104 protein-coding genes and 1 pseudogene (1 of these 105 cut by a window edge) are annotated in these 104,795 nt (G+C 51.7%); 43 read left to right on the forward strand and 62 right to left on the reverse strand.

Annotated features, from left to right (window positions below; all coding sequences use genetic code 11):
• The 8 genes from KNP81_RS04385 to guaC form a co-directional block, all read left to right on the forward strand.
• Positions 1-3,214: the 3' portion of a chitobiase/beta-hexosaminidase C-terminal domain-containing protein gene (locus KNP81_RS04385; protein WP_214718679.1), read on the forward strand. Its footprint begins 293 nt before the window's first position; the window shows 3,214 of its 3,507 coding nt (coding positions 294-3,507); the start codon falls outside the window, past its left edge; the stop codon is at positions 3,212-3,214.
• 110 nt (positions 3,215-3,324) lie between these two features.
• Positions 3,325-4,530, forward strand: coding sequence for an NAD(P)/FAD-dependent oxidoreductase (locus KNP81_RS04390; RefSeq protein WP_214718681.1), 1,206 nt, complete (start codon positions 3,325-3,327; stop codon positions 4,528-4,530).
• A 49-nt stretch (positions 4,531-4,579) separates the two neighbouring features.
• Positions 4,580-5,242 carry a hypothetical protein gene (locus KNP81_RS04395; RefSeq protein ID WP_214718683.1) on the forward strand — a complete coding sequence of 221 codons (663 nt, stop codon included), beginning with the start codon at positions 4,580-4,582 and terminating at the stop codon, positions 5,240-5,242.
• 236 nt (positions 5,243-5,478) lie between these two features.
• Complete coding sequence (locus KNP81_RS15365) at positions 5,479-5,610, forward strand: hypothetical protein (protein ID WP_285800939.1); 132 nt, start codon at positions 5,479-5,481, stop codon at positions 5,608-5,610.
• A 109-nt stretch (positions 5,611-5,719) separates the two neighbouring features.
• Complete coding sequence (locus KNP81_RS04400) at positions 5,720-7,729, forward strand: catalase (RefSeq protein ID WP_214718685.1); 2,010 nt, start codon at positions 5,720-5,722, stop codon at positions 7,727-7,729.
• Positions 7,730-7,874: 145 nt separating this feature from the next.
• The gene (locus KNP81_RS04405; protein WP_214718687.1) at positions 7,875-9,059 is read left to right on the forward strand and encodes an MFS transporter; all 1,185 of its coding nucleotides are present in this window, start codon (positions 7,875-7,877) and stop codon (positions 9,057-9,059) included.
• A 110-nt stretch (positions 9,060-9,169) separates the two neighbouring features.
• Entirely contained in the window at positions 9,170-11,227 is a 2,058-nt protein-coding gene (locus KNP81_RS04410; RefSeq protein WP_214718689.1) for a PAS domain S-box protein, read from the forward strand.
• A 199-nt stretch (positions 11,228-11,426) separates the two neighbouring features.
• Complete coding sequence (guaC, locus tag KNP81_RS04415; protein ID WP_021067936.1) at positions 11,427-12,410, forward strand: GMP reductase; 984 nt, start codon at positions 11,427-11,429, stop codon at positions 12,408-12,410.
• Positions 12,411-12,440: 30 nt separating this feature from the next.
• On the opposite strand, the gene KNP81_RS04420 is transcribed toward guaC, so the two are convergent.
• From KNP81_RS04420 to KNP81_RS04435, 4 genes are read right to left on the reverse strand one after another with little or no spacing between them, the layout of a single operon-like run.
• The gene (locus tag KNP81_RS04420; RefSeq protein WP_214718696.1) at positions 12,441-12,878 is read right to left on the reverse strand and encodes a GNAT family N-acetyltransferase; all 438 of its coding nucleotides are present in this window, start codon (positions 12,876-12,878) and stop codon (positions 12,441-12,443) included.
• On the reverse strand, positions 12,878-13,738 hold the full coding sequence (locus tag KNP81_RS04425) for an MBL fold metallo-hydrolase (protein WP_214718698.1): 861 nt from the start codon (positions 13,736-13,738) through the stop codon (positions 12,878-12,880). The genes KNP81_RS04420 and KNP81_RS04425 overlap by 1 nt, the downstream gene beginning before the upstream one ends.
• Positions 13,725-14,483, reverse strand: a complete 759-nt coding sequence (locus tag KNP81_RS04430) for a P-loop NTPase family protein (protein WP_214718703.1) — start codon at positions 14,481-14,483, stop codon at positions 13,725-13,727. The genes KNP81_RS04425 and KNP81_RS04430 overlap by 14 nt, the downstream gene beginning before the upstream one ends.
• A gap of 14 nt (positions 14,484-14,497) precedes the next feature.
• A complete protein-coding gene (locus KNP81_RS04435) occupies positions 14,498-17,680 on the reverse strand; it encodes an EAL domain-containing protein (RefSeq protein ID WP_214718704.1) in 3,183 nt (1,060 codons plus the stop codon).
• 153 nt (positions 17,681-17,833) lie between these two features.
• On the opposite strand from KNP81_RS04435, the gene KNP81_RS04440 reads away from it, so the two are divergent.
• A complete protein-coding gene (locus tag KNP81_RS04440; protein ID WP_214718705.1) occupies positions 17,834-18,145 on the forward strand; it encodes a hypothetical protein in 312 nt (103 codons plus the stop codon).
• A 41-nt stretch (positions 18,146-18,186) separates the two neighbouring features.
• Here the strand turns inward: KNP81_RS04440 and KNP81_RS04445 are convergent, their stop codons facing one another.
• The gene (locus KNP81_RS04445; protein ID WP_214718706.1) at positions 18,187-19,179 is read right to left on the reverse strand and encodes an LLM class flavin-dependent oxidoreductase; all 993 of its coding nucleotides are present in this window, start codon (positions 19,177-19,179) and stop codon (positions 18,187-18,189) included.
• A 274-nt stretch (positions 19,180-19,453) separates the two neighbouring features.
• Between KNP81_RS04445 and KNP81_RS04450 the strand changes: the two genes are divergently transcribed.
• Together KNP81_RS04450 and KNP81_RS04455 are read left to right on the forward strand one after the other, a co-directional pair.
• On the forward strand, positions 19,454-20,830 hold the full coding sequence (locus KNP81_RS04450; protein ID WP_214718708.1) for a YjiH family protein: 1,377 nt from the start codon (positions 19,454-19,456) through the stop codon (positions 20,828-20,830).
• Positions 20,831-20,902: 72 nt separating this feature from the next.
• On the forward strand, positions 20,903-21,559 hold the full coding sequence (locus KNP81_RS04455) for a C39 family peptidase (RefSeq protein ID WP_214718710.1): 657 nt from the start codon (positions 20,903-20,905) through the stop codon (positions 21,557-21,559).
• On the opposite strand, the gene KNP81_RS04460 is transcribed toward KNP81_RS04455, so the two are convergent.
• Entirely contained in the window at positions 21,547-22,356 is an 810-nt protein-coding gene (locus KNP81_RS04460) for a hypothetical protein (RefSeq protein WP_214718712.1), read from the reverse strand. The genes KNP81_RS04455 and KNP81_RS04460 overlap by 13 nt on opposite strands.
• Positions 22,357-22,452: 96 nt before the next feature.
• Between KNP81_RS04460 and rluF the strand changes: the two genes are divergently transcribed.
• Positions 22,453-23,163 (forward strand): 23S rRNA pseudouridine(2604) synthase RluF, encoded by a 711-nt coding sequence (rluF, locus tag KNP81_RS04465; RefSeq protein WP_214710769.1) that lies wholly within the window; start codon positions 22,453-22,455, stop codon positions 23,161-23,163.
• Positions 23,164-23,193: 30 nt separating this feature from the next.
• Here the strand turns inward: rluF and KNP81_RS04470 are convergent, their stop codons facing one another.
• Together KNP81_RS04470 and KNP81_RS04475 are read right to left on the reverse strand one after the other, a co-directional pair.
• A complete protein-coding gene (locus KNP81_RS04470) occupies positions 23,194-23,517 on the reverse strand; it encodes a hypothetical protein (protein WP_251128955.1) in 324 nt (107 codons plus the stop codon).
• A 146-nt stretch (positions 23,518-23,663) separates the two neighbouring features.
• Positions 23,664-24,074, reverse strand: coding sequence for a hypothetical protein (locus KNP81_RS04475; RefSeq protein ID WP_214718714.1), 411 nt, complete (start codon positions 24,072-24,074; stop codon positions 23,664-23,666).
• Positions 24,075-24,196: 122 nt separating this feature from the next.
• On the opposite strand from KNP81_RS04475, the gene KNP81_RS04480 reads away from it, so the two are divergent.
• Positions 24,197-24,523 carry a hypothetical protein gene (locus KNP81_RS04480; protein WP_214718716.1) on the forward strand — a complete coding sequence of 109 codons (327 nt, stop codon included), beginning with the start codon at positions 24,197-24,199 and terminating at the stop codon, positions 24,521-24,523.
• Positions 24,524-24,749: 226 nt separating this feature from the next.
• Here the strand turns inward: KNP81_RS04480 and KNP81_RS04485 are convergent, their stop codons facing one another.
• On the reverse strand, positions 24,750-25,499 hold the full coding sequence (locus tag KNP81_RS04485; protein WP_214718718.1) for an SDR family NAD(P)-dependent oxidoreductase: 750 nt from the start codon (positions 25,497-25,499) through the stop codon (positions 24,750-24,752).
• A 122-nt stretch (positions 25,500-25,621) separates the two neighbouring features.
• Here KNP81_RS04485 and KNP81_RS04490 point away from each other — a divergent pair, with 122 nt between their 5' ends.
• On the forward strand, positions 25,622-26,248 hold the full coding sequence (locus KNP81_RS04490; RefSeq protein ID WP_214718721.1) for a TetR/AcrR family transcriptional regulator: 627 nt from the start codon (positions 25,622-25,624) through the stop codon (positions 26,246-26,248).
• A gap of 26 nt (positions 26,249-26,274) precedes the next feature.
• Here the strand turns inward: KNP81_RS04490 and gloA2 are convergent, their stop codons facing one another.
• Positions 26,275-26,655 carry an SMU1112c/YaeR family gloxylase I-like metalloprotein gene (gene gloA2, locus KNP81_RS04495; RefSeq protein ID WP_058765255.1) on the reverse strand — a complete coding sequence of 127 codons (381 nt, stop codon included), beginning with the start codon at positions 26,653-26,655 and terminating at the stop codon, positions 26,275-26,277.
• A 279-nt stretch (positions 26,656-26,934) separates the two neighbouring features.
• Here gloA2 and htpG point away from each other — a divergent pair, with 279 nt between their 5' ends.
• Positions 26,935-28,803: a molecular chaperone HtpG gene (gene htpG, locus KNP81_RS04500; RefSeq protein ID WP_214718723.1), complete on the forward strand. Its 1,869-nt coding sequence runs from the start codon at positions 26,935-26,937 to the stop codon at positions 28,801-28,803.
• Positions 28,804-28,897: 94 nt separating this feature from the next.
• On the opposite strand, the gene dcm is transcribed toward htpG, so the two are convergent.
• On the reverse strand, positions 28,898-30,232 hold the full coding sequence (gene dcm, locus KNP81_RS04505) for a DNA (cytosine-5-)-methyltransferase (RefSeq protein ID WP_214718725.1): 1,335 nt from the start codon (positions 30,230-30,232) through the stop codon (positions 28,898-28,900).
• A 142-nt stretch (positions 30,233-30,374) separates the two neighbouring features.
• Between dcm and KNP81_RS04510 the strand changes: the two genes are divergently transcribed.
• Positions 30,375-31,745: a Sau3AI family type II restriction endonuclease gene (locus KNP81_RS04510; RefSeq protein WP_214718727.1), complete on the forward strand. Its 1,371-nt coding sequence runs from the start codon at positions 30,375-30,377 to the stop codon at positions 31,743-31,745.
• A 54-nt stretch (positions 31,746-31,799) separates the two neighbouring features.
• Complete coding sequence (locus KNP81_RS04515) at positions 31,800-32,246, forward strand: very short patch repair endonuclease (RefSeq protein WP_058765246.1); 447 nt, start codon at positions 31,800-31,802, stop codon at positions 32,244-32,246.
• Positions 32,247-32,259: 13 nt separating this feature from the next.
• On the opposite strand, the gene KNP81_RS04520 is transcribed toward KNP81_RS04515, so the two are convergent.
• Entirely contained in the window at positions 32,260-32,946 is a 687-nt protein-coding gene (locus tag KNP81_RS04520; protein ID WP_214718729.1) for a BglII/BstYI family type II restriction endonuclease, read from the reverse strand.
• Between the two features lie 322 nt (positions 32,947-33,268).
• On the opposite strand from KNP81_RS04520, the gene ahpC reads away from it, so the two are divergent.
• Positions 33,269-33,832 (forward strand): alkyl hydroperoxide reductase subunit C, encoded by a 564-nt coding sequence (ahpC, locus tag KNP81_RS04525; RefSeq protein ID WP_021067918.1) that lies wholly within the window; start codon positions 33,269-33,271, stop codon positions 33,830-33,832.
• Positions 33,833-33,844: 12 nt separating this feature from the next.
• A complete protein-coding gene (ahpF, locus tag KNP81_RS04530; protein ID WP_214718737.1) occupies positions 33,845-35,368 on the forward strand; it encodes an alkyl hydroperoxide reductase subunit F in 1,524 nt (507 codons plus the stop codon).
• Between the two features lie 14 nt (positions 35,369-35,382).
• Here ahpF and KNP81_RS04535 read toward each other — a convergent pair whose 3' ends face one another.
• Positions 35,383-35,796: a hypothetical protein gene (locus KNP81_RS04535; RefSeq protein WP_214718739.1), complete on the reverse strand. Its 414-nt coding sequence runs from the start codon at positions 35,794-35,796 to the stop codon at positions 35,383-35,385.
• A 142-nt stretch (positions 35,797-35,938) separates the two neighbouring features.
• Between KNP81_RS04535 and KNP81_RS04540 the strand changes: the two genes are divergently transcribed.
• On the forward strand, positions 35,939-36,775 hold the full coding sequence (locus KNP81_RS04540) for an aldo/keto reductase (RefSeq protein WP_214718741.1): 837 nt from the start codon (positions 35,939-35,941) through the stop codon (positions 36,773-36,775).
• 37 nt (positions 36,776-36,812) lie between these two features.
• Here the strand turns inward: KNP81_RS04540 and KNP81_RS04545 are convergent, their stop codons facing one another.
• The 4 genes from KNP81_RS04545 to KNP81_RS04560 form a co-directional block, all read right to left on the reverse strand.
• Complete coding sequence (locus KNP81_RS04545; RefSeq protein WP_029333964.1) at positions 36,813-37,631, reverse strand: MetQ/NlpA family ABC transporter substrate-binding protein; 819 nt, start codon at positions 37,629-37,631, stop codon at positions 36,813-36,815.
• A gap of 25 nt (positions 37,632-37,656) precedes the next feature.
• Positions 37,657-38,319 (reverse strand): methionine ABC transporter permease, encoded by a 663-nt coding sequence (locus KNP81_RS04550; RefSeq protein WP_131434434.1) that lies wholly within the window; start codon positions 38,317-38,319, stop codon positions 37,657-37,659.
• Complete coding sequence (locus KNP81_RS04555) at positions 38,312-39,058, reverse strand: methionine ABC transporter ATP-binding protein (RefSeq protein WP_214718746.1); 747 nt, start codon at positions 39,056-39,058, stop codon at positions 38,312-38,314. The genes KNP81_RS04550 and KNP81_RS04555 overlap by 8 nt, the downstream gene beginning before the upstream one ends.
• 116 nt (positions 39,059-39,174) lie before the next feature.
• Positions 39,175-39,921 carry a hypothetical protein gene (locus KNP81_RS04560; RefSeq protein WP_214718747.1) on the reverse strand — a complete coding sequence of 249 codons (747 nt, stop codon included), beginning with the start codon at positions 39,919-39,921 and terminating at the stop codon, positions 39,175-39,177.
• Between the two features lie 136 nt (positions 39,922-40,057).
• Between KNP81_RS04560 and KNP81_RS04565 the strand changes: the two genes are divergently transcribed.
• Entirely contained in the window at positions 40,058-40,486 is a 429-nt protein-coding gene (locus tag KNP81_RS04565) for a MarR family winged helix-turn-helix transcriptional regulator (protein WP_214718749.1), read from the forward strand.
• A 106-nt stretch (positions 40,487-40,592) separates the two neighbouring features.
• Complete coding sequence (locus KNP81_RS04570; protein WP_029596405.1) at positions 40,593-41,117, forward strand: CarD family transcriptional regulator; 525 nt, start codon at positions 40,593-40,595, stop codon at positions 41,115-41,117.
• Between the two features lie 89 nt (positions 41,118-41,206).
• Here the strand turns inward: KNP81_RS04570 and mqo are convergent, their stop codons facing one another.
• A complete protein-coding gene (gene mqo, locus KNP81_RS04575; protein ID WP_214718751.1) occupies positions 41,207-42,706 on the reverse strand; it encodes a malate dehydrogenase (quinone) in 1,500 nt (499 codons plus the stop codon).
• A gap of 162 nt (positions 42,707-42,868) precedes the next feature.
• Here mqo and KNP81_RS04580 point away from each other — a divergent pair, with 162 nt between their 5' ends.
• Both KNP81_RS04580 and KNP81_RS04585 read left to right on the forward strand, forming a co-directional pair.
• Entirely contained in the window at positions 42,869-43,339 is a 471-nt protein-coding gene (locus tag KNP81_RS04580; RefSeq protein ID WP_251130270.1) for a DUF2691 family protein, read from the forward strand.
• 33 nt (positions 43,340-43,372) lie between these two features.
• Positions 43,373-43,924, forward strand: coding sequence for a histidine phosphatase family protein (locus tag KNP81_RS04585; protein WP_214718753.1), 552 nt, complete (start codon positions 43,373-43,375; stop codon positions 43,922-43,924).
• A 46-nt stretch (positions 43,925-43,970) separates the two neighbouring features.
• Here the strand turns inward: KNP81_RS04585 and KNP81_RS04590 are convergent, their stop codons facing one another.
• The 4 genes from KNP81_RS04590 to KNP81_RS04605 all read right to left on the reverse strand — a co-directional run bounded on the left by KNP81_RS04590 (position 43,971) and on the right by KNP81_RS04605 (position 46,866).
• Entirely contained in the window at positions 43,971-44,834 is an 864-nt protein-coding gene (locus KNP81_RS04590) for a DegV family protein (protein ID WP_214718755.1), read from the reverse strand.
• Positions 44,835-44,923: 89 nt separating this feature from the next.
• Complete coding sequence (locus KNP81_RS04595; protein WP_214718756.1) at positions 44,924-45,436, reverse strand: methylated-DNA--[protein]-cysteine S-methyltransferase; 513 nt, start codon at positions 45,434-45,436, stop codon at positions 44,924-44,926.
• Entirely contained in the window at positions 45,423-46,322 is a 900-nt protein-coding gene (locus KNP81_RS04600; RefSeq protein WP_214718759.1) for a DNA-3-methyladenine glycosylase family protein, read from the reverse strand. The genes KNP81_RS04595 and KNP81_RS04600 overlap by 14 nt, the downstream gene beginning before the upstream one ends.
• Positions 46,279-46,866, reverse strand: coding sequence for a bifunctional transcriptional activator/DNA repair enzyme AdaA (locus KNP81_RS04605; RefSeq protein ID WP_214718761.1), 588 nt, complete (start codon positions 46,864-46,866; stop codon positions 46,279-46,281). The genes KNP81_RS04600 and KNP81_RS04605 overlap by 44 nt, the downstream gene beginning before the upstream one ends.
• Before the next feature lie 208 nt (positions 46,867-47,074).
• On the opposite strand from KNP81_RS04605, the gene mprF reads away from it, so the two are divergent.
• Complete coding sequence (mprF, locus tag KNP81_RS04610; protein WP_214718763.1) at positions 47,075-49,573, forward strand: bifunctional lysylphosphatidylglycerol flippase/synthetase MprF; 2,499 nt, start codon at positions 47,075-47,077, stop codon at positions 49,571-49,573.
• A gap of 149 nt (positions 49,574-49,722) precedes the next feature.
• Here the strand turns inward: mprF and KNP81_RS15220 are convergent, their stop codons facing one another.
• The 4 genes from KNP81_RS15220 to KNP81_RS04625 are packed head-to-tail and all read right to left on the reverse strand — an operon-like array spanning position 49,723 to position 51,318.
• A complete protein-coding gene (locus tag KNP81_RS15220; RefSeq protein ID WP_251130271.1) occupies positions 49,723-50,004 on the reverse strand; it encodes a DUF1349 domain-containing protein in 282 nt (93 codons plus the stop codon).
• Positions 49,955-50,296, reverse strand: a complete 342-nt coding sequence (locus KNP81_RS15225; protein WP_251130272.1) for a DUF1349 domain-containing protein — start codon at positions 50,294-50,296, stop codon at positions 49,955-49,957. The genes KNP81_RS15220 and KNP81_RS15225 overlap by 50 nt, the downstream gene beginning before the upstream one ends.
• Positions 50,280-50,810 carry an NUDIX hydrolase gene (locus KNP81_RS04620; protein ID WP_128123836.1) on the reverse strand — a complete coding sequence of 177 codons (531 nt, stop codon included), beginning with the start codon at positions 50,808-50,810 and terminating at the stop codon, positions 50,280-50,282. The genes KNP81_RS15225 and KNP81_RS04620 overlap by 17 nt, the downstream gene beginning before the upstream one ends.
• Positions 50,811-50,823: 13 nt before the next feature.
• Positions 50,824-51,318: an LURP-one-related/scramblase family protein gene (locus tag KNP81_RS04625; RefSeq protein WP_128123835.1), complete on the reverse strand. Its 495-nt coding sequence runs from the start codon at positions 51,316-51,318 to the stop codon at positions 50,824-50,826.
• Positions 51,319-51,567: 249 nt separating this feature from the next.
• Here KNP81_RS04625 and KNP81_RS04630 point away from each other — a divergent pair, with 249 nt between their 5' ends.
• On the forward strand, positions 51,568-51,873 hold the full coding sequence (locus tag KNP81_RS04630) for a hypothetical protein (protein WP_251130273.1): 306 nt from the start codon (positions 51,568-51,570) through the stop codon (positions 51,871-51,873).
• Positions 51,874-51,951: 78 nt separating this feature from the next.
• Here the strand turns inward: KNP81_RS04630 and KNP81_RS04635 are convergent, their stop codons facing one another.
• From KNP81_RS04635 to KNP81_RS04650, 4 genes and pseudogenes are all read right to left on the reverse strand, one after another.
• On the reverse strand, positions 51,952-52,602 hold the full coding sequence (locus KNP81_RS04635) for a FusB/FusC family EF-G-binding protein (protein WP_214718765.1): 651 nt from the start codon (positions 52,600-52,602) through the stop codon (positions 51,952-51,954).
• Positions 52,603-52,733: 131 nt separating this feature from the next.
• On the reverse strand, positions 52,734-53,000 hold the full coding sequence (locus KNP81_RS04640; protein ID WP_034780358.1) for a CD3324 family protein: 267 nt from the start codon (positions 52,998-53,000) through the stop codon (positions 52,734-52,736).
• Positions 53,001-53,275: 275 nt separating this feature from the next.
• Positions 53,276-56,050, reverse strand: a complete 2,775-nt coding sequence (locus KNP81_RS04645) for a glycoside hydrolase family 3 C-terminal domain-containing protein (RefSeq protein WP_214718768.1) — start codon at positions 56,048-56,050, stop codon at positions 53,276-53,278.
• A pseudogene (locus KNP81_RS04650) lies at positions 56,047-57,038 on the reverse strand (alpha/beta hydrolase). Before KNP81_RS04650 ends, KNP81_RS04645 begins: the two are co-directional and overlap by 4 nt.
• Before the next feature lie 133 nt (positions 57,039-57,171).
• Here KNP81_RS04650 and solA point away from each other — a divergent pair.
• Together solA and KNP81_RS04660 are read left to right on the forward strand one after the other, a co-directional pair.
• Positions 57,172-58,311, forward strand: coding sequence for an N-methyl-L-tryptophan oxidase (gene solA / locus KNP81_RS04655; RefSeq protein ID WP_214718770.1), 1,140 nt, complete (start codon positions 57,172-57,174; stop codon positions 58,309-58,311).
• A gap of 99 nt (positions 58,312-58,410) precedes the next feature.
• Positions 58,411-59,856 carry a DEAD/DEAH box helicase gene (locus KNP81_RS04660; protein ID WP_214718772.1) on the forward strand — a complete coding sequence of 482 codons (1,446 nt, stop codon included), beginning with the start codon at positions 58,411-58,413 and terminating at the stop codon, positions 59,854-59,856.
• Between the two features lie 295 nt (positions 59,857-60,151).
• Here KNP81_RS04660 and KNP81_RS04665 read toward each other — a convergent pair whose 3' ends face one another.
• The gene (locus KNP81_RS04665) at positions 60,152-61,345 is read right to left on the reverse strand and encodes a DUF4317 domain-containing protein (protein ID WP_214718773.1); all 1,194 of its coding nucleotides are present in this window, start codon (positions 61,343-61,345) and stop codon (positions 60,152-60,154) included.
• A gap of 256 nt (positions 61,346-61,601) precedes the next feature.
• On the opposite strand from KNP81_RS04665, the gene KNP81_RS04670 reads away from it, so the two are divergent.
• Entirely contained in the window at positions 61,602-62,234 is a 633-nt protein-coding gene (locus KNP81_RS04670; protein WP_214718775.1) for an HNH endonuclease family protein, read from the forward strand.
• A gap of 19 nt (positions 62,235-62,253) precedes the next feature.
• Complete coding sequence (locus tag KNP81_RS04675; protein WP_214718776.1) at positions 62,254-62,496, forward strand: hypothetical protein; 243 nt, start codon at positions 62,254-62,256, stop codon at positions 62,494-62,496.
• A 272-nt stretch (positions 62,497-62,768) separates the two neighbouring features.
• Here KNP81_RS04675 and KNP81_RS04680 read toward each other — a convergent pair whose 3' ends face one another.
• On the reverse strand, positions 62,769-63,254 hold the full coding sequence (locus tag KNP81_RS04680) for a peptide-methionine (S)-S-oxide reductase (RefSeq protein WP_214718777.1): 486 nt from the start codon (positions 63,252-63,254) through the stop codon (positions 62,769-62,771).
• A 105-nt stretch (positions 63,255-63,359) separates the two neighbouring features.
• Between KNP81_RS04680 and KNP81_RS04685 the strand changes: the two genes are divergently transcribed.
• The 3 genes from KNP81_RS04685 to KNP81_RS04695 are packed head-to-tail and all read left to right on the forward strand — an operon-like array spanning position 63,360 to position 64,571.
• Entirely contained in the window at positions 63,360-63,878 is a 519-nt protein-coding gene (locus KNP81_RS04685) for a hypothetical protein (protein ID WP_251130274.1), read from the forward strand.
• A gap of 1 nt (position 63,879) precedes the next feature.
• Positions 63,880-64,143: a hypothetical protein gene (locus KNP81_RS04690; RefSeq protein WP_029596428.1), complete on the forward strand. Its 264-nt coding sequence runs from the start codon at positions 63,880-63,882 to the stop codon at positions 64,141-64,143.
• Positions 64,144-64,199: 56 nt separating this feature from the next.
• Entirely contained in the window at positions 64,200-64,571 is a 372-nt protein-coding gene (locus KNP81_RS04695) for a VOC family protein (protein WP_029596429.1), read from the forward strand.
• 49 nt (positions 64,572-64,620) lie between these two features.
• On the opposite strand, the gene KNP81_RS04700 is transcribed toward KNP81_RS04695, so the two are convergent.
• The 3 genes from KNP81_RS04700 to KNP81_RS04710 are packed head-to-tail and all read right to left on the reverse strand — an operon-like array spanning position 64,621 to position 66,872.
• On the reverse strand, positions 64,621-65,337 hold the full coding sequence (locus KNP81_RS04700) for a hypothetical protein (protein ID WP_214718780.1): 717 nt from the start codon (positions 65,335-65,337) through the stop codon (positions 64,621-64,623).
• Positions 65,338-65,364: 27 nt separating this feature from the next.
• Positions 65,365-66,090 carry an alpha/beta fold hydrolase gene (locus tag KNP81_RS04705; protein ID WP_214718782.1) on the reverse strand — a complete coding sequence of 242 codons (726 nt, stop codon included), beginning with the start codon at positions 66,088-66,090 and terminating at the stop codon, positions 65,365-65,367.
• Complete coding sequence (locus KNP81_RS04710; protein ID WP_214718784.1) at positions 66,087-66,872, reverse strand: nucleotidyltransferase domain-containing protein; 786 nt, start codon at positions 66,870-66,872, stop codon at positions 66,087-66,089. Before KNP81_RS04710 ends, KNP81_RS04705 begins: the two co-directional genes overlap by 4 nt.
• Positions 66,873-66,947: 75 nt before the next feature.
• Between KNP81_RS04710 and KNP81_RS04715 the strand changes: the two genes are divergently transcribed.
• Entirely contained in the window at positions 66,948-67,271 is a 324-nt protein-coding gene (locus KNP81_RS04715) for a hypothetical protein (protein WP_214718786.1), read from the forward strand.
• 36 nt (positions 67,272-67,307) lie between these two features.
• Here the strand turns inward: KNP81_RS04715 and rlmH are convergent, their stop codons facing one another.
• The 18 genes from rlmH to KNP81_RS04805 all read right to left on the reverse strand — a co-directional run bounded on the left by rlmH (position 67,308) and on the right by KNP81_RS04805 (position 84,166).
• The gene (rlmH, locus tag KNP81_RS04720; RefSeq protein ID WP_029596433.1) at positions 67,308-67,787 is read right to left on the reverse strand and encodes a 23S rRNA (pseudouridine(1915)-N(3))-methyltransferase RlmH; all 480 of its coding nucleotides are present in this window, start codon (positions 67,785-67,787) and stop codon (positions 67,308-67,310) included.
• An 83-nt stretch (positions 67,788-67,870) separates the two neighbouring features.
• Complete coding sequence (locus KNP81_RS04725; RefSeq protein ID WP_021067873.1) at positions 67,871-68,032, reverse strand: CxxH/CxxC protein; 162 nt, start codon at positions 68,030-68,032, stop codon at positions 67,871-67,873.
• 37 nt (positions 68,033-68,069) lie between these two features.
• Positions 68,070-69,338 carry a S1C family serine protease gene (locus KNP81_RS04730; RefSeq protein ID WP_214718787.1) on the reverse strand — a complete coding sequence of 423 codons (1,269 nt, stop codon included), beginning with the start codon at positions 69,336-69,338 and terminating at the stop codon, positions 68,070-68,072.
• Positions 69,339-69,389: 51 nt separating this feature from the next.
• Entirely contained in the window at positions 69,390-70,181 is a 792-nt protein-coding gene (locus KNP81_RS04735; RefSeq protein WP_214718789.1) for an MBL fold metallo-hydrolase, read from the reverse strand.
• 13 nt (positions 70,182-70,194) lie between these two features.
• Positions 70,195-71,019, reverse strand: coding sequence for a two-component system regulatory protein YycI (locus KNP81_RS04740; protein ID WP_214718790.1), 825 nt, complete (start codon positions 71,017-71,019; stop codon positions 70,195-70,197).
• Positions 71,006-72,391: a two-component system activity regulator YycH gene (gene yycH, locus KNP81_RS04745; RefSeq protein WP_214718792.1), complete on the reverse strand. Its 1,386-nt coding sequence runs from the start codon at positions 72,389-72,391 to the stop codon at positions 71,006-71,008. Before yycH ends, KNP81_RS04740 begins: the two co-directional genes overlap by 14 nt.
• A complete protein-coding gene (walK, locus tag KNP81_RS04750; RefSeq protein ID WP_214718794.1) occupies positions 72,391-74,232 on the reverse strand; it encodes a cell wall metabolism sensor histidine kinase WalK in 1,842 nt (613 codons plus the stop codon). Before walK ends, yycH begins: the two co-directional genes overlap by 1 nt.
• Before the next feature lie 3 nt (positions 74,233-74,235).
• Positions 74,236-74,946, reverse strand: a complete 711-nt coding sequence (gene yycF, locus KNP81_RS04755) for a response regulator YycF (RefSeq protein WP_021067867.1) — start codon at positions 74,944-74,946, stop codon at positions 74,236-74,238.
• A gap of 120 nt (positions 74,947-75,066) precedes the next feature.
• On the reverse strand, positions 75,067-76,356 hold the full coding sequence (locus tag KNP81_RS04760; protein WP_021067866.1) for an adenylosuccinate synthase: 1,290 nt from the start codon (positions 76,354-76,356) through the stop codon (positions 75,067-75,069).
• Between the two features lie 237 nt (positions 76,357-76,593).
• Positions 76,594-77,946 (reverse strand): replicative DNA helicase, encoded by a 1,353-nt coding sequence (dnaB, locus tag KNP81_RS04765; RefSeq protein WP_021067865.1) that lies wholly within the window; start codon positions 77,944-77,946, stop codon positions 76,594-76,596.
• Between the two features lie 17 nt (positions 77,947-77,963).
• The gene (rplI, locus tag KNP81_RS04770; RefSeq protein WP_214718796.1) at positions 77,964-78,407 is read right to left on the reverse strand and encodes a 50S ribosomal protein L9; all 444 of its coding nucleotides are present in this window, start codon (positions 78,405-78,407) and stop codon (positions 77,964-77,966) included.
• The gene (locus tag KNP81_RS04775) at positions 78,404-80,395 is read right to left on the reverse strand and encodes a DHH family phosphoesterase (protein ID WP_214718798.1); all 1,992 of its coding nucleotides are present in this window, start codon (positions 80,393-80,395) and stop codon (positions 78,404-78,406) included. The genes rplI and KNP81_RS04775 overlap by 4 nt, the downstream gene beginning before the upstream one ends.
• Before the next feature lie 150 nt (positions 80,396-80,545).
• A complete protein-coding gene (gene rpsR / locus KNP81_RS04780; RefSeq protein ID WP_015880232.1) occupies positions 80,546-80,776 on the reverse strand; it encodes a 30S ribosomal protein S18 in 231 nt (76 codons plus the stop codon).
• Between the two features lie 40 nt (positions 80,777-80,816).
• Positions 80,817-81,326, reverse strand: a complete 510-nt coding sequence (gene ssb, locus KNP81_RS04785) for a single-stranded DNA-binding protein (protein WP_024371077.1) — start codon at positions 81,324-81,326, stop codon at positions 80,817-80,819.
• Between the two features lie 37 nt (positions 81,327-81,363).
• On the reverse strand, positions 81,364-81,651 hold the full coding sequence (gene rpsF / locus KNP81_RS04790; protein ID WP_021067861.1) for a 30S ribosomal protein S6: 288 nt from the start codon (positions 81,649-81,651) through the stop codon (positions 81,364-81,366).
• A gap of 130 nt (positions 81,652-81,781) precedes the next feature.
• Positions 81,782-82,882, reverse strand: a complete 1,101-nt coding sequence (ychF, locus tag KNP81_RS04795) for a redox-regulated ATPase YchF (protein WP_214718806.1) — start codon at positions 82,880-82,882, stop codon at positions 81,782-81,784.
• Between the two features lie 152 nt (positions 82,883-83,034).
• Positions 83,035-83,238 carry a DUF951 domain-containing protein gene (locus tag KNP81_RS04800; RefSeq protein WP_016509068.1) on the reverse strand — a complete coding sequence of 68 codons (204 nt, stop codon included), beginning with the start codon at positions 83,236-83,238 and terminating at the stop codon, positions 83,035-83,037.
• Complete coding sequence (locus KNP81_RS04805) at positions 83,228-84,166, reverse strand: mechanosensitive ion channel family protein (RefSeq protein ID WP_021067859.1); 939 nt, start codon at positions 84,164-84,166, stop codon at positions 83,228-83,230. The genes KNP81_RS04800 and KNP81_RS04805 overlap by 11 nt, the downstream gene beginning before the upstream one ends.
• A 169-nt stretch (positions 84,167-84,335) precedes the next feature.
• Here KNP81_RS04805 and yyaC point away from each other — a divergent pair, with 169 nt between their 5' ends.
• Positions 84,336-84,962 (forward strand): spore protease YyaC, encoded by a 627-nt coding sequence (yyaC, locus tag KNP81_RS04810; protein WP_021067858.1) that lies wholly within the window; start codon positions 84,336-84,338, stop codon positions 84,960-84,962.
• On the opposite strand, the gene KNP81_RS04815 is transcribed toward yyaC, so the two are convergent.
• The 5 genes from KNP81_RS04815 to mnmE all read right to left on the reverse strand — a co-directional run bounded on the left by KNP81_RS04815 (position 84,935) and on the right by mnmE (position 90,727).
• Positions 84,935-85,717 (reverse strand): ParB/RepB/Spo0J family partition protein, encoded by a 783-nt coding sequence (locus tag KNP81_RS04815; protein ID WP_029596439.1) that lies wholly within the window; start codon positions 85,715-85,717, stop codon positions 84,935-84,937. The two genes, yyaC and KNP81_RS04815, sit on opposite strands and share 28 nt — an antisense overlap.
• 49 nt (positions 85,718-85,766) lie before the next feature.
• Positions 85,767-86,645 carry a nucleoid occlusion protein gene (noc, locus tag KNP81_RS04820; RefSeq protein WP_214718808.1) on the reverse strand — a complete coding sequence of 293 codons (879 nt, stop codon included), beginning with the start codon at positions 86,643-86,645 and terminating at the stop codon, positions 85,767-85,769.
• A 79-nt stretch (positions 86,646-86,724) separates the two neighbouring features.
• Positions 86,725-87,441: a 16S rRNA (guanine(527)-N(7))-methyltransferase RsmG gene (gene rsmG / locus KNP81_RS04825; protein ID WP_214718810.1), complete on the reverse strand. Its 717-nt coding sequence runs from the start codon at positions 87,439-87,441 to the stop codon at positions 86,725-86,727.
• 4 nt (positions 87,442-87,445) lie between these two features.
• Complete coding sequence (gene mnmG, locus KNP81_RS04830) at positions 87,446-89,332, reverse strand: tRNA uridine-5-carboxymethylaminomethyl(34) synthesis enzyme MnmG (protein WP_214718811.1); 1,887 nt, start codon at positions 89,330-89,332, stop codon at positions 87,446-87,448.
• 15 nt (positions 89,333-89,347) lie between these two features.
• Positions 89,348-90,727, reverse strand: coding sequence for a tRNA uridine-5-carboxymethylaminomethyl(34) synthesis GTPase MnmE (mnmE, locus tag KNP81_RS04835; protein WP_021067853.1), 1,380 nt, complete (start codon positions 90,725-90,727; stop codon positions 89,348-89,350).
• A gap of 170 nt (positions 90,728-90,897) precedes the next feature.
• On the opposite strand from mnmE, the gene KNP81_RS04840 reads away from it, so the two are divergent.
• A complete protein-coding gene (locus KNP81_RS04840; protein ID WP_214718813.1) occupies positions 90,898-91,650 on the forward strand; it encodes a nucleotidyltransferase domain-containing protein in 753 nt (250 codons plus the stop codon).
• Between the two features lie 16 nt (positions 91,651-91,666).
• On the opposite strand, the gene KNP81_RS04845 is transcribed toward KNP81_RS04840, so the two are convergent.
• The 4 genes from KNP81_RS04845 to rpmH all read right to left on the reverse strand — a co-directional run bounded on the left by KNP81_RS04845 (position 91,667) and on the right by rpmH (position 93,949).
• Positions 91,667-92,209 carry an HdeD family acid-resistance protein gene (locus tag KNP81_RS04845; protein ID WP_214718815.1) on the reverse strand — a complete coding sequence of 181 codons (543 nt, stop codon included), beginning with the start codon at positions 92,207-92,209 and terminating at the stop codon, positions 91,667-91,669.
• Between the two features lie 121 nt (positions 92,210-92,330).
• Positions 92,331-93,191, reverse strand: coding sequence for a membrane protein insertase YidC (yidC, locus tag KNP81_RS04850; RefSeq protein ID WP_214718816.1), 861 nt, complete (start codon positions 93,189-93,191; stop codon positions 92,331-92,333).
• Positions 93,192-93,293: 102 nt separating this feature from the next.
• Entirely contained in the window at positions 93,294-93,647 is a 354-nt protein-coding gene (rnpA, locus tag KNP81_RS04855; protein WP_214718819.1) for a ribonuclease P protein component, read from the reverse strand.
• 167 nt (positions 93,648-93,814) lie between these two features.
• A complete protein-coding gene (rpmH, locus tag KNP81_RS04860; RefSeq protein WP_015880216.1) occupies positions 93,815-93,949 on the reverse strand; it encodes a 50S ribosomal protein L34 in 135 nt (44 codons plus the stop codon).
• 771 nt (positions 93,950-94,720) lie between these two features.
• Between rpmH and dnaA the strand changes: the two genes are divergently transcribed.
• The 7 genes from dnaA to KNP81_RS04895 all read left to right on the forward strand — a co-directional run bounded on the left by dnaA (position 94,721) and on the right by KNP81_RS04895 (position 104,529).
• A complete protein-coding gene (gene dnaA / locus KNP81_RS04865) occupies positions 94,721-96,094 on the forward strand; it encodes a chromosomal replication initiator protein DnaA (RefSeq protein WP_214718821.1) in 1,374 nt (457 codons plus the stop codon).
• 196 nt (positions 96,095-96,290) lie between these two features.
• Positions 96,291-97,430, forward strand: a complete 1,140-nt coding sequence (gene dnaN, locus KNP81_RS04870) for a DNA polymerase III subunit beta (protein WP_021067846.1) — start codon at positions 96,291-96,293, stop codon at positions 97,428-97,430.
• 135 nt (positions 97,431-97,565) lie between these two features.
• Positions 97,566-97,781 (forward strand): S4 domain-containing protein YaaA, encoded by a 216-nt coding sequence (gene yaaA / locus KNP81_RS04875; RefSeq protein ID WP_128123800.1) that lies wholly within the window; start codon positions 97,566-97,568, stop codon positions 97,779-97,781.
• A 1-nt stretch (position 97,782) separates the two neighbouring features.
• On the forward strand, positions 97,783-98,901 hold the full coding sequence (gene recF, locus KNP81_RS04880; RefSeq protein WP_021067844.1) for a DNA replication/repair protein RecF: 1,119 nt from the start codon (positions 97,783-97,785) through the stop codon (positions 98,899-98,901).
• 54 nt (positions 98,902-98,955) lie between these two features.
• Entirely contained in the window at positions 98,956-100,884 is a 1,929-nt protein-coding gene (gyrB, locus tag KNP81_RS04885; protein WP_021067843.1) for a DNA topoisomerase (ATP-hydrolyzing) subunit B, read from the forward strand.
• Positions 100,885-100,906: 22 nt separating this feature from the next.
• Entirely contained in the window at positions 100,907-103,477 is a 2,571-nt protein-coding gene (gene gyrA, locus KNP81_RS04890) for a DNA gyrase subunit A (RefSeq protein ID WP_214718823.1), read from the forward strand.
• Between the two features lie 62 nt (positions 103,478-103,539).
• Positions 103,540-104,529, forward strand: a complete 990-nt coding sequence (locus KNP81_RS04895; protein ID WP_214718825.1) for an HD-GYP domain-containing protein — start codon at positions 103,540-103,542, stop codon at positions 104,527-104,529.
• The last annotated feature ends 266 nt before the right edge of the window (positions 104,530-104,795 follow it).

Here is a 104,795-nt window from a genome sequence, read left to right on the forward strand (position 1 = left end):
TGGCACGTATGTCATCGTCAACGCCAGCGCGAGTGATGCCTTGAAAGCGAAATCGAACACGACAAGCGGTGTGACGAACTTTAACGGCGACGACACGCTCGTCTTGAAAAAAGGGGACACGGTGCTCGACGTCTTCGGTCAAGTCGGATTCGATCCGGGTACGAAATGGGGAACGACGGTCGCCACGGCTGACCAGTCGTTGGTTCGGAAAGATACGATCACGACAGGGGATGCGAACGGCGCGGATGCGTTCGACCCGGCCACTGAATGGAACACACAACCAATCGATACGTTCACGAACCTCGGATTGCACACGTTCCAAGGCGTCGAATACGGCGATGGCGGTACGGTAGAACCACCGGCGCCTGTCACTCCGATTTCAATCAGTGACGCTCGTACGAAAGCAGAAGGTGAAACGGTCACGATTAAAGGAATCGTCACGGCGAAATTGGCCAATACGATTTCGATTCAAGATGCGACAGGCGGCCTCTCGGTCCGTCCGACGTCACTTGACGTCAACGTCGGTGATGAAGTCGTCGTCACAGGTGCCATCGGTTCGTATCGTGAATTGCTTCAATTAAACAGCGCCGTCGTCGTCTCGAAACAAGCGGCGAGCGTACCAGCTGCGCAAGTCCTAACTGGCGAACAAATCAATGAGGACGTCGAGTCTGAACTCGTCACCGTCAATAACGTCACCCTCTCAGGTAGCGGGCAAAACTTGACGGCCACGGATGGAACGAAAGAGTTCGTCGTGCGTGATGAGCGCGGCATTCTCGATTTACAGACGGACGTCAACTACTCGTCAATCACGGGTATCGTGCAACAGTTCGATAACACGTATCAAATCATTCCGCGCGACGTATCTGACGCAGTAATCGACGCATCGGTACTCCGTCCGGCAACAGCGAAGCCAGGTGCAGGCACGTTCGTCGGTCCACAAGACGTGACACTTTCGACGACGACAGCGGGCGCTGACATCTATTACACACTCGACGGGTCGGATCCGAAAGTGAACGGTACCCTTTATACGTCACCAGTCCGCATCGAGGAGACGAAAACGCTCAAAGTTGCCGTCAAATCGGGTGATGCGTTCAGCGCCGTGACGACGTTCGACTATAAAATCACGGACAAAATCCGCATTCATGACATCCAAGGCGCAAGCCACACGTCACCGATGAACGGACAGACTGTTGAAGGCGTCGAGGGCGTCGTCACGTACTCGTTCGTATCGATGGGTACCACGTATTACTATATCCAAACGCCTGACACGGAAGCCGACCAAGATGCACGAACGTCAGAAGGAATCATCTTGTATGGTGGCCGTTCAATCGCGGGCATCCAAGTCGGTGACCTCGTCAACGTGAAAGGTCTCGTCAGCGAGTACGCCATCGAAGGCTACAGCGACCGTCAACAGACGGATATGAAGATGACGCAAATCGATACACGCAACGGAAGTGTCAACGTCGTCAAGAGCGGTGTCACACTCCCGACGCCAGTGAAAATCGACGCGTCGAACTTGCCGACCGAGTTCATCGACAGCGATGCCCTCGCCGTCTTCAACCCGGACAAAGACGCCATCGACTTCTGGGAGAGCCTTGAAGGGATGCGCGTCGAGACGGGCAACCTCAAATCGGTATCACCGCAACAGAACGGCGACCTCGTGACCGTGCTCGAAGCAACACCGACCGAGACGTTCAACGGTGGTATTCTGTTGAAAAAAGATGATGCCAACCCGGAACGGATTCAATTCCGTCTCGAACCAAATGCCGACGCTCGTGATTTCGATGTCGCGACCGGTGACCGCTTCAACGGCCCGATCGTCGGTGTCGTTGGATACTCGTACGGCAACTATAAGATTCAAGCTGGTCTTGATGAGATGACGGCTGCCTTCGTCAAAGGTGATGCCAAGCGCGAGACGACGTTCATCGAAGCTGAAGAGGACAAATTGACGATTGCCTCTTACAACCTCGAGAACTTCTCGAACAACGTCAAAGAGACGTCGGACGAGAAAGCCCTCAAACTCGCGAAAGCGTTCGTCGAGGAATTGAACAGCCCGGACATCATCGGCGTGACCGAAGTCCAAGATAACAACGGGGAAGGTACAGGCGATTCTGCGGCCGATCAAAGCTACCAACGTTTGATCGACAATATCGTCTCGATTGGCGGCAAATCGTACAAGTACGTCAACATCGACCCTGAGTACAATAAAGACGGCGGCGCACCAAATGCCAACATCCGTGTCGGCTTCTTGTATGACCCGGAACGTGTCTCGCTCACAGAAGGCATCCCTGCCGGTGACGCAACGACAGCTGTCGGTTATGAAAACGGCAAGTTGACGCACAACCCGGGCCGCATCGACCCGCTCAACCCAGCGTTCAACAGCTCACGTAAACCGCTCGCGGCCCAGTTCGACTTCCAAGGCGAGAACGTCGTCGTCATCGCCAACCACTGGAACTCGAAAGGTGGCGACACTGGTTTCTTCGGCTCGAAACAGCCGGTCGTGCTCGGTAGTGAAGTCCAACGAAAACAAATCGCTCAAATCGTCCATGACTTCGTCGCTGACGTGAAAACGGACAACCCGGACGCGAACGTCGTCGCCCTCGGTGACTTCAACGACTTCGAATTCTCGGATGCGATGCAAATCTTCAAAGGCGACTTGATGACGAACATGGTCGAGAAAGTCCCAGCTGTCGACCGTTACTCGTACGTCTATCAAGGGAACTCGCAAGTGCTCGACCATATCCTCGTGTCAAACCGTTTAGCGGCGACGACCGAAATCGATATGATTCACGTCAACGCTGACTTCACGGAAATGTCGGGCCGCGCCAGTGACCACGATCCGGTCCTCGCACAAATCGACCTCACTCCGGAGCCAGAAGTGGAATTGACGCGTTACACAGTCGAGAACAACAAGGCTGCACGCCTCGTCCTCCAAGATGACTTCATCGGCGTGACGATCGGTAAAGGCACGAACTTCAAGAACGGCATCTTCGTACGCGGCGCCTACACGGAATTGACAGGTGACCCGCTCAAAAACATCGTCGTTCAAGTGAAACCGAAAGAAGCCGGTGCCATCATCGACTTCGACGGCGCAACTGTCAAAGAAGTAATTGTCGATGGAACGAACTTGGCTGAAATCCGTGGCGCAGAGAATGTGAAACGGATCAGCTACACGAAAGGCGCATCCGCGAACACAGTCGTCATCAAAAAGTAACGATTGAATCGAATACGCAAGCCGCAGACAGATTGTCTGCGGCCTTTTGCGTTTTCATTCGTGAAATTCGGGGATTAAGTAGAAGATGCTGATTATCGGAGGATGACGTTATGGAGATGCACAACGGGAACTTATATTGGCCGACCACAGAATCGGAACAGATCGTCTTACAAAAACCGATCAAGAAAGAGCGCTACGACGTACTCGTCATCGGCGCGGGCATGTCGGGAACGCTGACAGCCTATACGCTTTACAAAGACGGTGTCGATTTCGCCGTCATCGACCAAGGGAAAGTAGGAGCCGGGAGTACGGCCGCGAACACAGGACTCATTCAATACTCGAACGACATTATGTTGCACGAACTGGCCGACCAAATCGGTGAAGCGGATGCCGTCCGCTTCTATAAACTGTGTGCCGAGGCGGTCGATGCGCTCGATGAGGTCGCCGAGACGGTTGACGCCAAAGACGTCTATATCCGGCGCGACAGTCTTTGCTTCGCCAGCAGCGAGGCAGATGTCTCCAAATTGAAACGGGAGTATGAGATGCTGACGAAACACGGACTCGCGGCCGAATGGCTCGACCGGGAGGCGTTACAAGACCGCTATCCGTTCGATAAACCGGCCGGCTTGATTACGAACGGCGATGCCGAGGTCAATCCGCTCACGCTCAGCCGTCAGGTCGTCCGCTACTTGTCGACCCAAAACGTCCCGATTTTCGAAGAGACGGACGTCACAGAAGTCGTCGCCGATGGAGACGACTGGCTCGTCTTGACCCCCGCGGGAACGTTCAAAGCGGGCCACGTCATCTTTGCGACCGGTTATCGCCCGGCCCCGCTCCTCGACACGCATCGGATCGAACTCAACCGTTCTTATGCGATTGCGACGAATCCCGTTCCTGACTTCGACGAGTGGGAAGGTCAGGCGCTCATTTGGGAAACGAAACGGCCGTACCTCTATTTACGGACGACCGTCGACGGCCGCATCATCGCCGGCGGACTCGATGAAGAAAAAGCAGAAACCCCGCATAGCGAGGCACTCATTCAAAAACGGGCCGAACGATTGCGCCAAGAAGTCGAGGCGCTGTTCCCGATGTATGATTTGACAGTTGAATACGCCTGGGTGGCCCTGTTCGGTGAGTCAATCGACCAACTACCCTTTATCGGGGAACATCCGGACCGTCCGAACCTTTATTATTTACTTGGATATGGGGGCAACGGCACGGTCTACAGCATGTTAGGTTCTAAAATCTTGAGCGAGTTGGTCCGCGGCATCGACAATCCAGATGCTCGAATCGTACGATTAAATCGGACACGTTAATCCCCTGACATCAGGGGATTTTTTATACATACACATTGGAGTGAGTGAAATGACAACAAAACAAAAACCAAAATGGGTGTATCGGCTGAGGCGCGCTCTTCTCTTCATCCCCGCCATCGCCATGACCGTCTACGTCTGGCCGCACGAGCCAGCCGAAGAAACGACCGACGAAACCGTCACGCAAGCAGAGGCAACAGACGACGAGCAGCGCTACACGATTGAAACGAGACAAGCTGTGACAGAAGACAAGGCCGTCCGCTATACGTATGACATCGTGGTCCACGGACAACCTGACGTCGAGACGCTCCAGTCCATCAGTCAGGATGTCATGGACGAGGTGACGGCGCGCGATACGTTCCAAGCCGCCCTCCTCCGCTTTTATGATCACGAAGCCTATATCGGTACTGAATCGCCACTCGGCGAAGCCGTATTCGCCCCTGAAGGCGATTGGAGCCTGGCGGACACGGTCCAACCCGGCGCCTATGAAGAGATGTCGTTCGGCTGGCAGTTAAAAGAGAAGGAATGGGACACACAACTGTCAGATGAAGAAGCACGCGTTTGGCAAGCCTGGAATCGCGTCTACGAGGCCGAGCAATCGGACGACCCTGACTTGAAAGCGAAAGTGACCCGTACCGTCTCAACGAAATATGATCTCAATCCCGAAACGGTCCAACGTATCGTCTTGAAACAGAGTGTCTGGGCCGCATTATAACCTGATTCATCCAAAAATATAGTACGAATTTTCCTTTCTTTGGCTAAATATATGATGGTATATATGCGACCGTTGATCAGTCAGATAAAAGAGGACACTATGAAATGAAAGACAACGAGAACCGATTGATCCATCTGTCGCAACTTAAAGTCGCACCGCTCCCGAAATTCGCCGTCGGTGCGAGTTACGTGGCGTACCGGGACTACGACTGGTGACTCCGCAATCAAGTCGAGTATTTGACGCTGATCCATATCGGCGAAAAGACGACCAAAATCACGTCCGCCACAGTCCAGACGACGTCGCGCCACTACGTCGTGCGCTACAAACTGTCGGACGGCACGACGAAAACGCTATCGATGTTACGCTAACCTCCATTTTAAAAATGGGGGTTTTTTCTCGGTCGGTTAGGGAAAACTCGTACAGTAGGCCAAAATGTGGCTTACGGCGTGTGCGCATACTTAAAGGGGAGGCAATAACATGGGGAACAAGAAAGAAGAACAGTTAAAACAACATACGATTGATAACGAGCAGCAAGCCGGGCTCACGACGAACCAAGGGCTGAAGATGGCCGAGGACGAATTCTCGCTCAAAGCCGGACGTCGTGGACCGACACTGATCGAGGATTTCCATTTCCGCGAGAAGATGACGCACTTCGACCACGAACGGATTCCTGAACGCATCGTGCACGCACGCGGCGTCGGGGCGCACGGGGAGTTTCAAGTGTATGAGTCGCTCGCCGAGTATACGAAAGCCGACTTCTTGAACGACCCGTCGAAAGTGACGCCGGTGTTCGTCCGTTTCTCGACGGTGCAAGGTTCGCGTGGGTCTGGGGACACCGTGCGCGACGTCCGGGGGTTCGCGACCAAGTTCTACACCGATGAAGGCAACTATGACCTTGTCGGGAACAACATGCCGGTCTTTTTTATTCAAGACGCCATCAAATTCCCGGACCTCGTCCACGCCGTGAAACCGGAGCCGCACACGGAAGTGCCTCAAGGCGGCAGCGCCCACGACACGTTCTGGGACTTCGTCGGACAAAACCATGAGACGGCCCATATGATCATGTGGGCGATGAGCGACCGGGGCATCCCGCGCAGCCTTCGCATGATGGAAGGGTTCGGTGTGCACACGTTCCGTCTCGTCAACAAGGAAGGCAAGGCACACTTCGTCAAGTTCCATTGGAAACCAAAACTCGGTGTTCATTCACAAGTCTGGGACGAGGCGCAGAAAGCGCTCGGTAAGAACGCTGACTTCCACCGCGTCGACTTGTACGAGGCGATTGATAAAGGCGACTATCCTGAATGGGAGCTCGGGCTTCAAGTCATCGCCGAAGAAGACGAGTTCAAGTTCGACTTCGATATTCTCGATCCGACGAAACTCTGGCCGGAAGAAGAGGTGCCCGTCAAACTCGTCGGGAAGATGATGCTCAACCGCAACGTCGACAACTTCTTCGCCGAGACCGAGCAAGTCGCGTTCCACCCTGGCCACCTCGTGCCGGGAATCGACTTCTCGAACGACCCGCTCCTGCAAGGACGCCTGTTCTCGTACACCGATACGCAACTGTCACGTCTCGGGGGACCGAACTTCCATCAAATCCCGATCAACAAGCCGGTCTGTCCGTTCCATAACAACCAGCGCGACGGCATGCATCAGATGTCTGTCCATAAGGGCCAGACGAGCTACCATAAAAACGCGCTCAACAACAACCAGCCGGAGCCCGTCCCAGCCGACCAAGGCGGGTTCGAGCACTATCAAGAGAAAGTCGACGGCCATAAGATTCGAGGCCGGAGCGACAGCTTCCTCGACTTCTACTCGCAAGCGAAGATGTTTTATAACAGCATGACCGACGTCGAAAAGCAGCACATCCAAGACGCCTGCAGCTTCGAGCTCGGCAAATGTGAGTCGGACATGGTCAAAGAGAACGCCGTCGACCTGTTGAATCGAATCGACCGTCACCTCGCCTCGGTCGTCGCCGACAACCTCGGGGTCGACCTCCCGGCCGAGAACAACGAAGTCGTCTCGGACAAGGCCTCACCGGCGCTCAGCATGGCCAACACGATCGCGAAGCCGGACACGAAGAGCGTCGCCGTCCTCCTTGCCGGAGACGTCGATGCCGCGCAAGTGAAGGCGTGGGTGCAATTCCTCGCCGATCACAAAGTCAATTACAGCCTCGTCGGGAAAAAATCATATACGCTCGGCGATCTTAAAGTGAAAGAGACGTACGACACGGTCGACTCGAGTCTGTTCGATGCGGCTTTCCTCGTCAGCACCGCGACCTCGGTCGAAGACGACGTGCTCGAGTTCATTGAGAACACGTATAAGCACTACAAGCCGCTTGCGTTACATTTGCATCACGATGAAGTGCTCGACCGTTGCCGTGTGAAGACAGATCAGCCTGGCGTCTACACGTTCAAACAACATAGTCTCGATGGCTTCGATACGTTTATCGACGGTATCGCGAAAGGCCGGTTCTGGGACCGTCAATAATTGCTCGACGTAACCGATTCGCTTCAGCGAATCGGTTTTTTGCTGGAAATGCGTTGACTCTGACAAACTTTCTCTCGTTTGTTATACTCCTTTAGTTATGTTTATTAACTATTTAGAATCAAACGGATAAGGAGGCGGGCTGCAGATGCAACTGACCGCACAAAAACTATGGACGAAAGATTTCCTCATCATCTCTCTCGTCAACTTCTTCTTAACACTCATCTTTTTCTTATTGATGGTGACGATTGGCGTCCACGCCGTCTCAGCATATGGGGCTTCGACGAGCGAGGCCGGCCTTGTTACCGGCATTTTCATTATCGGGACCCTCTTCGGGAGACTCTTTATCGGGCGCTTGATTGACTCAATCGGACGTCGCAAGACGCTCCTGATCGGCCTGACGTTCTTCACGGCTACGATTTTGCTCTATTTCCTCGACTTTGGCATCGGCTTCTTACTGTTTACGCGCTTTGTCCACGGTCTCGGAATGGGACTATCGAGCACGGCGACCGGAACGATTGTCGCCCAAGTCATTCCCGGCTCTCGAAAAGGCGAAGGAATCGGCTACTATAGCATGAGTTCAACGCTCGCTACTGCCATCGGACCGTTCGTCGGCTTGATGATGAGCCAATACACGAGCTTCTCGGTCATCTTTCTTGCCTGTTTCGTCATCGGTCTCATCAGCTTAGGGAGCGCCTTGTTTGTAACGGTGCCTGAACCTGACAACCCGCAAGTCGTCCGGGGTCTTTCGCTCGGTGCATTCGTCGAACCGAAAGCGTTACCGATTGCGCTTATCATCGGCGTCGCCGCCCTCAGCTATTCGAGTGTGCTGTCCTATATTAATTTTTACGCGAGCGAGCTCGACCTCGTTGAAGCGGCGAGTATCTTCTTCCTCGTCTACTCCATCGCCGTCCTCATCTCGCGCCCGATCACAGGTCGTCTGATGGACGAACGCGGCGCCAATATCGTCATGTATCCGGCCATCGTCCTCTTCGCCGTCGGAATGCTCGTCTTGAGCCAGGCGAACAATGCCGTCATGCTGTTACTCGCCGGAGCATTGATTGGACTTGGTTTCGGGAATATCCAGTCCGGTACCCAGGCAATCGCCGTCAAAGCGGCGGACCCTCATCGGATGGGTATGGCCACGTCGACGTTCTTTATCGCCCTCGACGCAGGTCTCGGATTCGGCCCTTACTTGATCGGGTTACTCATTCCGTTGACCGGCTTTTCGACGCTTTATCTGTTACTTGCCGGTGTCGTCTTCTTCACCGTGTTCCTCTATTACTTGATGAACGGTCGCCGCGAGCGGGCCGAAATGAAGCAAGCTGCCTGACAGGACGTCTCATCGTCCTGTCTTTTTTGGAATGTTCACACATTTTGCTACGACTTACGGTAATATGAGAATGACGCGCCGAAAAGTTTTTGATTGAAATGAGGGACATGATGCACGCCGACCAGACCATCCAACACTATTCCTCCGTCCTGCTCCGTACGTTCGACAAAATCTCTGATTTTGTCTTCTTTATGGAAGTGGACGGTTCAACTTATCGTTACGTATTTGTAAACGAACCGGGAAGACAGGCGATTGGCTGGACAGAGGCCGATATCGGGAAACGTGTCGAAGACATGGTTCCACCTGAGACGGCCGCTCTCGTCACACGCCATTATGACGAGGCGGTACGAGAACGAAAGAGTCTCGTCTTCGAGGACTATCGCCTGGCCGAACCATCTTATACGACAGCAGTCATCTCACACGAGATCCACTTACCCGTTTATTACTACGAGTCCGAGGTGACGCCGGTCTTCGATGAGGCGGGTGCCTGCACGCACGTCATCTCGGTCGTCCGGGAAGTGACGGAACGGAAACGTCGTGAACTCGAGTTGTCTATCTTGAAAGATCAGCACGAATCGCTCCAACGCTATTCACCGCACGGCATCTTCGTCCTCGACGATGCGTTTCGCGTCCAATCGGTCAATCCTGCCGTCACACAGATTACCGGTTACGAGGAAGCCGATTTGTTGGGGGAATCTTTTTTGTCATGGTTGCCCGAGTCAGAACGGCCCCTTGTCGATGAGGGTCTCCGCTCTGCCTTGTCTGGCACGCCGCACAAATACGGCATGACCGCTCCGCAAAAGACGGGCAACTGGCTCGATTTGGCCATCTTGAATATTCCGATTGAAGTCGGGGGACATATCACGGGACTGTTCGCCATCATTATCGACCACACCCCGGAGAAGAATGCCGAACGGGCGACTCAGGAGAGCGAGCGCCGTTATCGCCAATTGATTGAGACGATTCCTGAAGGGATCGTCGTCCATAAAGACGGCGTGATTCTATACGCCAACGCCTTGGCGCTAGAAACGATTGGCGAGACGTATATCGAGAGCGAATCGATTTTCACGTTCGTCGCCACGGAATATCATGAGACGACCAAGGCACGCCTTCAGGCGTTGCGCCAAGGCGATCCGGTCCAAGATACAGAAATCGTGCTCGTCACGCCGGCCGGTCGAAAACTGCATATGGACATCGGCAGCCTGTTAATTGATTACGAAGGAACGACCGCCGTCATGACCTTATTGCGTGACGTGACCGAGAAACGTGAGATGGAGCGTGCCCTGCACCAGAGCGAAACGCAATATCGACTGATCACGGAGAATATGAGCGACCTTGTCTGTATCCTCGAGCGTGACGGCCAAGTCCGCTACGCTTCGCCGTCTCATCAAACCGTGCTCGGATATGCCCCGTCGTTCTACGAGGGCAAGAACACGCTCGACTTCATCCATCCGAATGACGTCGAACCGGCGAGACAACAACTCCGGACGATGACAGCGACGAGCGAGCCGCTCACTCTCGAATTCCGTCATCTGCATCAAGATGGTCGTTGGATTTGGCTCGAAACGAAGATTCAAGCGATTTATGATGATACGGGTCAACTGCTTCACTATTTGACCGTCCCGCGTGAAATCATGAAGCGAAAAGTGCTTGAAAAACAGCTCAAGCATTTGGCTTACCATGATACGTTGACCGACTTACCGAATCGGCGCTATTTCCTCGCCTATTTGGAAGAGACGTTGGCCCGGTTCGAGGAAGAAGACGAGTCACTCGCCATCCTGTCGCTCGATATCGATTGTTTCAAACAAATCAACGACACGCTCGGCCACGACATTGGCGACGAGTTGTTACGCCAATTCTCCACTCGTTTGACCGACGTATTGCGAAATCAAGATGTGGTCGCCCGCTTTGGCGGTGACGAATTCTCGGTGCTCATCCGCTACACGGAAGCTGACGCGCCAAAACGCGTGGCCGAAAAACTCGTGACCGCCCTTCAGCGCCCATGGCAGATTGAAGGCCATTCGTTCGTCACGACCTCTAGCGTCGGCGTGGCTCCGTACCGACCGGGAATGTCGACAAAACTGTTGCTCAAACGAGCCGACTTGGCCTTATATCAAGCGAAAGCTAACGGCCGCAATCAATACGCTTTGTTTGAAGACCGCTCCTAAGCGGTCTTTTTTCACGTGAAACATAGAAAAAAGCACCTAAACACGAACATTAAAGATAATTAACCAGCAATCATCAAGAATTTTTACCTTTTATCGCCATATCCCTTTGACATATGTTCTAATTTACGTTACATTACCGAATGGGCGAAGTATTTATCATTCAACGAACCAAATTGTTCGTAAATAGGGGTGTGACAACATGGATAAAGTATTTGATTATGAAGATATTCAATTAATTCCCGCAAAATGTGTCGTCGACAGCAGATCTGAATGTGATGCGAGCGTGACGCTCGGCGGCTTCACGTTCCGTCTGCCGGTCGTTCCAGCCAATATGCAGACCATCATCGATGAGAACGTCGCTCGGTCTCTTGCCGAGAACGGCTATTTCTATATCATGCATCGCTTCAACCCAGAGACGCGACTCCAGTTCATCGAGGACATGCATGGGCGTGGCTTGTATGCATCGATTAGCGTCGGTGTGAAAGAGGACGAATATCGTTTCGTCGAGATGCTTGCGGAAGCCGGACATACGCCGGAATTCATTACGATTGATATTGCGCATGGTCATTCAAATGCGGTCATCCGGATGATTCAACATATCAAACACCATCTTCCAAGCTCGTTCGTGATCGCCGGTAACGTCGGGACACCAGAAGCAGTCCGAGAACTCGAACATGCCGGGGCAGATGCGACGAAAGTCGGCATTGGGCCAGGGAAAGTATGTATCACGAAAATCAAGACGGGCTTCGGCACCGGCGGGTGGCAACTCGCCGCGCTCCGTTGGTGTGCCAAGGCGGCGACAAAACCGATTATCGCGGATGGGGGCATCCGGACACATGGCGACATCGCCAAATCGATTCGCTTCGGGGCATCGATGGTCATGATCGGTTCGCTGTTCGCTGGACACGACGAGTCTCCGGGTGAGACGTTCGAACAGGACGGGAAGTTGCTCAAAGAATACTTCGGGTCGGCTTCTGAATTCCAAAAAGGGGAACGGAAAAACGTCGAAGGCAAGAAAGTGTTCGTTGAGCATAAAGGGGCGCTCCAAGACACGTTGACCGAGATGGAGCAAGACCTCCAATCGGCCATTTCTTATTCGGGTGGGGACAATCTCGATGCATTGCGCACCGTCGATTACGTCATGGTGAAAAACTCAATCTTTAACGGGGATAAAGTATATTGAAAAAAGGCGACTCACACGAGTCGCCTTTTTTCAATCAGCTGTCAGTTGCTTCGTCATCATATAGTAGTCCGATCCCGGCGGATAATCATAGAGCACGCCGGCGACTTCATAGCCGAAGCGCTCATAAAATGTCTTCGCTTGAAACGAGAACGTCGTCAATTTGACGCGCGTCGCCCCGAGTTCACGGGCCAACCGTTCCCCTTCCTTGAGCAGACGGCTCCCTAGGCCAGTCCCCGCATGTTCTGACGCGACCCAGAGTCGGTCCAAGTCGAACCAGCCCCAATAGACGCTCCCGAACAACCCCGCGATTACGTCCCCGTCCTGTTCCACTTTCAACTGAACGACCGGGACGTCGGCGTTGCGGATCTCGCGATGGTGTACCGAATGAGCGTCATTGAATATCCGCAATCGACTCGTCAAAAATTGTTGAAACGCTTCGTCCTCATCATGAATTCGTTTGATGTTCATCACGCTTCCTCGCTCGAACCGTTCACGAAGAACGAGATCAACTCTTGTACTTCTTCGTCGACGGTCCGACCTGTCAGACGTTCGTATTGAGCGGTTATCGCTTCTTTATTTCCTGGGAAATTCGTGGTGATTCGGGCTAAATGGCGTAAAACGTCTCGGTCTTTCTCATATTCTGCACGGGTCACGACTTGACCGTGTGACCAGACGTACGCTTCGGCCTCGAACTGATCGAGCAGGTCTAAGAGACGCAATGTCCGTGCCGGGGTCATTCGCCAAGTCGGCGCGTACAAGTTCGCATAGAGGGCATCCCCTAAAAACAACACCTTTTCCTCTGGTACATAAGCCACGACTGCATCGGCAGCGTGATCTCCACCAACGTGCTTCAGAATGACGTGTACCCCGCCGAGGTCGAGGGTGAGCGTATCATCGAACGTCAGCGTCGGTAAGACGACGCGCATCGATCTCTCTTCTCCATATTCGAGTTTGATCGCTTCCGCGCAAAACGCGATCTCGCTTCCGTCTTCGACCCGTTCGGCTAAGGAAGCATCGTCCCACGCATAGGGCAGCAATCGTTCCATCCCGCCTTTTGTCGCCGTGCTCGCGACGGAGACAATGTCGGTCAGCGCCGACAATCCAAAGATATGATCCCAATGCCAATGCGTCAACGTGACGATTGACGGTCGTTTGATGCCCCGTTCGGTCAAGGCATCTAGAAATAAAATCGTGTGCGCCTCAGAGTTCCCCGCATCAATCATGAGCGTATGTGTGTCGCCGACGACGGCCCCTAAGATGGGACGGTCGGTCTTCGCGACCGGTTCCATATACCAAAACCGGTCCGAATGCTGCTTAAGTGTCTGCATGATCTGCCTCCTCTCTACTCCGTAATGCGTCGAGCGCTTCGAACGCCCCCCGTTCGTCATTGACGAGGCGAATCGTCCGGACCGGCAAACGCTCTAACAAGCTCAATTCACGCCGTTGCCGGTCTTTCAACAGTTGAATCGTCCCTTCAATCCCGTCCAATCCGTTTGCCTGAGCGTAAGCGCGAGTCGTGTAATACTCGACGAAACCACGTTGCCACTCTGTAGGCCGTTCCGCATAGACATCGCGAAACACGGTCGGAACGTCGACTGTCTCTAAATAGACGACAGTCGGGTCGAGCGGGGCCAGTAAGTCTGCCACCGTCTCGATATAGGCTTCAATCTGCTCGTTCGGGACGTCTTGGGCCACCATGCCGATTGTGAACGGGTTTTGCAGGAAGGCACATTCGAATACGTACGTTCCGTCCTCTCCTTTGACCCGTTCCACGAAACGACGCCAACGGCCGATCATCAGTTCAACATGTATATCGAACGGCAGCTCATAGACGTCGACTCCAGAACGACGTTCGTTCGGACGATATCGTATGAATCGACCGTTTCCGTCTTGATCGATGACCTCGCCTTCCGTCATACCGTCTGCTTCGACCCAATAGACGTCATGAACATCGACCGGATGTGACGCATCGATTTCCGAATAAAACGTATAGCCTGGTGTCGTAGCGAGTGTTTCCGCGAACGTCGTCTTCCCGCTCCCTGGTAATCCTTCGATCAGCCATAATTTGCTCATATGATACCTCCGTATCAATTTTCTTGATGGGAGTCGTACACGTAATACCCATCCCCACCGCAATTTTTAGCGACGTACATCGCCGCATCCGAGTGATGAATCATCGCATCGAGCGAAGCGTGGTCTTCCGAACAAGCGACGCCTATGCTGGCCGACAACCGCAAGGACAAGCCATCTCCGACGTTCATTTCCTGGGAAATGAGACGATTCAACTCCTCAAATCGGTCTGCTCCAACTATTTCTCGCTCCGTATCGATGACGATTAAAAACTCGTCGCCTGCGAAGCGATACGCCTTCCCGTCATACATTTGACTGAACGAGCGAATCCGTCGTGCCGTCTCGATGAGCACTTCGTCCCCGATCAGATGACCGTAGGAATCGTTTACTTGTTTAAAATCATCCAAATCGATGAACAACAGCACGACCGACTGCTTCCGATTCATCTTTTGTCTCATGTCGGTCATGAACGAGTGCCGGTTCGCCAATTTCGTCAAACTGTCTTGGGTGATGAGTTCGATGACTTCCTGATGCTTACGTTCGCGCCGAATCTCGTTCTCCATCCACCTGGTCACGAGCAATATCGTATCCGTCATCTCGTTGATCGTCGCTGCGTCGACGACGTCGTTCAAGCTACCCTGTTCGGCCAAGAACACGACCCAACCGAACGTCTTGCCATCATTGGACAACGGCAGACTGATCATCGAGCTAAACTCGATTCCATCGATCACAAGTTCGGCACGACCTAATTTTTGGTGCCCGATTGTCGTCAAAGCATGAAGTTGTTGCAGGGCATCACTCGTCCAGTCGAGCCTGCCTTCCCAGTCCTCGGATAAGACGCGATGTTTCGACTCCGTCGAGAAGACGACGGCATGGGAATAGCCGATCCAGCCGCGGAGCACCGTCTGAATCCGTTTTAGTTTATTGCCGAACGGTTCATGAAGTGCCGTCACCTCATAAAGTGACTCGAGCGTCTGTTGACGTTGGGCCTGGGCCCGTGCCTGTTCCGTCAATTCGATTTCAGCCATGACCCACCTCGCAAAATCTTCAAGCGACTGCAACGCTGCCTCGTCAAACGTGCGAGCTCGTTCGTCCGTCACACAAAGCGTGCCGATGACATGTCCGCTTCGCGTCGTGAGCGGAACACCGGCATAAAAACCGAGGTTTTCAAGCAACGGATTGTTTGTCCCGGCCTCAGACGTCTGCACATCCTCGATGACAACCGACGATTGGCCAGTCACGACCCGATCACACAGCGTCCATTCCCGGTCCACGTGTGGGCTCTCAAGCAAGGGACCCGCGCAGGACTTGAACCATTGTTGGTCTGTCGTCAAAATCGAGATGAGCGCGACCGGCATGTTCAGCGTGCGCGCGACAAGCCTCGTAATCCGATCATAGCGCTCCTCTCGCGGAGTGTTTAAAATCTCAAGGCGCAGAAACGTCTTCAAACGCTCGGCTTCTTGTTCATCAAGTACCGTCGATGGAGAAGTCGTGGCCAACTCGAGTTGCCGCAGCGCCGCATGTTGATAGACGAGCGCATCGAGCGCCTGTTGGAGATCATTTAGTGGGAGTGGACGACTGAAGAAATACCCCTGAATCTCATCACAACCGAGCTGTTCCATCACCCGGTACTGCGCTTCCGTCTCGACCCCCTCGGCCGTGACCTCTAAATTCAATTTTTTAGCGAGTGAGACAATCAATTTGACGATTTCATACTCTTTCAGGCCGTTGTCTTTATCCAATTGACTGATGAATGAGCGGTCGATTTTAATGCCGTCAATCTCAAACATCTTCAAGTAATTGAGGGAAGAGTAGCTGACGCCGAAGTCGTCAATCAACACGCGAAAGCCTTTCGTTTTCAAATAGTCGACCGTCTGAATACCAAGGAGCGGTTCTTGCATAAGCGTATGTTCCGTGATCTCAAACTCGAGCTGTTCTGGTCTCAACCCGTATGTCGCGAGCACCTGTAATAACTGTTTGATATAGTCTTGCCGAAACAACACCGGGGATACGTTGACCGCGACACGTCGCCCTGCAAACAGGTCCGGTTGCTCGATCATGTCACGACAGACGCGGTCGAAAACGAACCCGGTAATGTCTTCAATCAAGAGCGACGTTTCGGCAATCTTAATAAACGTTTCCGGTGAGACGTTACCGAGCGCCGCACTATGCCACCGCACGAGCGCCTCAAAATGAACCACCCCGTCCTGACAGCCAACTTTCGGTTGATAGACGACGCTCAGTTCATCTGCTTTCAGTCCCTTGATGAGTTCCATCTCAATCGTCATCTCATCGATATAATGTTGGACGTAATCGTCCTTTTCGTACACTTTGATGATTTGCTTGCCCGCTTGTCTCGCTTCGAGGAGCGCCGTTGACGCATTCATGATGACCCCGTCGGCGTCCTCGCTCCCCGCGCTGATTCCGAGACAACCGGATAAAGCGAACTCGGTCTCGGCCACTTGGTACGTGTACGCTGCGATGGCCGCTAGCAATCGTTCCCCATGTATCGTCGCCGTCTCGATTGAGGTGTAGGGCAACACGGCAATAAAATCTTCACCGTCTACGCGTCCGATAATCGATCCTTTCGGCAACAGGTCCGATAAGTGCCGCGTCACCTCTTTAATCAGGCGATGAGATTGTTCCACGCCTTGCAAGGACAAGATGATTTTAAACCGGTTGATGTGCAACCGCATGACGCTCGTCACTTCCGCTCCTTCTCGTTGCGTGAACAGCTTCTCGAGCTCGAGCTTCACTTTCATCAAGTTCGGCATCCCGGTCAAATAATCGATGTTCTCGATGCTGCTCAATAGCTTCATCTCTGCCTCTTCCGATAAATCGGTCGTCAGCCCTAACACATAACGCACGTTACCCGCCTCATCTTCGAGCGGCATGAGGACCGATGATGCGAAGCGGGCCGTATTGGCCTCGATGTTCATCTGCGACATGAAATAGACCGGTGCATGCGTCGCGACGACTTCGTCATAATGCACGATTAACTCGTTGGCGACATCGACCGCATACATATCATGTAAATACAAGCCACTCACATCGTCCGGGAGCGAGGACGCCAGTTTCCCCTGTTCACTGACGCGTGCGTAACGATATCCCTCAGGTGTCACTTCCATCAAAAACACCATCCGGTATAATTGAACGAATACGTCAAACAAATAGTGCGGGTCAATCTTCATCTGCTGCATACTGTACCTCCAGGCAATCTCCGTTTCTTCTAGTTTAGTGGTTTTAGCCGGTCTTGTTCACGAAACCGTTTAAAAAAAGGGGAAGACGTTTTTAACGAGCGGGCAATAATCGGGTATAGATAAATAAACGTCACAAAAGTGAGGTGAACCATCATGCTCAGTCGAAACGTCTATCCACAGACACAGCCAGGAAAATGGTCGGTTCTCTTGTTGCTTGCGGTGTTCGTGCTCTTATTCGTGTCTGCTCTCATCGTCCAATCCGCTCAACCGTTCAACTTCGACACGTTATTCGACAATACGTGGGCGGCCGTTGTCTCGATGTTGGCCATCGCCGCCGCACTCGGTGCGTTCGTAGTCGGGATGTATACCATCTTACGCAATCACGAACGTTCGGTCGCCGTCTTCTTTACCGTCTCGCTCGGCGGGCTTGTCGCTTTGTTCGTGCTCATGCAACTGTTCCTCTAACTGACAAACGCACCTTTCCGTTAGGAATAGGTGCGTTTTTGTCATAGAAGTTCTTTGGCGAGCAACCGATAGACGTTCAAGCGGTTCTCTTGTGTATGCTGGATGCTGCAGATCATCGCCTCATCAAATCCATAATGGGCCGATTCTTCCTGCAGTTGCGTCGCAATCTGCTTCGGTGTCCCGACGAGATGGATTTTCCGGTTGTTGGCGATTTGAATCTTGTCGATCTCGGTGAGCGGATAGTCGTGTGCCGCCTCCGGGCTCATCAATTGGCGGAGCTGCCCTTTCATCAAGAACAGGCGTGATAAATCCGACGGACGTGCCAAATACTCGGCCTCTTCTTCCGTCTCAGCCGTCGTGACGAGATATGTGACGCTGATGTCCGGCTTCTCCATGAAAGCGGACGGGGTGAAATGCTGACGATACGCGTCGAGCGCCGCGACACTCAGCTCCCCATTGAAGAATTGAGCGAAGGAATAGCCGAGCCCCATCCGGCCTGCTTGGATGGCGCTGTTCCCGCTCGATCCGAGGAGCCATGCCTCAGGAAGTGACACACCCGTCGGCGCTGCCGGCGTATTCTTATACCATCGTTCTTCCGGCGCCTCATCGTTGATGAGTTGGAGTGTCGTCCCGAGCTTTTCATACAGGCCGTCCATCATCGGTTTTTGACCCTGCGACATCGCGTAGATGGCGTTCGCGTCCCCACCCGGTGCCCGGCCGACCCCGAAGTCGATACGTCCCGGTGCGAGCGCGCTGAGCGTCTTGAACACTTCGGCCATTTTGAGCGGGGAATAGTGCATCATCATGATTCCACCTGAACCAAGACGAATTCGTTCTGTTTTGGCCGCAATATAAGCCGCGACGACTTCCGGTGCCGAGCTGGCAAACGACATGCCACCGTGATGTTCGGCCATCCACATCCGGTAATAGCCGAGCTCTTCTGCCAATTGGGCCAGTTCGACCGCACTTTGTAACGCATGTTCTGACGTATGTCCGGATGTCACCGGCGCTTGATCCAATACACTTAATCTCATCTGTATCGCTCCGTTCCTAAAGTATATATGGTGAATATCTCGATTTTGTAAGACTCGCCGTCATCATACTAAAGTGAGCCGGAGAATACGAATAGTTCGCTCTTGAGAACGCTTTCTATATTTCAGAAGATTACAACGAATTGTTGCCGGCTCGCTGTTCACTTCTCTATAATGAACGGGAAGAAGCTATTCCTTCATAGCAATTCACGTAACGCACGATGGGGACGTGCCAGTGAAGCGCACACTACACTTTCGGGGAAAAGGGGTTAATTGAATGAATCACACACCAAACCGGTCCGGTCATGACGGGCCCAGATTCACATCAGCAGATTACATGAAATTCATCATTCCATCGTTAATCGGGATTCTATTCTTCATCGTCCCAATCCCGTCTGGTGACGGGTTCACCATTCCGGTCGCCTTTTTATCGAACTGGCTGATTGATTTGATTGGCGACTTCGTACCGACGATTGCCGTCATCATGATGGGTATCTCGGTCGTCGGCTCACTCATCGCGTATGCGGTCAAACCGGTGTTCATCTTAGAGCGCCCTCATTTGAACATGTTGTTCAACGTCACACCGTTCTGGTTTGTGATGCGGGTCATCGGTTTCATCGCCGGCGTCATGACATTACTCGTCATCGGTCCTGAGGCAATCACGTCCGAGTTCACGGGCGGATTGTTGTTATATGATTTAATCCCGATTTTGTTCGCGACGTTCTTGTTCGCCGGGATGTTATTACCGCTCCTGTTGAACTTCGGGCTGCTCGAGTTCGTCGGAACGATGCTCATCAAAGTGATGCGCCCGCTGTTCCGCCTCCCGGGTCGGGCCTCGCTTGACGCGCTCGCGTCTTGGGTCGGGGACGCCACAATCGGAATTTTATTGACGACGAGACAGTACGAAGAAGGCTATTACACGAAACGAGAAGCCTCGATTATCGCCACGACTTTCTCCGTCGTGTCGATCACGTTCACAATCGTCATCTTGTCGTACATGGAGCTCGACGCCTACTTCCCGCATTATTATGGCACGATCATCCTATCCGGTATCGTCGCCGCGCTCATCATGCCGCGCATCTATCCGTTGTCCCGTAAGCCCGACACGGCGTATGAAAAGACGGAGTTGAAACCGGAAGAACCGGTGCCGGCGAATGTCCCAATGCGCGTCTGGGCACTACGTCAAGCATTGCTCAAATCAAAATCGAGTAAAGGGGCCGGCGCCACGTTCAAGGACGGGTTCCAAAACGTGCTCGACATGTGGCTCGGCATTTTGCCGGTCGTCATGGCCGTCGGAACGATCGCGCTCGTCATCGCTGAACATACATCATTGTTCACGATTCTCGGCAAGCCGTTCGAACCGATTCTCATGTTGTTGCAAGTGCCAGAAGCAGAGGCCGCGGCCCAGACGATGGTCGTCGGGTTCGCCGATATGTTCTTGCCGGCCGTGCTCGGCAGCGGCATCGAGAGCGAGTTGACGCGATTCGTCATCGCCTGTGTGTCCGTCACCCAGCTCATCTTCATGTCTGAGGTCGGCGGACTGTTGCTCGGCTCGAAATTGCCAATCTCGTTCTTCGATCTCGTTCTCATCTTCTTGTTACGGACGATCATCACGTTACCGATTATCGTCGGGATTGCCCATCTCATCTTTTAACGACAACACGCCCGTTCTCTCATTCCAGAGGACGGGCGTTGTTTGTATAATAAAGAAAAAGGGAGGTGCGTCATGGACGAACATTATGCCGGCCAGCTCGAAGTGGCAAAGAAAGGTTACGCTGGAATCATCGACCCCAAGGCCTACGTGAACGACCGCTATCACGGCCATTGGACGGTCAAGAGCGAGAAGCGCATCAACGGGGTTCCAGTGTTGCTTCAAAAAGCGTTCAACGGGGGCAAGAACAATTGTACACTCACCTCGATGACGTCTATTTTCCGCTATTACCATGACCTTGGCTATGAGCGCATCCCGGAGGACGTAATCGAGATTCAACGAGACGCACGTGAGATTGCGCTCGCTCATCAGTTCAAAGATGAGAAAGGCACACCGCCGACTCGAATCAGTACGATTGTTACGAAACTATGGGCCCATTACGGCTACAAAGGGCACAGCAGCTCACGTTATTTATGGAAATGGTCGACGTTCGAGCGCGAACTCGAGTCCGACCGCCCTTTCATCCTGAATATGGCGAACGGGTTTTATAAAAATCACTCTGTCACTGGGATCGGCTATATCATCTTCCACAAACCCGGCTTTCCCGACGTCATCTTGCTCGAGGTGCTCGATAACCGCTCCCGCGACATCCGCTATATCGATTTCAACGAGTTCAACTTTTGGGGCAGCATCACGCGCGTGTATCCGCCACAGGACGTTCAGGAGAAATAACGACGAGCGCTCGCTTCGATGGCCGACCCGATTTGCATCAGATGCTCCCGTTTCGCATACGAGCCATGGTGGAGCCCAAACGCGTCTCGACCGTTCCCGAGACCGACGAACACTTCGGACGGTTTGACATGCAGTCCGACCATCGGGACATGGAGCGTCGCATGATAACCGAGCTCGAACCGGGCACTCGGATACGCGTCCAGCCGTTCACTGTGCGTGAACCCATTAAATGCCGCACAGTTATCACGCCCAAGGACGATCAAACGGGACGGGTTCACATAACGAATCGTCCGTTCGAGCAAATCGAGCGATGTCGGGTGCTCCATCCATTGGCGTCCTGTTCGCAATTGGCCCATCTGACGCGACGTCGCATATTTGAAAAAGTCGACATGGAGCGCGGACCCGTCGTAGAACGAGCGACCCATACCTTCGAGCAGGGCCTCGAGTTTCGCCCCTCCCGGTTTGCCGAACCAGCTCGTCGTCGCCCGTCCGGCCTCGAAGTAAGCCGCGGCGTAGTGAAGTGTCGCGTCGAGCGCGTTGTCATCTTGCAAGTAGACATCGAGTGATTCGTCACGCCAATAGAACTTTTGTGACTCTCCTCTACGAACGGTTCCGTCCCGTTCAAAAAATTCGCCGCGCGACGGATTCGTCCCGACGGTGAGCCACTGTCGCTCCGTCGGGCGCCCATACCATAGGACCGGAGAGGCCCCCTCAATCAATTCCGCCTGAAACGACGACGTCATGAGCGCTTGTTGAAATCGAATCGCGTCTTGCAATAGCAATCGTGCTTGATCCATCGTGCCACATCCTCTCTACTCGTTCGTTTCCCGCTTTCAGGCACATGTAAAATACGTTATAGTGAGAGGACGAAGCCAAAAAAAGGACGTGGATCTATGCGTATCAATAAATTCATCAGTGAATCCGGCAAGGCGTCCCGCCGCCAAGCCGACCGTCTCGTCGAAGAAGGACGGGTTACCATCAACGGGAAGAAAGCGAAAATCGGCGACCAAGTGAACCCAGGGGACGAAGTGCTCGTCAACGGTTCGGCCGCCCGTGTCGCACGAAACAACGTTTATATCGCCGTTCATAAACCGGTTGGCATCACGAGCACGACCGAGAAGAAAGTCAAAGGCAACTTGGTCGATCTCGTCAACCACCCGCTCCGCATCTTCAATATCGGCCGTCTCGATAAAGACTCGGAAGGGCTCATCTTGATGACGAACGACGGTGATATCGTCAACGAGATTCTTCGCGCCGAGGGTGAGCACGAGAAAGAATACATCGTCTCAGTCGATAAGCCAATCACTCCGGAGTTCGTCGAACAGATGGAAGCCGGCGTCAGAATCCTCGGCCAGAAGACGTTGCCGTGTAAAGTCCACCAACTGTCGAAGTTCGATTTCAACATCACGCTGACACAAGGGCTCAACCGCCAAATCCGTCGCATGTGTGAAGCGCTCGGTTACGAAGTGTACCGCCTTCAGCGCGTACGTGTCATGAACATCACGCTCGGCAAGCTCCCGCCCGGACAATGGCGCGACCTGTCGAAAAAAGAGCGTGAGCAGTTGTTCCGCGAATTGAATTACGAACCGAAAGAATGGTATTAAAACAAGCCCAGACGCTTTTGTCTGGGCTTGTTATCGTTCATAGAGCGATGCGACATGGGCGGTCTCTCGTCGGATGAAGCGTTTGAGTTGAGCGCATAAGTCATCGAGCTGCCCCATCGTCGTCTCGAACTTGAAGGTCGCATGGAAGTGGTCGAACGGATCGTGTTGCCTCTCGTCATGGATGAAGACGTCGACTTGAATCATGCCTGTCCGATCAATCAGCGTGAACGTGAGGCTGATTTTATGGTCATCCGCATCCGGGTCCAACAACTGCCAAATCACGGGTTCCTTGCCCCAGGTGTTGTTGAATCCAGCAATCGAGTCAATCAGTTCTTGCAGTGTCTCGTCCTGCATATATACATCTTAATTGCTCGAACAGACGGATGCATGGAGCTGAAGCCTAATCTGGTAAAACTGCTCGGTCTCATCCATCCAAATCCGTTCCATCTCAAATTGAGTTTTCACTTTCTACACCCGCTTTCTCGTTTTGACTTGGCCACTTATTCTGGGCGAAGCGATTCGACCCAATCGGTTTCGCACGCCAAGAATGCCGACAGTTGTCGCTGCAACTCATCCATCTGCCCCATCGTCGTCTCGAACGAGAACGTCGCCCTCATGTCTCCACCATCGCCTTTCATTTGTTCCATCTCAATATTGACCCGAACGGTCCCTCGCGCATTCGCCAGTTCGAACCTTAACGAGACGTGAACGAGCGGGACATCGAGCGCCCAAGTCTCAGGTGACTTCCCGTTTCGTGCATTGAACGCCCGTAACGTGGAGACGAGTGATTCGATGTCGGCACCTGTGACATATTCGTCCACCGTGACCGCGCACCATTTCCCTTTCAGCGTCAATTCGACTTCCATTTCCAACACGTCTTCCCGAATCCGTCTCAGTTTGAACTGTTCCACCCTCGTCCCCCCATTCTCTCATTTCGACTATATCATGTCGTTTCCACGAAACCCGTCAACTTTTGCTCAAAACGGGAATAGACCTATACAGATGATTTCGCAACGAAAAGAGGTGAATCGTTATGAATGGCGCCTTGTTCCCTCGCACCTCGGTCGGCAAGTGGTCCATCATCCTCATCGGCTTGTTCCTGGCCATGTACGTGCCGTTCCTCCTGCTCGATAACTTCGATACGACCTTCCACTCGACGCTTTGGAGCGACAACGCCGCGAACATGCTCCGGCTCAGCTATATGACCACGTTCTCCGTCCTCGGACTCGGAGCGTTCGTGACCGGCTGGTGGGCCATCTTGAAACGAAAAGAATTTGCTGTGCTCGTCTTCTTCGCGGCCGTCCTCGGCTCCGGACTGTTCATCCTCTTGGTCATGGAGCTCCTCGGCATCCTCGAGTAGAAGACAAAACAAGGAGTTCGCCGCGGCGAACTCCTTGTTGATTGCGCACTTATTTGACGATGACTTGTTTCATCTGGCTGGCGCGGCCTTTCGCATCTTCGATATGAATCGAGAGACGCTATTTTAGGAAACTCTTGATTTGTCTATCTCTAATATGGTTTTTCCGAAAAATAATTTGAAAACAGGTCAGAGGAATTTTTCCCCTGACCTGAACGAGTTGTGTTGCTTATTTTGCTGTGACGCCCCCATCGACCGGAAGTTCGATTCCCGTGATGTGATTTGCCTCATCCGACGCGAGGAAGAGGACGGCCGTCGCCACTTCTTCAGCCCGACCGAGATTCGGCAAAGCGATTTGATTTAAGAAATGTTGTTTATAATCCGGGTGTTCCATGTGCGGCGCACTCATCGGTGTCACGATATAGCCCGGATGGACCGAGTTGACGCGAATGTTGTGTTTCCCGTAATCGACGGCCGCCGCTTTCGTGAGCGACCGAACGGCTCCTTTCGAGGCCGTATAGGCACCGGCACCGGCCATGCCTGTGAGCGCCGAGATGGACGAGATGTTGACGATCGACCCACCGCCGTTTTGCTCCATGAGCGGGATTGCATACTGTGTCCCGAGCATGACGCCATCGATATTGATCCGATACGTGCGCGCCCAGTCTTCCTCCGTCTGATCCAAGAACGGTTTTGCGAGCGCGATGCCCGCATTGTTGACGAGCACATCGAGCTTGCCGCACACGGACTGGACTTCGTTATAAATGTTTTCCCAATCGTTGCGTGACGTGACGTCGTGTTGAAGCGCAATCGCCTCGCCACCATTCGACCGAATTGTCTCCACGACGTGCGTCACCGCTTCAAGATTGATGTCCGTCGCGACGACAGTCGCCCCTTCTCGTGCGAACAGCTTGGCCGTCTCCTCACCCATGCCACTGCCTGCCCCTGTAATGACCGCTACTTTCCCCATTAACCGCATAATCCCAGCTCCATTTCTTTAAATATGATAGTCTAACTATCATTATAGTAGTCGATGCACATTCGATTCTCAACGAAACTGCCTCGACACGGTATAATAACGACATACAAAGAGGTGATTTCATGAGTAAACGACAACAAAATAAAGAAGAGCGAATGAATCGTATCATCGAGCAAGCCGAGGTGCTCTTTTTACAAGATGGATTTGAACGGGTGCAAATGCAGGACATCGCTGACGCGTCCGAACTCGGGGTCGCGACACTGTTCCGTTACTTTCCGAAAAAAGACCAATTGATCGTTGCTGCGGCCGTGCGCAATTTGGCACCGACGCTCGATGCTTTCAAACAACTGACGAGCCGGCCTGGAAATGCCTACTCGCGGCTCGAGGCGATTCTCGACTATCTGCTCGACCAACAAGTGAAGCGGACGAGCCACTCTCGTTTCCGTGAGGCGTTCGAGAGTTATGCCTCGTCCGTCGCAAGTCCCCTTCCCGGGATTGACGACTATATCGAGTTGCAGCGCGAAATCATGGAGACGCTCGAACCACTCATCGCGGACGGGAAGACGGACGGTTCGCTTCGGAGCGATCTCGACGTGAAAGCAACCGTCGTCACTGTCATCAACGCGTTCGGTACGTTCGGTAACAATATCATTTTGAAGTCTCACATCAGTTATTTAGAGGACGACATCGAGCCCCTCATCCAACAGCGGGTGTTGAGAGAGATGCTCTTGTCTTACGTGCGCCCATAACGAAAGCCCCTTCGCGTGAAGGGGCTTTATTCGTGCAGTTCGAGCGGCAGACCGTCCGGGTCGAAGAAGAACGTCATCTTCTCGCCCGTGAACGTGTCAAACCGAATTGGTTCCGTCGTGACACCGTGCGTATTCAGTTCAGCGACGACCGACTCGATGTCGTCGACTTTAAAGGCGAGATGACGGAGTCCACACGCCTCCGGAAAGCTCGGCCGTTTCGGACTGTCCGGTTTGATGAACAGCTCGAGCTCGTACGCGCCGAGCCGCAGGTCAATCTTGTGATCGCCTTTGTCCGGACGATGATGCTCGCGGATGACGTCGAAACCGAGGATATCGATGTAGAACCGTTTCGCCTCGTCATAATTTGAGGCGATAATCGCCACGTGATGGATGGTATGTAGTTGCATCATAATCCCCCATATACAAAAAAATGAGCACCTCTCACTAGAGGCGCTCTCGAAAAGTCTACCGCGTCGAACCACGCTCCACAACGTGCTCCCGAAGGAATGTCCGTCGTCTTACATAGACCAGCTCATCGCATGTACTCAACTATAGGTGAATCTGAGCCCCGCGTCAACGTTTTGTTTGAATCGGGTTGACATCTTCCTAAAAATTAGGATAATCAATAGTGTTAGCACTCTTATTGATAGAGTGCCAAAATCGAACAAATAAAAAGGAGAACGATCATGACAAAGAAACAGTTTCAAGCCGAATCGAAACGAATTTTAGAGTTGATGGTCCACTCAATCTATACGCATAAGGATATCTTCCTCCGTGAGCTCATCTCGAACGCGAGTGACGCCATCGACAAAATGTATTACCGGGCCTTGTCAGATGAGGCAATCGACTTCAACAAGGACGACTACTTCATTAAAGTCGAGCTCGACAAAAACGCCCGCACAATCACCATCCGTGACACCGGAATCGGGATGACGGCCGACGAACTCGAATCGAACCTCGGGATTATCGCCAAGAGCGGCTCGCTCGCGATGAAGCAGGCGACGAAGATGGAAGAAGATCACAGCCTCATCGGCCAATTCGGTGTCGGCTTCTACTCGGCGTTCATGGTGGCAGACCGTGTGACGGTCCGCACCCGCTCGGTCGACAGTGAACAAGGCTACTTGTGGGAGTCGGAAGGCACAGACGGTTACACGATCGAGCCGACGGATAAGACCGACATCGGGACTGAGATCACGTTGCACGTGAAAGCCGACACGGACGACGAGACGTACTCATCATTCCTCGAAGAGTACGAGATCCGTTCGCTCATCAAGAAGCATTCGGACTTCATCCGCTATCCGATCAAGCTCGACGTGACGAAGCACCGTCAAAAAGAAGACTCGGAAGAGTACGAGGACTACGTCGAAGAAGAGACGGTCAACAGCATGGTGCCGATTTGGCGCAAACGGAAGAGCGAGCTGTCGGACGAAGACTACAAGACGTTCTATCACGAGAAACGCTACGGCTTCGACGAGCCGCTCAAACACCTCCACTTGAACGTCGACGGTTCCATCCGGTATCAGTCGATTCTCTACATCCCATCGACGGTCCCGTTCGACTATTACACGAAAGAGTTCGAGAAAGGACTCGAGCTGTACTCGAACGGCGTCTTAATCATGGAGAAGTCGCCTGACCTGCTCCCGGACTATTTCGGTTTCGTCAAAGGGATGGTCGACTCGGAAGACCTGTCGCTCAACATTTCCCGGGAGATGCTGCAGCAGGACCGCCAACTTCGCGTCATCGCCAAAAACGTGAAGTCGAAAATCAAAGGCATGCTCGAGAAGATGCTCCAAAACGAGCGCGAAGACTACGAGAAATTCTTCGATTCGTTCGGCCGTCAGCTCAAGTTCGGCGTCTACGATCAGTTCGGTGCCGCCAAGGACGAGTTGAAAGACTTGCTCTTGTTCCACTCGTCGAACGAGAACAAGCTCGTCACGCTCAAAGAGTACGTCGAGCGCATGAAAGACGATCAAAAGTACATCTATTACGCGACGGGTGAATCGATTCACCGCATCGACCTTCTCCCTCAGGCGGAACGCTTGAAAGAAGAAGGGTTCGAGATTCTCTACTTCACTGAAGAAATCGACGAGTTCGCCATCAAAATGCTCCAGTCGTATGACGACAAAGAGTTTAAGTCGATCGCGAGCGGTGACCTCGGGCTTGATGACGAGGCGGCCCATTCGCTCAATGAGGACAACAAGGACTTGTTCGCCTTCATGAAACAAGAACTGGGCGACCGCGTCAAAGAAGTGCGCGCATCGACACGTCTCAAGTCACATCCGGTCTGCTTGACGGTCGCCGGTGACGTCTCAATCGAGATGGAGAAGATTTTGAACACGATGCCGAATGGCGGCGGCATGAAAGCTGAAAAAGTGCTTGAAGTGAACGCCGATCACGCCATCTTCCGGACGTTACAGCGCATCTATAAGGAAGATGAAGCGAAAGCGAAACAGTATACCGATTTGCTCTATCAGCAGGCACTCCTCATCGAAGGGCTACCGATTGAAGACCCGGTCGCCTATTCGAACGCGGTGTGCGCGTTGATGGCAGAATAATTGAAAGGCAGAGGGCGACCTCTGTCTTTTTAACTTTGAAGTTGATATGAAAAAATCTCTAGTCACGATTTTTCCCGTCGTGACTAGAGATTTTTTATTTGAAGTTATTATACGTTCCTAACAGTTGCATCTGAATCGCTTCCTGCAAGATGTTCTGGTCATCTTCTTGCTCATGGATCTCTGCGATTCGATAGCTCATCCGCTCAATCAATCCGACGACGAGGGCGTTCCCCATCGTGAAGTAACGTTTGCGGTCCGTCATCGTGTCCGTCCATCCATAAGGGAATCCGTTCAGCCCCTCGCACTCCTCAGGGCGCAAATAACGAAGCTTCTTCGTCTGTGGATCTTCGATGACATGGCTCGAGCGGTTGCATGTGCCTTCACTCGTCAACATCGTACGGCCAGGAAGGTCAAGCGAGTCCGGATACGACATACCGCCCTCTGCGTACACATACACGTGACCACTTGCCGAGGTCCGTTCGATTTTCTTCGGCCCTTTCAAGTAAGCCAACTCTTCCTGCTCGTTCCGACCCGACTTTTTAATCGTCTCGGTGTCCAAATAATACCGTTCGGGTGTGGGACCGAACTGCTCATAGACTTCTTGAACCACTTCACCGAGCGTCTTCGGCACTTCGCGTTTCGGTAACGTCTCGAGCGTCGTCACCCGGTCGCCCGACATGATGCCCGCATTGCGGTATGTCGCCGAGAACGTGTCAGAGATTTCGACGATATCTTTCGGCAGTTCGAACTGCGAGCCCGGATGTTTCTCGCTTGTCAGTTCATGGACCGGGAACGTCGGTGCGAAGAAGCCTGACTCGAGCAACCACTCCTCAGGGTTTGCCTGTTGAGCACGTGCCGAATGATTCAGGTCGGTGCGGGTCGCGAAGATGAAGATGCGACGTCGTCGTTGCGCGAACCCATAGTCGGCCGCATTGATGACGCGCCACTCGACCGTATAGCCTTGGTCGGCGAACGCACGAAGCATGACGCTGAAGTCACGTCCTCGTTGCTTGGCTGGTGACTTCATGAGGCGATCGACGTTCTCGAGCAACACGTATGGCGGTTTCTCTTGTTCGATGATGTTCATGATTTCCCAGAACAAGACGCCCTTCTTCCCTTGGATCCCTTGTTCGTTCTTGAGGCTGCGTGACACACTGTAGTCTTGGCACGGGAAGCCCCCGACTAACAGATGGTGCGGACCCGCCTCCATCCATGACAGGGCGATATCTTCGTTCGAATGTATACCTCGGCCCTTGAATCGTTCGGCATAGCAATCGAAGGCCGGTTGACTCTTCGTCGCCGGTTCCCATTGATTGCCCCAAACTACATCGAATTTGTCAGATGTAGGCTCGGCATTCACGTCTTTAATTCCTTCAAGTGCGATGCGGAAACCTCCTACACCAGCAAATAACTCAACTACTTTAATCAATGGGAACACCCTTTCGCATTTTCTATCTTAAATTTACTCTATTTTTAATTTCGACTCAATGGAAATAGTGTATCACGAACGATGAATTCGATCAAGCGGTACGCTATAATGGTTATATATGTAAAATTCAGGAGGAGTTATTTTGCGGTACGAAACGATTCAAGAATTAATGGATAAGGCAAGAGAGGCCGAAGGAAAGACGTTCGGAGAGATTGACACGACCGGGCGCATCAAGAATGTCCGTTCGAAAGGTTCCCTCGGGCACATCATCGAGGAGAGTCATTTCGGCTACCCAATCAATTCGGACGCACGGCCTGATTTTGAAGAGCTCGGCATCGAATTGAAGGTCACCCCTTTCAAGAAGAACAAGAACGGTACATATTCATCGAAGGAGCGGCTCGTTCTGAACATGATTGATTATCATAACGAGCACGAGTATTCGTTCGAGACGTCAAGCTTCTTATCCAAAGCCACGAGCATGCTTATCATGCTTTATCAATATGAGCCAAACATCCCTATCGACGACTACCGTATCTATAAAGCGTTCTTGAATGAGTTCTCAGAAGAGGATTTGGACGTGATGCGGCAAGACTGGGAGACAATCGTCGCAAAAATCAAACGTGGCGAGGCCCATTTGATCTCCGAGGCCGATACGATGTACTTGTCAGCCTGCACGAAAGGAGCAAATGGTTCGGTCGTCCGCAGTCAACCGTTCTCAGAGCAACCAGCAAAACCACGTGCCTTTTCGCTCAAAGCTTCTTATATGTCGGGGCTTGTCCGTAAGTATTTGACCCCTGAATTGATGGAGTCAATCGCCAATCACGGTGAGTTGAAAGATATGTCGATTGAGCAGCTCCTCGAGGCACGGCTCTCTCCTCATTACGGAAAGACGTTACTCAAGTTGTGCGAAGAAACAGGTATCCCATATAACCCGGGCAATAAAGCGATGATTCCGCGAGTCATGGCAAAGCTTTTAGGGGTTCGAAAGACCGACTTGTCTGGCATCGAAGAGTTCGCGAAGGCGAACATCAAGTTCAAGACGATTGCCCGAGAGCCTGACGGCAAAATCCGGGAGCATATGTCATTCGGCAAAGTCGATTTCGATGATTTGTCTCAAAACGATTGGGAAGAATCCGACTTGTACGACACGTTCGCCGAACAGAAATACCTCTTCCTCGTCTTCCGATATGACGAGGACTACGTTCCCAAACAAAAACGTATCCCTCGTTTCGAAGGGATACGTCTATGGAACATGCCGCTTGAAACGGTCGATGGCGAGTTGAAGTCGATGTGGCTCGAGGCTAAACACATTGTCCATACTGGAGTAAAACTGACACCTTCGGGTAAACGAGTGAAAAACAATCTTCCCGGCCCGAAATTCAATCAGGTCGCCCATGTGCGCTCAAAAGGAGCCGACGGTCAGGACAAAGTGAAACTCCCAGACGGTCAGTGGATCACAAAACAATCGTTTTGGTTGGACAGAAACTACATCCAGCAGATTCTAGACGCGTAAAATGAGTACTTATCTCCCTCACGTGGAATCTTCCTATTAGAGGGAGGTGAAGGTATGGCCAGAAACGTACCAAAAGCATCGAGTCCAGCCGTCTTCAAGACGATGAGCGGCAATCGCGGCAAGGACACGAAGATGGAAGTGAAGGTCCGGAAAGCACTATGGGCTGCCGGATATCGATATCGGAAGAACAATCGGAAGTTGTATGGGACACCGGACATCTCATTTCCCGGACTCCGTGTTGTCGTCTTTTTGGACTCCTGCTACTGGCACGGCTGCCCCCTTCACTTCAAACTTCCGAAGACGAACGCCGAGTTCTGGCGTCAGAAAATCGGTCGCAACATCGAACGGGATGCTGACGTTACAAGACACTACGTAGAAGAAGGATGGGTCATCCTCCGGTTCTGGGAGCATCAGGTCAATGAAGACTTTGATCATGTGATTTATACCATCACCCATTTCGTAGACATGGCCAAAACCAATCGACATATACGAAGTGGATAATAGAAATTACATGTTAATCTAAGTCCTCATCAAACAACGGCTCATCATAAGTTTCTGTTGCATCATCGACAATCTGGTTCGTGTAGAATCCTTCTACACGGCCTCTTTTTTTGCCCTTTTCATTAAAATGCTCGACAATCCTGAACGTGTCGGGTGCTTCAAGCCCGATGATGACGATTGGTACGGTCAACTGAGTGTTCAACGGTTTCAAATGGTGGACATATTTCTCATATGTACCGATGGCGTTGTCGAAATTTCCGGCACGCTGAAGTCTTTGGGTTGCACAAATAATCACACCAATTCGCGTTTGAATTGCCTTCTCGACATGATTCAACTCGCTCGCAATGACCGGTTTCAACAGATTCCATGCAATCGTTCCCGAATGGTTGAAACCTACTTCCAGCGAGATATTCTCTTTGGCAAAATCGAGACGCCACACATTCTCTGAATAGTCACGGTCTTGGAAGATTGGACTTTCGCTGGCCCATCCTCTCTTCGAAAACTCTGATTTGAATAAATCATTCAAGGTTGAGGACAGACTTTTATTCTTGTCCGCATACTTCTCTTCGAATTTTTGAATGATGTCATCATCACTTATAGAATATATGATGTCATGGATTTCTCTCCAAATCTCTGTGAACTCCTCATCATTTTTAAGTATTGTCTCCCCGAAGCGGTGTGAATGAATTCGATAGTTCAACTGTCTCACCCTTTTATATGTAATTGATAATGATGTACTTAGTGACGAGAATAATCGACTTTCCTTCACTCGATTCAAACTCTCGCCCCTCCTAATCACTTTATCAGGATACAGGATTGAAAACAAAAGCACATTTATTTTGTAATCGTTTTCTTCCCTTTCATCAAGCGATTTATCCATTTAACGTTGATATATCAACATTTTACCAGACATGCAAACACCTTGACATTTTTGGCGGGTTATATGAAGTTAGTATTACATTATAATTATTCTAGTAGAGACGAAAGTCCACTAGAGTAAAAAACCAAGGAGGACATATCCCATGTCATTAATCGGCAAAGAAATCTTACCTTTCAAAGCACAAGCATTCCAAACAGGTGAATTCCTCGAAGTATCGGACAACGACTTCAAAGGTCAATGGAGCGTCGTTTGCTTCTACCCAGCTGACTTCACATTCGTCTGCCCAACTGAACTTGAAGATCTTCAAAACGAATACGCGACACTCAAAAACCTCGGCGTCGAAGTCTACTCAGTATCGACTGACACACACTTCACGCACAAAGCATGGCACGAAACATCAGAGAAAATCGGCAAAATCGAGTACATCATGATTGGTGACCCATCACACACAATCTCACGTAACTTCGACGTCTTGAACGAAGAAGATGGTCTTGCTGACCGCGGTACGTTCATCATCGACCCAGACGGCGTCATCCAAACAGTTGAAATCAACGCAGGCGGCATCGGCCGTGACGCGAGCACACTCGTCAACAAAGTCAAAGCGGCACAATACGTCCGCAACAACCCAGGCGAAGTTTGCCCGGCGAAATGGGAAGAAGGTTCTGCGACACTTCGCCCGAGCCTCGACCTCGTCGGCAAGTTGTAAGGAGCGGATTTCATGTTAGAAGCAGATATTAAACAACAGTTGGACCAATATCTCCAGCTCATGGAGGGCGATGTCGTCCTCCGTGTCAGCGCTGGAGACGACGCGGTCTCAAAAGAGATGCTCGACCTCGTGAACGAACTCGCGAGCATGTCGTCACGCATCTCGGTCGAGCACGTCACGCTCGAACGCACACCGAGCTTCAGCGTGAGCCGTCCGTCTGAAGAGACAGGAATCGTCTTCGCAGGAATCCCGCTCGGTCACGAGTTCACGTCACTCGTCCTCGCGTTGCTCCAAGTGAGCGGCCGGGCGCCGAAAGTGGACGCGGATGCGATCAAACAGATTCAAAACATTCAAGGCACGTACCACTTCGAATCGTATATCAGCCTCAGCTGCCATAACTGCCCGGACGTCGTCCAGGCACTCAACGTCATGAGCGTCCTCAACCCGAACATCTCACACACGATGATCGACGGTGGCGCGTTCAAGGCAGAAGTGGAAGCGAAAGAAATCATGGCTGTCCCGACCGTCTTCTTGAACGGTGAGGCATTCGGCAACGGGCGCATGTCACTTGAAGAGATTTTGGCGAAACTTGGTACTGGCCCAGACGCTTCGGCGTTTGACAACAAAGAACCGTATGACGTCCTCGTCATCGGTGGTGGCCCGGCTGGTTCGAGCGCAGCGGTTTACGCGGCTCGTAAAGGTATCCGGACCGGCATCGTCGCGGAACGCTTCGGTGGACAAGTGATGGACACAATGGGGATTGAGAACTTCATCGGTACGTCTTACACGGAAGGCCCGAAACTCGTCGCGAGCTTGGAAGAGCACGTGAAAGAGTATGGCATCGACGTCATGAACCTCCAACGTGCGAAGCGCCTCGAGAAGAAAGACCTCGTCGAAGTCGAACTTGAGAACGGCGCCGTCTTGAAGAGTAAGAGCGTCATCCTGTCGACTGGTGCACGCTGGCGCAACGTCAACGTGCCAGGTGAAGCCGAGTTCAAAAACAAAGGTGTCGCCTACTGCCCGCACTGTGATGGCCCTCTCTTCGAAGGAAAGCGCGTCGCGGTCATCGGCGGCGGTAACTCTGGGATTGAAGCAGCCATCGACCTCGCTGGAATCGTCAAACACGTGACGGTGCTCGAGTTCGCTGCCGAACTCAAAGCTGACCAAGTGCTTCAAGACCGTCTCCACAGCCTCCCGAACGTGACCGTCGTCACGAACGCTCAGACGACAGAAATCACGGGTACGGACAAAGTGAACGGCATCTCGTACTTGTCACGTGAGACGAACGAGACGCATCACGTTGAACTCGAAGGCGTCTTCGTCCAAATCGGCCTCGTCCCGAACACGGATTGGCTCGACTCGGTCGAACGTAACAACTTTGGTGAGATTGTCGTCGACCGTCACGGCGCGACGAACGTCCCAGGTGTGTTCGCAGCAGGCGACTGCACGAACAGCGCCTACAAACAGATCATCATCTCGATGGGATCTGGTGCGACTGCCGCACTCGGTGCTTTCGATTATATGATTCGCAACTAATCAGAAACGCGTCCTCACATTGGAGGACGCGTTTTTATAATCTCTCCCGAATCTGGTAAAAACAAGACTCGGTCCCCTGAATCAATTTCAAATAAATAGACACGGTTTGGTTGAAACGGATTCCAGCCTTCGTTCACCACTCCGACACCGTCCATATAGTTCACAATCTTATGTACTTGTTTCAGGTTATATTCTGCCTCGGCGACCGAATAACTCGGCAACCCGAAGTAAATCGCTCCAGCAATCAATAGTGAAAAAATCATTCCCATTCGTATACGATTCCGGCCTTCTAAATTTCTTAAGCCAATCAACGTCACAATCACCATCCCCGTCGCGGTTCCAAACGCCGCCGAATTCCCGTACCAAGCCTCATTGACGAACATCATTCCCCCAATCGTCAATATGCCGAGCATCCACCACCACTTCATCCCCATCACCTCACGTCAATTATCCCAAAAACAGGAAAATAGGCAACGACATTCTGATTCACGGCAACCGATTCAAACGTTTGATTCCCCGGGAAAGTGGAATATCGGACAAGAGAACGGATTTTGAATAAGGAGGCATTTTATGAACATCCCAACCATCAAACTACATGACGGCTACGAGATTCCGGCCATCGGACTCGGCACTGTCTATTTACGAGGCGAACCGGGTGTCGACGCCATCACATGCGCCATCCGCAACGGGTATCGCTTAATCGACTCGGCGATTCGCTATGACAATGAAGGTGCCGTCGGCGAAGCCGTCCGCCAATCCGGCATCCCGCGCGAGCAGCTTTTTTTGACGTCGAAGCTGCGGGCCCAATATTTTAATTATGACGATGCACTCGAGATGATTCGTGAGTCGCTTTACCGGGCGAACCTCGACTATTGGGACTTGTTCCTATTGCATTGGCCGAACCCGAAACAAGACAAATATGTCGAGGCGTGGCGCGCCCTCATCCAAGCGAAAGAGAACGGGTGGATCCGCTCCATCGGCGTCTCGAACTTTATGCCCGAGCACCTTGACCGTTTGATTGAGGAGACGGGTGAGACACCGGTCATCAACCAAATCGAGCTCCACCCATACTTCTCCCAAGTGGAACAGCGTCAGGCTGACAAAGAGCGCGGCATCATCACCGAGGCATGGAGTCCGTTGAGCCGAGCCCGGACCGTCACGCATGACGAGACGATTGCGGAACTAGCAAGACAAAAAGGCAAGACCGTATCTCAAGTCATTCTGCGTTGGCACGTCCAACTCGGTGTCATCCCGCTCCCGCGTTCGTCGAGCGAGTTGCACCAAAAAGAGAACCTCGACGTCTTCAACTTCGAATTGACGGAGGACGAGATGACGACGCTCAACGGCCTGACGAAACCGGACGGCCGCATCGATAATCAAGACCCTAGAGAGTACGAAGAGTACTAAAAAAGATTGAGCCCGCGTAGGCTCAATCTTTTTTTTGTTAAAACGCTGGAATCGCCGTCTCTTCGTAATTCTCTTCCAAGAACGCTCGGACTTCGTCACTTGTGAGTGCTTCGCCGAGTTTCTGGATCGCTTCTTCATCTTTGTTGTCTTCACGAGCCACGAGCGTGATGGCGAAGTCGTTCTCGACACCTTCCGTCAAGAGGGCATCGCTCTTCGGCGTCAAGCCGAGTGGAGCCGCGTAAGCCGGCGTCATGAGGACCGCATCGACGTCGTCATACGCACGCGCGAGCATGAGCAAATCGACTTCCTCGAACTTGAGGTTCTTCGGGTTTTCTGTGATATCGGCTTGCGTGTAATACGACCCGTTCTTCTCACCGAGCTTAATCACATCGTGTTGCGCGAGCAATGAGAGCGAGCGGTCGATGTTCGACACGTCGTTCGCGATGGCGATTGTCGCGCCTTCCGGGATGTCGTTCATGTTGTCATACTCTTTCGAGTAGACACCGTAGTTGGCGAAGTAAATCGGTTCGATTGGGACGAGGTTAGCGTCATTACTGCGGTTGAACTCTTCCATGTACGGGACGTGCTGGAAGAAGTTCGCGTCGACTTCTTTCGCTGCGAGCGCCGTGTTCGGTTGGACGTTGTCACCGAGGACGACGATTTCGAGCTCGATGTTGTCTTCGGCGAGTTGTTCTTTCGCGATTTCAAGCATATCCGTCATCGGTGGGATGAGCGATGCGACTTTGAGCGTCTGCGGCTCGTTTGACGGGGCTTCCGTCGTGTTCGTTTCAGTATCGTTCCCGCACGCTGCGAGGACGAGTGTGAGTGAGGCGAAAAGCGCCATTAATTTTTTCATAAGTTTTCCTTCTTTCTGTAGGTGATTAGCGTTTGTCGATGAGCCGGGCCACCGTCGTACCGGTGAACTGAATCATCTGGACGAAGACGAGCATGATCAAAATCATGTACATCATCAGCTCCGTCTTGAACTGTTGATAACCATAGCGGATGGCGAAGTCACCGATGCCGCCGCCCCCGACGACCCCCATGATGGTCGAGTACGAGATGAAGCTGATGATTGACGTCGTAAGCCCGAGAACGAGACCGGAACGGGCCTCGACGTATAAGAACTTGAAGATGACGTCTTTGATGGACGCCCCCATCGACACGGCTGCCTCGACGACGCCGCGCGGGACGTCAAGGAGTGACTGCTCGACGAGTCGCGAGTAGTGGGCGATGGCGATGATGGCGAGCGGCACGGTGGCCGCCGCCGTCCCGATGGCCGTTCCGATGATGAGCCGCGTAAATGGAATCAAAAACACGACGAGTAACAGGAACGGGAATGAGCGGACGATATTGACGACCAAGTTGAGCACAGAGAAGACGGCCCGATTCTCGAGCAGTTGCCCTTTTCGTGACAAGTAGAGCCACGTCCCGAGCGGCAGGCCGAGGAGGACGGCCGCGAGAATCGAGACGCCGACCATGATGAACGTCTCGCCGATCGATTGCCAAATCTCGGTCTGATATTGCAGGAGCACCTCAGGCATGTAGTTCACCTGCCTTCTTCAGTTGATTGACGAACCAGGACGGATTGTCGTCGATGTCTGCGACCCCGCTCGGAATGACGTCAATCGTCTCATACACCGCACCGTCCGTCATGACGGTCACGCGGTCACACACTTGTTTGATGACGTCCATCTCATGCGTCACGATGACGATGGTGACGCCGAGCCGCTCATTGATCGACTTCAACACGCCGAGCACTTCGGCCGTCGTGTTCGGGTCGAGCGACGACGTCGGCTCATCACACAATAAGACGTGCGGTTCGTTCGCGAGCGCCCGGGCGATGGCAACACGCTGTTTCTGTCCACCGCTGAGCTGTGCCGGGTACTTGTCTTTGAACGACTCGAGCCCGACGAAACGAAGGCACTCGAAGACGCGTGCCTCGTGCGTCGCCCGCGGTCGGCCGGCCAGTTTCAGCGAGGCGGCCACATTGTCATAGACGGTCTTGTTCGCGACGAGATTAAACTGTTGAAAAATCATGCCGATGACGTGCCGCTTCTCGCGTAGTTGTCGACTCGACAGGCCCGTCAACTCATCGCCATCGATTGTGACTTGCCCTGTATCCGGTGTCTCGAGCAGGTTCATCAAGCGCAGCAACGTCGACTTGCCGGCCCCGCTCGCGCCGATGATGCCATATACCTCGCCCCGCTCGATGTGAAGCGAGACGTCACGGACCGCTGCGTCGCGGCCGAACTGTTTGCTGACATTCGTTAACGTGATCATAGATGGTTCCTTTCTCTCATGGGAAAACTGGGTCAACCTCGTACCCCATTTTAGCGAACTAAAGCAAAGTTGTCAGGTGAGGTGCTTCACAAAAAAAAGAACCGCACGGTGGCGGCTCACTTCAGCGGATGTTGTTTGAAATGCTCAGCGATATGGCGCCGCATCGATTCACGGTTCTCGGCAAAGATTCGATGTCGATGGCCGTTCCCCCCTGATGGATGGGGAAATCCGCTCACGACGCGTTCTGGCGCGATAATGCCCTTGTCGACGAGCGTCTCGACGGCACGACGGACGTTAATCCCCATCGGCAAGATGAGTGCGTCCTCGAGGACGGCCATCTCGTCGGCGAACCCTCCTTCGACATAAGACCGAAATAAATCCGTCTTCAACATGTCCGGGCTCGACCCGTTGTAATTCTTCCCTTTATAGAAGACGGGGTACGGCAACACCGCCGTATTCTGCACGAGATGGTTCGCCTCGCCGAACAAATCGAGCGTCGTCGGGATCCCGAGGTGATGATGCAAGTCCAAGTCGTCGAGCATCGTCACTAGGTTCTTACGAATCGGTCCGGAAAAGCTGCCACGTTGTTTGACAGCCCGGAGCGCCTCCTCGTCGGGCGCATCCGCCAAATCACGGATTGCCTCGAACGATTGCCGCATTTGATACAGTCCCGGTGTGATTCCCGCGATGACGACTTTGGCGTTCGGGTTAATGTATTCGAACGGCGCATAATAAATCGTGAGCTGCTTGTCCGGGTCCTCCTCGAGCAGGAACGGTTCACTCTTCAGAGTCGTTTCCTCCAAATCAGGTAACTCGAGAATATGTTGTTTATAACGTTGAAATAAATCGGTACGTGTCGGCATGTAATTCCCTCCTCTGCTTTTCTGTTCCCCAAACCGTCAAATCCTATCAGAGAATCGTGAACTCGTTTCGCGCATTGACGTGGCACATCCGCTTTTGTATAGTTAGGAACGACAAAAACGAATAGGAGTGACCAATTTGACTCCAACAGAACCGACGACACGACTCCTCGACCTCCTCAGTGAGCGACATGACCAAATCCGACGCATCAGTGAGCGGGCTTGGAACGAGCAACACGATATCTATATCTCCAACTCCGAATGGTACGTGCTCGCCCGGATTTATCAAACGAAACCGACCATTGCCGAAGTGACGCGCAACGTCCACATCTCCCGTCAAGCGATCCATAAGCTCATCAAGAACTTGAAAGCGAAAGAACTTGTCACGGTGACCGATCATCCGACGAGTCGAAAAGATAAATGTATCGAGTTGACCGAGCTCGGGGTCCGTTGCTACGAACAGAACGAGGCACTGAAAGCCGAACTCGAACAAAAAATAGCCGATTCACTCGGTGACGCCGCGTTCCAACAACTGAAAATGTTGTTGAAAGCCGACTGGAATTTGTAATCTCTCCTAACGATTGGGAGGGATTTTTTTGTGTCATATCTCACCTCAAATGTCAACCGAGTTGACATTTCGTGTCATGAACTACTATACTTGATGAAAGGAAGAGGTGATCGATTTGTTCAAAACTGGTGATTTAATCATTTATTCGACCCACGGAGTTTGCCGCATTGACGACATTTCCGACATGACGGTCGCGGGTGAGACGAAGTCGTACTATACGCTCCATCCCATCAACAACGCACAGAAGTTGCAAATCAGTATCCCCGTCGATAGTGATAAAGTGATGATGTTGACGCTCCTTGAAGCGAAAGAAGCAAAAGAAATCCTCGAATCGTTCCGCTCGCCGGGTGTCGAATGGAATCCCCATCCGAACAACCGCAATCGCGAATTCTTGAACGTCGTGCACTCGGGTAACCGTCACGAGATCGCTCAAGTCATCAACACGCTTGCTCGCCGCCAAAGCGAAGCTCTCTTGTTGAACAAAAAGTTATATGAACAGGACCGTAAGATTCTAGAGAACGCTAAAACGATCCTCGTGAAAGAACTTTCGCTCGCGCTTGAATTATCGGAAGAAATCATCGATCAACAAATTGCTGCTTATTTGAGCGAAGAACCTGTCGCCACTACTTGATTGGCCCCTTCCGTGCGAAGAGGTCTTTTTTTTATGCAAAAATTAAAAAGAAAAAGCGAGAATATGAACATATCCTCGCTTGTACTCGCTTAGTTGTGGACGACACCTTTCTCTTTCAAGCCGAGCGCCATCGCTGTCGATTCGTGAATCGTCTTGAACAGTTCCGGGTGATCGGAGAGTGAGACGCCATAAGACGGCACCATCTCTTTGATTTTCGGTTCCCATTCCGGCATCCGGCTTGGGAAGCACTGCTCGAGCACTTTTAACATGACGTGCACGGCCGTCGACGCGCCCGGTGACGCACCGAGAAGTGCTGCGACCGATCCATCTTCGGCGCTGACGACTTCCGTTCCGAACTGGAGCGTCCCTTTGCCGTCCGGCGTGTCTTTAATGACTTGCACGCGTTGTCCGGCGACGACGATTTCCCAGTCCTCATTTTTCGCGGTCGGAATGAATTCGCGCAGCTCGTCCATCCGTTTGTTGTGTGACAAGAGCACCTGCTCAATCAAATATTTCGTGAGCGGCATCTCTTTCGCCCCGGCCGCGAGCATCGTCACGACGTTGTACGGTTTGACCGATTGGAGGAGGTCGAGGTTCGAGCCCGTTTTCAAGAACTTCGGCGTGAAGCCGGCGAACGGTCCGAACAACAACTCTTTACGCCCTTCGATGAAGCGCGTGTCGAGGTGCGGCACCGACATCGGCGGTGCGCCGACTTTCGCTTTGCCGTATACTTTCGCGTTGTGCTGTTCGATGACGTCACGGTTCTTACAGACGAGGAACAGACCGCTCACCGGGAATCCGCCGATGTGCTTCGACTCCGGGATGCCCGTCTTTTGAAGGAGCGGCAGGCTGCCTCCACCGCCGCCGATAAACAAGAACGGCGCCGTATGCGTCTCAATCGTGTTCGCCTCGATGTCTTTCACTTTCACTTCCCACAATCCGTTCGCCAACCGTTTCACGTCCTCGACGCTATGCTTGTAATTGACCTCGACGCCTTGGCCGGTCAAATGGTCAAACAGCATCCGTGTAAGCGCACCGAAGTTGACGTCGGTACCTGAATCGATTTTCGTCGCCGCGATCGGCTCATCGACGGAACGTCCTTCCATGACAATCGGCATCCAGTCACGGAGTTGTTCCGGGTCATCCGATAAAACCATCCCTTCAAACAACGGATTATTTGTTAGCGCTTCCAAACGTTTCTTCAAGAAGCGGACATCGTTCTCGCCTTGGACCATACTCATATGTGGAATCGAACGGATGAACGCTTCCGGATTTTGAATCAAGCCTTTGTTGACGAGATGCGCCCAAAACTGACGCGAGATTTGGAACTGCTCGTTCACGTTGATTGCTTTCGAGATATCGAGCGTGCCATCCGGCTTCTCGGTCGTATAGTTCAACTCGCAGAGGGCGGCATGTCCCGTCCCGGCGTTGTTCCATTCGTTCGAACTCTCTTCCCCTGCACTTTCGAGCTTCTCAAACACTTTGACTTCCCACTCTGGTACGAGCTCTTTAAAGAGCGATCCGAGCGTCGCACTCATGATGCCTGCACCAATCAAAATGACGTCTGTTCTCTTTTGAACACTGCTCATGAAAACCCCATCCTTCTCCCCTGGATTTGTGTATGAGACGATTCGGTAAATCCCCATTCGCCGACTCGCCCCGTTTATAATTGTTATATTGATTATAACGCTTTTGTGATGTTTGATAAGGGTTAAGTACGGATTTCATCCATGAAACTTTTGAAGGGGGGCATGCAATCCGTGAAGCGCGGCATCCGTTTTAAAATCCCGAATACATATGGACGCTTTCTGGCCGACATGTTAAGTCCCGTCGACATCCCTGCTTACAGCTGGTTCGTCGGGGGTGAGGAATCATATCGTGTGAAGAATAGCGCTCTCGATCAACCGTTGTTTCCTGAAGCGACCGAGATGGATGGCGAAACATTTTCTGATTCGATTCATCAGGATGAGCAATATCTCATCTTCGTGAATGTAAAAGCCTTTTCGAAAGAACCGGTGAAAGACATTGAGACGTACGAAGCGTTTCGTGATAGCAATTGTGAGCTAGCCCTGCTCATCGTCGACTCCACGTTCGTCGACATCTACTGCAAGGATGAGCCTCTGCTTGAATCGCTTTATCAGCATACTCTCACGTGCGGATTTAAGGACGTCTCTTACTTGACCCACGCCAACGATACGAGAACGAGTTTGACCGTCTGGTAAGCATTTAACCTTATTAATGAAGGAGAATCTATCATGTCTACGTTCTATCTCATCCGTCATTGCTCGGCGACTGGCCAAGAACCGGACGCCCCACTCACTGAAGACGGCGAACAACAAGCACTCGCCCTTGCTGACTTCTTTCGAGACATTCCCGTCGACCGCATCATTTCGAGCGACTATACGCGAGCTACTGCCTCGATCGCACCGCTCGCCACATCCAAGCAGCTGACCATCGAGACGAATCCGAAGTTGCGCGAACGCATCCTCTCGCTTGAACCGCGCGACGATTGGTTCGAACTGCTCCGCCATTCGTTCACCGACACCTCGTTCCGTTTGCCGGGCGCCGAGTCGGGTCAAGATGCGACGGACCGGATTTTGAGCGTCATCGAATCACTTGACGACGTAAACGGCACGACCGTCCTCGTGACGCACGGAAACCTGCTCGCGTTGCTTCTTCAACATGTGGATAACCGCTATGACTTCGACACGTGGCGCAATCTCAGCAATCCCGACGTCTATCGCCTCGATATTGTGGATAACTCTTGGTCCGTGGAACGTGTCTGGTCCGTCCCTACCTGTGGATAACGTTATCCACAGAAAAAGCCGTCTCTTTCCCGAGACGGCTTTCGTTTTATTTCTCCACAAAGAACATCGAGATGGCCCCGAGACCGACGTGCGTCCCGACCGAGACGCCCATCTGCATCAGGTAAATCTCGCCTTTGAAGTCGGATTCGGCTTGAATCTTCGCCTTCAAGTTCTCGGCAATCTTTTGATCTGACGTATAGCCGATGATGACGAAGTTCGTGATAGCTTTGTCGCAGCGTTTGATGAACTCGTCCGTATAGTGCTTGAGCACTTTCCGCGTTCCCCGCTCTTTGGCGACGATGGCGCCTTTCCCGTTCTTCATGCTCATGATTGGCTTGACCATCAACAGCTTGCCGATGATGGCACTCGCGTTCGAGATGCGTCCGCTCTTAATCAAGTGGTCCAAATCATCGACCGACAAGAAGTGCTTCACTTTCATCTTATACGTCTCATTGAACTCGACGAGCTCCTCGAACGTCGCCCCGGCTTCGCGCATCTGGGCACTCTTCATCAAGAGCCAACCGCTCCCGTGGCTCATCGAGCGTGAGTCGACGATATGAATCTTCACCGTCGAATCGGGATGCGCCTCTTCGAAGTACTCTTTTCCGAGCACGGCCGATTGATACGATCCGCTCGTCCCGCTCGACATACAGATACATAAAATCTCATCATGTCCGCTCTCGACGGACTCTTCCATCAGCTTCATAAATGTCGCTGGGCTCGGCATCCCCGTCGTCGGGAATTCCGGTAGCGCTTCCAACATTCCGTAAAACTCATCGGGCTGGATGTCGACGCGGTCCTCATACGATTTGTTGTCAATCGTGATGATCAGCGGCGCGACGCCGATGTCATATTTCGCTAAAATCTCATCAGATAAATCACAAGTTGAATCTGCCAATAATCTAATCATAGTACCCTCCAAAAATCGCTCCTGAGTGACAAGAATCGCCCTAGACCACTACGTCGATTCAGACGTCACGATAGGACTTCTCCATTGTATCAGATATGGAGGGGTAGATGTTTTTTTGCCAGGCCTGAATATGTGTTGGCTTGTTCGTGCCGAAGCAGCCATTCCTTCCGCCACAGTCCGCCCGCATAACCCGTCAACGTCCCATTCGATCCGATGACGCGATGGCACGGGATGACGATGCTCAACCGGTTGCGTCCGTTGGCACTGCCGACGGCCCGGACGGCGCGGTCCCGACCTAGTTTCACGGCCAATTCTCGATAAGACGCCGTCACGGCATATGGGATTGTCGCCAACGCCTGCCAGACATCTTTCTGAAAAGGTGTTCCCTCGACTTCATACGGGAACGTAAACGTTTGCCTGCGTCCGTCGAAGTACTCCTCGATTTCTCGGTAGCACATCGTCAACACGTCTGGCGTCGACTCATCCGCTTCAAAGCGGACGTCATCGCGTTCGACGAACAGGATGGAACGGATGGTCATCTCTGTCCCGACAATCTCCAGAATGCCAATCGGACTCATATAGTCCAGTCTATACGTCTCCATACAATGACCTCCATAAATAGAATGTGGCGTACGCTTCCCATCCGGCAAACCGTTCCCCGTACAACCTCACTTCGTTCGCCGTCAACTTGTCGCTTCGCCCGAGGTGATGCTTCAACGCTTGGTGCAGACCGGCGTCCGCGACCGGGAACGCCGTCGGGTCTTGGAAACACTTCATCCGCACATACGCGGCCGTCCACTCCCCGACACCGCGTAAGTTCAGCAACCGTTCATGCATCACGTCGGGTGGCTCGCTGCGCAACTGCTGTTTCGACAATCGTCCGTCCGTCATCTTCTGGGCGATGCCGATGATATATTCTGCTTTCCGGGTGCTGAATTGAAGCGGTCTCAGTTCACTCGGGTCGAGGAGCGCGATCGTCTCTGGGGTCGGGAAAGCCCAGTACGTCACGCCGTCCACTTCCCGGGATGGTCCATATTGCTCGACGAACCGTCGTTTCAGCGTATAGGCGAACGAGAGTGTGATCTGTTGACCGATGACGGCCCACGTGAGCGCCTCGAACAAGTCTGGGAACCCGATCAGACGCAGCCCCACGTACTCTCGGACGAGCGGACGCAACAGTTCATCTGTCTCAGCCATTCGCACGAACGTCGCGACGTCTTGGTCGAGGTCGAACCATTCGTGGACATATCGTTCCACCTGTTCTTGTTCCGTGCTCGTGATGACGTCTTCCCGGAACCTGATGACGAGCCCTTGGGACGTCTCCGTGATGTCCCCTAGCAGCAACCGTCCGTCCACATCGAAAAGCTTTGAGACGGACGCCTCGCTTGCGACATGCATCACTTCATCGTTGGATCGTCGCAGAAACTGCAGATATTGCTGAAAATCAAATGGAGGAGTGACCTGAATCTCGAACGATGAACGGTTCATCGGCTCCCTCCTTTCGATACATGCTCGGTGAACAGCCCTTTAGGCGACGGAAGACGCGATAAAAGTTGGATGGGGTTTGAAACCCGACCTCATAACAGATGGCGAGATTGCTCATGTCCGTCGTCCGCAACAGATGGGCCGCCTTGTCGATGCGAATCTTTTCGAGCAGACGGCGCGGCGTCTCGCCCGTCGCTTGCGTGAACGTCCGCTCGACATAAAACGGGCTCAGGTTGACGTGCTCGGCAATCTCCTCGAGCTTGAGCGGCCGTTTGTAATGCGTGAGCACGAACGTCGTCACGTCTTGGACGAGTGCGCTTGCCGGGCTGCGGTCGACTTCGGGCTGGCATCGTTTGCACGGCCGAAAGCCGGACGACTCCGCTTCAGCCTTCGTCTCGTAAAAATCGACGTTCTCCCGCTTCGGCTTCCGCGAGCGGCACGAGGGCCGACAGTAAATGCCGGTCGTCTTGACCGCGGTATAGAACTGCCCGTCATACGCCGCGTCGCAGGCGAGCACTTTCTCCCACTTCTCTTCAAACGTCAGCATCTCAGTCCCCCCTTTTGTTTCACTGTAGCAGATTGATTTTTGTTCACTCGTCCTGTTTCTTGCGCTTACAGTCTACATTCGCGCCATTCACGAATCTCATTGATTTTGAATCCGTCTTCGCTTCTGACTCGTACTATGATTACACGACTCAATTGAGTACACTTTAGCTAATCAAGATTTCGATAGTTTGTCAGAAGGAGCACATACGATGCAAAAGCGAATTTCCTGGAAACAACTGAAATGGTTGCTTCCATTCCTATTGATTGGATTGATTCTTTATCAGAGCGGTCAAGAGCTCCAAAACTTGTCGCTTGCCGCGGCGTTTCAAACGTTAGAGGCGTTGACGGGTTTCGAACAGATTACCTTGATCGGCCTCGGCCTCATCGCCGTCTTGTCGATGACCGGATACGACTACTTTTTATTGCGTTCGCTTGACGTCCATATCCCGCTCTCGAAACTGCTTCGGGCGGCTTGGATCACCAACTCGATGAACGGTATGATCGGGTTCGGCGGCGTCATCGGCATCGCGCTCCGGACGTCGCTGTATCGACCGTATACGGACACGAAGCGGTTGCTCCGGGCCATCGGATGGATGACCCCGACGCTCATCAGTGGCTTGTCGCTGCTGGCCGCAGGTGTGCTGCTCGGGCTTTTCCCGGCCAGTGCACTCACCGGAACGAAACAGTGGATTTGGCCGGTGCTCGTCGCGACACTCGCCGTCCTACCGCTCTACATATACGTGACGCGGAAGCGGTCGAACTTGGATTGGCCGACATTGCTCGGTTATATCGCGACGTCGCTTGCCGAATGGGTGACGGCTGGACTCGTCGCCTTGTATGCCCTACATCTACTCGGAGGCGAGGCGCCGCTCACGGCCATGATGGGTGTCTTCATCGTCGCGACCATCGTCGGGGTCGTCTCGCTCGTCCCGGGTGGTGTCGGTTCGTTTGATCTATTATACCTCGTCGGGATGACCCAGCTCGGCATCGACCAAGAGATTGTCCTGTCTTCCTTGATCGTCTATCGCTTCGTCTATTTCATCGTTCCGTTCATGATCGGGCTGTTTTTGGCGGCGCTCGTCTTCGGAGACCAGGTCGTCAAACAGATCGAGTATAAACCGATGATCGGGTCGTCTTATGAAATTGGGACCGTCGTCTGGCGCATCGTGTCGCGTACACTTGCCAAGACCGGACGGCTCGCCGGAAGCCTGATTGCATTGATGACGAGCCTCGTCCTGTGGTTTCAGACGTTGTTGCCGAGCGTGTCACCGCTCTATTCGACTGCCCTTTGGTTACAATGGATCGGTACGCTCGCGCTGTTCAGCGCCGGTCTGTTGACACTACTGACCACGTTCGGGATGTACATTCGGACGAAGCGTGTGCTCTGGCTCGTCGGGGTCGCAGTTTTCATTGCCAGTATCGGTGTCATCGCGCGCGGCTTCAATCTGTTTGAAGCGTTCGTCGTCGGTGGGTTCGCTTTGTTCGTCTGGTTGACCCGGACCCAGCATAGACGCTATCGCTCCATCGTGACCGTCAGCCGCGTTGTCCGCAACGTCTTCTATGTCGGCCTCTATGTCGACACGCATGCGTTCCTGCTGCAGTCGTTCAGTCAGACCGACACGATTTTCTTCGATCCGGAAGCTGCCGCCGGGTTGAGCATCGCCGCCGTCGTTTTGGCCGGGTTGCTGATGATTGGCGTATTCATGCTGTTCAACCGCTTGAAACGTCCGAAGCTCGGCTCGTCGTTTGAACCGTCCCGCTTCGCGGCGTTTCAAGCCACGCATGCGACGACGAGCGCGTTCGACTTGGCCTATATGAACGACAAACTCGTCTATTATGGGCCGGACGACGAGGCGTGTCTCTTGTTCGCCGTATCTGGCAATCACGCCATCGTCCTCGGGGATGTGCAAGGAGCGCGAGACGCCGCGTCACACCTGTTGCTCGCCTTTATCGAAGAGACGGACCGGCTCGGCTATATCCCGCTCTTTTATCAAGTCACCCCGGACTGGATGCCGCGCCTGCATGATGCCGGGTTCACATTCTTCAAGCTCGGTGAAGAGGCGACGGTCGATGTTGCCACGTTCTCGCTCACTGGCAAAAAGCGTGCCAACATGCGCTCGCTCCACAACCAATTTACGAAGCGAGGCTATACGGCTGACATCGTCATGAATCCGTCTTCCGAGCTGATTGCGTCATTGCGCGGCATCTCGGAAGACTGGCTCGGTAATCGAAGTGAGAAAGGGTTCTCGCTCGGCTTTTTCAACGAGCGGGCCTTGTCCCACTATCCGGTCGCCCTCCTTCATGACGAGACGGGACAAGTCGTCGCCTTCATCACGTTGCTCCGCGGCAGTGATACTGTCTCCATCGATTTAATGCGCTCTAAGAATGATGCTCTGCCCGGCTCGATTGAGGTGCTGATTCTCCATGTAATCGAGTGGGCACGAGCCAACGACTACGCCTACGTCGGCCTCGGCATGGCGCCACTCGCATCGGTCGGTGAGCACACATTCGCGTACTGGCCGGAGCGGATTGCGGCCGACATCTTCGAGAACATCAGTTACATCTATCCGTTCAGCGGGCTCCGTCAATTCAAACGCAAGTTCACACCGAGGTGGGAAGCCAGGTATTTGGCCATCCGCAAGCGTCGGAAACTGCTGCCGTCCTTGCTGCGGACGGCACGGTTGATCAGTCGGAAACGAGAGTCTTAAACACGAAAGAGCGTCTCACATGCGAGGCGCTCTTTCGTGTTACGTCATGAGTGAAATGTCGGGCATCTAAAACTGATACATTCTCTTTAATAAGATGCATTTCTGTGTTCAACTCTTCTTTTAACGAATATGATAGCACCGACCTTATATCAAGTCGATGCTTCCGTAACTGTCCAATCTGAAATTGTGACGTTGAATCCTGGCGCCTTCGGATCCGGACTACAGGCGTACGGTCCGATGCGTAACGTCGAGACGTCATGGAGGTGAGCGATTCGCAACTGTTCACGCGTGCCCCCCTCGTATTCGAAGAACACCTCAACATCGCCATCGGTGTAGGCGAGTTCAAACGTCAACGGTTCACGGATGGCGTCGTTCGGGAAATCACGTGTCGACCAATCCGAGTAGCCAAAGGACGTGAACGACGGCCCCAAGGTGTGACGGTCCGTCCGGAATATATTCGACGGACGTCTTAAGCCAATGCTCGTCGTTAACGTATAACAGGATGCCGGCCTGGTCATATGTATGGCTCGGATCCATCTCAATCGTCGCGCGACATGTGAACCGCTTAGACGACACATCCGTCACCAAAGCGTGGGCCGTCATCCGGTTGAACCCGTAATGGGTGTTCCGCCAAAAGTCGGTGTCGGGTGCTGTCTGGAACGTCAAGCTTTCACCGAGACTCACTTCGTCTGGTTCATTGATCCACTTATATGACTTCCACATGATTGATACCTCCCCATTGTCCTCGCATCGCGAACAGCAACGGAATCATCGGTTCGTGATACGGAATAAATTTCCCTGACCTGATCATATCAAGAATCGTCGCCTCATCCGCCCATTGCACGGCTTGCACTTCTGATGGTTGGAGCGTCAACTCATCGAGGTCAACTTCTGCTTCGACGAGATAGATATCATCGAACCCTTCGTCAAAGTTGACCGTCAAATGGGGCCGTGTGTTAGATAAATCAAGTTTCAGCCCAATCTCTTCTTCAAGCTCGCGCATCGCCGCTTGTTGACTCGTATCGCCGACCGTGGCGCTACCGCCGACGGTGATGTCCCACATGTTCGCCCAACCGTCTTTGAACGGTTGGCGCTGCTGAATCAACATCTGTCCATCCTTGTTGAAAATGCAAACGTGGATGACGAGATGATAATCATCTTGAGGAAGGCGTATCCCTCGTTGCCACGTTCGCCCTGTTTTCTTGCGGTCTACATCATACACATCCCAAAACTCCATCGTTCCATCCCCTTTACGTCGCGGCGCTCGAAGATGCCGCTTGATCTGCTTTGACGCAGTCGATGGCGACGACGATTGAGATGAGTAAGTGTTCCATCGTATCATCGACTACTCGAATTTCGTACGTATCGCCCCACGTTAGCCACTTCTTTTGGACACTACCGATGACATGTCCGTTTTGGCGTACTTCGAAGTTCATATCCCACCAGTTGCCATCGACTTCAATCCCGGCTGCATCAATTGTGTAGCGCGGCTTGAAGAACGTGAACTCTTTTGAAATCGTTAACGTCTCCTCCCCCTCGACATCGACGTAAAATGTCGGCAAAAAGCTGAATGTCTTTTTCGTGATCGTCGTAATCTCGTATCCATTCTTGTCAGAAATCGTGAACGACTTCGGTAACTTCATAAAACTACCTTCTACAAAATAAAGATCGTTCTCATCTGCATCTTTGATACTGAACCGGCCACGTAGGCTGAAAACCTTTTGTTTCATGTAGAGCGTGTTCATCGTCATCCCTCCGATTGTATGTGGTACCTTATATACGAAACCATACCCGAAATCGATTCAGAATCTTTCAACACGCAACGTGAGGTGGACTAAGGAGTTCTAGAATGTCTGTCAACTCATTAACGATGTAGTCCGCTTGGTGTACATTCATTAACATACTCGAATCAAATCGTTGGGAACATCACTTTCGTCATCGATTTTCATGATTATTTCCCGGGACAAGGCTGGTCAGATTTCGTTGCTATCGTGTTGACACGGTGGATTGACAATGGCCGCGCCCTCTTATTCGCCCCGTTGCAGGAAACCTACTCATTCCAATTCATGGACGGTCCAATTCAAATATCTGCTAAAAAAGTGACCGGCACAGAAGTTGAGCTCACATTGATAGAAGAGGATCGTCCCCAAACAATCATGGGAACGGTAACACTTGTGGAATTAACAAAGGCACTCATCAAAACGAGCCGGCAGTTAATTAACGCCGCAGACCGAAACGGATGGAAAAACGAGGAGATCGACCAGCTACGTTATGCCGTCAAATCGCTTCAGGCATACTAATAGAGAACTAAGCATTAGCATAGCTAGCGATCTATTAGGCTCTATGCAAAAAAGATCGACGGACAGTCGATCTTTTACTCACTCTGTCAAAGCTGTTTCGACGAACGTCATTAAGCCGTTAAGATTTGTCATTTTTTCGTTGCACGTGGCACTATCTGTACAGATATATGTCCCAATCGCTTTATAATAGTCAGGATTTTTGGCTTGTTTTGCTTTCGTGATAGTCACACAATATGAGACTTCTGCCAACTGATTACAGAAGGCGCAAATATTTTTCTTCGCATTTGAGCTTGCCTTAAGCTCGATCCCAATCAGCTGATGATTCTTTTCGCAAAGGATATATTTCCGATTGGAACGCAGGTCGTTCCAGCTCATGTAGGACATACGATTCACATTAAGTTCCGCTGCGTCTGGAAGTCTTAGTTTTTTCTGTTTGGGAAACATTTTTTTCACTTGCTGTTCCGACACTTGCGGAAACGACCGGACGTGAGGTCTTAGCTCATCTATAAATCTGTCATAGGCTTCGTCGGTTTGTAACTTTGATACGTCCAACATGGCAAGCTGAGCTGATGTCGCTTCAGGAAACAGAAAAGCAATTTTGGCATTGGCCAAATCGATGACGGCTTGTAACACGGAAGACGGTAAACTTTTCTTTCGACTATCTCGAATCGTCTCGACTTGTTCTCGAATGTAATTAAATTGGTGGTTCTCAATAAAACGCTCTAGCATATTCAGTCATCCTTTCTCAATCCTGACTTCTTTTAGTGTAAAGGATTTTACAAAACAAGATTGCACCGACTTCAAGTTAGAACTGTTTTATACAAAAACGGCACAATCGCAACTATGCGACGTGCCGTTGATTAATTTGAAGAGTAAACGATTTTTCGAATGGTCGTGACCGCCAAATGATAGTCAGCCGCCAACTCCTCGACCCGAGTCCCCTTCGCAAAAGATGTTCGAATCGCTTCATTCCGCTGTTCAAGCAACTGTTTGCCACCACTGACTGTTCCCCAGCGCTTCTTTTCTTGACCGGTCCGGGGCACATAAAGCGTCTCCCCTTGGACGTATCGTTGAACTTCTTGAAGCAACTCCTCTGGAAGGACATGTTGCGCATTTACGTACTTCATCTCTGCTCGCTCCTTATAAAAAATCCGACAATAAGGAAGCAAAGCCATTGTTGTAACGTACTAGATTGCGATCAAATTAACCGTTCTGCCCCATGCAAATGATCGCCTTTGTGACAACTGGCTTTGCATGAGTGATTGAAGACTTAGAAAATCTCAAACGATTTTCCACGTATATGCGCCCCCCTTTCAAATCACAAGATGTTGACCCCATTATACAAAACATCTCGTGATGTTTAAAAGGCAGGCGAACATATACGATGAAGAGCTCTTGTTGATCATCCGTTTTTCATGCTGAACGAGTCCGCGAGCGTAAACGTGATGTCTTTCACGTCGAGACCGCCAAGTGCGAAATAGAGTTGCAAGTAGTTATGTTGATTCAGGAAGAATACTTGCTTCGTCTGCGTCACCCATTCGCCGTCCGTTCCGTTGAACGTGAACGTCGGGCCCGGGATGTTGTTGGCGAACAGCGTGACCGGCATCTGGGCAAGTTCGCCCGCGTCCGATTTCGCCGTGATTGTCACGTCGTACGTGCCTGTCTCATCGACCGAAACAGCAAAGACGTGGGTGTTCCCCGTCGATGTGTCGGCGTCACTCATGCTGACGCTTTCCCCGTTTTCGAGGTGGCGATACGTCACATCGAAATCGATCGCTTGTCCGGCCTCTTCGTCGAGCCCGACCACCTCGACCGTGCCGTCATGAATGCCGAGCTCGCGCTCCATCGCCGGTGACTGTAAGACGAAACGACAGATGTTCGCCGCACTCCGGAGCAGTTCACCACGCGTCAATGTCCCATCAGCGAGCGCCGCGCCCGTGTTGTCATCGAACGAGTTCGTGTCCGGACGGTCGACGACCATATATAAGTCGTTTTGCGACTGGACCATCGCCGCCGTGTTCTGACGGTTCGCCGGCTCGTTTTCATGGTGATTCACTTTCGCCCACCAGTCGGTCATGACGATACCGTCAAAGCCCCACTCGTCGCGGAGGACGCGTGTGTTCTGGTCATAGAGTCCGGCCGTCCATACCCCGTTGACGGCGCCGTACGTCGTCATGATCGATGTCGCCTTGCCTTCTTTGACGGCCATCTCGAACCCTTTCAAGTAAATCTCGCGTAGCGCCCGCTCCGAGACGATTGAATCGATATCGTGACGGTGCGCCTCTTGGTTGTTGGCGCTGAAGTGTTTGAGCGTTCCCGTCACGCCGACGCGATGCATCCCGTTCAATTGAGCGATCGCCATCTTGCCGGTCACGTGCGGGTCTTCCGAGAAGTACTCGAAGTTCCGGCCGTTCAGCGGATTGCGGTGGATGTTCATCCCAGGTCCGAGGAGCGTATCGACGCGGTTTTTCCGCATCTCAAGTCCTGTCATCTCGAACAGGTCTTCCACCAATTGGACGTTGAACGTCGAGGCGAGGAGCGTCCCGTTCGGAAGGGCGAATGCCTTCGTCCCGATATCCATCCGGATGCCGGACGGGCCGTCCGCGCAACATGCTGCTGGGATGCCGAGTTCGTTCAAGCGGTCCGATACCCCGCCGAATGCGGCGGCCGTCCCCGGCGTCACGCGCGGCGAGTTCATCCCTTGTCCACGAACGATGCAGGCGAGATCCTCATCCGTCAATTGATCGAGGAACTCATCGAGCTCGACCTTGCCGGCGTAAACGTCCTTCAGTGTGATGCCGTTGTCACCGGCGTAGTCGCGCGTGACCGGACGTTCGGCGAGGTAACGTGCCTCGACATCGAGCGCACGGAGCGGCGTCGGTACGTACTCGACCAAATAGCCATGCTCGCCGAGGACTGGTTTGAGTCGGTCGAACGGAGTGACCGGGGCCATGTTCTCGCTGAGCCTTTCGACGACTTGAAGAGATGCCACTTCATACGTGAACACCGGTTGGGCCGAGCGAACGTCGGTCCCGAGGTGAAGCTCGTATGTGCCGGCCTCGAGAACAAAGCTCGACACGTGTCCGGTCGCCCCGTTGTCGTCATAGCTCGCAAAGTCCGTGACCGGGACGCTGAGTGTGAGCGTCGTCCGTTCCCCCGGTGCGAGTGTGTCTGTCTTATCGAAAGCGACGAGCGAACGCGCTGGATTCCCTAGCGTGCCTTGTGGCTTTTCGACGTACAGCTGAACAACTTCTTTTCCTTCCACAGCGCCTGTGTTCGTCACATCAACGGTCACCGTGATCACGCCGTCCTGTTCGTTCGCCGTCGCGACGTCGGTCGTGAACGTCGTATACGACAAGCCGAACCCGAACGGATAGAGCACCGAATCCTTAGCGAACGTCTCGAAATAGCGGTAGCCAACGTAGATGTCTTCTTGATAGATGCCCTTGTCCGCATGACCGAAATTTTTCGTCGATGGGTAGTCCTCAATCGATTTGGCAATCGTGTCGGTCAGCTTACCAGATGGCGTGACGACACCCGTCAAGACGTCGACGAGTCCAGTGCCACCTCCCATTCCGCCTTGCCACGTATAAAGAATCGCGCTCGGTTTGTGCGCCCAATCCATGTCGATGATATTGCCGACGTTCAAGACGACAGCCGTCTTCGTGAATGTCTTTGATACCTTCTCAATCAGCGCCTGCTCGATGTCCGTCAACAAATAGCTACCCGGATTGGCCGTGTTATCCCGGTCCTCACCGGCCGTGCGTCCGATGAAGATGAGCGCCAAATCAGAAGCCTCGGCCGCTTTCGCGACAAGCTCGTCCGTTACCATCATCTCTGGCTGCGACCACGGTTCACCGGCCCAACCGACACCTCGGTCGAACGGATTCGCCTCGACCCACGTCTCATACGTCTTAAGAAGCGATGCATTCAATTGAATCCCTTCGGTCGTCTGGAGCGCCTCGAGCGGACTCGTCACATGCGAAACGTTGACCATCCCGCCTGATCCTGTACCGCTCTTGTAGTAGTTGAATTGGCTGCGTCCGAACACAGAAACGGTCGTCCCCGCTTGAATCGGAAGCGTCGCGTGCTCGTTCTTCAAGAGGACGGCCCCTTCTGAGACGACTGTCCGCGCCAATTGTTTATATGTATCCCAGTTCAATGTGTAAGTCTTCATCGTGTCATCTCCTTCATTCCATTTGCGATTTCAATCATGCAGTCTTCGGCTTGCGGGTAGTCGCCGAGCTTGTCCATAAAGGCGTGGTCCATCCCGCGGTATTGAATCAGTCGCGTCGGTACGCCGTCGCGTGCGAGTTTACGCGCATACGCCTCGCCTTCGAGACGAAGGTAATCGTATTCGGCCGTGATGATCAAAGCCGGCGGTAAGCCAGTCACATCATTCGCGAACAACGGGGAGACGAGCGGGTCGGTCAGTTCGGCCTTGCCTTGTAAGTACACGTGATTGAGCCTAGATTGACGACCGGATAAATGAGCGCCTGGAAACGAATCATGTTCGTCTCGTTCGATCGGTCGAGTAAGCAACAAGCGGTCGCCAAGTTGCCGCCGGCACTGTCGCCGGCGACGGCGATGCGATCCTGCCGCACGTTCAACTCTTCAGCCTGATCGTATACCTATTCAACCGCTCGGAAACAGTCGTTCAGCCCGGCCGGAAACGGATGCTCCGGTGCGAGTCGGTAATCGATCGAGACGACGAGAGTGTTCGCTTTCTCGGCGAGCAGTTTACACGGGTTCTCCACCGTATCGAGCGTCCCACCGAAGAACCCGCCGCCGTGAAAGAATACGATGGCCGGTAACGTCTCTTCCGTACGCGGCCGATACAGGCGTGCCGGGATGTCACCGTCATCGCTCGGAATCATAACGTGGTCTGTCGCGATGTCCATCGTCGTCACGTCACGGTTCGGCCAACCCATGCTGGCACGGGCCGTCGCCAAGTCGAATGACGTTTCCGGCTCGGCTGCAACATAGCCTTGGATGACGGCCAGGACGCGCGGGTCCAAATCCCCGCTGACATCCGAGTCGAGAATCGGTTTGATGATTGTCTCGACACGGTCTATTGTGTGGACTTGTCGAGCTGTCTCGAGTTGTTCTGCCAATACACGATACGTCTCACGTGAATTCAACATGATATGTAGTCCCCTTTCCATAGGCAAAATTGACACGTAGATTCAATTCCCTGATTCCTTACTGATTCGTCCTACTCAACAAGAAAAAATTGACAATTATCCAGCTTTTCCATACCATTCTACTAATGCTCCAGTAGAAAGGATTGATGTCCATATGTCACAACCAGTACGATATGATGTCGCCGTCATCGGCGCCGGCACGATGGGCATGTCAGCCGCCTCGTTTTTGACGGAACGCGGTGCCCATACGCTCGTTATCGATGCGTTCGACCCGCCTCACAACAAAGGTAGTCATCACGGGGACACCCGGATGATCCGACATGCCTACGGGGAAGGTCGTGCGTATGTCTCACTCGTCAAACGGGCCCAAAAATTATGGGAAGATCTCGACCGTACGTCGCAGTATCCTATTTTCAAGAAAACGGGTGTCCTCGGTATCGGGCCACGCGATTCGGCGTTTCTCGGTGAGACGATTGCCTCGGCCGAAAAGTATGACTTGCCGCTCCAGCGTTTGTCGAAAGGAGACATCGAGACACGTTGGCCCGGACTCTCGATTCCAGACGACTATATCGGTTGCTATGAGACCGAGTCGGGACTGCTCTACAGCGAGAACGCGATTCGAGCGTATCGCGAACGAGCCACCGCAAATGGCGCCGAGCTCGTCATGAACACGCCGGTCGAGTCACTCGAATTCCATGAGGACGGGGGCACCATCGTCACGTCCGAGGCGACGTTTTACACCAAGAAAGTGATTGTCACAGTCGGGGCCTGGGCGAAACAACTGCTCCCCGACCTGTCGCTCCCGCTCGCACCGACCCGGAAAGTCGTCGGTTGGTTCGAGGCTGACGAGACGCTTTATTCGGATGCGTCGTTCCCGTCGTTCTTCGTCGAGGACGATGACCGGATGTTCTATGGATTCCCAAGTCTTGACGGGGCCGGACTAAAAGTCGGACGGACCGACGGCGGTCAGGCCATCGATCCGAACCTACATACGCAAGACTTCGGTCGCTATGAAGCCGACGAAGGCGATTTGCGCCACTTCCTCGCGACGTATATGCCAGAGGCGAACGGTGCCTTGAATCAAGGCAAGACATGCCTGTATACGATGTCGGACGATCACGACTTCATCGTCGATGTTCATCCCGAACATCACAACGTACTCATCGCCTGCGGTTTCTCAGGTCACGGCTTCAAGTTCGGCAGTGTCATGGGCGAAGTGCTGAGTCAGCTCACGCTAGACGGGCAAACATCGTTCGATTTGAGTCGCTTCCGTCTCGCTCGTTTTCGTGCATGAACGACGAACCGCTTCGTTTCGTGTATAATGAAGCGTAATCCAAATTGCTAATGAAAATTTCTCGAATAGAAGTTTCTTACACGAAAAAGAGGTAAAGCTATGAATCAACCACGCTTTTCAGACTATCGCCTAAGCGAAGACATCCAGCGCGCGCTCGGCATCATGAAATACGAATCACCGACCGAAGTCCAACAGAAAGTCATCCCGCTCGTCCTCGAGCGCCAAGACTTGGTCGTCAAAGCCCAAACCGGCAGCGGGAAGACCGCAGCGTTCGGCATCCCGGTCACGGAACTCATCGAATGGGAAGAGAACAAGCCACAAGTGCTGATTCTCACACCGACGCGCGAACTTGCAGTCCAAGTCCGTGAGGATATGACGAACATCGGTCGTTTCAAACGCATCAAGGCGACCGCCGTCTACGGGAAAGAACCGTTCTCGAAACAACGTGAAGAATTGAAGCAGAAGACGCACATCGTCGTCGGGACACCGGGACGCGTCATGGACCACATCGAACGTGAGACACTCGTTCTCGATAAAATCGATTACTTGATTATCGATGAGGCCGACGAGATGTTGAACCGAGGCTTCCTCGCTGACGTCGAGGCGATCCTCCAAGAATTGCCACGCGACCGTGTGACGATGGTGTTCTCGGCGACGTTCCCGAACGATATCGAGCGCCTGTGCCAGAAGCACATGAACGAACCAATCCGTGTCGCCATCGAATCGAGCGGTGTCACCGCTTCGACGATCGAACACGGCTTGATTGAAGTGCGCCGAGAAGACAAGCTCGCTGTGCTGAAAGATGTGACCGTCGTCGAGAATCCGGACAGCTGCCTCATCTTCTGTCGGACGAAAGAACATGTCGACACGGTGTATACCGAGCTCGATCAGGCCGGTTACTCGTGCGAACGCCTCCACGGTGGCCTTGAGCAAGAAGAGCGTTTCGCCGTCATGGAAGGGTTCAAGATGGGCAACTTCCGTTATCTCGTCGCGACCGACGTCGCAGCACGTGGAATCGACGTCGATAACGTCAACCTCGTCATCAACTATGACGTGCCGATGGAAAAAGAGAGCTACGTGCATCGGACCGGACGCACAGGCCGTGCCGGCAACGCCGGAAAAGCGATCACGCTCGCGACGCCTCACGAGGGCAAGTTCGTTCGCGCCATCGAAGCATTCATCAAGTTCGATATCCCGGAGATGGATGCACCGACTGAAAGAGAAGTCGCGCGCAACCAAGCCGCATTCGAAGAGAAGTTGAGCGGTCGACGTGTCGTTCGCAACAACAAGACGGCCCGAATCAACCAAGACATCATGAAGCTTCACTTCAGCGGCGGGAAGAAGAAAAAACTCCGCGCCATCGACTTCGTCGGTACAATCGCCAAAATTCCTGGCGTGTCGGCTGACGATATCGGCATCATCACGATCAACGACCAGATGACGTACGTCGACATTTTGAACGGCAAAGGCTCACTCGTCCTTCAGGCGATGGAATCGACACCGATCAAAGGGAAGAAGTTGAAAGTGAGCAAGGCAAAAAAATAATCATCACTCCAACCTCAATACCTCTCCACGCGGAGCAGGTTTGAGGTTTTTTATTGAATTCACCCGTATCGAAAGCGCTTTCGATAAACTTTAAAAAAATAAGACTCATCGAGAGAGCGCTTTCAAGAGCATCATACCGATAACCGTTCCGAAATTCAACCATCCTCACGTGATTGACAAAAAAAGGCTCAGACGATTGTCTGAACCTCAGTCTTCCAAATGAAGAAAATCAATCTTATCCTCTCGAATCGAACGATGGCTCGATTGGATAGCAGGGGCGGTCATCCGCTTAGAGTCAGTCCAACAGTTCTTCCGAGATCAGCTTGAATCCTTCGATTTCCGTGTCTTCTTCTAGTTCAATCAACAGGCAACGTTTCCCTTTCACGTTCACTTGTCTCACGTACTTCAAGTCTTGCGGGCTGATCGAGATATTGGCGACTTTCGTATTGATTTTAATCGACTTCGACGTGTACTTCGGGACGACGCTGCTCGCCTTCATCTCATATTGGCGGTCGTCGACAACTTGTTGGAACGCCTGCTCGACCTTCTCCGTCGTCACGTCCTCGACCCCACTCGCTTTCAACACGATTTCGACGGTTCGTGCATCAATCATCGGGACGGTCTCTTCCTCGTCCTCACGCTCCGCCTCAGCGAGAATCATTTGGTTAATTTCATCGTAAACGGTAGCGAGCGTCCCCACGTTCACTTCCTCGCCGATGACAGTTTTGACGACTTCCTCGAACATCGCCTTCTCCTCGACCGCCGTCACAATCTCGGTGCCGTTCAAGACGTTCTCGATGAAGCCGAAGTCTGGTTGGTGTGCTTTCTGGGCTGCATATAAGATGTGGTTGACGTCGGCCGCGTTGTCCGTGAAGCACGGGAACATAAACCCACCGATTGGGGCATCGAGCTTGATGACGGGATTGATGAAGATGTTCGACTTGAACTCCCGCTCGATATAGTCGAACACGAGCGACTGTTTCGGGAGCTCGGTCTGATTGATGCTGCATAGGATGAATCGTGACGTCCACACTTCGTCGCGCATATCGATTTCTGTCTCTTCAGAATGACGACGCGTCGGCTTATTGTATTTGAAGCGGATGAACGTGACGACCATATCTTTCTCGAACGGCGCCTCCTGGACCATCTTTAGCGCGACCCGCTGCATCATGCCAGCCCATTCTTCGATGTCGTCGGTCCGCAGTGCTTCATACAACAACGTCTGCGTATGATCGGTCTGTCCCGCTTCAGGATGTTGGAACTTCACTTCGAACAGTTTCTCATCGATTTTGCCACCGAGCACTTTCTTGAAGTTGGCGAGGAACAACTCTTGGTGCTCCTGCTCGACGAACGGGAACGATCGTAACTCCTCGTAAAAAATCTCGTTACTGTCTTGGCGAATATAAATATTATAAATATCAGCGATTTTGACCGCTTCCGCATTCAATTTGAAATGCTTCCGAATCGCTGCGATGTCTTTTTGATTCATTACGTACCACTCCTTCGTCCTTTACTACAAACCGACTTTATTATACCAATAGTTAGTGCCTGCGCGTATGTCAGTAGTGCTAAAGCCGGGACGTCTGATGTCATGTATCATGTCCCTGACCTCAACTTTTATAATCGTTAGATTCATTTTTTGTAAATTTGCGTATTTCTCACATCCTTGCCATGTATAGTCGATGTGCATCGTGCGTTTACGATGCAAGTCGTTCCGTCGTCATACATACTTAGGAGGCACAAACATGTTCAAAAAATGCATCAGTTCGTTGTTCGCCATCATCTTAGTCGCTACATCGCTCCATCTCACGACCCCGACCGCTTCGGCGCTCCCGCCTGGCATCCCGTCGAAATCGACCGCGCTGTCTAAATTGAACGCGTTGACGGTGAAGACAGAAGGATCGATGACCGGTTATAGCCGTGACTTGTTCCCGCATTGGAGTAGCCAAGGGAACGGGTGTAACACGCGTCACGTCGTCTTGAAACGCGACGCCGACTCGGTCGTCGACGAGTGTCCGGTCACGACCGGTAAGTGGTACAGTTACTATGACGGCATCATGTTCACGTCGCCGTCTGACATCGATATCGATCACGTCGTCCCATTGGCTGAAGCGTGGCGTTCAGGGGCAAGCAGCTGGACGACAACGAAACGTCAAAGCTTCGCAAATGATTTGAACGGGCCTCAGCTCATCGCCGTCTCGGCCAGCTCAAACCGTTCAAAAGGGGACCAAGATCCGTCGACATGGCAACCGCCACGTACCGGTGCACGCTGTGCCTATGCGAAGATGTGGGTTGAGACGAAGAGCCGTTGGGGCCTCAGCCTCCAATCGACAGAAAAGACGGCCTTGCAAACGGCCATCAACGCCTGCAGCTATTAAGTTTTGAAAGGAGTTCACGATGAACCAGCAATCTTCAGTATTTAAAGCATCCCACGGTGTCATGACCGAGGAAGTCGGCGTCATCAGTGGAGATCTTGAATTACGGACGACATGCCAGGCAGACGGCACGCTCGAGCTCGCCATCACATACGTCGGGGCGGCCGAATGGTACACATTACCCGGGAAAGACTACAAACTGCATGACGTGCGCGACCATGAGGTCGTGCATCAACTGATCGTGAACGTCCTCGAGCGGGCGTAATGTAGAAAGGAGCCTCGACACCTAGTTCTGGTGACGAGACTCCTTTTTTGTTACGTGCTTACTTCACCAGTTTGACGATGGCACGAATGATAAGGAAACTAACCCCGATCACGATTCCAGCCAACAGCAAACTGGCGCCACCGATGATGCCGAGTGTGAACATAATGGTCCTCCGTGATGACATGATTATGGTTTACCTTGACCACTATATCATCTGCCGCACCATCACATAAGCTAGGTTTATTTTTTCGTTACTGCCCGATTCAACATCTCTATTTATGCGCGGCCCGCTTATATTTCTCGAGCAGTGCTTGCGGGATGTGGCAGTAATCGTCCGGGCATCGCGCGAGCCGGTCTTGATGCTCGTCCGCGCTCCGGACGTAGTTCGTGAGCGGACACACCTCGACCGCGATTCGGTCCGCGTCGCTGCGACTGTCGATAAACGTGCGCGCGGCTTCCAAATGGCGCGGGTCTGTACTATAGACGCCGGTCCGATACTTTTCACCGACATCCTCGCCTTGGCGATTGACGCTATACGGGTCGATGATTTCGAACAAGTAGTGCATCCAATCCTCCATCGTGACGATGCTCGAATCGAACGTCGTTTTGACGCATTCGGCGTAACCGTCATATGGTCCGTTAAGCGTATCCGTCGTCCCGTTCGCCCGTCCGGCCTCCGTTTCGATGACACCGGGTAACGTCTTGATGAACGCTTGGACGCCCCAGAGGCATCCTCCCGCTATATATACCGTTTGCATCCAATCATCCCCTTAAAATTTTAGTCAATAATTCCCACGATTCGGTAGAAATGCGCTACGATAAACTCATATCTTTTATCGGTGAACAGCTACGGGGGACTTACATTGAAAAAACTCATGTGGACCACTTTTTGGACCATCACCATCGTCGCAACCATATATTCTGTCACGACGGGAGAGTCGTTTGTCTCGATGAGTCAGTCCGTTTCGGTTGATCATCAAGAGATGGAACGCTATTTGTCGACCGAAGTGATGGAACCGAACTTCGGCGGTGACGTGTGGACGTCATATCAAATACTCGACACGAATACGACGAAACATGAAGTGTACGTCTGGGCGCTCATCCAAGAGTACGTGCAAGAAGGTGATCGCTTCGAGCAAGGTTCGGGCATGTCCGTCCCCCTTGTATTATACCTTGACGACGATGACGAATCATTTACGATTCAAGGTCATCGGTTGCCGCGTGACGGCTCGTCTTATCCGACCGATTTATGGACCATGTTCCCGGTTCATGTTCAACTCGCGATTTCTCCGCATCCAGACGGGATCGTCACCAAACTACACGAACAAATGGAAGTAAAAATTTTGCTGCACCAGCAAGCGAAACATGGAAAGGAAGATTGACTTGAAGATCACGAAACGCGCGATGCTCCTCTCGACCGCGCTTCACCTGTTGTATTTCGTCGCCACGTTCGGGGTCGGATTCATCCGCACACTCAATTATGAACCTGATATCATCGCCGAGGCGGGCAACGTCACCACGCTTCACAACGAGGTGGCCATCGGGACGACCGGGTCCCCGTTCATCTACGTCTTCACATGGATCGGCCTCGCCATCGTCCTGGCGCTAGGAATGTTGACGGTCCAACGGATTCGCCAAACGCGTTAAACAAGGAATACATGCACCACACACGTAACAGACGCTATGTTTAGGAGGGATATCGGTTGAATCTTATTCAGCAAATCAGACAAATCTATGTACCGGTGCACGATTTGGATCGCGCGGTCCGTTTCTACCGGGACACGCTTCAACTTCCGCTCTTATTCCAAGCTGGCCAGCTCGCCTTTTTAGAATGCAGCAGTGTACGGCTCATGTTGTCGCGTCCTGAGAATGAAGACTTTGCCAAAGCGAGCTCCGTGCTGTATCTCCAAGTGAACAATCTCACTGAGGCGTATGAACAGCTTTTGGCGAAAGGCGTTCAGTTTATCGACGAGCCGCATCTCGTCGCGAAAATGGAGAACCTCGAGACGTGGATGGCTTTCTTCAAGGACTCGGAGGGCAATACGCATGCGTTGATGAGCGAGCTTCGAACGTGATGCGCGAACATACAAAAAGGAAATCTACGCGATTGTAGATTTCCTTTTCTTATAGATAGCCGAGCCGTTTCAAATCCTCATAGACGAGAGACGATAGGAGCGTTCTCCCTTTCCCGTTCAAATGGTCCGGATTATGAAAGTACTCGCGCTGATGGATAAACCGTTCGTCAGTCATGTAGTTCAGGAACGGGACGTCCAACTCGAGCGAGGCCAAATGTTGATGGACGAGTCGGTCCATGACCGCTTCATCAAAACAGGCGTTGTAAGACGCGTGGACCGGCTCCATCGCCAAGACGACGCGATAGCCTTTCGTCTGACAATACGTGACGATGTCTGTCACGCGTTCCATATTCTGCTCGATGTCACGATTCTCCACAGCTTGTTTATACTGGGCTTCGACCATCTCGTATTTTCGTTCCGAATAGTTCTTGCCGTTATTCACCCACAGTTCGTGCGACTCCCACCTTAAATCACGAATGTCTCGCGACAGCGCCGTATAGACGCTCCCACTGTTCAACGCGGGAATCGACGTGTACGTATAGTAATCGAACGTGCTGACCGGTTCGATGTCTTCCCGGTCCAACACCTGATAATAATTTTCTTTCCGGCCAATCTCCGCATTGCTGAACGTGATTTGCGAGAGTGAGACGATGACGACCCCACCCGGACGCAGATGTTCATCAAACTGCTTCAACATCTTCCAGTCATACTCAATCGTCTGGCTCGACATCGGATAATCGGGTTGCTCATTGAAAAAAACGGCCATCGCTGTTCGATGGCCGGTCTCGGGAAATCATTTGAATCGTTCAATCAATCGTTTGATGGCGGCCAAGATGACTTCCGGCTCATCTCGCTGGATGTAATGGGCGCTCGCTTCGGCAAGGACGAATTCGGAATTTGACGAGATTTGCGTGAGTTCTTTCTGCATATCGTTCCATAATCGTTGCGATTCACTGGAGTAGTGGTCCTTCTTGCCGGCTCCGATGACGATGACCGGAATCTGTAATGCCAGTTCCGTCTCTTTTAATTGTTTCAAACTTTCCATGAACTCCTCGTAGTTCCCTTCGCGGACGAATTGCTGATGGTAGGCATGTTGAAAGTCTTGTGACATCGTCGGCAGGAATCGCTCACGATAGTCTTTCGGAGTGACATCTACTAAAATCAACCCGCTGACGTCTTCTTCATAGGCAGCTGCGAAAAGCTGCATGTTCACCCCGCCAAAAGAATGACCGACGAGGAAGTAAGGAGGTTTTGTATTGGTTTCCGTCAGTAACTGTCTCAGTTCTTGAATCATGTTTCGACTCGTTCGTGGGTTCGCGCTGGTTTCACTTTGCCCAAGGCCAGCTCGATCATACAAGAAGACGTTAGCTAGCTTCGAAATATCAGCCACCAATGGGCTCCAAGCCGTTGAATCATCTCCGTATCCAGCGTCCATGACGACCGTCACGTTTGCGGAATCGTGTTGAATTGATTTGGTGTATAATTTTGATGTGTCGCCCTGCACGCATTGATGTTTCATCCCCAAACCTCTTGCAACGTATGTCGAAATAACTCGTTTAATTGTGCCGTTGGATCATTTACTTGAACGTCCAGCGATTCCACATATACTTCAAAACGTTGAATTTCTCGTTCTACAAATTCGTTAATGACGGCAATCCGTGGTTCTAAGTCAAACTCGTCTCCTGCCAACTTCCTCTCTAATAATCGATCAATCGAATGCTTTAATTCACCATCTTTTAATGAATCCTCTAAAAGGACATGAAAACTAATCGGGGGTGCCGTATTGTATTTTTCAATCCACTGACAAGCTAAAATCGGACGAAGCACGTAAAAATATTTTTTGATGCGGACTTCCCGTCCTTGCAAATATTCACGGTAGTTATTTTTAGCCATATTTAAGTAATGATGTAACATCGAGTTCGGATAAAACACATCTGATTCTAGCGCTCGCATATTATCTATAAGCGTATACTGTTGATAGTAAACAATTTCACTTCTGAGCCATTCCAAGAGAGGGGGATTGTTCTTTCTAAATAGACGCAATGCTTTCGTGACTTCCCAACCACTGATGTCTAATAAATCGTTAATCGGCTCTTCAATTACATCACGTTTTTGTCCAATGCCTTGAGGATCGATGGCTAAATACCACTCAGGAAGATGAATGTAGATAAATCGAACATCATAATCGCTATCTTTTGAAGGGAATCCCCAGGCTCGGCTACCAGATTCAACCGCATATAGAATTTTTACATCGTACTTCGCTTCAATCTCTATTAGTTTTTGCTGGATTATTGTATGCATTAAAGAAATCTCCTTTGTAATTTAGACGTTAATTGTTTATTTATGTATGATTATAGCGGAAATGGAGATGAGTCAATGACCTATATCTGCCCCGTCTGTGGATTCGATGGATTAGATGAACCTGCTTACAACGAATTTAACGATCCTTCATTTGAAATTTGTTTATGTTGTCGATTTCAATTCGGAGATGATGATGACGTAGAAATTGAAGAAGGGTTGTTTATGCAACGGGAAGAGACACATACTAATTATCGAGAGGCATGGATTGAGAGCGGAGCTCCAATTTTTCAGACTGAATATTACCCAAAGCAATTTCAATTCGATGGTGCGGTAACGAGAGAACAATTGATTGAACAACTAAAAAATATTCGTATTTTTGAGACGAACATAAAAGGTTGATGGGCCAGCGCTCATCAACCTTTTATTAGACTTCATTTATTTATGGTAAGGCTCATTCCTGTTGATCCGATACGCCCGATAAATCTGTTCGCACAAGACGAGCTTCATCAATTGATGCGGGAACGTCATCTTCGAGAAGGAGATTGTATCATCCGAGCGTTTCATGACATCGTCCGACAAACCGAGCGAGCCACCGATGACGAACGCGATTTTGCTCTTGCCGTACGTCGCGAGTTGATCGAGCTCACGGGCGAACTCTTCGCTCGTCCGCTGTTTGGCGTCGATGGCCAAGGCAATCACATGCGTGTCTGGACTGATTTTCGCCAAAATTCGCTCGCCTTCTTTTTGTTTTACTAGAATCATGTCTGCTTCACTCAAGTGCTCGGGCGCTTTCTCGTCTGCGACCTCGATTTCCTGCACTTTCGCATAGGCCGACAGGCGTTTTGTGTACTCGGCAATCCCTAGTTTCAAATACTTCTCTTTTAGTTTGCCGACCGTGATAATTGAAATATTCATCCAATTCTTCCTTTTTCCACAGTTTTTTTGGAGTTATCCATAGGGTTATCCACAGAGTTATCCACAAATCCACATGTTGATAATCATTTTTTGCTTGACACAACATATGTTGCGTCGGCATCACAGAACTCACATGTCACTTGTCCACTTGTGGATAGTTCTTCGAGCAACGGGTATTCCCCCGTCTCATCGACAATGATATCTAAAGCGATTTCAACATGTTCCTTGCATACTTTTTTTTCCACAATGTTTCCTCCTTAAAAAAGAAGCGTCGCCGCTCCTTTAGGTTGCTTCAGTTAATGTGGCCACGGTCTTGCTTCCCTTGCCGCGTCGCGTATATTCAATCGTGACCTTATCCCCAACCGTGGCGTCTCGGTACAGGGCGTCTCGCAAATCGACGTAACGTTTGATGTCACGGTCGCCGATTTTGACGATGACGTCACCGACGCGGAGGCCCGCCTCTTCGGCTGGACTGCCGGGCGTGATTGCCTCGACGAACACCCCGTCTTCGTTGTCAAAACTAATCCCATACTCTTCCCGGACGTTACCCGGTACGGCGATGACTTCTTGAATCGTGACACCGAGCTGGGCACGCGTCACTTCCCCATCACGCTCGAGCATATCGATGACCGGCAACGCGACGTTGACAGGAATCGAGAAGCCGACCCCTTCGACGCTCGCCTCGGCGATTTTCATCGAGTTAATGCCGACGAGCTCGCCGCGGATGTTGATGAGTGCCCCGCCGGAGTTACCCGGATTGATGGCTGCATCGGTCTGGATGACCTCGGCGTTATAATCCATGAGGCCGTCACTGTTCGTATCGACCGGCACGGTGCGTTCGACACCACTGACGATACCACGGGTGACCGAGTTTGAAAAGACGCCGAGCGGATTCCCAATCGCCATGACGGTCTCGCCTGCCTGGAGCACGGTCGAGTCCCCGAGTGCAATCGGGGCGACGTCGATATTGGCCGGCAGTTTGACCGATGCGACGGCCAAATCGTTGAGCGGGTCTTCTCCGAGAATCGTCGCCGACGCGACTTGTCCGTCAGAAAACGCGACGTTGATCTCATCCGCTTCTTCGATGACGTGGAAGTTCGTGACGATATACGCCGTGTCGCCGTCGACCTTATAGATGACACCAGAGCCCGCTCCGGCCTCCCACTGCGAGTCCGACGTGAACGCCCGCTGGATGTTCGTAATACTGACGACGGACGTCTTAGCGCCCGTCACAGCGCTCGTGATGTCGGATTCCGTGACGGTTACGGCTTGTTCCGTCCGAATCAGTTCATTCGTCACAAAACGAGAGGTTGGGGAATCCCAGAGCATCATCGCCAAAAAGAACAAAGCCGCTCCTAAGAATCCGCCAACCCCTCCGAGTAACAACGGTTTTAAATTCACTCGCGGCTTATGGCGCACATGTTCTTCTTGCTTCGGGCGCCACTCGCTACGAGATGGGTACGTCGGTTTTACATCGTTCATTGTATCTGCTTCGTGCTCTAAAGGTTCGACGTCTTGAGGTTCATACTCATGGTGTCTCTCTTCATTCACGACGCGTCCCCCTTTCAAGACAGTGTGTTATCTGTCTTTTCCCAAGTTCGCTTATAAAGAAACGAGCGAAGTGGGGGTCGATGGGTCGGTATCGCACAATTTGATGCGACCGAGGTCGACATCACGCGTCCCGAGTGTTTGCGAGACGCTCATTTGAGCGAGTTCTTTCATGTTGTTATCTTTACTGAGGTGAGCCAAATAAATCCGTTTCGTCTGATCCCCAATGACCTCGCTCATCGCGATGGCCGCGTCTTCGTTCGAGACGTGACCGTAGTCCCCGAGAATCCGGCGCTTGACGCTCCACGGGTAACGACCCATCTGGAGCATCGAGACGTCGTGGTTCGACTCGAAAATGAAATCATCGGCCCCACGGATGACACCTTTCATCCGATCGGACACATAACCCGTGTCGGTGATATGGGCGAGGCGTCGTCCGTCATGGGCGAAATGGTAGAACATCGGGTCGGCCGCATCATGGCTGACGTTGAACGACTCAATCTCGATATCCCCGAACTGTTTAATCTCCCCCACCTCGAAGTGAAACTTCAAAGCCGGGTCGATTTTCCCAATCAAGGATTCCATCGCGTCCCACGTCTTCGCGTTCGCGTAAATCGGTAAATTATATTTTCGAGCGAGAATCCCGACACCTTTAATATGGTCGGAGTGCTCATGCGTGACGAGCAGTGCATCGATCCCGTCAAACGACCGGCCGATCTCGGTGATGCGTTGTTGCATCGCCTTCCCGGTCAATCCGGCATCGACGAGCAATTTCGCCCGTTCCGTCTCAATGTAGAGGGCGTTCCCGGTCGAACCGCTCGCAAGCACACTATAGCGTAAAGTCACTCGATCACTCCTTTCATTCTTCTGAATCAAATTCGACCCGTTCGACAGTCCCGTCGATCGCATTGACGAAATAGACAGACTCGTCAATCGTGATCGACCAGAGCGGCGGCATGATAATCAAACTGCCGGTACTGTCGAGCGGCAGGCTATAGAAGCCCGTATTGATGGCCCGCATCTCTTGATTCGGCTGGAAGTACTTCCGGGCCGCGAGTTGCGAGATCGCCTCACTCGCCGTCAAAACGAGGTCGTCTTGCGACTTCGAGGTCAAGTTCGTCAAATGACGTTGTTTATAGTCGGTCACTTCGAACGCTTCGTTCAGTTGAAGCAATAAAAGCGACGGACCGATGTACTGTTCCGTCTCCCCGTTGATTTCGGGGTTCGAGAAAATTTTATTATTTTCATACGTCTGCACGAAAGCGACTTGACGCGTCTCGGCGTCATATCGCCAGTACGCATATTCGGAACCGAACGGGACGTACTCTGAGACGAACGTCGCCGCGGTCGTCCGCAAATCGTTTTGATCGAGCGGGACGGGTTGCTTGAGCTCGACTTCGAGTTGCATGTTGTCGAGTGTCGTCGCCAGTTGTGCTTCCCGATTCTGCGTGATCATCGAGGCCGACATCTGTTCCGACGATCCCGTCAAATAGCCGATGTCCCGACCCATCCGTGGCAACTTCGACGCATCGACGTTGCGTTGGTCCAAGATTTGCGCGATGGACGTATTGTCGTTCGTCACGACCTCCGTCGCCCACGTTTCCGCCAAGAGCTGGAACAACAGGTAGATGTTCAGCGCGAGGAAGGCGAAGAGGAGAATCGTTTTCGCTTTACTCCAGTCCACGATACATCATCCTTTCTGTCCAGTCCTCCGGTTGATCGAATGGAATCCATCTTCCGGCTTCCCGAACGAACCAGTTCGGGGAGAACGTGACGTAACGGCTCGTGTCTTCATTGTATTCAATCTCATAGCCGAGACGAATCTCAGTCACGTTTTCAAATCGTCCTGCGTTGACGAGCGTATCGACCACATCTTGTCCATCCGCGAGCTGCGTCGTCCCGACCGAGATCAAACGATCGATTTCGAGATGGTGCCGGGTGATCGAGCGGACTTGCGTCCCGTCGTTCTCGACACGCAGCGTCGACAAATCGACGGCGTCGTTGTTGATGAACGCCTCCCGTTGACTGAACACCGGGAAACCGTTCACGTGAAACCGGAACACGGTCGTCTCAAACCCTTGATTGGCCGGGGTAATCGCATCGAAGCGAAGCGACAACCCTTGGCTCTCCGACGTCTCATCGACCCAACCTCCGTGGAAGTTGACGAACTCGACGATCGTGTCGAGCCCGATGACCGACTCTTGTTCCGTGCTATTGCGCGACAAGTTACGGTAGCGGCTCGCGTTCAGGTTCGCATCGTATTCGGCGACGCTAATCCCGTTCGTGAGGGCGCCGACGGAGCTGGCCGGATCGACTTCCTGCACGTTCGGGTCACCCGGGAAGAACGTATCGCGCATCCAGTCGAGGCGTGCCGAGATTTGAATTTGAGACACGTCATAGGCGAACAGCTCATTCATCTCCGGTCCGACGACCGGGATATAGTTGACGCGTTCATCCGTATACGTGACACGTCGCATCGCCCGGTCCGAATCTTTCAAGAACAGGCTGTTGACGTCCCCTTGTCCGACTTTCGACAAGCGGCCTTCCCAGAGCGACTGGTCGCTCATGATGGTACGGATACGCCACGTGTCGTCCCCCATGAAGATGAGGGCGCGTTGCGGCACTTTCCCGGACAGGCTGTACGAGCCCGGGAGCATGTAGCTGAGCGTGTCCGCATAATACGCTTCCGGTAAAATCAGTTCGACGGCCTCGTCGACGCCCGCATACAAACTCGGGACGTTCTTGACGGCGAGTGGTTTGAATTCGCTCGCTTCGAACGATTCACGGATGACGCGCATAATCTGCTTCGGCGTGTTCTTCGTTGCAAAGACGGCGTTGTTCTCATGGACGACCGTTTGGGCCGGCACAATGACTTGACGCGCCTGGCGCTGCAACGACTCATCCACCGTCGCGACTTGCGTCTCCGATTGGACCGACTGATACTTCGGATGGTAATCCCAGAGGATGACCGTTTGGACGATGGACGTGACGATCAAGGTGAGCAAGACGAGCGATTTCACTAGTTCTGGCTTCGCCAAGAAGCGTGGTCGTTCCATCAGTCATTCACCTCCACGATCGTATCGAACGGGATGGTGAAGTAAATCGTCGTCCCACGTCCGAACTCACTCTCGGCCCAGATGTCGCCGCCATGGGCGGAAACGACTTCTTTGGCGATTGATAGACCGAGTCCGGTCCCGCCGATATTGCGGGCCCGGGCTTTGTCGACCCGATAGAACCGTTCAAAGATTTTTTTCAAGTTTGATTTCGGGATACCGACTCCTTCATCTTTAATGCCGATGACGAGCCGTTTGGCACGGAGCATTGTCCGGAACGTGATCGTCCCGCCTTCCGGCGAGAACTTGACGGCGTTCGTGATGATGTTATCGATGACCTGCGTCATCTTGTCTTGATCGGCATGGACGTATACGCGACGCTTCATGAGCTTACGGCGGAACTGAATCGTCTCACCTTTCGTCATCTCATGTCGCTCGATGATGTCGTTAAAGAACTGGATAAAATCGAACTTCACTTTTTGCATCGTATACTCTTTGCTGTCCATCTTCGACAGTTGCAACAAGTCGTTGACGAGGCGAATCATCCGCTCCGTCTCGTTTTGTGTCGTCTCGAGGAAGCGCGGGGCAAGCTCGTCGTCCTTATATGCGCCTTCCGCGAGCACTTCGAGGTAACTCCGCATCGTCGTGAGCGGCGTCCGCAGCTCGTGGCTGACGTTCGCGACGAACTCACGGCGGTCTTGCTCGACTTGTTCTTGCTCGGTCACGTCGTGCAAGACGACGATCAGACCGGTGATCGGTCCGCTATGCTTTTGAATCGGCGAGAAGTAGGCGCGGACGAGGAACAGCTCTTCGTCCGTACTGAGGTCGATCAGTTTCGGCGGCATCGTCCCGTCTTCCGGGATGACGATCTCATCGTCAAACTCGAGCAGGTTCTGTAGGTTCGCACCCATCGCCTCTTCTTCGGCGAGCCCAATCATGTCACGGGCCTGGTCGTTCATCAAGATGACCCGGAGCGAGCGGTCCGTCGCGACGACCCCGTCCGACATATTCTCGAGGACGCTCGTCAAACGGCGTCGCTCGGCCTCGGTCGTGGCATTCGCTTCCATCAGCTCATCGGTCAATTCGTTGAAGGCGTAGGCGAGTTGACCGACCTCGTCATCGGAATAGACTTTAACTTTCCGCGAGAAGTTCCCTTTTCGCATCTCGACGGCTTGTCGACGCATATCCGCAATCGGTCGCGTAATCGTCCGTGACAGCAAAATCCCAAGAATCGACGTGATGATGAGGGCGATGAGCGTCCCGGTCGCGAGGATCCGGGTCACTTGTTCCATCTGATTGTAGATAGACTGCATCGACGCCTCGATATAAATCATACCGGTCGTCGTCCCATCGACTTCTGATTTGACCGGAACGGCGACGACGCGCATGCGTTCGTTCGAGTCTTCATAGACGAGCGTCTCTTGCGCCCCGCTCGTCGCGAATGATTTTTGAATGAACGAGTTCGCCGTCCGTTGTCCGACGAGACTCTGGTTGTTCGGGTTCGACGTCGCCCGGACGACACTGTTCGTGTCGATAATCTGGACTTCGCGAATGTCGTCAGCTAGCGTCGTGCTCTCCGTAAACTCAGACAGCAGTTGATCCAGTACCTGGTTCAACTGCTGGTCCGAGGTCGAGTCACCACCGTTCGATGCGATTCCTTCACTGACGTTATAGCTCAGAAGGTTGGCTCGATCGACGAGCGACTGCGAGAAGTTGTTGATGTATTGTCGTTCGAGGGAGCGTACGAAGTACACTCCGATGACTTGCATCGCAACAAGAATGAGCAGCGCATAGATGACGACGAGCTTCCACTGGATAGATTTAAAGAAGTTCGTCCGTTTCATCGTTTAGTCTTCTTCCCCTGCTTTTAAATAGTACCCGACACCACGGCGCGTGATGATATACGTCGGCGTCGATGGATTGTCTTCGACTTTCTCACGCAACCGGCGGACTGTCACGTCGACCGTACGGACATCGCCGAAGTAGTCATAGCCCCACACCGTCTGGAGCAAATGCTCCCGCGTCATGACTTGCCCGATGTTTTGGGCGAGGTAATGGATGAGCTCGAACTCACGGTGTGTCAATTCGATTTTCTCTTCCCGTTTCGTGACCATGTACGAATCCGGATGAATCGTCAAATCACCGATCACGATATCGTTGTCATTGGCACCTTTCGTCTCTGGGGCCGGAGCCGTTGCGTGACGGCGCATGTTCGCCTTGACGCGGGCCAAAAGCTCGCGTGAGCTGAACGGCTTTGTGACGTAATCGTCGGCACCGAGCTCAAGTCCGAGCACTTTATCGATCTCAGAGTCTTTCGCCGTCAACATGATGATTGGCATGTCGTACTTCTTACGGACTTCACGGCACACTTCCATGCCGTCTTTAAGCGGCAGCATGATGTCGAGCAAAATCAAATCCGGTTTGACTTCTTCGACTTTCACGAGCGCCTCTTCCCCGTCATATGCGACGTGGACTTGGTATCCTTCTTTTTCAAGCTTAAACTTCAATATATCTGCAATTGGTTGTTCGTCATCTACCACTAAAATCGTACGATCCATTCAGTGAGTCCTCCTCTTATCGTTAAACGTACATGTCTACATTGTAACTCTTTTTCTATAGGTTAGAAAGCGTGGTCCATTTCCGTGGAAATGAAAAGAGAGCCACGAGGGCTCTCTGTCTTATGCTTCGTAAATGTCACGCAAAATGACCGTCTGCTCACGTGCCGGTCCGACCGAGAACGTCAACAATTCGATACCCGTCAACGCTTCGATGCGCTTGACGTAGTTCTGTGCGTTCACCGGCAAGTCTTCGAACTTGCGGATGCCTGTGATGTCTTCTGTCCAGCCTGGGAGCTCTTCGAACACCGGCTTGCACTGTTCGAGCACGCGGAAGTTCGGTGGGTACTCGTCGAGGAGCTTGCCTTCGAACTCATAAGCCGTACAAATCTTGAGCGTCTCAAGACCTGTCAACACGTCAATCGAGTTGAGGCAAAGGTCTGTGATTCCGCTGACGCGGCGCGAGTGGCGGACGACAACCGAGTCGAACCAACCGACGCGACGCGGACGTCCTGTCGTCGTACCGTACTCTTTTCCGACTTCACGGATCGTGTGACCGATCTCATCGTCAAGCTGGGTCGGGAACGGGCCGTCTCCGACGCGTGACGTGTACGCCTTACAGACGCCGACGACGTGATGGATCTTCGATGGACCGATACCGGCACCGCTCGATACGCCGCCTGAAGCCGCGTTCGATGATGTGACGAACGGGTACGTTCCGTGGTCGATGTCTAGCAATACACCTTGTGCGCCTTCGAAGAGCACTTTCTGTTCTTCGTCGAGCGCGTTGTTCAACACGACCGATGTATCACATACGTACTTGGCAAACTGTTGGCCGTACGCATAGTATTCTTCGAAGATGTCATCGAATTCGATCGCATCGACTTCGTACATCTTCACGAACATGCGGTTTTTAATCGCGAGGACCGTCTTGAGCTTCTCGGCGAACACTTCTTTGTCGAGCAAGTCGGCGATGCGAATCCCGATGCGCGCCGCTTTGTCCATGTAGCAAGGACCGATTCCTTTGAGTGTCGTCCCGACTTTGGCGTCGCCTTTCGCGTCCTCTTCGAGCTTGTCCTGCAACTGGTGATACGGCAAGATGACGTGGGCCCGGTTCGAGATGCGGAGGTTATCCGTGCTCACACCGCGCTCGTGCAAATACGCGAGCTCCGTGACGAGCGATTTCGGATTGACGACCATCCCGTTCCCGATGACACATGTTTTGTCCGAGTAGAAGATCCCCGATGGAATCAAGTGAAGTTTATACTTCGTATCGTTGAAGACGATCGTATGACCAGCGTTGTCTCCCCCTTGATAACGCGCGACGACCTCGGCCTGCTTCGATAAGAAGTCCGTGATTTTTCCTTTACCTTCATCGCCCCACTGCGTTCCCACTACGACTACTGATGACATAATGAATCCTCCTTGTAGATAAACGTTCTATTCAAACCATCCGTAAGTGTACACTTGCTCTTGTTGAAAGTCAACCTAATACCGAACGATATTTTTAAGTTGTAACCTTTCGTTCGTTATTGACGTGTCATTTCTCGTTCGATGATGGAATTCTTTAAATTCAAGATACGTTTAGGTCTAAAGACCGACCAAAAAAGACGACGTCATGAGACGTCGCCTTTGGCAGAATCATTCGTCCTACATCGGCGGCGCAAAGGCTTGCGTCTCCATGTTGACGAATTTATTGTATTCTTTTCGGAATGAGAGTTTGACCGTCCCCGTCGGACCGTTACGCTGCTTGGCGATGATGATCTCGATCGTGTTGGCGTCTTCACTCTCTTTATCGTAATAGTCATCCCGGTACAAGAACGCGACGATATCGGCATCTTGCTCAATCGCCCCGGATTCCCGGATATCCGACATCATCGGCCGCTTGTCTTGACGGCTCTCAACACCACGTGAGAGCTGTGACAAGGCGATGACCGGCACTTGAAGCTCACGCGCGATCGCTTTGAGCGTACGCGAGATTTCCGAGACTTCTTGCTGCCGGTTCTCGCCCGGCTTGCCGTTCCCGACGATGAGCTGCAAGTAGTCAATCATGATCATGCCGAGGCCGTGCTCTTGTTTCAAGCGGCGGCACTTGGCCCGAATCTCGTTGACGCGAAGACCCGGCGTATCATCGATATAGATCCCGGCTTGTGACAGTGATGACATGGCGAGCGAGAGCCGTCCCCAGTCCTCGGCCTCGAGCCGTCCCGTCCGTAGACGCTGGGCATCGATATTGCCTTCCGCACAGAGCATCCGCATGACGAGCTGTTCGGCACCCATCTCCAAACTGAAGATGGCGACGTTCTCGCCGGTACGGACGGCGACGTTTTGCGAGATATTCAGCGCAAACGCGGTTTTACCAACCGAAGGACGGGCTGCGACGATGATGAGGTCGTTGCGTTGGAAACCGGCCGTCATCTTGTCGAGATCGCTGAACCCGGTCGCGATACCGGTGATTTCGCCACTCGATTGGTGCAGTTTTTCAATCGTCGAGTAGGCGTCCGATAAGACGGAGCCGATTGGATGGAAGCTTGACTGCCCTTTTCGTTGCGAGACCTTTAAAATGTTCCGCTCGGCGTCTGACAGGACGGCATCGACCTCGTCTTGGCGTTCATAGCCGTCCGAGACGATATTCGTCGCAGTCCGAATCAAGCGGCGGAGTGCCGCCTTTTGATCGACGACGTTCAAATAATACCCGATGTTCCCGATGGCTGGAACCGCCTCGGCGATTTCCGCCAAATAGTTCAATCCACCGATCTCATCGAGAATACCTTGGGCTTGAAGCTCCGAACTGAGCGTGACCAAATCGACGAGTTCGCCCCGGTCATTGATTTTCAGCATCGCCTCAAAGATCCGTTGATGGCTGACACGATAAAAGTCGTCCGGGTCGACCCGTTCCGAGGCCGTGATCAGCCGATCGGAATCGAGAATGACGGCCCCGAGGACAGCTTGTTCCGCTTCGACGCTATGTGGCGGGGTATTGACTTGAATCGCATCACTCATACGTGTCTACCTCACCTTCACGCTTCTTGAACATGAACGTTTAACATAGCCGTGACGTCGTGGTGCAACTTCACCGGCACTTTCGTAAACCCGAGCGCTTTGATTGGGTGTTCGAGCTCGATTTTACGCTTGTCGATCTTGTAGCCCATCCCTTTCAACGCTTCACCGATTTGTTTGCTCGTGACCGATCCGAAGACGCGACCGCCCTCACCTGACTTCGTCTTGACGACGATCGTCTCTTTTTCAAGCTTGTCCTTCAACTGCTGGGCTTGTTTCAATTCTGCTTCAGCCGCTTCTTCGGCGCGTCGCTCTTTTGCGGCGAACGCCTTCAAGTTACCCGGTGTCGCTTCGACCGCCAAGTTCTTTTTAAAGAGTACGTTCTTCGCGTAAGCGTCCGCGACGTCTTTGACGTCACCAGCTTTACCTTGACCTTTAACATCTACTTTTAAAATGACTTTCATTCAGAATCCTCTCCCTCTGTTTCATCTGTCATATAATGATCAATCGCTTCTTGTAATAACGTTTTCGCCTGTTCCCGGCTCACGTTCAATTGTGTCGCCGCATTCGTCAAATGACCGCCCCCGTCCAGCATCTCCATGATGACTTGGACGTTGACATCACCGAGCGAACGGGCACTAATGCCGGTTCGGCCGTCGGGTAAGACGGCGATGACGAACGATGCTTTGACGCCCTCCATATTAAGGAGCTGGTCAGCGGCTTGGGCGATCAACACTTGATGGTGCACTTCATCGTCCGAGGCGACGGCGATCGCCATGCCGTCGGAATAGATGTCCGTGTTTTCGAGAATATGAGACTGTTCGATATACGAATCGAGGTCTTGCCGCATGAAGTGCTGGACGAGCACGGTGTCTGCCCCTTGAATCCGAAGGAAGGAAGCGGCATCGAACGTCCGCGACCCGGTCCGCAAGGTGAATCCTTTCGTGTCGACCACCATACCTGCGAGGAGCGACGTCGCTTCTAAAATCGATAGCTTGCGCGTACCGGCCTGATACTCGATCAACTCCGTTACGAGTTCGCACGTCGAGGATGCGTACGGCTCCATATAGACGAGGACCGGATCTTCAATGAACTCTTCACCACGGCGATGGTGGTCGATGACGACGACCCGTTCCGCGCGGTCTAGAATATCCCGCGAGATGACGAGCGACGGCCGGTGCGTATCGACGACGACGAGGAGCGTCTGTTCGTCGATGAGGGGTTGAGCCTCGAACTCGGTCAAAAAACGGCTATACAGCTCTTCGTCGTTTTCGACTTCATTGACGAGACGTTGGATCCCAACGCTCGTCTCGCCGGCCGGGATGACGACGTACGCCTCACGTCCGACAAATTCAGCCAGTTTCATGATGCCGATGGATGCTCCAAGCGAGTCCATATCCGGGTTTTTATGCCCCATGATCAGGACACGGCTCGACTCGCGAATCAAATCACGCATCGAGTTCGAGATGACGCGGGCGCGAACCCGGGTCCGTTTCTCGGTCGGGTTCGTCTTGCCGCCGAAAAAGCGGACTTTCCCGTTATGACGTTTGACGACGACTTGATCCCCGCCGCGTCCGAGCCCTAAATCAAGGCTCGATTGCGACAAGTTCCCCAGTTCCGTCAGCGTCGTCTCCCCACAACCGATCCCGATGGAGAGTGTGAGCGGAATTTTATGCTCTTTCGTCGCCTCACGGACCTCATCGAGAATCGAGAATCGATTGTTCTCAAGTTCGGAGAGCGTCCGTTCGTTCATCACGAGAAAGAAACGATCGGCTGCCGTTCGACGCATATAGATGTGGTATTTTTGAGCCCATTGGTTCAAGAGGACGGTCACGCGTCGATTGATTTCACTCCGGACCTGTTCATCCACAGCGGTTGACATCTCGTCATAGTTGTCTAAGTATAAGACGCCGATCACCGTCTGCGTTTCCGAGTATTTTTGTTCAATCTCTGCCTCATCCGTCATGTCGAACAAGTAAAGGGTCTGATATTCCTTATTGTAGAGTACCCGATAAACGCGGTCTCCGACTTCGATGGTCGCCTCGTCCTCTTCTTCCTCAATCAACTCGGTGAACGCCGAGTGAATCGAATCGATCGAGATCCCGAGTTCCATCTCGAGCTCAAAGATGAGTCGAGACTGTTCATTGAACCAGCTGATGCGACGAGTTTCGTCAAAGACGAGAATCCCAATCGGCATGCCGGTGAGCGCTTCTTTCCCGACGTCTTCGATTCGATGCGACAAAGAATGGACGTATTGTTCCCACGCCTTGCGTTCTCGTCGAATCGTCACTTGCTGATAGATGAAAAAAATCAGCGTGCCCACGAACAGGGTGATTGCCGCCACAATGCTGTAGAACGCCAATCCTAACGCGACAAGCAGTCCAATCACATATGGAACGGCGTGACGCGCGTACTGGTTCTTCACTGATGTTATTGCTTCACCACTGTACATGTGTGCCTCCTAAAATGAGTGGTGTTCCACCCATGATATCTAAATGGTTTCTGCTCTATCATACCATATCCGTCCGTTTCACTTACACTCCTACATCGGCTCGGAAAACAAAAAACGACCTATCCCGAGGGATAAGCCGTGTGTCAAAAATTACTCTGCAACGTATGGAAGCAAAGCCATTTGACGTGAGCGCTTGATAGCGACAGTAAGTGGACGTTGGTATTTCGCTGAAGTACCAGTCACACGACGTGGAAGAATTTTACCACGCTCCGAAACGAAGCGTTTGAGCAATTCTACGTCTTTATAATCGATATGAGTGATGTTGTTCGACGTAAAGAAACATACTTTACGACGACGACGACCTCCTGGACGACGTGCCATGTGAAGACCTCCTTTTTAGTTTAGTTTCGAATCGACGCGATCAAAATGGTAGATCGTCATCCGATAAGTCGATTTTTCCGCCACCCGAGAACGGGTCAGCTTCAAAACCTTTGTTTGAGTTCGAGGACTGAGATGAAGTCGAAGAAGCGGCTGCGCCCCATCCTGATCCACTTGACTCACCACCACCGAAGACATCTCCAGCCGGTGCTGTATCACGTTGCGTTGAAGCACCGCGTGGTTCAAGGAAGCGTACGCTATCGGCTACGACTTCTGCCCGGTAACGACGTTGGCCATCTTGACCTTCGTAACTACTGATTTGAAGGCGACCGTCTACGCCGGCCATGCTGCCTTTTTTCAAATATTGTGCTACGTTCTCTGCTTGTTTGCGCCAAACGACACAATCAATAAAGTCCGCCTCGCGCTTCCCATCTTGTCCAGTGAATGGACGATCGCAAGCGAGAGTGAAGCGAGTTACGGCAATCCCGCTCTGCGTATAACGCATTTCTGGATCGCGTGTCAATCGACCAACTAACACAACTCGGTTAATCATCTCAAAGCTCCCCTTTCGCAATATGAAGCGTTAAGAATTAACGCTCGTCTTTAGTTGTCATTTGACGGACAACGTCATCAGAGATCTTCATGAGACGCTCTGTTTCTTGAATCGCTTTAGGCTCAGCAGTGATGTTGAGAAGAACGTAGTGTCCTTCGCGCATCTTGTTGATTTCGTAAGCGAGACGACGTTTACCCATGTCTGTTGTTTTATCAACAGTACCACCGTTTTCAGTGATGACGTTGTTGAAGCGTTCGATTAAAGCTTTCTTAGCTTCCTCATCAACTGATGGACGGATAATGTAAAGAAGTTCGTATTTACGCATTATCTTTCACCTCCTCTTGGACTAACGGCTCCTACCGGTTGTAGGAGCAAGGAGCAAACAAATGTTTTACTCACGTCATAATATACTATCAAACTTCTGTTCGTTTTACAATACGTTTCCGTAAAATGGCTTAAACGTTGAAACGGAACGTGACGACGTCGCCATCTTGGAAGACATATTCTTTTCCTTCTGAGCGAAGTTTCCCTTGTTCTTTGACCGTTGTCATATTGCCGGCAGCTGACAAGTCTTCATACGAGACGACTTCTGCCCGGATGAATCCACGCTCGAAGTCCGAGTGGATGACGCCCGCACATTGTGGGGCCTTCATGCCTTGCTTAAACGTCCAGGCGCGTACTTCTTTCTCACCGGCCGTGAAGTAAGTCGCGAGACCGAGCGTCGAGTAAGCGGCACGAATCAATTGATCGAGACCTGACTCTTCGATTCCGAGGTCTTGCAAGAACTCAAGGCGTTCTTCTGGTTCGAGCTCTGAGATTTCTTCTTCGATACGGGCACAGATGACGATTACTTTCGCCTCTTCTGTCGCCGCGTGTTCACGGACGGCTTGGACGTATGGGTTTTGGTCGGCATCCGCTACTTCGTCTTCACTGACGTTCGCGACGTAAAGCATCGGCTTCATCGTGAGCAATTGGAAGTGTTTGACGATGGCGAGTTGATCATCCGTCAATTCAGCGACGCGCGCCGGGCGCTCCGATTCAAGGACGGCTTGAACGATTTCAAGCGCCTCGAGTTCTTGAGGGGCACCCTTATCTTTCGACTTGACCATTTTTTGGACACGCGTGATGCGTTTCTCGACCAACTCGAGGTCGGCCAAAATCAATTCGAGGTTGATGGTCGTGATGTCATCAATCGGTGAGACTTTTCCTGCCACGTGCGTGATGTTGTCGTCTTCAAAGCAACGGACAACTTGGCAAATCGCGTCGACTTCACGGATGTTGGCGAGGAATTTGTTTCCGAGCCCTTCTCCTTTTGACGCACCTTTCACGATTCCGGCGATATCTGTAAACTCAAATGCGGTCGGTACAGTCTTCTTTGGTTTGACGAGTTCTGTCAACCGATCGAGACGCGCGTCCGGTACTTCGACGACCCCTACGTTCGGGTCGATAGTCGCGAACGGATAGTTGGCTGCTTCTACACCGGCTTGCGTGATGGCGTTAAATAATGTCGATTTCCCAACGTTCGGTAATCCGACGATTCCTGCTGTTAATCCCACTTGTATGTCCTCCTCATCCGGCTTTCCCGGGAAATGTTGATCCGTCTGTGGAGTGGGTACGTTCAGTACACCACACCGTCACATCCTTCACAATTATAGTTAGTCCTCGATTAAACCGCAACTCACGGTTGTAACATAGAGAAAAACGCCACTTATTCAGCGGCGTTCTCTTGTTTAAGCACTTTTTTCAATCGCTTATCAAAGTCGCGACGCGGCATGAGCACGCTCGCCCCGCATCCTTGACACTTGATGCGAATATCCATTCCGACCCGAGTCACCTGCCAGCGGTTCGTCTGACACGCATGCGGTTTCTTCATTTCTACAAAATCGTTCAATTCATACGATTTAGCCTGCATTTTCCGGCGCTCCTTTAGTCGTTGTGGTTGGCGGCATCATGACAGTACGCGGATACGGGATTTCGATTCCGCGCTCATCTAGTCCGGCTTTCAACTCTTTATGCAAAATCCGACCGGCCGCGAAGTGTTGTGTCGGTGGAACTTCGGCCATGAGACGATAGACGACTTCCGACGGTCCGAGCGACTGGACCCCGGCGAGCGTAATTGGTTCGATGAACAAGTCGTGATACTTCTCCTCAACCGTATGGGCGATTTCTTTCAACGCCTTCTCAACTTTAGCCATGTCTTCTTCATACGCGACACCGATATCGACGACTGCGACGCTGTTCTCGAGTGAGTAGTTCGTCACTTGCATGATTTGTCCGTTCGGGATGATCGTCACTTGTCCGTTCAACCCTTTCAACTTCGTCGTCCGAATCCCGACTTCGATGACGGTGCCGTCGACTTGTTGATTTAAATTGACGTAATCCCCGTTCTTATACTGGTTCTCAAAGATGATGAACGCACCTGTGATGACGTCCTTCACCAAGTTTTGCGCACCGAACGAGATGGCCAAACCAGCAACCCCGGCCGATGCAATTAAACCGGCGATATTGACGCCAAACTGCCCGAGCACCGTCAAAATCATGATCAGGCCGAGCACATAGCGAATCGTGTTTTGGGCCAATTTTGATAACGTCTCATTTTGCCGTTGCGTCACAATATCGTGCTCTTTAATTTTACGCAGTGCGAACACGCGTTGGACCATCGACGTCAAAATGCGTGACGCCACATAAAGTGCCAAGATGATGAGTGCGACACCGGTCAATTTGATACCGAGACCGATCCACATCTCCGTGTCTTGGAAATAGGCGACGAACCGATTGACACTATCCATCGTTTCGTCGGCTACCGTGCTTAAGTTTGTATCTGTATTTTGTGAAGCCATGTTGTCACCTCTAGCGTTATAGATTCTAACCCATCAAACCATAATTAACGACTTTTCTCAAACCCTACATCCGGACGTTATAAGTTTCGGTGTTCCGGGAATGGGATAATACGGTTTCATTCCGCAATTGCAACTAGACGCAGGCAGCTTAGAAGAGAGGATGAGATTCATGCCGTTTCGCCTAAAACCTCATAAACCATACTCTTTCTTCATCGAACATACCGAACGGAGTGGATCCAAGCTCTTTGCCGATCAACTGCATGATCAGTTGGCAAAGGAGACGCATCGTCCGATCGTCCTCGTTTGTATCGGCTCCGACCGTTCCACCGGTGACTCGCTCGGACCGCTCGTCGGCACGTTCCTTGAGGAGCGCTTTGTCCGCAATATCCATGTGTACGGCACGTTGACAAAACCGGTCCATGCGCTGAACCTTGTCGAGACGCTCCATGAGATTCAGACACGGTTCCATCGCCCCCTCATCATCGCCATCGACGCTTGCCTCGGTCGCTTGTCGAGTGTCGGTTATATCTTCTTCTCAGAAGGACCGCTCGCCCCAGGTGCCGGTGTTCAAAAAGAACTCCCTTCGGTCGGCGAATACAACATCAAAGCGGTCGTCAACGTAAGTGGCTTCATGGAAATGATGATTTTGCAAAACACGCGCCTCCACCTCGTCTATGAGCTGGCCCGTTTCATCACCGACGGGTTCGTCGAGTTCGACTCACGCATCGGGCGGCTTCATCAAGAAGAGGCGGCCATCACCCGACTTCGTCAGTCTCGTGACGAATCGAAATCTTGAGGCGATAACAACGTCAATAGATGTTCCAAATCGTCTTGCGAGAAATACTTCAGCTCGAGGACGCCCCCTTTTCGACGCGGGCGAATCGATACATCCATTTGAAGACGTTCCGCTAGCACCGCCTCGACGGCTTCCACGTCGGCGTCCGAGCGTTTGAGCGTCTTTTTTTCAATGCGCTCTTTTTGTAAATAGCGCTCGAGTCGGCGGACCGTCCATTGCTCGGCGATGACGCGACGGGCGATTTGTTCCATCGCCTGCACTGATTTCATGCCCGTAATCGCCCGGGCGTGGCCCATGGTCAGCTCGCCGACCATGACCGCATGCTGGACCGCGCTCGGCAACCGGAGCAGTCTCAGGCTGTTCGTCACGTGGCTCCGACTCTTACCGACGCGTTCGGCGAGCTGTTGCTGGGTCAATCCGAGCGTCTGCATCAACTGTTCGTAGGCGAGCGCTTCTTCAATCGCGTTCAAGTCGGCACGTTGAATGTTCTCAATCAAGGCGAGTTCCATGACGCGATCCGAGTCGGCCGTGACAATCAATGCCGGGATATCCGTCTTGCCGGCCAATTGCGCGGCTTGGAACCGGCGCTCTCCGGCGATGATTTCATAAAACCCGCTCGCTTTGCGGACGACGATCGGTTGTAACACGCCGTAACGCTCAATCGACTGTCGGAGTTCGTCTAGCTTTTCTGGTTCGAACTGCTTGCGGGGCTGGTTCGGGTTGGGACGAATGTGTTTAATCGGTAACCGTTCCATCATGATTCCTCCATTCCTGCTGACTGATAGCTATAAAAAAAGCACAGGCTCACTTTTGTGGCCGTGCTTTCGGGATTCGAATCCGAATTTCAACAAATTCGTCTTCTTCGACTTCCTCGGTCTGGACTTCAATCCCGGACTTCCCGATCAAACTGACCGAGTCCCGGATTGTATTGAGGGCGATTCGCGTATCTCTGGCGAAACTTTTCGTCCGACGGCGCTGCTTTTTCGGTTTCCGCTTCTCTTCTTCAATCGGTGTCGTCAAGAAGGCGACGCGTTCTTCCGTCTCTTTGACGTTAAAGTCCTGTTCTAAAATCTCCATGAGCACTTGGAGCTGCAGACCTTCCTCTTTTAGCGGCAAGAGCGCCCGAGCGTGACGTTCATTGATTTGGCGGTCACGCAAACATTGCTTGACGTCGTTCGGCAATTTCAACAGGCGTAGTTTATTGGCAATCGTCGACTGGCTCTTCCCGAGACTCTTCGCGAGCGCGTCTTGCGTCAGACCTTTCATGGCGAGTAGACGGCCGTATGCCTCCGCTTCCTCAATCGGACTGAGCTGTTCCCGCTGCAAATTCTCAATCAAGGCTAAAGCGGCAGTCGTATCGTCATCCATGTCCCGAACGATGGCCGGAATGACAGACCATCCAAGCGATTTGACAGCGCGGAAGCGGCGTTCCCCTGCGATAATCTCGTAGCGCCCCTCTTCTGCTTTCCGAACGACGATCGGTTGCAAGAGACCATGCTCGTCAATCGTAACGGCCAATTCTTCAATTTTAGCCGGCTCGAATACTTTACGCGGTTGATAACGGTTCGGGAGAAGCAACGATAACGCGATTTCTTGAACCGCATCATTCGGTTTGACCTCTGCGATTTCTGTAACCGCCACTTCTGGACGACTTCCGAACAGTTTAGCAAATGTTTTCTTCAACGTCGGCACCCCTCTATGTAAAAAATAAGCAGATTCCACTACCGGAATCTGCTTTTAGTTTCACGTGAAACACGATTACTCAGATTAGCGGCTCTTTCGCCGGGGTACCCGCTTTACGTGGATATTTCCCAGGCGTTTTTCGTAATTTATCTACAATTACGATATTACGCTCACTCATCTCTCCTGGCAATAGGAACTGGTGTGTCGTTTTTACTTTCCCACCGAGCACGGCCAAGGCGTTTTTCGCGTCGACCAGCTCGTCGGAAACTTTCGCCGCTTTGAGCGCTACGAACGTTCCGCCGACTTTTGCGAGCGGTAAACAGTACTCGGCGAGCACCGTCATCCGGGCAACCGCACGGGCGGTTACGACATCAAATTGCTCACGAAATTTTTTATTTTTTCCAAACTCTTCGGCGCGTCCATGATGGAACGCGACACCTTCTAACCCGAGCGCGAGCGCGAGTTCGTTCAAGAACGTGATTCGCTTGTTAAGCGAGTCGATAATCGTCACGTGAAGGTGCGGGAATAGAATTTTGAGCGGCAAACTCGGGAATCCAGCCCCGGCACCAACGTCACATACGGTTTCGACGTTTGTGAAATCGAAATGGAACGACGCGCTGAGCGAATCATAGAAATGCTTCAAATACACTTCTTCCTTGTCCGTGATCGCCGTCAAATTCATTTTTTCATTCCACTCGACGAGCATCTCGAAATAGCGTTCAAATTGAGCGAGTTGCTTCTCGCTCAATTCAAATCCTTCTGCCTGCAACGCCTCAATAAATTGGGATTGGTTCATCGTTTCACTCCACTGTCGCGTATTGTCCTTGCTCGATATAGACAAGAAGGATCGAGACGTCCGCCGGGTTTACCCCGGAAATACGTGACGCTTGTCCAATCGAGAGCGGACGAACTTGTTTTAGTTTTTGTTTCGCTTCCGTCGCAAGACCACCGATTGCATCGTAATCGAGTTTCTCTGGAATCCGTTTTTCTTCCATCCGACGCATCTTCTCGACTTGCTCGAGCTGCTTCGAGATGTAGCCTTCGTATTTCACTTGAATCTCGACTTGCTCCGCCACTTCGAACGGCACTTCGATCGGAGCCGGTGCAATGCGCATGAGCGTCGCATACGTCACTTCAGGACGCTTCAAGAGGATGTTGGCATGCGTCGCTTCTTTGAGCGGATTCGCACCGACTTCTTCGAGCACATCGTTCACGTCAGCGGACGGTTTGATGACGAGTCCGTTGAGACGCTTCACTTCTGCCGCGATCGCGACTCGTTTATCTTCAAGGTGGGCATGACGCTCTGGTGACAATAAACCGACCTCGTGACCGATGTCGCTCAAACGAAGGTCCGCATTGTCGTGACGCAAAAGCAACCGATATTCGGCACGTGATGTGAGCAAACGATAAGGCTCGTTCGTCCCTTTCGTCACAAGGTCGTCAATCAAGACACCGATATACGCCTGTGAGCGGTCCAAGATGACCGGCTCTTTGCCGAGCACTTGGCATGCGGCGTTGATTCCGGCCATGATGCCTTGTCCGGCCGCTTCTTCATAGCCGCTCGTCCCATTGATTTGACCTGCCGTGAACAATCCGCCAACCGTCTTCGTCTCGAGTGTCGGCCAAAGTTGCGTCGGTACGACTGCATCGTACTCAATCGCGTATCCAGGGCGCATCATCTCTGAGTTCTCAAGCCCCGGAATCGTCCGGAGCATTTGATGCTGAACGTCTTCCGGCATACTCGTCGAGAAGCCTTGCACGTAAATTTCTTCCGTGTCGCGACCTTCTGGCTCGAGGAAGATTTGGTGACGCGGTTTATCGTTGAACCGGACGACTTTATCTTCAATCGATGGGCAGTAACGCGGGCCCGTCCCTTTGATGGCACCTGAGTACATCGGCGAACGATGCAAGTTCTCATCAATCAATTGGTGTGTCCGCTCGCTCGTGTAGGTGAGCCAGCACGGGATTTGCTCAATCGGGTCAAGGTCTTTCGATGTGTAGGAGAAGAGCGACGGATTGTCGTCCCCTGGTTGAATCTCCGTCTTCGAGTAATCGATCGTCTTGCCGTCGATGCGTGGCGGTGTCCCCGTTTTGAAACGAACGAGTTCGAGCCCGAGCTCTTCTAAATGCTTCGACAATTCGACCGAAGGCATCTGGTTGTTCGGACCGCTCTCATACGACAATTCGCCGATGATAATTTGACCGCGCATAAACGTACCGGTCGTGACGATGACCGCTTTCGAGCGGTACTCCGAACCAGTATTCGTGACGACGCCGGCGACTTTTCCGTCTTCGATGAGAAGTCGTTCGACGAGCGCTTGACGAAGCAATAGGTTCGGTTCGTCTTCAAGCACTTTCTTCATATGATTTTGGTATTGGAATTTGTCCGCTTGCGCCCGTAATGCGCGCACTGCTGGACCTTTTGATGTGTTGAGCATCTTCATTTGAATGTACGTCGCATCAATCGCCTTCGCCATTTCGCCGCCAAGGGCATCGATTTCGCGAACGACAATCCCTTTCGCGGGACCACCGATCGATGGGTTGCAGTACATGAATCCGACCATATCCGGATTCATCGTGAGCATCGCCGTTTTCGCGCCCATGCGCGCCGAAGCCAGTGCGGCCTCGATTCCCGCATGACCGGCTCCGATGACGATGACATCAAACTCGCCTGCCGTGTAAGCCATAGTTGTTCCTCCTTATTATTTCCCAAGACAAAACTGTGAAAAGAGTTGATCAATCAAACTTTCTTGAACGGTGTCCCCGTTGATTTCGCCGAGCGTATCCCACGCCCGCCGTAAATCGATTTGGACCATATCAATCGGCAAATTCATGGCGGCGCTTCCGAGCGCCTCATCGATTTGTTCGATCGTCCGTTTGATGAGCTGAATGTGTCGTGCGTTCGAGATATATGTCATATCCTGTGATTCGACGCCTTTAGCGAAGAACAAGTTCGAGATCGCCTTTTCCAATGCGTCGATTCCCTCTTCTAATAAGAGAGACGTCGCCACGATCGGGCGACCTGCCGCTAGTTTCTCCAGCTTAGAAGAATCCATACTTTGTGGCAAGTCCGTCTTATTGATGATGATGATCGCATTCATACCAGCAATCGCCTCAAATAAGGCCTCATCCTCGACAGTCAGACCTTCATGCCCGTTCAAGACGAGCAAAATCAAGTCAGCGCCCGCGAGCGCCTTGCGCGATTTCTCGACACCAATCCGCTCTACGATATCTTCCGTCTCCCGAATCCCTGCCGTATCAATCAATTTGAGCGGAACGCCTTTGACGTTCACATACTCTTCAATCGTATCGCGCGTCGTTCCGGCGATTTCCGTGACGATCGCTTTCGTCTCTTGTACGAGCGTGTTCATGAGCGAAGATTTGCCGACGTTCGGCCGACCGATAATCGCTGTCGCGAGCCCCTCTCGTAAAATTTTTCCTTGTCGCGCCGTCTCAAGCAACTGCTCGAGCACGCGTTTCACTTCGCCCGCCTTGTCTTCGACAATGGCCTGGGTCATCTCTTCGGCGTCGTATTCCGGATAGTCGATATTGACCTCGACCGCCGCAATCGTCTCAAGCAACAGTTGACGCAACTCGCGGACGAGCCGTGACAAACGTCCTTCCATCTGAGACATGGCAACGTTCATGGCCCGATCCGTTTTGGCACGAATCAAATCCATGACGGCCTCGGCTTGCGACAAATCGATTCGTCCATTCAAAAAGGCGCGTTTCGTGAACTCGCCCGGTTCTGCCAAGCGGATGTCCGGTTGTTCAAGAATCAGTTCGAGGACACGATTGACCGCGACGATTCCTCCGTGGCAATTGATTTCGACGACGTCTTCTCGCGTGAACGTCTTCGGTGCGCGCATGATGCTCACCATGACTTCATCGACGACCTCGTCCGTGCCAGGACGTTTCAATTTTCCGTAATGGATCGTATGTGACTCCACTTTCGTCAAATCTTTTCCCGAAAAAACACGGCCCACCGTCTCGACGGCGCGGTCACCGGACAAGCGGACGATTCCGATTGCCCCTTCACCCATCGGCGTCGAAATCGCCGTAATCGTGTCAAACTCTAGCATCATCTTTCCCTCCCATACTTCTTACTACTTCCTCTATCTTATGCATAACGCACCTACTATACACGATATTTGTCTCGAACGAAAGCGTCCGACCTCTCGAGCCACGGTTGCATTTTAAGGAATTACTTTAGTACAATAAAGGAATATATTTCCATGGAGGACGTGATGAAATGCGACAGCAAGATGCCATCGCCACATTGACTAACAGCCTCATCTCCGATGGGGGCGTGCAGGCCATTTTCTTGAAAGGATCGTTCGGGCGTGATGAAGCGGACGAACATTCTGACGTCGACTTGTACGTCATGGTCGCCCCTGAAAACATGAACGAGTTCTTGGCGCGCCGCCGCGACCATCTGGCCACATATCGCCCGATTCTGCTCGAGGATGAAATCGATATCGTAGCCCCGCAACTGATTGTCGTCTATGATGATTTCTTGCATCTCGATTTCTTCACGGTGACAGCGGACACGTTGAACCATCAAGACACAATTACGGTGCTGTATGATCCGGAACACCGACTGCAACATCACTCGAGTTCGCTCACCTTGTCGAATGAAGACTTAAGCGGACACGTGTTTGATGCGATTTGGTTCTTTTTCCAATATACGAAAGCCCGTGACCGCGGCAACGATGTCTGGGCCGTCGAGATGCTTCGGCAAGGCATGAGTCATTTCGCCTATACACTCGCCGCTCACTACGAACCCGAACGGGCCGCACTCGGGTTGAAAGACGTGGCCGCCCGGCAGCGGATTGAAATCCGGACCTTTTATGAAGCGTTGACACCCGACCATCATGCGACAGCCGCTCGATGGTATATCTCCCGTCTCGAAGCCGAGCGTCCCTTCTTCGAGACGACCGTTGCGTTCGAAGTGATTCGTCCGTTTTTCGATCGGCTCGTCATCCGTGAAAAAAGCCGCTCCTAATGTGAGCGGCTTTCGTTTATGCTTGCTGGCGTCTCGAGGAACGGAGCGTGAAATAGAGCATCCATTCGATCACGCCGACGGCGATGAGAAAACCGCCGAACAATTGGAACAAGACGAGCAGGCTGTCAAACGGATTCGCCAACATGAGTAGGCCAATCCCAATCCACAATAGACTGCTCAGCATGAAGTACATCCACCGATTGGCGATGGTCCGGCGAAATCCGACGGCTTGAATCAACCGGATTATGCCACCAAACAAGAATAAGGCGCCGATAAAAATCGGGAGCAGACTTGCCAACGTTTCAGCGAAGAAAAAGACGATTAAAGCGATCAATAAATAGATGATTCCCATAAAGAAACCGGCTGGGAGTCCGTTTCGTTTGTGCCGCAACCCTTGAACGATGGCGACGAGACCGATGATGGCAAAGTAAGCCGCGACCAAATAGACGATCGCATCAAAAAAGATGCGTGGATACAAGATGATGAGTAACCCGATTACCACGTAAAGCGCCGCTTGAATGAACGTCGACCGTTCCAACCGTTTGATGAGCGTCTCCATATGAAAGACCCCCTTTCTGATTCGACGATTTCGACCACTGCTTTGTTTATTCCCGGATTTCGGGTTAATCTATCCCGAACGACAAAAAAGGCTGTGGATTGGTTATCCACAGCCTTAGAGTTTATTTACGTTTTTTCTTTTTTGCCTTTTTTTCTTCTTCTGCGAGTACGGCACGTTCTGCTTCTTTCGCCGCGATTTTCGCTTCAGCTTGAACTTTCATCTTCTCACGCATCGGGAGCATGATTGCCATCGTCACGATAATCGAGATGATGTAACCGACGACCCAGTACATCGAAAGGGCGGCTGGAAGCGTGATCGACATGACGAAGATCATCACTGGGAAGATGTAGAGCATCATTTTCAATTGTGGGTTTTGTTCTTGGCCCGCCATTGAGATTTTTTGCTGTGCATACGTCAAAATCGCTGCCAGAATCGGCAAGATGAACGTTGGATCTGGTGCCCCGAGGTCGAACCAGAGGAACTGTGCTTCAAAGATTTCAGGTGTCCGACGGATCGCATCATAGAACGCGAACAAAATCGGCATTTGGATCAAGATTGGCAAACAGCCCGCGAGCGGGTTGATTTGGTACTCTTGATACATTTTCATCATTTCTTCTTGCAGTTTACGTTGCGTCTCTTGGTCTTTCGAGCTGTACTTCTCACGCAGCTTGAGCATCTCTGGCTGCAAGACTTGCATCGCACCCATACTCTTCGTCTGCTTGATCATAAGCGGTAAAATCAAGAGGCGGACGATAATCGTCGCGACGATGATCGAGTAACCGTACTGCCACGTCCCACCAATTAAGTAAGCCGCTTCTTTCAACAACCATGCTAGTGGCCAAACAAAGTATTGCGACCAGAAGCCTTCCGTCTCAGCCGTAATCGGCTCTCCTTGGATCGTCGATGGGTCGACACAGCCAGCCATCAACATGATGACGCCGGTCATGACAGCCAACAATCCTAATTTTAGCTTTTTGCTCATAGTTCCCCCTACGCTTTCTTTATCGATTCTTTTGTTTCATCACACGTCTATCGGTCAATCCTAATTAGTTCGCGTTATATATGAAAGAACGAGCTCGGATTGTTATGATCGATCGACTTGTCTCTGCTTCCAAACTTTAGCCCGTTTGAATGCGTGTTTCAAGCTTTCCGTCACTTCATCTTGCGTAAGCGACGTCGCTGGTTTGCGCGCAATGATGACATAATTGTGCGGAGCCACGTTCGGTTCGAGCAAGCGAAGCGATTCACGCATCAATCGTTTCATCCGGTTCCGTTCCACGGCATTTCCCAGCTTTTTGCTGACCGAAAGTCCGACCCGGAAGTGCGCTTGATTCGCTTTTTGCGTGTAGACGACAAACTGACGATTGGCCACGGAGCGTCCTTCACGAAACACCGCTTGGAACTCTTCATTCTTTTGCAGGCGGTATTCTTTTTTCAAAATTCTCACTCCATCCTTCGCTTCAAAAATCGTCAACTAACATCATACCATATCCCATTCATTTCAACGAGAGTGAATCAGCTTTTTCCGTCCGTTTGTGTGAGTTCTGTGACGATATAAAAAAAGATTGCCCAAGGAGGATTCCTCGGGCAATCTCATGATCTGTATTAGACAGTCAAGGCTTTGCGGCCTTTACGACGGCGAGCTGCAAGAATGTTGCGGCCGTTTTTAGTCGCCATGCGTGCACGGAATCCGTGGACTTTCTTACGCTTACGGTTGTTAGGATTGAAAGTTGGTTTCATTGTTAAAGCACCTCCTCAAGGTTAACGCTCTATTAGCAAGTTATAGTTTCATTTAAGGCAGTCTTTAAGATTATATAAACTGTTGTCTAGATTGTCAATGAGTTTTCGCCAGGTTTTCAATTAGGATGAAATCCTTCGGAGAGGGAAGGGACGATCACCTCAGGATGGCATGATTTAGAAGAAACGGAAGCAATGAATCAAATAGAGAATTAACAATCCGCCAGTAACTTTTTTACAAATAGCTGTCTAAAGCCATTTTATCCACATATCCCGATAGTTATCCACACTTATATGTGAATAACTCCTCTTCTTTCAACAATTTTATGATTCCATTTTTTAATTTTTCATTTTCTTCTCTTGAAAAAATATTCTCCACAATTCCTTCTTCCTCTTTTGTGTATAACTTTTCTATCTCTATCTTACCTTACTTCTAATTATCCACAACATATCCACAGTTTATCCACACCATACACAGCATGTGGATAACTACCTGTGGATTCTTTTTGCAGTCTGTGGATAAATATCAAAAACCGTTGCCACGTCTATTTTATTTTGATAAACTGAATGTGCACAAACTTGTGGATGAACTTTTAGCAATTCCAAGATATACACAGGCTGTGGATAACTGTTATCCCCAACACTAACACCATGTGGATAACTTTATCCACAGTTTTTGTTCTCTGGGGATAACCCTATTATCTACTATAGAATAGTGTATGTGTATATCGTGTGAATAAGTTTCGCCAACATGTGAGTAAAGGAGGTCTTTCATTGAAGAATGCTCGCGAGATTTGGAGAAATGTTTTATCTCTGATTGAGGAAGAGGAACGAACACCAAAAGCCAGCTTTGATATGTGGTTGAAATCAACAGAAGGAATTTCGTTGATGGGGACGACACTCGTCGTGTCCGCGCCAGCCAGTTTCATTGTGACTTGGCTTGAGCGTCAGTACTTGTCATTGTTACAAGATACAATTGAAGAAGTAACGAACAACAAGCTTGAGATTCATTTTATCGAGGAATCACAAGCACACAAGTATGCACCTGCGGATGGATCGAAAGAGACGATTGCTGCCACAGAAATGAAAGAACAGCCGCTTCCAGTACTACCAAAAGAGGAAGGGAACCTCGGACAGCTGAATGACAAGTACATTTTTGAGACGTTTGTCATCGGGTCGGGGAACCGATTTGCTCACGCTGCCTCGCTCGCTGTCGCAGAAGCACCGGCGCGCGCCTATAATCCGCTCTTCATTTATGGAGGAGTCGGGCTCGGCAAGACGCATTTGATGCATGCGATTGGTCATTACGTGAAAGGGCAGAAGCCTGGCGCACGAATCGCTTACGTATCATCTGAAAAGTTCACGAATGAGTTCATCAACTCGATTCGTGACAATAAGACAGAAGAATTCCGCAACCGCTATCGGAACATCGATGTCCTCTTGATTGATGACATTCAGTTCCTAGCCGGGAAAGAACAGACACAGGAAGAGTTTTTCCACACGTTCAATGCGCTTCATAACGATCAGAAACAGATTGTGATTTCGAGTGACCGACCTCCTAAAGAGATTCCGACGCTTGAAGATCGTCTTCGTTCGCGGTTCGAATGGGGTCTTATCACTGACATCACACCGCCTGACCTTGAAACGCGGATTGCCATCTTACGCAAGAAAGCGACGGCAGAAGGGCTTGATATTGCGAACGACGTCATGCTGTATATCGCCAATCAAATCGATACGAACATTCGTGAACTCGAAGGGGCGTTGACGCGCGTCGTGGCCTACGCCAAGCTCGTCGGTCGTCCGATTGACCCGGATGTCGCTGCTGAAGCGTTGCACAACATCATGCCGGTCCAAGAAGCGAAGAAAATTGTCATTCGGGACATTCAAGAAATCGTGGGCCGTCATTTTAATATTGAAGTTGAGGAACTGAAGGCGAAGAAACGAACGAAGACGCTCGCATTCCCACGTCAAATCGCGATGTATTTATCACGTGAGATGACGGAAAGCTCGCTTCCTAAAATCGGGGAAGAGTTCGGTGGACGCGATCACACGACAGTGATTCACGCTCATGAGAAAATTAGTACATTGCTCAAGCACGATCCGGAGATGCAAGAGACGATTCAGACGTTAAAGAAAGCATTGTCATAAACACTTCGATTTCGTTGTGGATATCCTGTGGATAAACCCACATAGTTATCCACAAGTTATTCACAGGCAGAATAGCTCAATACCAGTGGTTGAAGTGACTTATCCCCAGTATCCACAGCCCTTATTACTATTATGACTTAAATAATACTATTATTATTAACTATATGACTTAGTTCACTTAGGAGGAATTATCCACATGCATTTAACGATTCAGCGAGATGTATTCATGCAAGCCGTACAAGATGTATCAAAAGCTGTTGCTTCCCGAACGACGATTCCAATCCTCACAGGATTAAAGCTTGAAGCCCATGCCGATGGGTTGACGCTCACAGGTAGCGATACGGAAATTTCAATCGAACGCTTAATCCCGATTGAAGAAGGCGGAATCGAACTCATTCAAATTCAACGAGCAGGTAGCGTCGTGCTCAATGCACGTTTCCTCGGTGAAATCGTTAAAAAGTTGCCGACGAATGAAGTGACACTTGAAGTGTCTCCGAACTTCATGACACGAATCGAATCGGGACAGGCCGAGTTCCATTTGAACGGACTCGATCCAGATGAATACCCGCGCCTGCCTGAACTATCAAGCGAGCGTCGTTTCTACTTACCGGCCGATTTATTGAAGACGATTATCCGTCAAACGAGCTTCGCTGTTTCCGGACAAGAGACACGTCCTGTGTTGACAGGGGTCAACTTCTCTGCCGAAAAAGGATTCTTGACGTGTGTCGCCACGGATAGCCACCGTCTAGCACTTCGCCGGGCACGGTTTGAGACAGACAACGATTTGACGTTCCAAAATGTCGTCGTTCCGGGTCGCTCATTGAACGAACTCGCAAAATTGCTTGATCGGGAAGAGTTGCCAGTCGAAATCGTGTTGACGGACCAACAAATCTTGTTCCGCTTGAAAAACATCTCGTTCTTCTCACGTCTACTCGACGGGGCATACCCAGATACATCACGCTTGATTCCGGAAGAATACCGGACAGCGGTCCGCATGAACGCGAAGGACTTCCTCCAAGCTATCGATCGTGCGTCATTGCTTGCACGCGCTGATCGCAATAACGTCATCAAGTTTGTCGCTGAAGAAGCGACGACGGTCGAAGTCTCCTCTCATTCTCCAGAAGTCGGGAAAGTGTCAGAGCGCGTCAGCATCCTGTCGCTTGAAGGAGAAGAGTTAAAAATTTCATTCAACTCGAAATTTGTCATGGATGCGCTTCGTGCGCTTGATGCTTCAGAAATCGAAATCCAGTTCACGGGTTCGATGCGTCCGTTCATCTTGCGTCCGGTCGAGCAAGATAGCGTCCTACAGTTGATCTTGCCAGTCCGCACGTCTTAAGTCAGACTGAGCAGATTCGGGGATGATGAGGTGTTTCACCTTGTCATCCCCATTTTTGCCTTATTCGACGTTTTTCGATAAACTAATAAGTATGGCGATTTTTTGTACTAAGTATGAAAGAAAGGAAGTGACGACATGAAAAAAGTGTCGATTACAACCGAGTATGTAACGCTCGGACAATTTTTGAAGTTGGCTGATATCATTTCAAGCGGAGGCCAAGCGAAGTTCTTCTTAGAGGACATTCAAGTGAAAGTGAACGGTGAGATTGATCAACGTCGCGGACGCAAACTACGCGATGGGGACACGATTGAGGTCGAAGGTTTCGGAGACTTCCAAATCGAGGGTAACTAACGTGCATTTAAAGTCGATCCGATTGCAAAACTACCGCAACTACGAAACCCTCGAGCTAGATTTTTCAGAACAGACGAACGTTCTCATTGGTGAGAATGCCCAAGGGAAAACGAATCTGCTCGAATCGATTTACGTACTTGCGCTCGCAAAGTCACATCGGACGACGCAAGACCGTGAACTGATCGGCTGGGAGGCGGATGCAGCGATGGTCGAGGGACGGATTCATAAACGGACCGGGGAGACGGTCCAGTCGCTCACGTTTTCACCGAAAGGGAAGAAAGCGAAATTGAACCACCTCGAACAACGCCGCCTCAGCGATTATGTCGGCGCTTTTAACGTCGTGCTGTTCGCACCCGAAGACCTTGCCATCGTCAAAGGTAGCCCGCAAGGACGACGACGGTTTTTAGATATGGAAATCGGGCAAGTGAGTCCTGTCTATTTACATGAATTGAATCAGTATTTGAAGACACTGAAGCAACGGAACGCCTTGTTGAAGCAACTGTCCATCAAAGGCGGGGATGAGACGCTACTAGAGGTGCTCACCGATCAAATGATTGAGCTTGCCGTGAAAATCGTTTCGCGACGTCATCATTTTATCGATCAGCTTGAAAAATGGGCGGGACCCATCCATTCCGGCATCACACGTGACTTGGAGACACTGACGATTCAATACGTATCGGATACATTCCAAAAAGAACGTTACCCAAAAGAGGCGATGTTTGAAACGTATCGACAAAAGTTTGATAAAATAAGAGAGAACGAACGAAGACGAGGCGTGACGTTATTTGGTCCGCATCGAGATGACTTTGAATTGTATGTCAACAATCGCAACGTCCAAACGTTCGGTTCACAAGGCCAGCAACGTACAGCGGCTTTGTCTTTAAAGTTAGCGGAGATTGAACTGATCCACGAAGAGGTCGGAGAATATCCATTGCTTTTGTTAGATGACGTGTTATCTGAATTAGACGACCATCGCCAAACCCATCTGCTCGACACGATGGGCCAAAAAGTCCAAACCATTATCACGACGACCAACATTGATGGCATCGCTCACGAAACGATTCAACAAGCGAAGGTGTTTCACGTGAAACAAGGCGAAGTTGAAACGGAATCTGTATAACGTAAGACCAATCCATATGAACACCAATTCATGTATAGTAGGTGAACAAAACCGATGAGTAACGAAAACGAAAAACAAATGCAAGATTATGGTGCTGATCAGATTCAAGTGCTTGAAGGGTTAGAAGCCGTTCGTAAACGCCCGGGGATGTATATCGGTTCAACGAGCTCACGAGGACTCCACCACTTGGTATGGGAAATCGTCGACAACTCGATTGATGAAGCGCTCGCCGGACACTGTGACACGATCACGATGACAGTAGAACCAGGCAACTCGATTGTTGTCGAAGATAACGGACGCGGGATTCCAGTCGATGTTCAAAAGAAAACGGGCCGTCCTGCCGTCGAAGTCATCTTCACCGTCCTTCACGCCGGAGGTAAGTTTGGCGGCGGCGGATACAAAGTTTCAGGCGGTCTGCACGGTGTCGGTGCCTCGGTCGTCAACGCGTTGTCGACGAAGCTTGAAGTGTTCGTCCGTCGTAACGGCAACGTCTACTATCAGTCATTCAAACGCGGTGTCCCACAAGGCGAACTTGAAATCGTCGGTACGACCGATACGACTGGTACAACTGTCCGTTTCTTCCCGGATGGGGATATCTTCGAAGAGACGCTCGAATATGACTTTGATTTACTCGCCACACGTTTGCGCGAACTTGCCTTCCTGAATAAAGGACTCCGCATCGTCGCCAAAGACGAGCGCAGCGATGAGACGATTGAACGCAATTATCACTACGAGGGTGGAATCAAGTCATACGTTGAACATTTGAACCGCTCGAAAGCCTCAATCCACGACGAGCCTGTCTACGTACATGGCACGAAGGATGGAATTGAAGTCGAGATTGCGCTTCAGTACAACGAAGGATTTGCGAGCAACATCTATTCATTCACGAACAATATTCCGACCCATGAGGGCGGAACGCACGAGACTGGATTTAAAACGGCGCTCACACGTTCAATCAACGACTATGCAAAACGCTTCGGTCTCATGAAAGAGGCTGATGGTAGCTTGTCAGGGGATGACGTACGTGAAGGATTGACGGCGATTGTCTCGGTCAAACACCCGTCACCACAGTTCGAAGGGCAGACGAAGACGAAACTTGGTAACGCAGATGCACGTACAGCCACAGACTCGCTCTTCACAGACACGTTCGAGCAATTCTTGCTTGAAAATCCATCTGTCGGTCGATTGATCGTCGACAAAGGCTTAATGGCGGCCCGTGCCCGTCTCGCAGCGAAACGTGCTCGTGAGATGACACGCCGTAAAGGGATCCTTGAAGTCAGTTCATTGCCTGGGAAACTAGCCGACTGTTCATCGAAAGATGCATCGAAGTCTGAACTGTACATCGTTGAGGGTGACTCGGCCGGCGGTTCAGCGAAATCAGGTCGCGATCGTCACTTCCAAGCGATTTTGCCAATCCGAGGTAAAATCATCAACGTCGAAAAAGCGAGACTTGATAAGATTTTAGCCAACCAAGAAGTACGTACGATTATTACAGCGCTCGGGACAGGGATTGCGGAAGAGTTCGATCTCGGGAAGGCTCGTTATCATAAGTTAATTATCATGACCGATGCCGACGTCGATGGAGCCCACATTCGTACACTGCTCTTGACGTTCTTCTATCGCTACATGCGTCCGCTCGTCGAGAGCGGGTATGTCTATATCGCGCAACCACCACTTTACGGCTTGAAGCACGGGAAAGACGTTACTTACGTGCAGAACGACCGTGAATTGCAAGAAGCGATTAAACAGCTTCCGGAGAATGCTCGTTACAGCGTACAGCGTTACAAAGGTCTAGGTGAGATGGACCCTGAACAGCTGTGGAGCACGACGATGAATCCAGAGACACGCTCGATGCTTCGTGTCGACCTTCAAGACGCCATTGAGGCGGATGAGATCTTTGAGACGCTCATGGGTGACAATGTCGAGCCGCGACGTGATTTCATCCAATCACATGCGCATTACGTGAAAAACCTCGATATTTAAAAAGAAGGGTAGGCAATAACGAATGGCAGAACAAGAAAATATCAAGGATATAAATATTAGCCAAGAGATGCGCACCTCGTTCATGGACTATGCGATGAGCGTTATCGTGTCACGTGCCCTCCCAGACGTACGCGACGGTCTGAAACCGGTTCACCGTCGTATCCTATATGCGATGAACGAACTTGGAATTCGTGCTGACAAGCCCCATAAAAAATCGGCCCGTGTGGTCGGTGACGTTATCGGTAAGTATCACCCGCACGGTGACTCTGCCGTTTACGAGACGATGGTTCGGATGGCGCAAGATTTCAGTTATCGTTATGAACTCGTCGATGGTCACGGAAACTTCGGATCGGTCGATGGAGACTCTGCCGCAGCGATGCGTTATACAGAAGCACGTATGTCGAAAATCGCGATGGAACTCGTCCGTGATATCGGCAAAAACACGATTGATTACCAACCGAACTTTGACGGAGAAGAGAAAGAACCGGTCGTCATGCCAGCCCGGTTCCCGAACTTCTTGGTCAACGGGACGAGCGGAATCGCGGTCGGGATGGCCACGAACGTACCGCCGCATAACTTGAACGAAGTCATTGACGGTGTTCTTGCGTTGACGCATAACCCGGATATCACCATCTCCGAGTTGATGCAGCATATCCCGGGGCCTGACTTCCCGACAGCCGGCGAAATTTTAGGACGTAGCGGAATTCGCCGCGCCTATGAGACTGGTCGTGGATCAATCACGATGCGGGCCAAAGCTGAAATCGAAGTGTTGAAAAATGGTCGTGAACGGATTCTCGTTCATGAAATCCCATATCAAGTGAACAAAGCACGCCTCGTCGAAAAGATTGCCGATTTGGTACGCGACAAGAAAATCGAAGGCATCACTGATCTTCGCGACGAGTCGGATCGTAACGGGATGCGTGTCGTCATTGAAGTACGCCGCGATGCGAATGCCAGTGTCATTTTGAACAACTTGTATAAACAAACGCCAATGCAAACGACGTTTGGGGTCAACATGCTCGCCCTCGTTGGGGGACGACCGAAGACGCTAAACTTGAAGCAAGCGATTTATTACTACATCGAGCACCAAAAAGAAGTCGTCCGTCGTCGGACGCAGTTCGATCTTGACAAGGCCGAGGCCCGTGCACATATCCTCGAAGGATTGCGCGTTGCCCTCGATCACTTGGATGAAGTCATCGCCATCATCCGCAGCACGCGGACCGGTGACGAGGCCCGTGAGAAATTGATTGCCCGTTTCGGGTTATCGACCGAGCAGACGCAAGCGATTCTCGATATGCGTCTTCAACGTTTGACTGGACTTGAGCGTGAGAAAATCGAAGGCGAGTATCGCGAGATTCGCGCCTTGATTGAAGAGTTGCGTGCCATCTTAGGCGACGAAGAACTCTTGCTTCAAATCATTCGCAACGAGTTGACAGAAATCAAAGAGCGTTACGGCGATGCACGTCGGACAGTCATCCGTACGGATATCATCGAGCTTGAAGATGAAGACTTGATTCCAGTTCGCGACATGATGATCACGCTCACGAGCGAAGGTTATATCAAATCAATCCCAAGCGACTCGTATCGTACACAACGCAGAGGCGGACGAGGCAAGCAAGGGATGGGTACGAATGACGAGGACTTCGTATTACGTCTCTTGTCAGCTTCGACGCATGATACGATCCTATTCTTCACGAACTTCGGTCGCGTCTTCCGCTTGAAAGGGTATGAAATCCCAGAGATGAGCCGGACTGCGAAAGGGATGCCGATTATTAACTTGCTACAAGTCGATAAAGGCGAAAAAGTCGAGACGATGATTCCGGTCGACTTCAATAGCTACTTGGCAGACAAAGCCATCGTTGAGGATGGAAGTGAAGATTCGGAAGCTGAAGTGGCAGACGAGCAGTTGTCGCTCGTGTTTATCACGAAGCAAGGACTCGTCAAACGTTCACCGCTCTCGGCTTACGCCCGCATCAATAAAAACGGACTTCGTGCCATTAGCTTGAATGATACGGACGAATTGGTTACTGTCCGTCTTGCGAAGAGCGATGACGAAATGTTAATTGTGACGCGTGAAGGGATGTCGATTCGCTTCCCGCTTGCGAGTGAAGTACGGTCGATGGGCCGTACCGCCCGAGGTGTCCGTGCGATTCGTCTGAAGAAGGATGACGATCAAGTCGTTTCGATGGAAATCGTACGCCCGACGCAAGACGTATTGATTATCACGGAAAAAGGCTATGGCAAACGAACGCCGATGGAGCAATTCCGCACACAAGGTCGAGGTGGTTCTGGAATTATCGGAATCAAGACTGACCGCGGTACCGTCGTCGGTATGCGAGTCGTGGATGAGGACGACGATATCATGCTCATGACCGAGCTCGGTGTCGCCATTCGAATCGATTCACAGACGATTTCGCAAATGGGTCGCAGTACGCGCGGTGTGAAAGTGATGAACATCGAAGACGGCGATCGTTTGGCTACAATTGCCAAATTGAAAAAAGATGAGCTACAAGAGGAATCAGCAGATGAGATGGAGAATGGATTTGATGGTGAAGCACCAGAAACCGACCTATCGTCTGAAGTGACCGAATAAGGCGAAACAGGTCGAGCGGAGCTTCCGTTCGACCTGTTTTCATACGATTAGGAGGGATAACCATGCGACTCGCTATTTCAAACGTGCACGTAGGTATGACGCTCTTAACATCTGTTTCTTCATTAGAGGCAGGGATTAGACTGACGAACGAACATTTACGTTTGCTCCGCTTTTTGAAAGTTGAGGCGATTGAAGTCGCTCCGGTAGAACGCCGTCCCTTTACACATGAGGAAGAACGCGACTTATGCGAAAAAATTCTTCAGTATGAACGTCACTATAATCAATGGGAAGAACGGATATCACCGAACCCATATGAGGCTCTTGAATTTATTCATCAGTTATTTCGCCAAGACTACCCACTATCAGCAATCGTCACGTTTTTCACGAACCAACCGTTACGTAAAAATCATGTGATTCATCATGCGATTTATCGGGCGCTCGTCGCAAAAACGTTATCGAAATATCGGGGGGACGAACATCGGCTTCAGTTTGACTATGGAATCGCTTCTTATTTCGCTGATACCAGTTACGCTAAAATTCGCAAATGGTCACATATGCGCTATTTTACAAAAATGGAACGTGAGCTCTTGTATCAACATCCACTCGTATCGATGGCGATGTTACCTGAAGATCAGACATTGCGACAGCGTGTCGGTAAATTAGTGGCAGAGCATCATGAGCGGCTCGATGGATCGGGCTTCCCAAACCGTCTCGAAGAGCGAGCGCTTCATCCGGCCTCTCCTCTATTTATCGTGGCAGATCGTTTTTGTCAGTTGACGGCACCGCGAACATTTCGAGCTGCACTCACTCCGGAAGAAGCTTACTTCTATATGTGGCAAAATGAAGCGTACGATGGAGAGGCGCTCACACTGTTAGCTACGTTACTCGGCTTTTATGAAGTGGGTCGAACCGTTTTGTTGAGTAGTGGGGTTCGTGGGAAGATTCATCATTATACACCGAGTGTCGAACAACCGATTGTCGTATCAGAACCGACGCAAGAAACGTATGATTTAACTCGTTTAGACGAAGTGCGAATCATCGCATTTCAATAATAGAAAGTGTGTTCCTTCTATATAGTGCAAAGAAGGAGCACACTGCTTTTTTATTCTTTTAAAATATTTTATTTTTATAGTTGACGAAAGAGAATGCAGGTGCTATTATAAATGAGTCGCTAAGAGCGGCAGACGAACTTTGAAAACTGAACGATGAGGCAAAAAAGTTTTACAATGTTTGAATGAAGCGCAAGCTTCGTCATTTTTAAAGAGCTATATCAAATTCTTTGGAGAGTTTGATCCTGGCTCAGGACGAACGCTGGCGG

Source organism: Exiguobacterium sp. s149 (assembly GCF_018618395.1).
Taxonomy (GTDB): Bacteria; Bacillota; Bacilli; order Exiguobacteriales; family Exiguobacteriaceae; genus Exiguobacterium; species Exiguobacterium chiriqhucha.

Excerpts from the sequence above, each read along its gene's own strand:
- KNP81_RS04450 (WP_214718708.1), top strand. The coding sequence starts at position 19,454 with ATGAATCACACACCAAACCGGTCCGGTCATGACGGGCCCAGATTCACA.
- ahpF (WP_214718737.1), top strand. The coding sequence starts at position 33,845 with ATGTTAGAAGCAGATATTAAACAACAGTTGGACCAATATCTCCAGCTC.
- yidC (WP_214718816.1), bottom strand. The coding sequence starts at position 93,191 with ATGAGCAAAAAGCTAAAATTAGGATTGTTGGCTGTCATGACCGGCGTC.
- KNP81_RS04445 (WP_214718706.1), bottom strand. The coding sequence starts at position 19,179 with ATGAGATTAAGTGTATTGGATCAAGCGCCGGTGACATCCGGACATACG.
- gloA2 (WP_058765255.1), bottom strand. The coding sequence starts at position 26,655 with ATGCAACTACATACCATCCATCACGTGGCGATTATCGCCTCAAATTAT.
- KNP81_RS04405 (WP_214718687.1), top strand. The coding sequence starts at position 7,875 with ATGCAACTGACCGCACAAAAACTATGGACGAAAGATTTCCTCATCATC.
- KNP81_RS04635 (WP_214718765.1), bottom strand. The coding sequence starts at position 52,602 with ATGCTAGAGCGTTTTATTGAGAACCACCAATTTAATTACATTCGAGAA.
- KNP81_RS04605 (WP_214718761.1), bottom strand. The coding sequence starts at position 46,866 with ATGCTGACGTTTGAAGAGAAGTGGGAGAAAGTGCTCGCCTGCGACGCG.
- KNP81_RS04590 (WP_214718755.1), bottom strand. The coding sequence starts at position 44,834 with ATGATTAGATTATTGGCAGATTCAACTTGTGATTTATCTGATGAGATT.
- KNP81_RS04625 (WP_128123835.1), bottom strand. The coding sequence starts at position 51,318 with ATGAACACGCTCTACATGAAACAAAAGGTTTTCAGCCTACGTGGCCGG.
- KNP81_RS04390 (WP_214718681.1), top strand. The coding sequence starts at position 3,325 with ATGGAGATGCACAACGGGAACTTATATTGGCCGACCACAGAATCGGAA.
- KNP81_RS04560 (WP_214718747.1), bottom strand. The coding sequence starts at position 39,921 with ATGCCGACACGTACCGATTTATTTCAACGTTATAAACAACATATTCTC.
- KNP81_RS04775 (WP_214718798.1), bottom strand. The coding sequence starts at position 80,395 with ATGTACAGTGGTGAAGCAATAACATCAGTGAAGAACCAGTACGCGCGT.
- KNP81_RS04665 (WP_214718773.1), bottom strand. The coding sequence starts at position 61,345 with ATGAATCAAAAAGACATCGCAGCGATTCGGAAGCATTTCAAATTGAAT.
- KNP81_RS04620 (WP_128123836.1), bottom strand. The coding sequence starts at position 50,810 with ATGGAGTTTTGGGATGTGTATGATGTAGACCGCAAGAAAACAGGGCGA.
- KNP81_RS04710 (WP_214718784.1), bottom strand. The coding sequence starts at position 66,872 with ATGCATACAATAATCCAGCAAAAACTAATAGAGATTGAAGCGAAGTAC.
- KNP81_RS04815 (WP_029596439.1), bottom strand. The coding sequence starts at position 85,717 with ATGGAACGGTTACCGATTAAACACATTCGTCCCAACCCGAACCAGCCC.
- ahpC (WP_021067918.1), top strand. The coding sequence starts at position 33,269 with ATGTCATTAATCGGCAAAGAAATCTTACCTTTCAAAGCACAAGCATTC.
- KNP81_RS04895 (WP_214718825.1), top strand. The coding sequence starts at position 103,540 with ATGCGACTCGCTATTTCAAACGTGCACGTAGGTATGACGCTCTTAACA.
- rluF (WP_214710769.1), top strand. The coding sequence starts at position 22,453 with ATGCGTATCAATAAATTCATCAGTGAATCCGGCAAGGCGTCCCGCCGC.
- KNP81_RS04800 (WP_016509068.1), bottom strand. The coding sequence starts at position 83,238 with ATGCAGGCTAAATCGTATGAATTGAACGATTTTGTAGAAATGAAGAAA.
- rplI (WP_214718796.1), bottom strand. The coding sequence starts at position 78,407 with ATGAAAGTCATTTTAAAAGTAGATGTTAAAGGTCAAGGTAAAGCTGGT.
- KNP81_RS04705 (WP_214718782.1), bottom strand. The coding sequence starts at position 66,090 with ATGAAACATCAATGCGTGCAGGGCGACACATCAAAATTATACACCAAA.
- KNP81_RS04490 (WP_214718721.1), top strand. The coding sequence starts at position 25,622 with ATGAGTAAACGACAACAAAATAAAGAAGAGCGAATGAATCGTATCATC.
- KNP81_RS04675 (WP_214718776.1), top strand. The coding sequence starts at position 62,254 with ATGAACCAGCAATCTTCAGTATTTAAAGCATCCCACGGTGTCATGACC.
- KNP81_RS04845 (WP_214718815.1), bottom strand. The coding sequence starts at position 92,209 with ATGGAGACGCTCATCAAACGGTTGGAACGGTCGACGTTCATTCAAGCG.
- walK (WP_214718794.1), bottom strand. The coding sequence starts at position 74,232 with ATGAAACGGACGAACTTCTTTAAATCTATCCAGTGGAAGCTCGTCGTC.
- ssb (WP_024371077.1), bottom strand. The coding sequence starts at position 81,326 with ATGATTAACCGAGTTGTGTTAGTTGGTCGATTGACACGCGATCCAGAA.
- KNP81_RS04555 (WP_214718746.1), bottom strand. The coding sequence starts at position 39,058 with ATGATCACGTTAACGAATGTCAGCAAACAGTTCGGCCGCGACGCAGCG.
- mnmG (WP_214718811.1), bottom strand. The coding sequence starts at position 89,332 with ATGGCTTACACGGCAGGCGAGTTTGATGTCATCGTCATCGGAGCCGGT.
- gyrB (WP_021067843.1), top strand. The coding sequence starts at position 98,956 with ATGAGTAACGAAAACGAAAAACAAATGCAAGATTATGGTGCTGATCAG.
- KNP81_RS04715 (WP_214718786.1), top strand. The coding sequence starts at position 66,948 with ATGACCTATATCTGCCCCGTCTGTGGATTCGATGGATTAGATGAACCT.
- KNP81_RS04400 (WP_214718685.1), top strand. The coding sequence starts at position 5,720 with ATGGGGAACAAGAAAGAAGAACAGTTAAAACAACATACGATTGATAAC.
- KNP81_RS04485 (WP_214718718.1), bottom strand. The coding sequence starts at position 25,499 with ATGCGGTTAATGGGGAAAGTAGCGGTCATTACAGGGGCAGGCAGTGGC.
- KNP81_RS04640 (WP_034780358.1), bottom strand. The coding sequence starts at position 53,000 with ATGAAGTACGTAAATGCGCAACATGTCCTTCCAGAGGAGTTGCTTCAA.
- KNP81_RS04545 (WP_029333964.1), bottom strand. The coding sequence starts at position 37,631 with ATGAAAAAATTAATGGCGCTTTTCGCCTCACTCACACTCGTCCTCGCA.
- mqo (WP_214718751.1), bottom strand. The coding sequence starts at position 42,706 with ATGAGCAGTGTTCAAAAGAGAACAGACGTCATTTTGATTGGTGCAGGC.
- yycH (WP_214718792.1), bottom strand. The coding sequence starts at position 72,391 with ATGGAACGACCACGCTTCTTGGCGAAGCCAGAACTAGTGAAATCGCTC.
- KNP81_RS04680 (WP_214718777.1), bottom strand. The coding sequence starts at position 63,254 with ATGCAAACGGTATATATAGCGGGAGGATGCCTCTGGGGCGTCCAAGCG.
- KNP81_RS04595 (WP_214718756.1), bottom strand. The coding sequence starts at position 45,436 with ATGGAGACGTATAGACTGGACTATATGAGTCCGATTGGCATTCTGGAG.
- KNP81_RS04645 (WP_214718768.1), bottom strand. The coding sequence starts at position 56,050 with ATGAAGACTTACACATTGAACTGGGATACATATAAACAATTGGCGCGG.
- rpsR (WP_015880232.1), bottom strand. The coding sequence starts at position 80,776 with ATGGCACGTCGTCCAGGAGGTCGTCGTCGTCGTAAAGTATGTTTCTTT.
- solA (WP_214718770.1), top strand. The coding sequence starts at position 57,172 with ATGTCACAACCAGTACGATATGATGTCGCCGTCATCGGCGCCGGCACG.
- KNP81_RS04660 (WP_214718772.1), top strand. The coding sequence starts at position 58,411 with ATGAATCAACCACGCTTTTCAGACTATCGCCTAAGCGAAGACATCCAG.
- yycF (WP_021067867.1), bottom strand. The coding sequence starts at position 74,946 with ATGGATCGTACGATTTTAGTGGTAGATGACGAACAACCAATTGCAGAT.
- KNP81_RS04805 (WP_021067859.1), bottom strand. The coding sequence starts at position 84,166 with ATGGCTTCACAAAATACAGATACAAACTTAAGCACGGTAGCCGACGAA.
- htpG (WP_214718723.1), top strand. The coding sequence starts at position 26,935 with ATGACAAAGAAACAGTTTCAAGCCGAATCGAAACGAATTTTAGAGTTG.
- KNP81_RS04430 (WP_214718703.1), bottom strand. The coding sequence starts at position 14,483 with ATGAGCAAATTATGGCTGATCGAAGGATTACCAGGGAGCGGGAAGACG.
- rpmH (WP_015880216.1), bottom strand. The coding sequence starts at position 93,949 with ATGAAACCAACTTTCAATCCTAACAACCGTAAGCGTAAGAAAGTCCAC.
- rpsF (WP_021067861.1), bottom strand. The coding sequence starts at position 81,651 with ATGCGTAAATACGAACTTCTTTACATTATCCGTCCATCAGTTGATGAG.
- mnmE (WP_021067853.1), bottom strand. The coding sequence starts at position 90,727 with ATGCTAGAGTTTGACACGATTACGGCGATTTCGACGCCGATGGGTGAA.
- KNP81_RS04515 (WP_058765246.1), top strand. The coding sequence starts at position 31,800 with ATGGCCAGAAACGTACCAAAAGCATCGAGTCCAGCCGTCTTCAAGACG.
- KNP81_RS04580 (WP_251130270.1), top strand. The coding sequence starts at position 42,869 with ATGCAATCCGTGAAGCGCGGCATCCGTTTTAAAATCCCGAATACATAT.
- KNP81_RS04760 (WP_021067866.1), bottom strand. The coding sequence starts at position 76,356 with ATGTCATCAGTAGTCGTAGTGGGAACGCAGTGGGGCGATGAAGGTAAA.
- KNP81_RS04470 (WP_251128955.1), bottom strand. The coding sequence starts at position 23,517 with ATGCAGGACGAGACACTGCAAGAACTGATTGACTCGATTGCTGGATTC.
- KNP81_RS04585 (WP_214718753.1), top strand. The coding sequence starts at position 43,373 with ATGTCTACGTTCTATCTCATCCGTCATTGCTCGGCGACTGGCCAAGAA.
- KNP81_RS04440 (WP_214718705.1), top strand. The coding sequence starts at position 17,834 with ATGCTCAGTCGAAACGTCTATCCACAGACACAGCCAGGAAAATGGTCG.
- KNP81_RS04435 (WP_214718704.1), bottom strand. The coding sequence starts at position 17,680 with ATGCAGCAGATGAAGATTGACCCGCACTATTTGTTTGACGTATTCGTT.
- KNP81_RS15225 (WP_251130272.1), bottom strand. The coding sequence starts at position 50,296 with ATGTGGAAGTCATATAAGTGGATCAATGAACCAGACGAAGTGAGTCTC.
- gyrA (WP_214718823.1), top strand. The coding sequence starts at position 100,907 with ATGGCAGAACAAGAAAATATCAAGGATATAAATATTAGCCAAGAGATG.
- KNP81_RS04840 (WP_214718813.1), top strand. The coding sequence starts at position 90,898 with ATGCGACAGCAAGATGCCATCGCCACATTGACTAACAGCCTCATCTCC.
- KNP81_RS04460 (WP_214718712.1), bottom strand. The coding sequence starts at position 22,356 with ATGGATCAAGCACGATTGCTATTGCAAGACGCGATTCGATTTCAACAA.
- rsmG (WP_214718810.1), bottom strand. The coding sequence starts at position 87,441 with ATGAACCAATCCCAATTTATTGAGGCGTTGCAGGCAGAAGGATTTGAA.
- KNP81_RS04600 (WP_214718759.1), bottom strand. The coding sequence starts at position 46,322 with ATGAACCGTTCATCGTTCGAGATTCAGGTCACTCCTCCATTTGATTTT.
- yyaC (WP_021067858.1), top strand. The coding sequence starts at position 84,336 with ATGCCGTTTCGCCTAAAACCTCATAAACCATACTCTTTCTTCATCGAA.
- KNP81_RS04700 (WP_214718780.1), bottom strand. The coding sequence starts at position 65,337 with ATGGCCGTTTTTTTCAATGAGCAACCCGATTATCCGATGTCGAGCCAG.
- rlmH (WP_029596433.1), bottom strand. The coding sequence starts at position 67,787 with ATGAATATTTCAATTATCACGGTCGGCAAACTAAAAGAGAAGTATTTG.
- KNP81_RS04420 (WP_214718696.1), bottom strand. The coding sequence starts at position 12,878 with ATGAACATCAAACGAATTCATGATGAGGACGAAGCGTTTCAACAATTT.
- KNP81_RS04425 (WP_214718698.1), bottom strand. The coding sequence starts at position 13,738 with ATGCAGACACTTAAGCAGCATTCGGACCGGTTTTGGTATATGGAACCG.
- KNP81_RS04540 (WP_214718741.1), top strand. The coding sequence starts at position 35,939 with ATGAACATCCCAACCATCAAACTACATGACGGCTACGAGATTCCGGCC.
- KNP81_RS04410 (WP_214718689.1), top strand. The coding sequence starts at position 9,170 with ATGCACGCCGACCAGACCATCCAACACTATTCCTCCGTCCTGCTCCGT.
- mprF (WP_214718763.1), top strand. The coding sequence starts at position 47,075 with ATGCAAAAGCGAATTTCCTGGAAACAACTGAAATGGTTGCTTCCATTC.
- KNP81_RS04455 (WP_214718710.1), top strand. The coding sequence starts at position 20,903 with ATGGACGAACATTATGCCGGCCAGCTCGAAGTGGCAAAGAAAGGTTAC.
- dnaN (WP_021067846.1), top strand. The coding sequence starts at position 96,291 with ATGCATTTAACGATTCAGCGAGATGTATTCATGCAAGCCGTACAAGAT.
- KNP81_RS04480 (WP_214718716.1), top strand. The coding sequence starts at position 24,197 with ATGAATGGCGCCTTGTTCCCTCGCACCTCGGTCGGCAAGTGGTCCATC.
- KNP81_RS04550 (WP_131434434.1), bottom strand. The coding sequence starts at position 38,319 with ATGCCTGAGGTGCTCCTGCAATATCAGACCGAGATTTGGCAATCGATC.
- yaaA (WP_128123800.1), top strand. The coding sequence starts at position 97,566 with ATGAAAAAAGTGTCGATTACAACCGAGTATGTAACGCTCGGACAATTT.
- KNP81_RS04670 (WP_214718775.1), top strand. The coding sequence starts at position 61,602 with ATGTTCAAAAAATGCATCAGTTCGTTGTTCGCCATCATCTTAGTCGCT.
- guaC (WP_021067936.1), top strand. The coding sequence starts at position 11,427 with ATGGATAAAGTATTTGATTATGAAGATATTCAATTAATTCCCGCAAAA.
- KNP81_RS04535 (WP_214718739.1), bottom strand. The coding sequence starts at position 35,796 with ATGAAGTGGTGGTGGATGCTCGGCATATTGACGATTGGGGGAATGATG.
- KNP81_RS04395 (WP_214718683.1), top strand. The coding sequence starts at position 4,580 with ATGACAACAAAACAAAAACCAAAATGGGTGTATCGGCTGAGGCGCGCT.
- dnaB (WP_021067865.1), bottom strand. The coding sequence starts at position 77,946 with ATGAGTGATGCGATTCAAGTCAATACCCCGCCACATAGCGTCGAAGCG.